Annotated in this window: 90 protein-coding genes and 8 pseudogenes (2 of these 98 cut by a window edge); 49 read left to right on the top strand and 49 right to left on the bottom strand. The window is 72.4% G+C overall.

The genetic code is table 11. The features are described from left to right. The 17 genes from ACWGJ5_RS25750 to ACWGJ5_RS25670 form a co-directional block, all read left to right on the top strand. Positions 1-560: the 3' portion of a lytic transglycosylase domain-containing protein gene (locus ACWGJ5_RS25750; protein WP_453312028.1), read on the top strand. 526 nt of this gene lie to the left of the window's left edge; 560 of the gene's 1,086 nt are visible here — the last part of the coding sequence; its start codon lies beyond the left edge, outside the window; it ends in the stop codon at positions 558-560. 53 nt (positions 561-613) lie between these two features. Then, positions 614-1,630: a sigma-70 family RNA polymerase sigma factor gene (locus tag ACWGJ5_RS25745; protein WP_453312027.1), complete on the top strand. Its 1,017-nt coding sequence runs from the start codon at positions 614-616 to the stop codon at positions 1,628-1,630. Between the two features lie 110 nt (positions 1,631-1,740). Then, entirely contained in the window at positions 1,741-2,670 is a 930-nt protein-coding gene (locus ACWGJ5_RS25740) for an ABC transporter ATP-binding protein (protein WP_453312026.1), read from the top strand. Next, positions 2,667-3,437 carry an MlaE family ABC transporter permease gene (locus tag ACWGJ5_RS25735; protein WP_365719800.1) on the top strand — a complete coding sequence of 257 codons (771 nt, stop codon included), beginning with the start codon at positions 2,667-2,669 and terminating at the stop codon, positions 3,435-3,437. The genes ACWGJ5_RS25740 and ACWGJ5_RS25735 overlap by 4 nt, the downstream gene beginning before the upstream one ends. A 3-nt stretch (positions 3,438-3,440) precedes the next feature. After that, positions 3,441-4,265, top strand: coding sequence for an MlaE family ABC transporter permease (locus ACWGJ5_RS25730; protein ID WP_453312025.1), 825 nt, complete (start codon positions 3,441-3,443; stop codon positions 4,263-4,265). Positions 4,266-4,270: 5 nt separating this feature from the next. Beyond that, positions 4,271-5,518: an MCE family protein gene (locus ACWGJ5_RS25725; RefSeq protein WP_453312024.1), complete on the top strand. Its 1,248-nt coding sequence runs from the start codon at positions 4,271-4,273 to the stop codon at positions 5,516-5,518. Continuing rightward, entirely contained in the window at positions 5,515-6,555 is a 1,041-nt protein-coding gene (locus tag ACWGJ5_RS25720; RefSeq protein ID WP_453312023.1) for an MCE family protein, read from the top strand. Before ACWGJ5_RS25725 ends, ACWGJ5_RS25720 begins: the two co-directional genes overlap by 4 nt. A gap of 257 nt (positions 6,556-6,812) precedes the next feature. Further along, positions 6,813-7,793, top strand: coding sequence for an MCE family protein (locus ACWGJ5_RS25715; protein ID WP_453312067.1), 981 nt, complete (start codon positions 6,813-6,815; stop codon positions 7,791-7,793). Next, entirely contained in the window at positions 7,790-8,908 is a 1,119-nt protein-coding gene (locus tag ACWGJ5_RS25710) for an MCE family protein (protein ID WP_453312022.1), read from the top strand. The genes ACWGJ5_RS25715 and ACWGJ5_RS25710 overlap by 4 nt, the downstream gene beginning before the upstream one ends. Then, on the top strand, positions 8,905-10,188 hold the full coding sequence (locus tag ACWGJ5_RS25705) for an MCE family protein (protein ID WP_453312021.1): 1,284 nt from the start codon (positions 8,905-8,907) through the stop codon (positions 10,186-10,188). Before ACWGJ5_RS25710 ends, ACWGJ5_RS25705 begins: the two co-directional genes overlap by 4 nt. Beyond that, a complete protein-coding gene (locus ACWGJ5_RS25700) occupies positions 10,185-11,459 on the top strand; it encodes an MCE family protein (protein WP_453312020.1) in 1,275 nt (424 codons plus the stop codon). Before ACWGJ5_RS25705 ends, ACWGJ5_RS25700 begins: the two co-directional genes overlap by 4 nt. Beyond that, positions 11,456-11,944 (top strand): hypothetical protein, encoded by a 489-nt coding sequence (locus ACWGJ5_RS25695; RefSeq protein WP_453312019.1) that lies wholly within the window; start codon positions 11,456-11,458, stop codon positions 11,942-11,944. The genes ACWGJ5_RS25700 and ACWGJ5_RS25695 overlap by 4 nt, the downstream gene beginning before the upstream one ends. A 34-nt stretch (positions 11,945-11,978) precedes the next feature. Then, positions 11,979-12,782 carry a hypothetical protein gene (locus tag ACWGJ5_RS25690; RefSeq protein WP_453312018.1) on the top strand — a complete coding sequence of 268 codons (804 nt, stop codon included), beginning with the start codon at positions 11,979-11,981 and terminating at the stop codon, positions 12,780-12,782. A gap of 149 nt (positions 12,783-12,931) precedes the next feature. Further along, the gene (locus tag ACWGJ5_RS25685; protein ID WP_453312017.1) at positions 12,932-13,771 is read left to right on the top strand and encodes a TIM barrel protein; all 840 of its coding nucleotides are present in this window, start codon (positions 12,932-12,934) and stop codon (positions 13,769-13,771) included. Positions 13,772-13,814: 43 nt separating this feature from the next. Beyond that, entirely contained in the window at positions 13,815-14,708 is an 894-nt protein-coding gene (locus tag ACWGJ5_RS25680) for a 2-hydroxy-3-oxopropionate reductase (protein WP_453312016.1), read from the top strand. A 202-nt stretch (positions 14,709-14,910) separates the two neighbouring features. Next, a complete protein-coding gene (locus ACWGJ5_RS25675) occupies positions 14,911-16,389 on the top strand; it encodes a catalase (protein WP_453312015.1) in 1,479 nt (492 codons plus the stop codon). A 419-nt stretch (positions 16,390-16,808) separates the two neighbouring features. Next, positions 16,809-17,042 (top strand): hypothetical protein, encoded by a 234-nt coding sequence (locus ACWGJ5_RS25670; RefSeq protein WP_351612350.1) that lies wholly within the window; start codon positions 16,809-16,811, stop codon positions 17,040-17,042. 247 nt (positions 17,043-17,289) lie between these two features. On the opposite strand, the gene gcl is transcribed toward ACWGJ5_RS25670, so the two are convergent. Together gcl and ACWGJ5_RS25660 are read right to left on the bottom strand one after the other, a co-directional pair. Further along, positions 17,290-19,077 carry a glyoxylate carboligase gene (gene gcl / locus ACWGJ5_RS25665; protein ID WP_453312014.1) on the bottom strand — a complete coding sequence of 596 codons (1,788 nt, stop codon included), beginning with the start codon at positions 19,075-19,077 and terminating at the stop codon, positions 17,290-17,292. 302 nt (positions 19,078-19,379) lie between these two features. Then, positions 19,380-19,610 (bottom strand): hypothetical protein, encoded by a 231-nt coding sequence (locus tag ACWGJ5_RS25660; protein ID WP_453312013.1) that lies wholly within the window; start codon positions 19,608-19,610, stop codon positions 19,380-19,382. 379 nt (positions 19,611-19,989) lie between these two features. On the opposite strand from ACWGJ5_RS25660, the pseudogene ACWGJ5_RS25655 reads away from it, so the two are divergent. Further along, a pseudogene (locus ACWGJ5_RS25655) lies at positions 19,990-20,421 on the top strand (hypothetical protein); the annotation flags it as partial. 422 nt (positions 20,422-20,843) lie between these two features. Here ACWGJ5_RS25655 and ACWGJ5_RS25650 read toward each other — a convergent pair. Both ACWGJ5_RS25650 and ACWGJ5_RS25645 read right to left on the bottom strand, forming a co-directional pair. Further along, complete coding sequence (locus ACWGJ5_RS25650) at positions 20,844-22,424, bottom strand: AMP-binding protein (RefSeq protein WP_453312066.1); 1,581 nt, start codon at positions 22,422-22,424, stop codon at positions 20,844-20,846. 56 nt (positions 22,425-22,480) lie between these two features. Then, a complete protein-coding gene (locus tag ACWGJ5_RS25645) occupies positions 22,481-24,154 on the bottom strand; it encodes an AMP-binding protein (protein ID WP_453312012.1) in 1,674 nt (557 codons plus the stop codon). Positions 24,155-24,306: 152 nt separating this feature from the next. On the opposite strand from ACWGJ5_RS25645, the gene ACWGJ5_RS25640 reads away from it, so the two are divergent. The 3 genes from ACWGJ5_RS25640 (at position 24,307) to ACWGJ5_RS25630 (ending at position 29,144) form a co-directional block, all read left to right on the top strand. After that, positions 24,307-25,137, top strand: a complete 831-nt coding sequence (locus tag ACWGJ5_RS25640; RefSeq protein ID WP_453312011.1) for a response regulator transcription factor — start codon at positions 24,307-24,309, stop codon at positions 25,135-25,137. A 152-nt stretch (positions 25,138-25,289) separates the two neighbouring features. After that, positions 25,290-28,148: an ATP-binding protein gene (locus ACWGJ5_RS25635; RefSeq protein ID WP_453312010.1), complete on the top strand. Its 2,859-nt coding sequence runs from the start codon at positions 25,290-25,292 to the stop codon at positions 28,146-28,148. Between the two features lie 204 nt (positions 28,149-28,352). Further along, positions 28,353-29,144, top strand: coding sequence for a S1 family peptidase (locus tag ACWGJ5_RS25630; RefSeq protein ID WP_453312009.1), 792 nt, complete (start codon positions 28,353-28,355; stop codon positions 29,142-29,144). Positions 29,145-29,279: 135 nt separating this feature from the next. Here the strand turns inward: ACWGJ5_RS25630 and dmpI are convergent, their stop codons facing one another. The 3 genes from dmpI to ACWGJ5_RS25615 form a co-directional block, all read right to left on the bottom strand. Beyond that, complete coding sequence (gene dmpI, locus ACWGJ5_RS25625; protein WP_076090755.1) at positions 29,280-29,462, bottom strand: 4-oxalocrotonate tautomerase DmpI; 183 nt, start codon at positions 29,460-29,462, stop codon at positions 29,280-29,282. Between the two features lie 92 nt (positions 29,463-29,554). Beyond that, entirely contained in the window at positions 29,555-30,421 is an 867-nt protein-coding gene (locus ACWGJ5_RS25620; RefSeq protein WP_453312008.1) for a LysR family transcriptional regulator, read from the bottom strand. A gap of 23 nt (positions 30,422-30,444) precedes the next feature. Further along, positions 30,445-31,554 carry a winged helix DNA-binding domain-containing protein gene (locus ACWGJ5_RS25615; RefSeq protein ID WP_453312007.1) on the bottom strand — a complete coding sequence of 370 codons (1,110 nt, stop codon included), beginning with the start codon at positions 31,552-31,554 and terminating at the stop codon, positions 30,445-30,447. Between the two features lie 136 nt (positions 31,555-31,690). On the opposite strand from ACWGJ5_RS25615, the gene ACWGJ5_RS25610 reads away from it, so the two are divergent. Further along, on the top strand, positions 31,691-32,848 hold the full coding sequence (locus tag ACWGJ5_RS25610) for a magnesium and cobalt transport protein CorA (RefSeq protein WP_453312006.1): 1,158 nt from the start codon (positions 31,691-31,693) through the stop codon (positions 32,846-32,848). A gap of 34 nt (positions 32,849-32,882) precedes the next feature. Here ACWGJ5_RS25610 and ACWGJ5_RS25605 read toward each other — a convergent pair whose 3' ends face one another. From ACWGJ5_RS25605 to ACWGJ5_RS25580, 6 genes are all read right to left on the bottom strand, one after another. Beyond that, entirely contained in the window at positions 32,883-34,187 is a 1,305-nt protein-coding gene (locus ACWGJ5_RS25605; protein WP_453312005.1) for an extracellular solute-binding protein, read from the bottom strand. After that, positions 34,184-35,335 (bottom strand): hypothetical protein, encoded by a 1,152-nt coding sequence (locus ACWGJ5_RS25600; RefSeq protein WP_453312004.1) that lies wholly within the window; start codon positions 35,333-35,335, stop codon positions 34,184-34,186. The genes ACWGJ5_RS25605 and ACWGJ5_RS25600 overlap by 4 nt, the downstream gene beginning before the upstream one ends. Then, positions 35,332-36,840: a VWA domain-containing protein gene (locus ACWGJ5_RS25595; protein WP_453312003.1), complete on the bottom strand. Its 1,509-nt coding sequence runs from the start codon at positions 36,838-36,840 to the stop codon at positions 35,332-35,334. The genes ACWGJ5_RS25600 and ACWGJ5_RS25595 overlap by 4 nt, the downstream gene beginning before the upstream one ends. A gap of 66 nt (positions 36,841-36,906) precedes the next feature. After that, complete coding sequence (locus ACWGJ5_RS25590) at positions 36,907-39,210, bottom strand: tetratricopeptide repeat protein (protein WP_453312002.1); 2,304 nt, start codon at positions 39,208-39,210, stop codon at positions 36,907-36,909. After that, positions 39,207-40,985 (bottom strand): trypsin-like peptidase domain-containing protein, encoded by a 1,779-nt coding sequence (locus tag ACWGJ5_RS25585; protein WP_453312001.1) that lies wholly within the window; start codon positions 40,983-40,985, stop codon positions 39,207-39,209. Before ACWGJ5_RS25585 ends, ACWGJ5_RS25590 begins: the two co-directional genes overlap by 4 nt. Before the next feature lie 187 nt (positions 40,986-41,172). Then, on the bottom strand, positions 41,173-41,811 hold the full coding sequence (locus ACWGJ5_RS25580; RefSeq protein ID WP_453312000.1) for a phosphoribosyltransferase: 639 nt from the start codon (positions 41,809-41,811) through the stop codon (positions 41,173-41,175). 102 nt (positions 41,812-41,913) lie between these two features. Between ACWGJ5_RS25580 and ACWGJ5_RS25575 the strand changes: the two genes are divergently transcribed. Next, positions 41,914-42,732, top strand: a complete 819-nt coding sequence (locus tag ACWGJ5_RS25575) for a polysaccharide deacetylase family protein (RefSeq protein WP_453311999.1) — start codon at positions 41,914-41,916, stop codon at positions 42,730-42,732. Between the two features lie 83 nt (positions 42,733-42,815). Further along, the gene (locus tag ACWGJ5_RS25570; protein WP_453311998.1) at positions 42,816-43,256 is read left to right on the top strand and encodes an SRPBCC family protein; all 441 of its coding nucleotides are present in this window, start codon (positions 42,816-42,818) and stop codon (positions 43,254-43,256) included. A 100-nt stretch (positions 43,257-43,356) separates the two neighbouring features. Here ACWGJ5_RS25570 and ACWGJ5_RS25565 read toward each other — a convergent pair whose 3' ends face one another. The 5 genes from ACWGJ5_RS25565 to ACWGJ5_RS25545 form a co-directional block, all read right to left on the bottom strand. Beyond that, positions 43,357-44,508, bottom strand: a complete 1,152-nt coding sequence (locus ACWGJ5_RS25565; RefSeq protein WP_453311997.1) for an XdhC family protein — start codon at positions 44,506-44,508, stop codon at positions 43,357-43,359. Between the two features lie 45 nt (positions 44,509-44,553). After that, on the bottom strand, positions 44,554-46,020 hold the full coding sequence (locus ACWGJ5_RS25560; protein ID WP_453311996.1) for an NCS2 family permease: 1,467 nt from the start codon (positions 46,018-46,020) through the stop codon (positions 44,554-44,556). A gap of 211 nt (positions 46,021-46,231) precedes the next feature. Beyond that, positions 46,232-48,616 carry a xanthine dehydrogenase family protein molybdopterin-binding subunit gene (locus ACWGJ5_RS25555; protein ID WP_453311995.1) on the bottom strand — a complete coding sequence of 795 codons (2,385 nt, stop codon included), beginning with the start codon at positions 48,614-48,616 and terminating at the stop codon, positions 46,232-46,234. Position 48,617: 1 nt separating this feature from the next. Further along, positions 48,618-49,202 carry a (2Fe-2S)-binding protein gene (locus ACWGJ5_RS25550; RefSeq protein WP_453311994.1) on the bottom strand — a complete coding sequence of 195 codons (585 nt, stop codon included), beginning with the start codon at positions 49,200-49,202 and terminating at the stop codon, positions 48,618-48,620. Further along, complete coding sequence (locus tag ACWGJ5_RS25545; protein ID WP_453311993.1) at positions 49,202-50,095, bottom strand: FAD binding domain-containing protein; 894 nt, start codon at positions 50,093-50,095, stop codon at positions 49,202-49,204. The genes ACWGJ5_RS25550 and ACWGJ5_RS25545 overlap by 1 nt, the downstream gene beginning before the upstream one ends. Positions 50,096-50,439: 344 nt before the next feature. On the opposite strand from ACWGJ5_RS25545, the gene ACWGJ5_RS25540 reads away from it, so the two are divergent. After that, positions 50,440-52,113 carry a PucR family transcriptional regulator gene (locus tag ACWGJ5_RS25540; protein ID WP_453311992.1) on the top strand — a complete coding sequence of 558 codons (1,674 nt, stop codon included), beginning with the start codon at positions 50,440-50,442 and terminating at the stop codon, positions 52,111-52,113. A gap of 167 nt (positions 52,114-52,280) precedes the next feature. After that, positions 52,281-53,048 (top strand): hypothetical protein, encoded by a 768-nt coding sequence (locus tag ACWGJ5_RS25535; RefSeq protein WP_453311991.1) that lies wholly within the window; start codon positions 52,281-52,283, stop codon positions 53,046-53,048. Between the two features lie 215 nt (positions 53,049-53,263). Here ACWGJ5_RS25535 and ACWGJ5_RS25530 read toward each other — a convergent pair whose 3' ends face one another. After that, positions 53,264-54,070: a GntR family transcriptional regulator gene (locus ACWGJ5_RS25530; protein ID WP_453311990.1), complete on the bottom strand. Its 807-nt coding sequence runs from the start codon at positions 54,068-54,070 to the stop codon at positions 53,264-53,266. Positions 54,071-54,497: 427 nt separating this feature from the next. On the opposite strand from ACWGJ5_RS25530, the gene ACWGJ5_RS25525 reads away from it, so the two are divergent. Further along, on the top strand, positions 54,498-55,547 hold the full coding sequence (locus ACWGJ5_RS25525) for a DUF2637 domain-containing protein (RefSeq protein WP_228616177.1): 1,050 nt from the start codon (positions 54,498-54,500) through the stop codon (positions 55,545-55,547). A 206-nt stretch (positions 55,548-55,753) separates the two neighbouring features. Here ACWGJ5_RS25525 and ACWGJ5_RS25520 read toward each other — a convergent pair whose 3' ends face one another. From ACWGJ5_RS25520 to ACWGJ5_RS25510, 3 genes are all read right to left on the bottom strand, one after another. Beyond that, positions 55,754-56,227 (bottom strand): ATP-binding protein, encoded by a 474-nt coding sequence (locus tag ACWGJ5_RS25520; protein WP_453311989.1) that lies wholly within the window; start codon positions 56,225-56,227, stop codon positions 55,754-55,756. Positions 56,228-56,525: 298 nt separating this feature from the next. Continuing rightward, entirely contained in the window at positions 56,526-58,268 is a 1,743-nt protein-coding gene (locus tag ACWGJ5_RS25515) for a pyruvate dehydrogenase (RefSeq protein ID WP_453311988.1), read from the bottom strand. Positions 58,269-58,295: 27 nt separating this feature from the next. Continuing rightward, positions 58,296-59,762 carry a protein phosphatase 2C domain-containing protein gene (locus ACWGJ5_RS25510; RefSeq protein WP_453312065.1) on the bottom strand — a complete coding sequence of 489 codons (1,467 nt, stop codon included), beginning with the start codon at positions 59,760-59,762 and terminating at the stop codon, positions 58,296-58,298. Between the two features lie 954 nt (positions 59,763-60,716). Here ACWGJ5_RS25510 and ACWGJ5_RS25505 point away from each other — a divergent pair. Further along, complete coding sequence (locus ACWGJ5_RS25505) at positions 60,717-61,697, top strand: helix-turn-helix domain-containing protein (RefSeq protein WP_453311987.1); 981 nt, start codon at positions 60,717-60,719, stop codon at positions 61,695-61,697. 156 nt (positions 61,698-61,853) lie between these two features. Beyond that, on the top strand, positions 61,854-62,336 hold the full coding sequence (locus ACWGJ5_RS25500; RefSeq protein WP_453311986.1) for a DUF456 domain-containing protein: 483 nt from the start codon (positions 61,854-61,856) through the stop codon (positions 62,334-62,336). A gap of 125 nt (positions 62,337-62,461) precedes the next feature. Here ACWGJ5_RS25500 and ACWGJ5_RS25495 read toward each other — a convergent pair whose 3' ends face one another. After that, on the bottom strand, positions 62,462-63,649 hold the full coding sequence (locus ACWGJ5_RS25495) for an SGNH/GDSL hydrolase family protein (protein WP_453311985.1): 1,188 nt from the start codon (positions 63,647-63,649) through the stop codon (positions 62,462-62,464). Positions 63,650-63,820: 171 nt separating this feature from the next. On the opposite strand from ACWGJ5_RS25495, the gene ACWGJ5_RS25490 reads away from it, so the two are divergent. Further along, on the top strand, positions 63,821-64,204 hold the full coding sequence (locus tag ACWGJ5_RS25490; RefSeq protein ID WP_453311984.1) for a PPOX class F420-dependent oxidoreductase: 384 nt from the start codon (positions 63,821-63,823) through the stop codon (positions 64,202-64,204). Here ACWGJ5_RS25490 and ACWGJ5_RS25485 read toward each other — a convergent pair. The 16 genes and pseudogenes from ACWGJ5_RS25485 to ACWGJ5_RS25410 all read right to left on the bottom strand — a co-directional run bounded on the left by ACWGJ5_RS25485 (position 64,128) and on the right by ACWGJ5_RS25410 (position 84,018). Continuing rightward, positions 64,128-64,748, bottom strand: coding sequence for a methylated-DNA--[protein]-cysteine S-methyltransferase (locus ACWGJ5_RS25485; protein WP_453311983.1), 621 nt, complete (start codon positions 64,746-64,748; stop codon positions 64,128-64,130). The genes ACWGJ5_RS25490 and ACWGJ5_RS25485 overlap by 77 nt on opposite strands. Then, positions 64,745-66,160: a DNA-3-methyladenine glycosylase 2 family protein gene (locus ACWGJ5_RS25480; protein WP_453312064.1), complete on the bottom strand. Its 1,416-nt coding sequence runs from the start codon at positions 66,158-66,160 to the stop codon at positions 64,745-64,747. Before ACWGJ5_RS25480 ends, ACWGJ5_RS25485 begins: the two co-directional genes overlap by 4 nt. A gap of 73 nt (positions 66,161-66,233) precedes the next feature. Then, the gene (gene rsgA / locus ACWGJ5_RS25475; protein WP_453311982.1) at positions 66,234-67,343 is read right to left on the bottom strand and encodes a ribosome small subunit-dependent GTPase A; all 1,110 of its coding nucleotides are present in this window, start codon (positions 67,341-67,343) and stop codon (positions 66,234-66,236) included. 251 nt (positions 67,344-67,594) lie between these two features. Further along, on the bottom strand, positions 67,595-69,277 hold the full coding sequence (locus tag ACWGJ5_RS25470; protein ID WP_453311981.1) for an SWIM zinc finger family protein: 1,683 nt from the start codon (positions 69,275-69,277) through the stop codon (positions 67,595-67,597). Between the two features lie 102 nt (positions 69,278-69,379). Continuing rightward, positions 69,380-69,865: a hypothetical protein gene (locus tag ACWGJ5_RS25465; protein WP_453311980.1), complete on the bottom strand. Its 486-nt coding sequence runs from the start codon at positions 69,863-69,865 to the stop codon at positions 69,380-69,382. A gap of 261 nt (positions 69,866-70,126) precedes the next feature. Then, positions 70,127-71,443: an alpha/beta hydrolase family protein gene (locus ACWGJ5_RS25460; protein ID WP_453311979.1), complete on the bottom strand. Its 1,317-nt coding sequence runs from the start codon at positions 71,441-71,443 to the stop codon at positions 70,127-70,129. A gap of 155 nt (positions 71,444-71,598) precedes the next feature. Beyond that, positions 71,599-71,982: pseudogene (locus tag ACWGJ5_RS25455) on the bottom strand (hypothetical protein); the annotation flags it as partial. A gap of 135 nt (positions 71,983-72,117) precedes the next feature. Next, the gene (locus ACWGJ5_RS25450; RefSeq protein ID WP_453311978.1) at positions 72,118-73,479 is read right to left on the bottom strand and encodes an alpha/beta hydrolase family protein; all 1,362 of its coding nucleotides are present in this window, start codon (positions 73,477-73,479) and stop codon (positions 72,118-72,120) included. A 101-nt stretch (positions 73,480-73,580) separates the two neighbouring features. Further along, the gene (locus ACWGJ5_RS25445) at positions 73,581-74,144 is read right to left on the bottom strand and encodes an ArsR/SmtB family transcription factor (protein WP_453311977.1); all 564 of its coding nucleotides are present in this window, start codon (positions 74,142-74,144) and stop codon (positions 73,581-73,583) included. Positions 74,145-74,287: 143 nt separating this feature from the next. Next, positions 74,288-74,491, bottom strand: a pseudogene (locus ACWGJ5_RS25440) (transposase); the annotation flags it as partial. Between the two features lie 90 nt (positions 74,492-74,581). After that, positions 74,582-76,672 carry a serine/threonine-protein kinase gene (locus tag ACWGJ5_RS25435; RefSeq protein ID WP_453311976.1) on the bottom strand — a complete coding sequence of 697 codons (2,091 nt, stop codon included), beginning with the start codon at positions 76,670-76,672 and terminating at the stop codon, positions 74,582-74,584. 36 nt (positions 76,673-76,708) lie between these two features. After that, entirely contained in the window at positions 76,709-78,901 is a 2,193-nt protein-coding gene (locus tag ACWGJ5_RS25430; RefSeq protein ID WP_453311975.1) for a protein kinase domain-containing protein, read from the bottom strand. Positions 78,902-78,905: 4 nt separating this feature from the next. Then, on the bottom strand, positions 78,906-79,733 hold the full coding sequence (locus tag ACWGJ5_RS25425) for a serine/threonine protein kinase (protein WP_453311974.1): 828 nt from the start codon (positions 79,731-79,733) through the stop codon (positions 78,906-78,908). A gap of 377 nt (positions 79,734-80,110) precedes the next feature. Next, the gene (locus tag ACWGJ5_RS25420) at positions 80,111-81,634 is read right to left on the bottom strand and encodes a cellulose binding domain-containing protein (protein ID WP_453311973.1); all 1,524 of its coding nucleotides are present in this window, start codon (positions 81,632-81,634) and stop codon (positions 80,111-80,113) included. Between the two features lie 307 nt (positions 81,635-81,941). Then, on the bottom strand, positions 81,942-83,285 hold the full coding sequence (locus ACWGJ5_RS25415; RefSeq protein ID WP_453311972.1) for a radical SAM protein: 1,344 nt from the start codon (positions 83,283-83,285) through the stop codon (positions 81,942-81,944). Between the two features lie 58 nt (positions 83,286-83,343). After that, complete coding sequence (locus ACWGJ5_RS25410; RefSeq protein WP_453311971.1) at positions 83,344-84,018, bottom strand: pyridoxamine 5'-phosphate oxidase family protein; 675 nt, start codon at positions 84,016-84,018, stop codon at positions 83,344-83,346. A gap of 158 nt (positions 84,019-84,176) precedes the next feature. Between ACWGJ5_RS25410 and ACWGJ5_RS25405 the strand changes: the two genes are divergently transcribed. From ACWGJ5_RS25405 to ACWGJ5_RS25360, 10 genes are all read left to right on the top strand, one after another. Continuing rightward, a complete protein-coding gene (locus ACWGJ5_RS25405; protein WP_453311970.1) occupies positions 84,177-85,439 on the top strand; it encodes an FAD-binding protein in 1,263 nt (420 codons plus the stop codon). A 198-nt stretch (positions 85,440-85,637) separates the two neighbouring features. Further along, positions 85,638-86,888 carry an ROK family transcriptional regulator gene (locus ACWGJ5_RS25400; protein WP_453311969.1) on the top strand — a complete coding sequence of 417 codons (1,251 nt, stop codon included), beginning with the start codon at positions 85,638-85,640 and terminating at the stop codon, positions 86,886-86,888. Positions 86,889-86,899: 11 nt separating this feature from the next. Beyond that, positions 86,900-88,777, top strand: a complete 1,878-nt coding sequence (locus ACWGJ5_RS25395; protein ID WP_453311968.1) for a glycoside hydrolase — start codon at positions 86,900-86,902, stop codon at positions 88,775-88,777. A gap of 220 nt (positions 88,778-88,997) precedes the next feature. Then, entirely contained in the window at positions 88,998-90,263 is a 1,266-nt protein-coding gene (locus ACWGJ5_RS25390) for an ABC transporter substrate-binding protein (RefSeq protein WP_453311967.1), read from the top strand. Between the two features lie 20 nt (positions 90,264-90,283). Next, a complete protein-coding gene (locus ACWGJ5_RS25385) occupies positions 90,284-91,249 on the top strand; it encodes a carbohydrate ABC transporter permease (RefSeq protein WP_453311966.1) in 966 nt (321 codons plus the stop codon). Positions 91,250-91,272: 23 nt separating this feature from the next. Then, positions 91,273-92,088, top strand: coding sequence for a carbohydrate ABC transporter permease (locus ACWGJ5_RS25380; protein ID WP_453311965.1), 816 nt, complete (start codon positions 91,273-91,275; stop codon positions 92,086-92,088). A gap of 12 nt (positions 92,089-92,100) precedes the next feature. Next, positions 92,101-94,998, top strand: a complete 2,898-nt coding sequence (locus tag ACWGJ5_RS25375; protein ID WP_453311964.1) for a glycoside hydrolase family 2 TIM barrel-domain containing protein — start codon at positions 92,101-92,103, stop codon at positions 94,996-94,998. Positions 94,999-95,067: 69 nt separating this feature from the next. After that, entirely contained in the window at positions 95,068-96,384 is a 1,317-nt protein-coding gene (locus tag ACWGJ5_RS25370) for a jacalin-like lectin (protein ID WP_453312063.1), read from the top strand. Positions 96,385-96,509: 125 nt separating this feature from the next. Next, positions 96,510-97,094, top strand: coding sequence for a TetR/AcrR family transcriptional regulator (locus ACWGJ5_RS25365; protein ID WP_453311963.1), 585 nt, complete (start codon positions 96,510-96,512; stop codon positions 97,092-97,094). Beyond that, positions 97,087-97,803 (top strand): alpha/beta fold hydrolase, encoded by a 717-nt coding sequence (locus ACWGJ5_RS25360; protein ID WP_453311962.1) that lies wholly within the window; start codon positions 97,087-97,089, stop codon positions 97,801-97,803. Before ACWGJ5_RS25365 ends, ACWGJ5_RS25360 begins: the two co-directional genes overlap by 8 nt. Here the strand turns inward: ACWGJ5_RS25360 and ACWGJ5_RS25355 are convergent. From ACWGJ5_RS25355 to ACWGJ5_RS25345, 3 genes are all read right to left on the bottom strand, one after another. After that, positions 97,737-98,543: an isocitrate lyase/PEP mutase family protein gene (locus ACWGJ5_RS25355; protein WP_453311961.1), complete on the bottom strand. Its 807-nt coding sequence runs from the start codon at positions 98,541-98,543 to the stop codon at positions 97,737-97,739. The genes ACWGJ5_RS25360 and ACWGJ5_RS25355 overlap by 67 nt on opposite strands. Before the next feature lie 93 nt (positions 98,544-98,636). Further along, positions 98,637-100,388, bottom strand: a complete 1,752-nt coding sequence (locus ACWGJ5_RS25350) for a DUF2264 domain-containing protein (protein WP_453312062.1) — start codon at positions 100,386-100,388, stop codon at positions 98,637-98,639. A gap of 67 nt (positions 100,389-100,455) precedes the next feature. Continuing rightward, positions 100,456-101,505 (bottom strand): rhamnogalacturonan acetylesterase, encoded by a 1,050-nt coding sequence (locus ACWGJ5_RS25345; protein ID WP_453311960.1) that lies wholly within the window; start codon positions 101,503-101,505, stop codon positions 100,456-100,458. Positions 101,506-101,685: 180 nt separating this feature from the next. On the opposite strand from ACWGJ5_RS25345, the gene ACWGJ5_RS25340 reads away from it, so the two are divergent. The 3 genes and pseudogenes from ACWGJ5_RS25340 to ACWGJ5_RS25330 all read left to right on the top strand — a co-directional run bounded on the left by ACWGJ5_RS25340 (position 101,686) and on the right by ACWGJ5_RS25330 (position 105,850). Further along, positions 101,686-103,371: a rhamnogalacturonan lyase B N-terminal domain-containing protein gene (locus tag ACWGJ5_RS25340; protein WP_453311959.1), complete on the top strand. Its 1,686-nt coding sequence runs from the start codon at positions 101,686-101,688 to the stop codon at positions 103,369-103,371. 70 nt (positions 103,372-103,441) lie between these two features. Beyond that, positions 103,442-104,368, top strand: a complete 927-nt coding sequence (gene mmuM / locus ACWGJ5_RS25335) for a homocysteine S-methyltransferase (RefSeq protein WP_453311958.1) — start codon at positions 103,442-103,444, stop codon at positions 104,366-104,368. Positions 104,369-104,785: 417 nt separating this feature from the next. Continuing rightward, positions 104,786-105,850, top strand: a pseudogene (locus tag ACWGJ5_RS25330) (LacI family DNA-binding transcriptional regulator). 27 nt (positions 105,851-105,877) lie between these two features. On the opposite strand, the gene ACWGJ5_RS25325 reads toward ACWGJ5_RS25330, so the two are convergent. Further along, the gene (locus ACWGJ5_RS25325) at positions 105,878-107,446 is read right to left on the bottom strand and encodes a carboxylesterase/lipase family protein (RefSeq protein WP_453312061.1); all 1,569 of its coding nucleotides are present in this window, start codon (positions 107,444-107,446) and stop codon (positions 105,878-105,880) included. A 153-nt stretch (positions 107,447-107,599) separates the two neighbouring features. After that, positions 107,600-108,229 (bottom strand): annotated as a pseudogene (locus tag ACWGJ5_RS25320) (alginate lyase family protein); the annotation flags it as partial. Positions 108,230-108,491: 262 nt separating this feature from the next. Here ACWGJ5_RS25320 and ACWGJ5_RS25315 point away from each other — a divergent pair. The 4 genes and pseudogenes from ACWGJ5_RS25315 to ACWGJ5_RS25300 all read left to right on the top strand — a co-directional run. Further along, on the top strand, positions 108,492-109,505 hold the full coding sequence (locus tag ACWGJ5_RS25315; protein WP_453311957.1) for a hydroxyacid dehydrogenase: 1,014 nt from the start codon (positions 108,492-108,494) through the stop codon (positions 109,503-109,505). A 226-nt stretch (positions 109,506-109,731) separates the two neighbouring features. Next, positions 109,732-109,965, top strand: a pseudogene (locus tag ACWGJ5_RS25310) (LacI family DNA-binding transcriptional regulator); the annotation flags it as partial. Next, positions 109,963-110,181, top strand: a pseudogene (locus ACWGJ5_RS25305) (carbohydrate ABC transporter permease); the annotation flags it as partial. The pseudogenes ACWGJ5_RS25310 and ACWGJ5_RS25305, both read left to right, overlap by 3 nt. 20 nt (positions 110,182-110,201) lie before the next feature. Next, a pseudogene (locus ACWGJ5_RS25300) lies at positions 110,202-110,333 on the top strand (family 43 glycosylhydrolase); the annotation flags it as partial. Between the two features lie 165 nt (positions 110,334-110,498). On the opposite strand, the gene ACWGJ5_RS25295 reads toward ACWGJ5_RS25300, so the two are convergent. From ACWGJ5_RS25295 to ACWGJ5_RS25285, 3 genes are all read right to left on the bottom strand, one after another. Then, positions 110,499-110,762, bottom strand: coding sequence for a hypothetical protein (locus ACWGJ5_RS25295; RefSeq protein WP_385313264.1), 264 nt, complete (start codon positions 110,760-110,762; stop codon positions 110,499-110,501). Further along, the gene (locus tag ACWGJ5_RS25290) at positions 110,759-111,622 is read right to left on the bottom strand and encodes an isocitrate lyase/PEP mutase family protein (protein ID WP_453311956.1); all 864 of its coding nucleotides are present in this window, start codon (positions 111,620-111,622) and stop codon (positions 110,759-110,761) included. Before ACWGJ5_RS25290 ends, ACWGJ5_RS25295 begins: the two co-directional genes overlap by 4 nt. Positions 111,623-111,779: 157 nt before the next feature. Continuing rightward, positions 111,780-112,436 (bottom strand): ThuA domain-containing protein, encoded by a 657-nt coding sequence (locus tag ACWGJ5_RS25285; RefSeq protein ID WP_453311955.1) that lies wholly within the window; start codon positions 112,434-112,436, stop codon positions 111,780-111,782. A gap of 81 nt (positions 112,437-112,517) precedes the next feature. Between ACWGJ5_RS25285 and ACWGJ5_RS25280 the strand changes: the two genes are divergently transcribed. Beyond that, positions 112,518-113,150, top strand: coding sequence for a VOC family protein (locus ACWGJ5_RS25280; protein ID WP_453311954.1), 633 nt, complete (start codon positions 112,518-112,520; stop codon positions 113,148-113,150). Positions 113,151-113,471: 321 nt separating this feature from the next. Next, positions 113,472-113,873: a VOC family protein gene (locus ACWGJ5_RS25275; protein ID WP_453311953.1), complete on the top strand. Its 402-nt coding sequence runs from the start codon at positions 113,472-113,474 to the stop codon at positions 113,871-113,873. Here ACWGJ5_RS25275 and ACWGJ5_RS25270 read toward each other — a convergent pair. Next, the gene (locus ACWGJ5_RS25270) at positions 113,856-114,542 is read right to left on the bottom strand and encodes a helix-turn-helix domain-containing protein (RefSeq protein WP_453312060.1); all 687 of its coding nucleotides are present in this window, start codon (positions 114,540-114,542) and stop codon (positions 113,856-113,858) included. The two genes, ACWGJ5_RS25275 and ACWGJ5_RS25270, sit on opposite strands and share 18 nt — an antisense overlap. Before the next feature lie 363 nt (positions 114,543-114,905). Continuing rightward, positions 114,906-115,343, bottom strand: partial view of a YhjD/YihY/BrkB family envelope integrity protein gene (locus ACWGJ5_RS25265; protein WP_453311952.1) — the end only. It continues 816 nt past the right edge of the window; only the last 438 of its 1,254 coding nucleotides appear in the window; the start codon falls outside the window, past its right edge — the gene reads right to left on this strand; it ends in the stop codon at positions 114,906-114,908.

Genomic DNA, 115,343 nt, shown 5'->3' with positions numbered 1-115,343 from the left:
TCATCCCGTCGACCTGGGCCCGCTGGGGCGCGGACGGCAACGGCGACGGGCGCGCGGACCCGGACAACGTCTACGACGCCGCTCTCGCCGCCGGCCGCTACCTGTGCGCGGCCGGCCGGGACCTGTCGAACCCCGCCGACCTGGACCGGGCGATCCTCGGCTACAACCACTCGGACGCCTATCTGCGCACGGTCAGGGCCTGGTACGCGTACTACCTGACGGGACACCGGGTGGTGCCGGACGCGCCCGCCGAGTCCGGGGACCGGCCGAAGCCGTCCCGCCCGAAGGCCCCGAAACCCTCGCCGAAGCCGTCGGACGACCGGAGGCCGGGCCGCCCGGGCCCTTCGCGCACGCCGTCGGCACCACCCGCCTCGCCCTCCCCCGCCCCGTCTCCCACTACCGCCGCCCCCGAGGAACCCGGGACGCCGCAGGTCCCCGTCCCCGAGCCGACCCTCACCCTGCCCGGCGGCGTGCTGCCCGATGCCGGGCCGCTGACCTCTGGCAACAGCTGGAACACGATGGGCGTCGACCCCTCCACAACCGCGGATACCCGGCGGTAATGTCGCCACCCGCCGGGAGCACCGGACCGGCGGGTGAGCGCGAAGGGGCCCTCATGGCGACGGAAATGCCTGCGGACACAGCGGCCGCCGACGAGCGCTGGCAGCACATGTGGAGCCATCGTGAGCAGTTGCTCAAGGTGGCCCGGCGCCGCTCGATGAGCCTTGAGGACGCCGAGGACGCCGTGCACGAGGCGATGCTGCGCGCTGCGGAGCGCCCGGACCTCGACGACGAGCGGCTCGGCGCCTGGCTGACGACGGTGACCATGCGGTTGTGCGTCGACCGGTACCGGCAGGTCAACCGCGAGGCCGAGGTGGGCAGCCGACCCACGCTCGTCGCGCCGGGGCCGGTGCCGGTCGAGGAGGTGGTGTGCGACCGGGCCGAGGCGAAGTGGCTCGCCGTGCGCAGCGGGGAGCTGCCCGCCCGGCAGGCGGAGGCGCTGCGACTGAAGTCCGAGGACCTCGACGTGAGCCAGGTCGCGGTGCGGATGGGCCTCAGCTACCGGACCGTCGAGTCGCTGCTCGCCCGCGCCCGGCGGACGCTGCGCGCCTCGCTGGCCGGCACGCTCGGGCTCGCCCTGTTCCTGGTCGGGCGCGGGCGGCTGCGCGGGGGCGGCAAGGCCCAGGCGGTCGCGGTCACCTCGACGGCGGCGACCCTGGCGGTCGCGGGATTCGTGCTGCCGTACGCGCTCCACGCGGGCGGAGACGGCGGCGGTCCCGTGCCGCGGCCGGCCGTGTCCAGCGGGGCGCGGGTGGCCGACAGCAGCGACAGCACCGACAGCACCGGGCAGGCGCGCGCTCCCAGGACGCACAGGCCGTCGGCGGCCCCGACTCGGGCAACGACCCGACCGCCCTCCGGCGGACCCGCCGTACCGCTCGCCGTGCCGCCCCTGCCGGAGGTCTCCTCACCTTCGCTTCCGGAGCTGCCGACGGAGTCCGCGGTGCCGTCGGTGCCGCCGCTCCCCACGGCGCCGTCCCTCCCCTCCGTTTCCCTCCCCGTTCCCACGCCGAGCGTGCCTTCCGTGAAGCTGCCGGCGCGCGCCACGCTGCCGCAGCAGGTCAAGCTGCCGTAGCACGCCGTAAACGCGTCCGAAAAAAAACTTCCCGGTCGCCGCGACGGACGCCCCGCCCCGCCCCGTAGAGCAGATGTCGCAGCTGCTCCACGGGCGAAGGGTGGAACCGGATGGGTGTCGAGATCTGTGTGGAAGGGCTGACCAAGTCCTTCGGTCACCAGGTCATCTGGGAGGACGTCTCGCTGACGCTGCCCGCCGGGGAGGTCTCGGTACTGCTCGGCCCCTCGGGGACGGGCAAGTCGGTGTTCCTCAAGACGCTCGTCGGGCTGCTGAAGCCGGAGCGGGGCTCGGTGAAGGTCGCGGGCCGGGACGTCACCCGCCTGCGCGAACGCGACCTGTACGAGGTGCGGAAGCTGTTCGGTGTGCTGTTCCAGGACGGCGCACTGTTCGGCTCGATGGACCTGTACGACAACATCGCCTTCCCGCTGCGCGAGCACACCCGCAAGTCCGAGAGCGAGATCAAGCGCATCGTCCTCGAGAAGATGGAGATGGTCGGGCTGCTCGGCGCCGAGGGAAAGCTGCCCGGCGAGATCTCCGGCGGTATGCGCAAGCGGGCCGGGCTCGCCCGCGCCCTGGTCCTCGACCCGGAGATCATCCTGTTCGACGAGCCGGACTCGGGCCTGGACCCGGTGCGCGTGGCGTATCTCAACCAGCTCATCGTCGACCTCAACGCACAGATCGACGCGACCTTCCTGATCGTCACCCACGACATCGCCTCCGCCCGGCAGGTGCCCGACAACATCGGGCTGCTGTTCCGGCGCGAGCTGGTGATGTTCGGACCCCGCGAGCGGCTGCTGGCCAGTGACGAGCCGGTCGTACGGCAGTTCCTGAACGGCCGGATGCAGGGGCCGATCGGCATGGCGGAGGAGAAGGACGCGGCCCTGGTCGAGCAGGAGCTGGCCCAGATCGACGAGGGCGGCTCGGCCGAGGACCCGACCCCCCGCCTGCTGCCGAGCCCGGGCATCACCCGCCCGCCCCGCTGGGAGGCGATCGCGAGACGGGAGGCCGAGCTGCACGGGACGGGGGTGACGGGCGGATGAGCCTCTCCCCGACGGGTGCGCTCAGGCACTCCGGCAACCTGTTCGCGATGGCGCTGGACGTCGTCCGCGCTCTGCCCCGACGACCTTTCCAGGCACGGGAGTTCATCCAGCAGGCGTGGTTCGTGGCGAGCGTGACGATCCTGCCGACGGCTCTGGTCTCGATCCCCTTCGGGGCGGTCATCGCGCTGCAGATCGGCAGCCTGACCAGGCAGCTGGGCGCGCAGTCGTTCTCCGGTGCCGCGTCCGTGCTCGCGGTGCTGCGCGAGGCCTCGCCGATCGTCACCGCGCTGCTGATCGCGGGCGCGGGCGGTACGGCGATCTGCGCGGACCTGGGGGCGCGCAAGATCCGGGACGAGATCGACGCCATGCAGGTGCTCGGCATCGACCCGATCCACCGGCTCGTCGTGCCGCGTGTGCTCGCGTCGATGGTCGTGGCCGTGCTCCTCAACGGCCTCGTCTCGGTCGTCGGCGTCGCGGGCGGCTATTTCTTCAACGTCATCCTCCAGCACGGCACACCCGGCGCCTACCTGGCGTCCTTCACCACCCTCGCCCAGCTGTCCGACCTGTGGGCGGCCGAGATCAAGGCTCTGGTGTTCGGGGCCATCGCGGCGATCGTCGCCTCGTACAAGGGACTGACGGCGAAGGGCGGGCCGAAGGGCGTCGGCGATGCCGTCAACCAGTCCGTGGTGATCACCTTCATGTTGCTGTTCGTGACCAACTTCGTGATGACCGCCGTGTACTTCCAGGTCGTCCCGCAGAGGGGTTAGCCGATGAGACCGCGAAAAGTCCTCGAGCGCCCCTTGCGCTCCCTCGAAGAGCTCGGCACCCAACTGTCCTTCTACGGCCGCTCGCTCGCGTGGACCGGCCGCACCCTGCGCCGCTACAAGAAGGAGATCCTGCGGCTGCTCGCCGAGGTCAGCTTCGGGCGCGGTGCGCTCGCCGTCGTCGGCGGCACGGTCGGCGTGATCGCCTTCCTGTCCTTCTTCACCGGTACCGAGGTCGGCCTCCAGGGCTACGCGGCCCTGAACCAGCTCGGGACCTCCAACTTCGTGGCGTTCCTGTCGGCGTACTTCAACACCCGGGAGATCGCCCCGCTGGTGGCCGGACTCGCCCTGTCCGCGACGGTCGGCGCCGGGTTCACCGCGCAGCTCGGTGCGATGCGGATCAGCGAGGAGACCGACGCGCTGGAGGTGATGGGCGTCCCGTCGGTGCCGTTCCTGGTGACGACCCGCATGATCGCCGGCTTCGTCGCGGTGATCCCGCTGTACGTGATCGGGCTGCTGTCCTCGTATCTCGCCGCCCGCACCATCACCACCGGCTACTACGGGCAGTCGACCGGCACCTACGACCACTACTTCCAGCAGTACCTGCCGCCGGTGGACGTCCTGTGGTCCTTCGGCAAGGTGATCGTCTTCGCGGTGCTGATCATCCTCGTGCACTGCTACTACGGCTACCACGCGAGCGGCGGCCCGGCGGGCGTCGGCGTCGCGGTGGGCCGGGCGGTGCGTACGTCCATCGTCGCCATCAACGTCCTGGACTTCTTCCTGAGCCTCGCGATCTGGGGCGCCAACACGACCGTACGGATCTCGGGGTGAGGCCGGTGAGAGCGCTGAGACTCAGGCTGTACGGCATCGCGTTCATCGCCGTACTCGCGTCGCTGCTGTCGCTCGCGGTGGCCGTCTACCGGCAGGCGTTCACGTCCGTCGTACCGATCACCCTGGAGGCCGACAGCCTCGGCAACCAGCTCGATCCGCGCGCCGACGTCAAGCTGCGCGGGGTGCTGGTCGGGGAGGTGCGCGAGGTGCACGCCGACGGCACGAAGGCGACGCTCGACATCGCGCTCAAGCCGCAGTACGCCACGTACATCCCCGTCGACGTGCACGCGCGGCTGCTGCCCAAGACGCTGTTCGGCGAGAAGTACGTCGACCTCGTGGCTCCCCCTCGCTCCTCGGCTCGGCCCATCCGCGCCGGGGACGTCATCACCCAGGACCGTACGAGGGTGGGCATCGAGGTGCAGCAGCTGATGAACGACCTGCTGCCGCTGCTGCGGACCGTCCGGCCGGGTGAACTCAACGCCACCCTCTCGGCGTTCGCCACCGCGCTGGAGGGCCGCGGCGACCGGATCGGTGACAACCTCACCCGGGTCGAGGGCTATCTGCGCCGCCTCAACCCGCACCTGCCCTCCCTCAAGGAGGACATCTCGCGGTTCGCGGACGTCGCCGAGGTGTACGGCGACGCCGCGCCCGACCTGATGCGGATCCTGCGCAACACGGTCACCACCAGCCGGACGATCGTGGCGAAGCAGGACCAGCTGGCAGCAGGACTCCGCTCGACCGCCGCCGTGGCGGGCACGGCCGACGACTTCCTCGCCGAGAACGGCGACCGGCTGATCACCCTGGGCCGGGTCTCCCGCCCCACGCTGGAACTCTTCGCCCGCTACTCCCCCGAGTACCCGTGCCTGTTCCAGGGTTTGGTCCGGCAGGAGAAGGCATCGGAGGACGCGTTCCGGGGCGGGGAGATGCGGATCACCCTCGAGGTCGTACGGCCGCAGGGGGCGTACCGGCCCGGTGAGGAGCCGGTGTACGGCGAGCACTCCGGCCCGGACTGCCGTGGCCTGCCGCACCCGCAGGTGCCCGGGCCGAAGCCCCGTCTCGACGACGGTACGTCCGCCCGGAGTTCGGGCGGCCCACTCCCCGGAGGTGTCAACGTGTCCGCCACCGCGGCCGAGCAGCGGGCCGTCGGCTCGCTCGTGGCCCCCGTCATGGGCGTCCCCGCGGACCAGGTGCCGCCCGTGGCGACCCTGCTGTTCGGGCCGCTCGCGCGCGGAACGGCGGTGAGTGTCGCATGAGCAGGGCAGGAGCCCGGCAGACCGCCGGCCCACTGATCAAATTCAGCCTGTTCGCGCTGGTCACCAGCGCGGCGACGGCGTTGCTCGCCGCCACCATCGTCAACATCTCCTTCACCCCGAAGGACACCTACCACGCGGTGTTCTCCGACGTCACCGGGCTGGAGACCGGCGACGACATCCGGGTGGCCGGAGTGCGGGTCGGGGAGGTCGAGGGCATCCGGATCGAGGACCGGACCCTGGCCGAGGTCACGTTCACCGTCACCGCCGACCGGCCGTTGCTCGCCGGCACCCACGCGGTCGTCCGCTACCGCAACCTCGTCGGGCAGCGGTACATCGCACTGACCGAGGGCACCGGCGACGTCAGCAGCCGGCTGCGGCCCGGAGGCACCATCCCGCTGTCCCGGACCCAGCCGGCGCTGGACCTCAACGCCCTGCTGAACGGCTTCAAGCCGCTGTTCGCGGCGCTCAGCCCGAACGACGTCAACCAGCTCGCCACCGAGATCGTCCAGACCCTCCAGGGCGAGGGCGGCACGGTGAACAGCCTGCTCGCGCACACGGCCTCGCTCACCACGACCCTCGCCGACCGCGACCGGCTGATCGGCTCGGTGATCGACAACCTCAACACCGTCCTGGGGACGCTCGACAAGCGCGGCTCCCGCTTCTCCGGGCTGCTCACGCAGCTGCGCCGGGTGGTCTCGGGCCTGTCCGCCGACCGCAAGCCCATCGGGGAGTCCCTGGTGAGCATCGGCGATCTCACGGACGTCACGGCGGGGCTGCTGAAGGACGCGCGTCCGCCGCTGAAGGACGACATCGCCGGCCTCGGCGATCTCACCGGAACGCTGAACGACAACCAGACCACCGTGGAGGGCGTCCTGAAACGGCTGCCGAACAAGCTCAACAAGCTGACCGGGACGGCGTCCTACGGCTCGTGGTTCAACTTCTACCTCTGCGACTTCGACGGCCGGATCGTGCTGCCGAAGACGAAGCAGGTGATCAGCCCGGAGCTGCACGTGGCACAGGCGAGGTGCGGCGGATGAGCAAGCGCGTCCCACGGCAGCGTCGCCCGGAGCCCCTGGTGAAGGTACGGGTCCTGCCACCGAAGCTGCCGAGGCTCCTCCCCCGGCTGCCCAAGCGCAGGACCCGCCCCCAGCCCCTGGTGAAGGTGCGCGTCCTGCCACCGAAGCTGCCGAGGCTCCTCCCCCGGCTGCCCAAGCGCAGGACCCGCCCCCAGCCCCTGGTGAAGGTGCGCGTCCTGCCGCCGAGGCTGCCCAGGATCCGGTTGAGGCGCCCTCGGCTGAAGCCCTTCCGCGAGCGCAATCCAGTCGTCGTGGGCGCCGTCGGCCTCACCGTCCTCGCGCTGCTCACCGTCGCCGCCTTCAACGCCGACAGCCTGCCGCTGATCGGCGGCGGCGACACGTACAGCGCGGCCTTCTCGGAGGCGGGCGGGCTCAAGCCGGGCGACGAGGTACGGATCGCCGGGGTCAAGGTCGGCAAGGTGGAGGACGTCGGCCTGGACGGCGACCACGTCAAGGTCACCTTCAAGGTGAAGGGACACCCGGCGTTCGGCACCGACACGGGCGCGTCGATCCGGGTCAGGACGATCCTCGGCGCGAAGTACCTGGCCCTCTCCCCCAAGGGGCCCGGGCAGTTGACGCCGGGCAGCGAGATCCCGATCGGGCGGACGGTGTCGGCGTACGACGTCGTCCAGGCCTTCAGCGACCTCACGACCACCACCGAGGAGGTCGACACGGACCGGCTCGCGAAGGCGCTGGACACCATCTCCGTCACGTTCCAGGACTCTCCCGCGGAGGTGCGGGCGTCGATCAAGGGACTGTCGCGGATCTCCCGGACCGTCGCCTCCCGTGACAAGGCGCTGCGCGGGCTCCTCGACCACGCGAACGGGGTCACCAAGGTGCTGGCCGGCCACACGAAGGACTTCTCCGCACTGGTGAAGGACGGCGACGCACTGTTCAAGGAGATCGGCAGGCGGCGCGCGGCCATTCACCGGCTGCTCAAGAGTTCCGCGCTGCTGGGCATCCAGCTCTCCGGCCTGGTCGACGACAACGGCAGGCAGATCGGGCCGGCCCTGAAGAACCTCGACACCTTCGTGACCATGCTCGACCGCAACCAGGCGAGCCTCGACCGCAGCGTCAAGCTCCTCGCGCCGTACGTGCGGCTCTTCACCAACACCCTCGGCAACGGCCGCTGGTTCGACTCCTACGTCCAGAACCTGGTCGCCGCCCCGGTCACGCCACGGACGGGAGGCACCCGATGACCCGCAGACTCCTCGCCCTGTTCACCGCGCTCGCGGTCGTCGCGGGCCTCGCCGTCGTCCTGTGGCCCGGCCCCGACCCCGTCCGGGTCACGGCGTACTTCCCGCGCACCGTCGGCATCTACCCCGGCTCGGACGTCCGCGTCCTCGGTGTCCGCATCGGCGAGGTCAGGAAGATCACGCCGGAGGGCGGCCGGGTGCGGGTGGAGCTGGAGTACGACCGGGGCCGCAGGGTGCCCGCGAACGCGCAGGCCGCGATCATCAACTCCTCGGTGGTCAGCGACCGTTATGTGCAGCTGCTGCCCGTGTACCGGAAGGGACCCGAGCTGCGGGACGGCGACGTCATCCCCGAGTCCCGTACGGCCGTCCCCGTCGAGCTGGACCGGATCTTCGACAGCCTGCACACCACCGCGGTGGCGCTCGGCCCGGACGGCGCCAACAAGAAGGGTTCGCTGTCCCGGCTGCTCGGGGTGAGCGCCGACAACCTCCGGGGGCAGGGCGAGAACCTCAACCGGACGGTCGGGGACCTCTCCCAGGCCGTCACCACGCTGTCCGACGGGCGTGGCGACCTGTTCGGGACCGTGCGGAACCTGCAGGTGTTCACGGCCGCGCTGGCGGCGGACGACACCGGGGTGCGGTCCTTCGACGCCGACCTCGCCGACGTGGCCGGGCAGCTGGCCGGGGAGCGCAAGGATCTCGCGGCCGCGCTGAAGTACCTGGCCGCCGCCCTCGGTGACGTGTCCGGCTTCGTCAAGGGCAACAAGAAGGCGCTGACCTCGGACGTACGGGGCCTGGCCAAGGTCACCAAGGTGCTCGTCACCCAACGGGCCGCACTGGAGGAGCTGTTGACCGTCGCGCCCACCGGCCTGTCGAACCTGCAGAACGCCTACAACCCCGCGGCCGGCACCCTCGACACCCGCAACAACGCACAGACCTCCCAGGACCCGGCCTCGCTGCTCTGCTCGATCCTGAGGACGACCGGGGACGAGGGCGGCAAGAACCCCGACTGCACGGACCTGAAGAAGCTCTTCGGCTCCCTGCCCGAGGTGCCGTCGGCCCCGGCGGTGACGGGCTCGGTCGACAAGACCCTCGGCGGAATCCTGGGGGCCCGGGCATGAGTGTGCTGCGCTTGGGGCGGGTTGCCGCCTGGACGGCGGTCGGCTCACTGCTGCTGACCGGCTGCGAGTTCAACGGCTGGTACGACGTCCCCCTCCCCGGCGGCGCCGCCTCGGACGGCCACGCCTACCACGTCACCGTCGAGTTCCGGGACGTACTGGACCTGGTGCCGCAGTCGGCGGTGAAGGTGAACGACGTCACCGTGGGCACGGTCGAGAAGGTGGAGCTGGACGGCTGGCACGCGCGCGTGCGGCTCAGGATCGCCGACTCGGTGAAGCTGCCCGGCAACGCGGTCGCCGACCTGAGACAGACCAGCATGCTCGGCGAGAAGTACGTGGCCCTGTCCGCGCCGGCCGGCACGCCGCCCGTCGGACGGCTCCGCGACGGCGACCGCATCCCGCTCTCCCGCAGCGGCCGCAACGCGGAGGTCGAGGAGGTGCTGTCGGCCCTGTCCGCGCTGCTCAACGGCGGTGGGGTGGCCCAGCTGAAGACGATCACCGTAGAGCTGAACAAGGCCCTGAACGGCCGTGAGGACCGGGTCAGGTCGCTGCTGAAGCAGCTCGACACGTTCCTCGGCGGCCTCGACGACCAGCGGGACGAGATCGTGCGCGCCCTCAAGGGCGTCGACCGGCTCGCCAAGCGGCTGAAGAAGGAGAAGAAGACGATCGCGCTCGCCGTCGACACCATGCCGCCGGCCCTGAAGGCCCTCGCCGACCAGCGCCGCGACCTGACGAAGATGCTCACCGCCCTGTCCAAGCTCGGCACGACCGGCACCAAGGTGGTGAACGCCTCCCACGACGACACCGTCGCCAACCTGAGGAGTCTGCGGCCCATCCTGCAGGAGCTGAACAAGGCGGGCGACGACCTGCCCGACTCGCTCGAGCTGCTGACCACGTATCCGTTCCCGCGCAACGCCACGGACGCGGTCCAGGGCGACTACGTCAATCTGAAGATCACCGCCGACCTCGACCTGGCAGGCATCTACGGCAACCTCGACGGCAAGCCCGGCAAGGGCAGGAGCACCCCGACGCCAGGTACCCCGCGTCTTCCGGGCGTCCCCACGCCCGCCCCCCTGCCGTCCCTGCCGGCCACTCCGTCCCTCCCGTCCACCCCGTCCGCGCCCTCCGTACCCGCCGTGCCCTCGAAGCCCTCCGACGACAGCACCGTGCTGTGTCCGCCGGTGTGCACCGCGGCCTACGACACCGGGGACGGCTCGCGTCGCCTGCCTCCCGGGGTGGACCTCGGCCTGGCCGAGCTGATGCTGAAGGGGATACTGCCGTGATCACACGTACGGTCAGGGCCCAGTTGCTCGCCTTCGCGACCGTCACCGCCCTCGGAGTGTCGTACGTCGGCGCCCGGTACACGGGGCTGGTGGACGACGTGCTGCGCCGCGGCTACACCGTGCGCGCCGACTTCGCCGAGTCCGGGGGCGTGTTCCCCGGCGCGGAGGTCACCTACCGCGGGGTGCCGGTGGGCCGCGTGGGCGACCTGCGGCTGACCGGGTCCGGGGTGTCGGTGGCGTTGAAGATCGAGGACGGTGCCCCGAGGATCCCGGCCGACACGCTCGCGGTGATCGGCGACCGTTCGGCGGTGGGCGAGCAGTACGTCGACCTCCAGCCGCGCGGGGCGGGCGGGCCGTACCTCATGGACGGCAGCCCGATCCCGCGCAGCCGTACCCGGACCCCGCTGCCGGTCACCGACCTGGTCCTGAGCCTCGACCGGCTGGTCAACTCGGTCGGCAAGGACGATCTCCGGGTCACCGTCGACGAGCTGGGCAAGGCGTTCGCCGGTACCGGGCCGAACCTGAGCCGTCTGGTCGACTCCGGCAACTCCCTGGTGGAGTCGGCGTCCGCATCGCTCCCGCAGACGGTCTCGCTGATCGAGGACTCACGGAAGGTGCTGAAGACACAGGCGGACCAGGGCTCGGCCATCAAGTCGTTCTCGCGTGATCTGGCCACGCTCACCGGGCAGTTGAAGTCGAGCGACGGTGATCTGCGCCGGCTGATCGGCAATACGGTGCCCGCCACGCAGGAGCTCGACTCCCTGCTGAAGTCCACCCGGCCGCAGGTGCCGGTCCTGCTGGCCAACCTCATCAGCGGCGGCCAGATCACCGTGGCCCGGCTGCCCGGCGTGGAGCAGGCCCTGGTCACGCTCCCGCTCACCGTGGCGGGCAGCTACACGGTCGTCCCCGGCGACGGCACCACCCACTTCGGGCTGACCGTGAACGCCGACGACCCGCCCGCATGCACCCGGGGCTACGGCACCCCGCGGCGCGAGCCCGCCGACACGAGTCCGCGCCCGGCGAACACCGAGGCCCGCTGCACCGCGCCGCGCGGCAGCGCGACCTCGGTGCGCGGCGCGCAGAACGCCCCCGGCGAGAGGACCGGTGCGGACAGCGCGAACCAGGCCGCGTTCGTGGCCCCGTACGACCCGGAGACCGGTGACCTGACCGGCCCGGACGGAACGCCCGTCGAGATCGGCTCGACGGGCGGCGAACAGACCGTCTTCGGAAAGGAGTCGTGGCAATGGCTGCTCGTGGGACCGATGGCATGACGGGGGGACGCTTGAGGCTGCTGTCGGCGGGCCTTGTCGCGGCGACCGTGCTGACGACGGTGCTGTCCGTCTGGCTGGGCCTGAAGCTGGCCGACCAGCGCGGGGCGGAACAGCGCCGTCAGGAGATCCTGGCGGCGGCCCGCCAGTCGGCGCTGAACTTCACGTCGCTCGACTACCGGCACTACGACCGGGACAGCCGCAACGTGCTGAAGGGCGCCACCGGCGACTTCAAGAAGCAGTTCGCCGCGCAGACCGCCCAGTTGACGAAGCTCGTCGCGCAGAACAGGTCGGTGTCCGAGGGGCAGGTCCTGGAAGCGGGCATCGTGCGGTCCGACAAGCGCTCGGCCCGGGTGCTGGTCGTGGCCGACAGCAAGGTGACCAACGCCGCCGCGCCCGAGGGCCAGGCGCGCACCTACCGGCTCCAGCTCGACCTCGCGCGGGTCGGCGGCCGGTGGCTGACCTCCGACGTCACGTTCGTGGGCTGACCCGCCGGTGAGGCCATCAGTGAGGAGAGACACCATGGCGAACCCGACCTCCCGAACCCGCGGCAGCGGCTCCCCGGCCCGCCGGACCCTGACCGCGGCCGCCCGCGCGGCGGCCAAGCGCGCCGGGCGGCCGGAGCGCCCGGAGCGGGCTGCCCGCCAGGCGGAGGCTTCCCCCGGGCGCACGCTGCTCGTCGAGCCCCCGGCGGACGGCTGGGAGGACCCGCCGGAGCCTGAGGCGTTCGAGTCGTCCGAGCAGTCCGACCTGTCCGAGAACGAGCCGGTGGAGAGCAGGCCGGAGGAGAGCGGGCCGGAGGAGAGCGGGCCCCCGCGCAGGACCGGGCGGCGCGGGCTCATCGCGGTACTGGGTGCCGTGCTCGTGGCCGCTCTGGTCGCGACCGCCTTCCTCGGCTGGCGGTACCAGGAGGGGCGGCAGGCGGAGCAGGCCCGTGGGGAGGCCCTCGCGGCCGCACGGAAGGCGGCGCCGGTCGTGCTGTCGTACGACTACCGGCACCTGGACCGCGACTTCACCCGGGCCCGTGCCCTGCTGGCCGGGCACTTCCGCGACGAGTACGGCAGGACCACGAAGACGGTGGTCGCGCCGACCGCGACGAAGTACCACGGGGTGGTGAAGGCGAGCGTGGCCACGCCCTCCGACGGAGGCGCCCCCGCGGTCTCCGTCGTGTCGGCGGCACCGGACAGGGCCGTCGTGCTGCTCTTCGTCAACCAGGTGACCGAGAGCACCCAGGTCCCCGAGCCCCGGCTGGATCTTAACCGGGTGCGGATGACGCTCACCCGCACCTCCGACGGCTGGAAGGTGAGCGGCGTCGACGCCCTCTGACCAGGCCTTCACAGGTGCCCCCGCGCGATCGCGCGGGGGCACTTTTTCGTGGGCTCTCTTGACAGTCCTCCACCCCCACAGGCAATCTTTCCATACAGCAGAAACGAACTTCCGCTATACGGAATTACAGGGAAGGGAGCGCCGTCCCCGTGGGATTCGCAGACCAGCGCTTCAACGTCAACCTGTCGATCCTCTTCACGGAACTCCCGCTCCTGGAGCGTCCCGCGGCCGCCGCCGCGGCGGGCTTCACGGCGGTCGAGCTGTGGTGGCCCTGGGTCGACTCCCCCACCCCCGAGCAGTCCGAGCTCGACGCCCTGAAGACGGCGATCGAGGACGCGGGCGTCCAGCTCACAGGCCTGAACTTCTACGCCGGGCAGCTGCCGGGCCCGGACCGCGGCGCCCTGTCGATCCCGGGCGAGGAGTCGGAGAGGTTCCGCGCCAACATCGACGTGGCCATCGCCTTCGCCCAGTCCCTGGGCTGCACGACGTTCAACGCCCTGTACGGCAACCGCGTCGACGGCGTGGACCCGGCCGAGCAGGACGCGCTCGCCCTGGAGAACCTGATCCTCGCGGCCCGTGCCGTCGGCCGGGTCGGCGGGACCGTCCTGATCGAGGCCCTCAACCAGCCCGAGTCGCCGAAGTGCCCGATCGTGAGCGCGCCCAAGGCGATCGAGATCGTGGACAAGGTCAACGAGGCGACGGGGCTCGGGAACGCGAGGTTCCTGATGGACCTGTACCACCTGTCCATGAACGGCGAGGACCTGCCTTCGGTCATCGAGCAGTACGCGGCGAAGACCGGCCATGTGCAGATCGCGGACAACCCCGGCCGCGGCGCCCCCGGGACGGGTTCGCTCCCACTGGAGGAGCTGCTCGACCAGCTGAAGAAGGCCGGTTACGACGGCTGGGTCGGCCTGGAGTACAAGGCCGGCGACCGCCCGGGCGCCGAGGCTTTCGGCTGGCTCCCGCGCGAAGCGCGCGCCGCGCGCTGAACCCCCTGACTTTGCAAGGCAGTTGAGAGAGGCACCCCCAATCATGAGCAGCAGTCTTCCCAAGATCGCCTGGATCGGCCTCGGCATCATGGGCTCCCCCATGTCCGAGAACCTGATCAAGGCGGGTTACGACATCACGGGCTTCACGCTCGAGCAGGACAAGCTGGACCGCCTGGCCGCCGCCGGCGGCACCGCCGCCTCCTCGATCGCCGAGGCCGTGCGCAGCGCCGACGTGGTCATCACGATGGTGCCCGCGTCCCCGCAGGTCGAGGCGATCGCCTACGGCCCCGACGGCATCCTGGAGAACGCCCGGCAGGGCGCCCTGCTGATCGACATGTCCTCGATCACCCCGCAGACCTCGGTCGACCTGGCCGCCGCCGCCAAGGACAAGGGCATCCGGGTGCTGGACGCCCCGGTGTCCGGCGGCGAGGCCGGCGCCATCGAGGCCGTGCTGTCGATCATGGTCGGCGGCGAGAAGGCCGACTTCGACCAGGCCGAGCCGATCTTCGAGGCGCTGGGCAAGACCATCGTGCTGTGCGGCCCGCACGGCTCCGGCCAGACCGTGAAGGCGGCCAACCAGCTGATCGTCGCCGTGAACATCCAGGCGTGCGCCGAGGCCGTGGTCTTCCTGGAGAAGTCGGGCGTGGACCTCGCGGCCGCGCTGGACGTCCTCAACGGCGGCCTCGCCGGCTCCACCGTGCTGACGCGGAAGAAGGACAACTTCCTGAACCGTGACTTCAAGCCGGGCTTCCGGATCGACCTGCACCACAAGGACATGGGCATCGTCACCGACGCCGCCCGCAACGTCGGCGCCGCCCTGCCGGTCGGTGCCGTGGTCGCCCAGCTGGTCGCCTCGCTGCGCACCCAGGGCGACGGCGGCCTGGACCACTCGGCCCTGCTGCGGGCCGTGGAGCGCCTCTCCGGCGCCCAGGTCTGAGCCGAGCCCCACAGACTTCCGGGTGGCGCCGTCGCTGACACCTGTCCTGTCGCGCCCAGGCGCCGGCGCCGCCCGGAATCACCCCCAGATCGACTTCAACAAACTGTTGACGTTCAGATCACCCCATTTTAGGCTCCCCAGAGACTTCTAGGCTCCACAAAGCGGAATCAGATTTCCGCTGCCACCGCACGGAAGGTCCACGATGTCGAAGCGCGTGCTCACGGCGCGAACTCTCACCACGGAGTCCGGCGCCCCGGTCGCAGACAACCAGAATTCCGCCTCGGCCGGCGTAGGCGGCCCGCTCCTGCTCCAGGACCAGCAGCTCCTGGAGAAGCTCGCGCGCTTCAACCGCGAGCGCATCCCGGAGCGCGTGGTGCACGCCCGTGGCTCCGGCGCTTACGGCCACTTCGAGGTGACCGACGACGTCACCGGCTTCACCCACGCCGACTTCCTGAGCACGATCGGCAAGCGCACCGAGGTGTTCGTGCGCTTCTCGACGGTCGCCGACTCCCTCGGCGGCGCCGACGCCGTCCGTGACCCGCGCGGCTTCGCGGTGAAGTTCTACACCGAGGAGGGCAACTACGACCTCGTCGGCAACAACACCCCGGTGTTCTTCATCAAGGACCCGATCAAGTTCCCCGACTTCATCCACTCGCAGAAGCGCGACCCCTTCACGGGCCGCCAGGAGCCGGACAGCGTCTGGGACTTCTGGGCGCACGCCCCCGAGGCCACGCACCAGGTGACCTGGCTCATGGGCGACCGCGGCATCCCGGCGTCGTACCGGCACATGAACGGCTACGGCTCGCACACCTACCAGTGGACGAACGCCGAGGGCGAGGCCTTCTTCGTCAAGTACCACTTCAAGACCAACCAGGGCATCCGCTCCCTGAGCGGCGAGCAGGCCGCGGAGCTCGCGGGCAAGGACCCGAACTCCCACCAGACGGACCTGCTGCAGGCCATCGAGCGCGGGGTGCACCCGTCCTGGACCCTGTACGTCCAGCTCATGCCGGCGGCCGAGGCGGCGGACTACCGCTTCAACCCGTTCGACCTGACCAAGGTGTGGCCGCACAAGGACTACCCGCTGCAGCGGGTGGGCCGCCTGGTGCTGGACCGCAACCCGGACAACGTCTTCGCCGAGGTCGAGCAGGCCGCGTTCTCCCCGAACAACTTCGTTCCGGGCATCGGCCCCTCCCCCGACAAGATGCTCCAGGGGCGCCTGTTCGCCTACGCGGACGCGCACCGCTACCGCCTCGGCGTCAACCACACCCTGCTCGCCGTGAACGCCCCCAAGGCGGTTCCGGGCGGCGCCCGGAACTACGGCCGCGACGGCTTCATGGCGGTCAACGGCCAGGGCCGCGGCGCCAAGAACTACGAGCCGAACTCCTACGACGGCCCGGTGGAGACCGGCCGCCCGCTTTCGGCGCCCCTGGCGGTGTCGGGCCACACGGGCAACCACACCGCACCGCTCCACACCAAGGACGACGACTTCTACCAGGCGGGCGAGCTGTACCGCCTGATGTCCGCGGAGGAGAAGTCCCGCCTGATCGCGAACATCGCCGGCGGCCTGTCGCAGGTGTCCCGCGACGACGTGATCGAGAAGAACCTGGCCCACTTCCACGCCGCCGACCCCGGGTACGGCAAGCGCGTGGAGGAGGCGGTCCGCGCCCTGCGCGAGGACTGAGGCCGACAACCCGCAAGCAGCGTACGGGATCTGACGGGAGGTCAGGATCTCGCACGCGGCCCGCGCGGCACGCCGGACGGCCCGGATGAGGGGTGGCCGTACGGCGGTGGGCGCGGGCAGGGCGAGGACCGTGGCGGCGTGCGAGCCAGTGCGGTGGTGAAGGACCGGGTCCCCTTCTCGACCAGAGGGAAGGGACCCCGGCTCCGTCGCACGCCGCCACGGTCCCACCCAGCCCCTTCCAGGGGCCACCCGCTCCGTCCGGCGGCGCGAACGACCTGTCGCGCCCAGCCTCGCGCCGTCGGACGGTCACCATACGGACACGAAGCGCTCCCCCCGCCGGCCGGGGGGAGCGCTTCGTGCTGTCGGGCGCGGCCCGGGCCCGGCGTGCGGGGCCGCGGTATCCGCAGGACGCTGAGGGCATGGGCAATCCGACGCAGTATCCGCACATCGTGGTCCACTCCCCGGCCCTGGACGGGTCCCGGCGGGTGACCGAGGGGGACGTGACCCTGGGCATCGCCTCGCACCTGGACGACGTCGTGGAGATTCTCCGGCTGGCCGACCTGGACCGGATCGAGGTGGAGGAGAGCGACCTCATCGAGTGGCAGGGCGGCGGGCCCGACGACTGGCCGGGGCTGTCGGAGCACGAGCTGTAGCGGCTGGTGTACGACAGCGGTCGTAGGCGGGCTACGCCACCCTCAAATCAACCTCTGAACCCTGCGGCTCAGGCTTCAACCGCCCCCGCCGTGGGGCAGATTAGGAGCACAGGGGGCCCGCCGGCACGGGGGCGGCGGGCCCCGACCACGGGGGAGCACGACGGGGGACGGAACAGAGGATCACACGGGGGACGCGAAAGGGCGGCCCGTCCTGATGGACGGGCCGCCCTTGGTGTGCGGGACGGGATCAGACCTTCAGCGGCTTGATCGACGTCGGCGCGTGACCCGGCTCGGTGGCCAGGTCCTCGAACTCGGAGATGTCGCTGATGTCCATGGTGCGGCTCATCGAGATGTTGGTGATCCGCTCCAGGATCGCCTCGACGACGACCGGCACCCGGTACTCCGCGGCCAGCTTCTTCGCCTGCTCGAACGCTGCGCCCAGCTGGTCCGGCTCGGTGACCCGGATCGCCTTGCAGCCCAGGCCCTCGGCGACCTTCACGTGGTCGACGCCGTAGACGCCGATCTCAGGCGTGTTGATGTTCTCAAACTCCAGGTTGACCTGGAAGTTGATGTCCAGGCCGATCTGCGCCTGACGGATCAGGCCGAGGTAGGCGTTGTTCACCAGGACGTGGACGTACGGGATCCTGTGCTGGGCGGCGACCGCCAGCTCCTCGATCAGGAACTGGAAGTCGTAGTCGCCGGACAGGGCGACCACCGGGCTGTCCGGGTCTGCCTTGGCGACGCCGATCGCGGCCGGGATGGTCCAGCCGAGCGGGCCGGCCTGGCCGCAGTTGATCCAGTGCCGCGGCTTGTAGACGTGCAGCATCTGCGCGCCGGCGATCTGGGACAGGCCGATGGTGGTGACGTACCGGGTGTCCGGGCCGAAGGCCTTGTTCATCTCCTCGTACACCCGCTGCGGCTTCATGGGCACGTTGTCGAAGTGGGTACGGCGCAGGAGGGTGGCCTTGCGCTCCTGGGTGGAGGCCACCCAGTCGGCACGGTCGGGCAGCTTGCCGGCGGCCTTCAGCTCCTTGGCGACCTCGATGAAGAGCTCCAGCGCGACCTTTGCGTCGGAGACCACGCCGTAGTCCGGCGGGAAGATCTTGCCGATCTGGGTGGGCTCGATGTCGACGTGGACGAACTTGCGGTCGCCGCGGTAGACGTCGAGCTTGTAGCCGGTGTGGCGGTTGGCCCAGCGGTTGCCGATGCCGAGGACGAAGTCCGACTCCAGGAAGTTGGCGTTGCCGTACCGGTGCGAGGTCTGGACGCCGACCATGCCGGCGTTCAGCTCGTGGTCGTCGGACAGGGCGCCCCAGCCCATCAGCGTGGGGATGACCGGGGTCTGCGTCAACTCGGCGAATTCCACCAGCAGGTCGGCGGCGTCGGCGCCGATGATGCCGCCGCCGGCGACGATGACCGGGCGCTCGGCGGCCAGCAGGAAGGAGATCGCCTTCTCGATCTGGGCGCGGGTCGCGGCCGGCTTGTAGACGGGCAGCGGCTCGTACGTCTCCGGGTCGAACTCGATCTCGGTCAGCTGGACGTCGATCGGCAGGTCGATCAGGACCGGGCCGGGACGGCCGGAGCGCATCAGGTGGAAGGCCTGCTGGAAGACGCCCGGGACCTGCGCGGCCTCCAGGACGGTGACCGCCATTTTGGTGACCGGCTTGGCGATCGAGGCGATGTCGACGGCCTGGAAGTCCTCCTTGTGGATCACGTGGGTGGGCGCCTGGCCCGTGATGCACAGGATCGGGACGGAGTCGCCGATGGCCGAGTACAGGCCGGTGATCATGTCGGTGCCGGCCGGGCCGGAGGTGCCGATGCAGACGCCGATGTTGCCCGGCCTGGTGCGGGTGTACCCCTCGGCCATGTGCGAGGCGCCCTCGACGTGGCGGGCGAGGGTGTGGTTGATGCCGCCACCCTCCTTGAGCGCCTTGTAGAAGGGGTTGATCGCCGCGCCCGGCACACCGAAGGCGTCGGTGACGCCCTCGCGCTTGAGGATCTCAACTGCCGCGCGGGCAGCGGTCATACGAGCCATCGAGTACTCCTGCTTCGGCTTCTCGGATGCGTACTCCCGTCGCGCCCCGCGGTGAGCACAGTCTCCAGATTGTTCAAACTTCCGCATTGCGGAATCCAACTTCTACTATCTGGAATCAATGTAGAAGCGCGCACCAACTGTCGTCAAGAGAGGCGGAGACAGGGCAAGCGCCGGACAAGCGGCGTGGGAAGGAGGACGATGGGGGCCGCTGTCCCGACGCGACTGTTCCGACGTGACGCCTGGGGGTGGGCCATGCCCGAGAGCGTGCCGGTGCGCTGCCCGGCCTGTCGGCGCGAGCACGTCTACACCGCGCCGTCGTACCCGTGCGCGTGCGGCGCGCCGACCGCCCCGCGGCTGGATCCGGCCGCCGAGCCTGCCGTGGCGGCCCACCGGGCCTGGGACGACGAGTGGATCTGCGTGCCGTGCACCGCCTGCGGCCGCCGGAGCCAGTGGCCCCACCCGGAGCTGGGCTGCCCCTGCGGCACGATCCTGCGCATCCCGGTGGCGACGACGCCTCCGGCAGCCCCGTGCACACCCCTGACAGACTCGCGCAGGCCCCTGACAGACCCGCGCGCACCCGGGGCAGATCCCCGCACCTCCCCGGAAGGCCCGCGCACACCCCCGGCAGACGCCCGGACGTCACCGGGAGGCCGGCGCACACCCCCGACTGCTCCCCGGACACCCCAGGCCGCCCCCCGGACACCCCCGTCCGACCCCCGCACATCCCAGGCAGACCCGCGCGCACCCCAGGCAGACCCCCGCACGCCGCCAGCCGTTTCCGAGACGCCGCCGACCGCTGCCGGGACACCGCTGCCACAGACCGGGATGTCGCCGGCGCAGGCCGGTGTGCCGCCGGCACAGACCGGGATGCCCCCGTCGTACCCCGGCACCCCGCCCGCTGCGGCCGGGCCGGGGTCCCCCGCCCGCCGCCCCGCCTTCCCGCCGCGCGCCATCCGTACCGCCCACGACGCCGTCACCGTCGCCGCGCTCTATCTGCGCTGGCTCGGGTACCGGGACATCCGCCGTGCCGACCAGCGGCCGCCGAACGGCATCGGGCTCGCCGCGCACGGGCTCCTCGCCCAGATGGACCCGACCGTGCGCCCGGCGGCGCCGCGGGACGTGGAGTGCCTGTGGCTGACGGCGATGACGGAGTCCGCGGACTGTGTGTACTTCTCCCTCGCGGGTTACACGAACGAGGCCCGGGTCCGCGCGGACGCGCTGGGCATCCCGCTCTTCGTCCTGGACCTCGCGGGCGTCCCGCAGCCGGTGAACGACCACGCCGACACGCTGAACGCCGAGGGAGCGCCGGAACCGGGACCCCGGCCGCGGGACCGACGGAGCTGACCCTCCCCGGGGACCACCCCGCCACCGCCGCCGGATGGTTCTCTCCACCGGCGGGCCGATGTGCCGGCCCCGACGGCCCCGGTGCGCCGCACTGCCGGCCGAGGTGCCCGGGATGCGCACCAACGGCCCCACCCTGCCCGGCCGTTCGGAGTTCCGGGACATCACCAGCGGCTGCGCGGACCGGCCGGCAGGCTCCTGCGCCGGGACGGTGACGGCCACAGCTCCTGGCTTCAACAGCCCCGCCCCGGTGGGCACGGCGGTCGCCTGCCTGACCACCCTGCGCATGCCCGCCGGGGCCCGCAGTGCCACGGCCGTGCGGCGGGGCAGGGCCCGCCGACGGGTCCCGGTCGAGCGCACCGCCGACAGCGCGCTCCTCCGGGGCCCGTCCTCGAGCAGATACCGCATGCCCGGTTCCCGCCGTCTCACGCCCCGTACGCCGCCCGCAGTTCGACCTTGCGCACCTTCCCGGACACCGTCATCGGGAAGGAGTCGAGGATCTGCAGCCGGCTGGGGATCTTGTAGTGCGCGAGCCGGCCCCGGCAGAAGGCGTGCAACTCCTCCAGGGTGAGCGGGTCGGCCGCGTCGTACGGGATCACACAGGCCAGGACCTCCTCGCCGTACTTCTCGTGCGGCACCCCGACGACCTGGACGTCCCTGATCTTCGGGTGGGCGTAGAGGAACTCCTCGATCTCGCGCGGGTAGATGTTCTCGCCGCCCCGGATGATCATGTCCTTGATCCGGCCGACGATCTCGACGTACCCGTCCTCGCGCAGCACCGCCAGGTCCCCGGTGTGCATCCAGCGGCCCGCGTCGACGGCCTCGGCGGTCTTCTCGGGCTCGTTCCAGTAGCCGAGCATCACGCTGTAGCCGCGGGTGCACAACTCCCCCGCCGTGCCGCGCGGTTGGGTGACGCCGGTGGCCGGGTCGACGACCTTGACCTCCAGGTGCGGCAGGACCCGGCCGACGGTGCCCGTGCGGTGCTCCAGGTCGTCGTCGCGGCGGGTCTGCAGCGACACCGGGGAGGTCTCGGTCATGCCGTAGCAGATGGAGACCTCCGCCATGTGCATCTCGGCGACGACCCGCTTCATCACCTCCACCGGGCACGGCGATCCCGCCATGATGCCGGTGCGCAGGGTCGAGAGGTCGTATGCGGCGAAGTCGGGAAGGTTGAGCTCGGCGATGAACATCGTCGGCACGCCGTACAGGGACGTACAGCGCTCCTGCTGCACCGCCTCCAGGGTGGCCTTCGGTTCGAAGGACGGGGCCGGGATGACCATGCAGGCGCCGTGCGAGGTGGCCGCCAGGTTGCCCATGACCATGCCGAAGCAGTGGTAGAAGGGCACCGGGATGCAGATGCGGTCCTGCTCGCTGTAGGCGATCGACTCGCCCACGAAGTAACCGTTGTTGAGGATGTTGTGGTGGGACAGGGTGGCGCCCTTCGGGAAGCCGGTGGTCCCCGAGGTGTACTGGATGTTGATCGGGTCGTCGCAGGACAGTTCCGCGTACGGGGCATCACCGGTGCCCCGGCCGAGCAGTTCCTCCCAGCTCGGGTCGCCGATGTACGCGACCTGGCGCAGTGCCGGGCACCTGCCGCGCACCTCCTCCACCATCTCGCGGTAGTCGCTGGTCCTGTGGCTCAGGGAGGCGAACAGCAGGGAGATCCCGGCCTGGTTGAGAACGTACTCGACCTCGTGGGTGCGGTAGGCCGGGTTGATGTTCACCATGATCGCGCCGATGCGGGCGGTGGCGTACTGGACCAGGACCCACTCCGGGCAGTTGACCGCCCAGATGCCCACCCGGTCGCACTTGACGACTCCGCTCGCCACCAGCGCCTGCGCCAGCTCCTCGACGGCAGCGCCGAATTCGGCGTACGTCCAGCGCCGCCCCGACGGCACGTCGACCAGGGCCTCGCGGTCGGGCCAGGCGGCCACGGCCCGGTCCAGGTTGGCGCCGATGGTGTCGCCGAGCAGGGCGGTGGAACCGGTTCCGTGCGTGTACGACAGCGGTGTTCCGTGCGGGTACGACGGCGACGTTCCGTGCGGGTACGACGGCGATGCGGTCACCGGAAGTCCTCCTCGCGGTACTCGTGCTCCGAGCCCTGGGCCGTCGCCTCGCGCAGTTCGATCCGGCGGATCTTGCCGGAGACGGTCTTGGGCAGCGCGCCGAACTCCAGCCGGCGGATCCGCTTGTAGGGGGCGAGCACCTGGCGGGAGTGCTCGAAGATGACCTTGGCCGTGTCCGGTCCGGGCTCGAAGCCCTCGGCGAGCACGACGTACGCCTTCGGCACGGCGAGCCGCAACTCGTCCGGCGCGGGCACCACGGCCGCCTCGGCCACCGCCTCGTGCTCCAGCAGGGCGCTCTCCAGCTCGAACGGGCTGATCTTGTAGTCGGAGGCCTTGAAGACGTCGTCCGCGCGGCCGACGTAGGTCAGGTAGCCGTCCTCGTCGCGGGAGGCGATGTCCCCGGTGCGGTAGTAGCCGCCCGCCATGGCCTCGGCCGTGCGGTCCGGGTCGCCGTGGTAGCCGGTCATCAGGCCGACCGGACGCTCGGACAGGTCGAGGGCGATCTCGCCCTCGGCGGCGCCGGGCGCGCCGGAGACGGGGTCGAGGAGCTCGACGCGGTAGCCGGGGCTCGGGCGGCCCATCGAGCCGGTCTTCAGCAGCTGGCCGGGGCTGTTGGAGACCTGTACGGCGGTCTCGGTCTGCCCGAAGCCGTCCCGGATGGTCACGCCCCAGGCCCGCCGGACCTGTTCGATGACCTCGGGGTTGAGCGGCTCGCCGGCGGCCACCACCTCGCGGGGCGGGGTGGCGAGGAGGCCCAGGTCGGCCTGGATGAGCATGCGCCACACCGTCGGCGGGGCGCAGAAGGTGGTCACTCCCGACCGGTCCATCTCGGCCATCAGCCGGGCCGCGTCGAACCGTGTGTAGTTGAAGAGGAAGACGGTCGCCTCGGCGTTCCACGGCGCGAACAGATTGGACCAGGCGTGCTTGGCCCAGCCCGGCGAGGAGATGTTCAGGTGCACGTCACCGGGTTTCAGGCCGATCCAGTACATGGTGGCCAGATGTCCGATCGGGTACGAGGTGTGGGTGTGCTCGACGAGCTTGGGGCGGGCGGTCGTGCCGGAGGTGAAGTAGAGCATCAGCGGGTCGTCGGCCAGGGTGGGCCCGTCGGGGACGAACTCGGCGGGGGCCGTGTACGCGTCCTCGTACGGCTCCCAGCCCTCCTGCGGCGGGCCGCCGACCGAGATCCGGGTGTAGCCGCCGGGCACCTCGGCGAACTTCGCGGCGTCCTCCGCCCGTACGACCACGTGCTTCACCCGGCCCCGGTCCACCCGGTCGCGCAGGTCGGCCGGACCGAGCAGCGGGGTGGCGGGGATGACCACCGCGCGCAGCTTCATCGCGGCCAGCGCGGTCTCCCACAGTTCGGCCTGGTTGCCGAGCATGACGAGGATCCGGTCCTCGGCTGCGACACCCCGCGCACGCAGATGGTTCGCGACCCGGTTCGACCGTTCGGACATCTCGGCGAAGGACAGCCGCGTCTCGCCGCCGTCCTCCTCGACGATGTGCAGCGCGGTCCGGTCGTTGCCGGCGGCGATCACGTCGAACCAGTCCAGCGCCCAGTTGAAGTGCGCGGGCCGCGGCCAGGCGAAGCCCTCACAGGCGGCGGCATGGTCCTCTCGGTGCGCCAGCAGAAAGTCCCGGGCCTCCCGGAACGACTCGGTCACCGTCGTCATCACACACTCCTCGCGTCACCGGCGCGCCCTGGGCCTGCGGCTCGCTCCCGCTGTTCCGGACCATTGCCGGGCGGCTCTCTGGCATCGTCTAATCCGTGATGCAGGTCTCACCACCCCCGAACGGGGGTGGGTGCGGCAGAAGGGGCGAAGACGTGACGGCAGACGCGGCGGGGACGGTGGAGATCGGCGGTGCGCTCGCCCGGCTGCGGCACGCCACGGGGCTGCCGGTCGCCTTCGGCGGCCTGGTCGAGTCCGGCCGGCCGCAGATCCGGATCAGCCAGCTGAGCGGCACGACCACGACCGCCCTGCGCTCCCTCGCGGTGACCTCCGGCAACGGACTCGGCGGCAAGGCGGTGGCCCTGGCCCGGCCGTGCGCGGTGACGGACTACTCGAGTTCACGGCAGATCAGCCACGAGTACGACGTCCCGGTGGCCGCGGAGGGCATTCGCTCGGTCGTCGCGGTGCCCGTGGTGGTACGGCGCCGGGTACGCGGCGTGCTCTACGGCGCGCTGCGCTCGGCCCAGCCGCTCGGCGACCGCACGCTGGGCGCGGCCATGGCCGTCGCCCGGGACGTGGAGCAGGCGCTGGTGGTGCGGGACGAGGCGCGGGGGCTGCTGGCGGCGGCCCGGCCGGAGCCCGTCGGCGGCGACCGGTGTGCCGCCTGGGAGCAGGTGCGCGAGGCGCATGCGGCGCTGAGGGCCCTGGCCCCCCGGATCACCGATCCGGACCTGCGGGCCGAACTGCTCGCGGCCTGCGGGCTGTTGACCGCGCCGTCACGGAAGGGCGGCGTGACCCTGGCGCCGCGCGAGCTGGACGTGCTGTCCTGGGTGGCGGCGGGGGCGACCAACGCGGCCGTGGCCGAGCGGCTGGGACTGCGTGCGGAGACGGTGAAGGGCTATCTGCGCTCGGCGATGCGGAAGCTGGGCGCGCACACCCGAGGGGAGGCGGTGACCGCGGCCCGCAGGGCGGGACTGCTGCCGTGACGGCGGGCCACAGGGAAACCTTTCCATTCAAGCGTAGACGCCTTGAATTTCCTTATGCTTGACCGTTTGTTATTTCCCTCACCACGGCTTCCGTCCGAATTTCAAGGATCGTTGCCTAGAATTTGGCCCGGACACGACACACGAGGGGAGCGGTGACCGTGCGACGGGACTTCCAGGAGCCTGCCAGGTGCCGCCCCGACCTGGTCATCGGCCGCGAGGAGTTGTTGGCCGGCGCCCGTGACCAACTCGCCTCGGGCGGCAGTGTGCTGCTCCACGGTCCCGCCGGAATAGGGAAATCCACCGTCCTGCGGGCATTGGCCGAGGAATACGGCACCACCGCCCGCACCGTCCTGCGCTGCTCCGCCACCGAGTCCGAATCCCACCTGCCCTTCCTGGCCCTCGCCGACCTCTTCGGCCTGGTCCTCGACGACATCTCCCCCCGGCTGCCCGTCGCCCAGCGCACGGCCCTGGAGTCGGCGCTCACCGGCCGCGGCGAGTCCAGCCTCCAGCGCGACGGACTGGCCCTGCGCCTCGCGGTGCTCTCCGCGCTGCGCGCCCTCGCCGCGCACGGCGGTGTCCTCGTCGTCGCCGACGACCTGCAGTGGCTGGACCCGGCCAGCGCCGAACTGCTCGGCTTCGCCGCCCGCCGCCTGGAGGGCACCCCGGTGCAACTGCTGTGCGCGGTACGCACCGAGGGCCAGGAGAGCCAGGAGTACGACCGGCATCTGCGCGCCTGCCCGCCGGGCACCCTCGCGGTCCGGCTCGGCCCGCTCTCCCGCGTCCGGGTCGCCCAGTTGCTCGACCACCGCGGCCACGGCAACCTGCCCCGCTCCACCCTCCGCGAGATCCACCGCACCAGCGGCGGCAATCCGCTGTTCGCCCTGGAACTCGGCCGCGCGCTCGCCGACAGCCCCACCCCGCCCCGGCCGGGCGAGCCGCTGCCGGTGCCGACCAGCCTGCGCGCCCTGGTGCTCAGCCGCCTGGACATGCTGTCCGTCGAGGCCCGCCGCACCCTGCTGGTGGCCAGCGCCGGCGCCCGCCCCACCCCGGCGCTGCTGCACGCGGCCGGCCGGACCAACGCCGAGGCCGAGTGCGCCCAGGCCGCCGAACTCGGGCTGCTGGCCACCGAGCCCGACGCCCCCGCCGTACGGTTCGCGCACCCGCTGATATCGGCCGCGCTGTACGCGGAGGCGCCCGCGCACGAGCGGCGCGCCGCGCACGCGGCCCTGTCCACGGCCGCCTCCGATCCGATCGAACGGGCCCGGCACCTGGCCCTCGCCACGACCGGTACCGACCCGGACGTCGCCGCCCGGCTCGCCGAGGCCGCCGCCCTCGCCCGGGACCGCGGCGCCCCCTCGGTCGCCGCCCACCTGGGTCTGCTCGCCGCCCGGCACACCCCCGCCGACGGTGTGCCGAGCCAGGAGGAGCGCCGGCTGCAGGCCGCCGAGGACGCGATCACCGCGGGCGAGATCGACCTGGCCCGGGACATCGCCCGCGAGGTGCTGTCCAAGGCCACCGTGCCCGCCGACCGGGTACGGGCCTGGATCATCGTCATCGACACCGCCGGCCACACCATGGCCGAGGTCGACGCCGTCTTCCCGCAGGCCCTCGCCGACGCCGGCGACGACCCCCGGCTGCTGGCCCTGGTGCACTACCAGCTGGCCTGGCGGGCACTGATCGTCGAGGGCGACTTCACCGAGGCCCGCGAGGCCGCCGCGCACGCCGCCGAACTGGCCGCGCACGGCAAGGACCGGCGCACCGAACTGCTCTCCCTCGCCTTCCAGGCCCAGACCGAGACCCTGATGGGCCACCCGGAGGCGCCCCGGACCATCAAACGCGCCCTGAAGGAGCCTCAGGACCCCAGGGTGGCCTGCCACCACAACGGGGCGGGCAGCGCCCGGTTCCGCTGGCTGGTCATGAGCGACCAGCTGACCGAGGCCCGGGCGACGGTCACCGCGCTGCTGCGCGAGGTGCGCCGGCGCGGCTCGGTGGAGAGCGAGGTGCACTTCCTGCGCGGCCTCGCCGAGACCGAGCTCCGCGTCGGGCACTGCGGGCGCGCCCTGGAGCTGGCCCGCGAGAGTCTGCGCCTCGCCCGGGACTCCGGGATCGGCGAGACCGCCTCGGCGATGCTCACCTCGCTCGCCGAGGCCTCCGGCGGGGACGTGGACCGGGCCCTCGCGCTCGCCCGGGAGGCGGTGGAGCACGCCGAGGAGGACGGCGACCAGATGTACCTCTCCCGGGCCCTGGGCGCGCTCGGATACGCCCAGCTGGTGGCCGGGGACCCGGCGGGCACCGTGCGCTCCCTGCGCCGGGTGCGGACGCTGGAGCTGGGACTCGGGATCACCGACCCGGCGCGCGGGCGCTGGCAGGGCGATCTCGCCGAGGCGCTGGTCCGGATCGGTGAACCGGCCGAGGCGCAGGACGTCATCGACGCGAGCCGCGAGCACGCCCTGCGCCTCGGCCGGGGAAGCGTCCTCGCCGTCCTGGACCGCTCCGAGGCACTGGTGCGGGCCGCCCAGGGGGACCTGGAGGCCGCGGTCGCCCAGCTGACGTCCGCTCAGGACCGGCTCGGCAAACTGGGCTACGGGCTGGAGGAGGCGCGGGCCGCGTTCGCGCTGGCCCGGTTGCTCGGCACGCGCCCGGCCACGGGCCTCGGCGCCCCGGAGGCCCGAACAGGCACGGCTTCCTCGGCGTACGACGAGGCCACCCGGATGTTCCGCCGCTGCCGGGCGCTGCCCTGGCTGCGCCAGGTGGACGAGTCCCTCACCGTCCCCGAGCCGGAACCGGCGCTCGCCGTGCCGGACGCCCTGAACGCGCTGGACGTGCTGGCCGCGATGGAGCGTCAGGTCGCCGCGCTGGTCATGGAGGGCGCCACCAACCGGGAGATCGCCGCCCGGCTGTTCATCAGCGTCAAGACGGTGGAGGCGACCCTGACCCGGGTCTACCGCAAGCTGGGGATCCGCTCGCGGGTCGACATCGTCCGATTGGCGGCGGCTCGCCGCGCGAAGTGAGAACGCGGCCGGTTAACTGAACCGGACCGAGGGTTTTCCCTCACCCAACCCGCTAGGGGGTTCCCTCATTGGGAGCCGAGGGTTCCGGGTCCTAGCGTAAAGGGCGTGCCGCTCGCCCGGGCATACGGGGGTCGGTCCCGAGACCCCCGTGCAACCCCCCACACCCGTGCGATCCCCCACCGGTGCAACCCACTGAGGAGACTCATGTTCGGGCCCAGACGTGCAAGACAGCCCGCCGCGACACTGGTGGCGGGTGCCGCCGCCGCGGCGACCGTGCTGCTCGCCTCCCCCATGGCGAGCGCCGCCCCTCAGCCCATCGTCGGCGGCACGACCACCACGACGGCGTCGTACCCGTTCGTCATGCAGATCACCGACGCGTCCGGCAACCAGTTCTGCGGCGGCACGCTGGTGGCCGCCACCAAGGTCGTGACGGCCGCGCACTGCATGGCGGGCGAGTCCGCCGGCAACGTCCGTGTGGTCGGCGGCCGGACCAATCTCAACGGCACCGACGGCACGGTCGGCAAGGTCGGCAAGATCTGGGTCAACCCGGGCTACACGGACGCCACCAACGGCGACGACGTGGCCGTGCTGACCCTGGAGACGTCGATGCCGTACAAGCCGGTGTCGTACGTCTCCTCCTCCCAGACGGGCGTGTACGCGGCCGGCGCCACGGCCCGGATCCTCGGCTGGGGGACCACCTCGGAGAACGGCAGCTCCTCCAACCAGCTGCGGACCGCGACCGTCCCGATCGTGTCCGACTCCAGCTGCAAGAGCTCCTACGGTTCGGACTTCGTCCAGTCCGACATGGTGTGCGCCGGACACTCCTCCGGCGGCGTAGACACCTGCCAGGGCGACAGCGGCGGTCCCCTGCTCATCGGGGGCGTCCTGGCAGGGATCACTTCCTGGGGCGAGGGGTGCGCGGAGGCCGGTTACCCGGGTGTGTACACCCGGCTGACCACCTTCTCGGACCTGGTGACCGCGCAGGTCGGCTCATGACCGCGCAGGTCCGCTCGTAACCCGGAAGAGGGACACCTGAGCACCCCTCAGGTAGAAGCCAGGGGGGCGTTGCGAGCCACCACGAGCGGCCCGCAGCGCCCCCCTCTCCACGTTCACCCCCGTGGAACGCGGGGGCTACTTGTCGGCCGTGAGCTTCCCGGCCGCGCCCCAGCTGTCCGCCGGGACCTCGTGGATCCACACCTGCACGGTCTCCGCCGGGATCCGGTACGCGTCGACGAACGCATCGGTGACCCGCTTGACCAGCTCCCGCTTGAGCTCGACATCGCGCGGGCCCTGCTGGATGGTGACGATCGGCATGGCTGAACTCCCTCGATCGGTGTGCCTGTTCGGTGGGTCCAGTCCATCGCGGCACGCGTCCCCGACCAAGAAGCAGTCCGCGACCGCAGCGATCAGCTTTCGTGATCGGCGCAGGCCAGGAGCAGTTCCGCCAGGTGCGGGGAGGGGTCGTCGGCGGGCACGGCGAGACCGGTTTCCAGGGCCAGTCCGGGCGATCGGAAGGGGACGTACGCCACCCGGGGCGTGGCCAGCACGCGCGCGTGGGAGGCGAAGACGACCGTCCACAGGGGACGGGCCCCGATGGTGGCGAGGGTGTCCTGCAGGGTGCCGCCGGCCCTTCCGGGCACCGGCTCGAACCCGGCCGCCCGGCAGGCGCCGAGGACCAGGTCCACCAGGGCGGGGTTGGCCCTGCGCGGGGCGAGGGCGAGGGGCAGCCCGGCGAGGTCGGCGAGGCCGATCTCGGCCTGCCGCGCGAGCGGATGCGTGGCCGGCACGGCGGCGACCAGCGGATCCGGCCACAGGGGCACCACGCGGACGCCGGCCGGGGGCTGGGCCGAGCGCACGAACGCGGCGTCCAGCCGGCCCCCCGCGACCCCGGCGAGCCGCTCCCCGGCCGGCACGGAGACCAGTTCCACCGGCACCTCGGGCGCCCGCTCGGCGAACGCGGCCAGCACCCGGTCCAGATGCGCGCCGAGCCCGGTGCTGGTGCCGAGGCGCAGCCCGGCGGGCGCGGCCACCGAGGCCCGGGCCTTCTCCGCGGCCGCGAGCACCGCGCGTGCCTCGGGCAGCAGCCGCTCCCCCGCGCCGGTCAGCCGAACCCGGCGCGGCGAACGGTCGAACAGCTCGGCCCCCAGCTCCCGCTCCAGCCGCTGCATCTGCTGACTGACCGCCGACTGCACGATGTGCAACCGCTCGGCCGCCCGCCCGAAGTGCAACTCCTCGGCGACGGCGACGAAATAGCTGAGCTGGCGGAGTTCCATGGGCCGACTGTAGAGGCTGGGCCTCAGGGCCGTACGACCGTCCCGAAGCGGATGTCGTACGACGTCTCCGGGTGCAGGACGCGGAGCATCCGCTCCCCCTCCGCGGTGACCTCGTCCCGCTGGGCTCCGGTCAGCCCGGCGAAGGGCTCGACGACCAGGGCCTCGGGGTCGAGCTTCCACAGGCCGGCCAGGAAGCCGTCCACCAGCAGGGTGCGGTAGGCCTGGTTCCCCTGCCAGTGGCGGCCCCGGTGCTCGGCGGGTATGACGCGGCCGCGGTCGCCGTGGGAGAGCAGGAGGTTGTCGAACTCGGGCAGGAAGCGGGGCGGGGCCGGGGTGTCCGGGTCGGGGCGCGGGGCGTCGGGGAGGTCGAAGAGCTCGACTCCGTGCGGGTCCCGGAAGGTGAGCAGCCGGGGGCGGAGCCGTTCGAAGGCGCTCCTCAGGCGGGTGAGCCCGGCCCAGGTCTGCATGTCCTTGACGGACGCCGGGCCGAAGGCGGCGAGATAGCGCAGGACGACGGCCTCCGGCTCGGGGGCCGGACCGGCCGGGCGGCCGAGCCAGTGTTCGACGGTGGTGAGGGCGACCTGGCCGCTGCGGCCCCACAGCCCGCGCGGGGTGACCTGGACCAGGGGCAGCGTGCAGCGGGCGGCGACGGCGAGGGCCCGCGGGTCGGCGTCCGGCCACCGGGCGCTCAGCGCCTGCCGCAGCTGGGCCATGGTCCGCGGCTCGGCCTCGACCAGCTCGCGGGCGAGGCCGGCCAGGACGTCCAGGTCGACACCGGCCAGGCCGGTGCGGAACTGGCCCAGCTCGCGGTCCCGGGCCGGCTGAACGAGCGGCCGCAGACTCAGGCAGTCCTCGGCGGTGTGGGTGTGCAGGGTGGAGCGCAGGGTGACGATCCGGGCGACGTGGCGGCCGGCCATGAGCGCGGACAGGTCCTGCGGTGCGAAGCCGTCGAGGCGGGCGGCGAGGGCGTGGTACGGCGGTTTGACGTTCTGCGCCTGGAGACCGAGCAGATGCCCCACGGCGGCAGCCGGGGACAGCGCCGAGCGGCGCAGCAGCAGCTGGCGTTCCAGCGTGGCGCGGTTGAGGGCGCGGACGTCCAGGAGGGGGGCCTTGGTCGCACTGCTCTTCGTCATGGCGGCACGCTAACCGCCATCGCGGACACCTGCTGTCCGCGACTCTCACCCGACCCTTTCACCGCCGCGCGCGCCGCTCGCGGCACCCCGCCGATATCCTTCTCCTCCTGTCCCCCGGGTTCCCACGAGGCGGCCGATGTCCGAGCGAGAGAACGGCAGGAACGGCGGGAACGGCGGGCGCAGGTCCGTCTTTCGCCGCGCCCTCACCCAGCCCCAGTCCCCCGTCGCCGAGGCGTCCCCGGCCACCCCCGCTCCGGCGGACGGCGCCGAGCCGGTGAGCATCGTCCAGGCGGCGCTGTACCGCGACGGCGTCCGCGTCTCCTCCCCCGCCACGCTCGCCGAGACCTTCCGCGAGCTGCGCGAGCAGTCCTCGGGGATGGCCTGGATCGGGCTGGCCCGGCCCACCGGGGCCGATCTGCACTCGCTGGCCGCCGAGTTCGGCCTGCACCCGCTCGCAGTCGAGGACGCGATGGAGGCGCACCAGCGGCCCAAGCTGGAGCGGTACGGCCAGACGCTGTTCGTCGTGCTGCGGGCCGCCCGCTATCTGGACGCGCCGGAGGAGGTCGACTTCGGCGAGCTGCACGTGTTCGTCGGCCCGGACTTCGTCATCACGCTCCGGCACGGCGCGGCCCCGGACCTGTCGGCCGTCCGCCGCCGTATGGAAGACAGTCCGGACCTGCTGAAACTCGGCCCGGAAGCCGTCCTGTACGCGATCCTCGACGCCGTCGTCGACGGCTACGCGCCGGTGGTCTCCGGCGTCCAGAACGACATCGACGAGATCGAGACCGAGGTGTTCCGCGGCGATCCCGAGGTCTCCCGCCGCATCTACGAACTCTCCCGGGAAATGGTGGAGTTCCAGCGGGCCACCCGCCCGCTGGTCGGCATGCTGCACGGGCTGATGGCCGGTTTCGCCAAGTACGAGACCGACGAGGAACTGCAGCGCTACCTGCGCGACGTCGCCGACCACGTCACCCACATCAGCGAACGCGTCGACGGCTTCCGCCAGGCCCTCGCGGAGATCCTCACGGTCAACGCCACCCTGGTCACCCAGCAGCAGAACGCGGAGATGCGGGCGCTGGCCGAGGCGGGGTTCGAGCAGAACGAGGAGGTGAAGAAGATCTCGTCGTGGGCGGCCATCCTGTTCGCCCCCACCCTCGTCGGCACGATCTACGGCATGAACTTCGACCACATGCCGGAGCTGCACTGGCTGTTCGGCTACCCGTTCGCGATCGGGCTGATGGGCGTGGTGTGTCTGACCCTGTACGTGGTCTTCAAGAAGCGGGACTGGCTGTAGCCCCGCAACGGTGTTCGGCGCGTCCGCGTGTCGCTCATGGTGCGCGGTCGCACACCGAGGGGACCCAGGTCAGGCCCTGGGTGCGGCTGAGGGTGTCCAGGGAGGTCAGCAGGGCGTTCAGATGGTCGGGGTGGGCGAGGAACTCGATGGTCGCCTCGGCGAACGCGTCGCGCACCGAGGGCGGCATGGCGTCGGAGGCGTCGAAGCAGTGCACCGCCCGGTCGTCGAGGAGGGTCGCGGCGAGGGACCGGTGCCAGGCCGCGCCGGCGTCGGAGGGCGCCGGCTGCGCCCCGGGACTGACCGAGAAACCGGATTCCTCGGCGTTCCAGGCGCGTTGGGCGCCCGCCGAGGCGAGGTGCCGGATCAGCGTCCTTGCCTCCGGGGTGTCGTGCAGCAGGGCGACCAGGTCACCGGAGACCTCCCAGGCGTCGCTCGCCCTGGCCCCGGGGATCCGCCGGGCCGAGGGCTCGTAACGGCCGTCCGCGCGTTTCCACGACTCCTGGTTGCGGATGAACGACGCCTGGTGCTCCAGGATGCAGCCGCGCGGGTTGCCGGTAACCGGTTTCGACGCGTCCTGGTACGGCGTCTTGAGCGCGCGCCGGACCAGCTCACGGTCCCCGCCGGCCCCCACCAGCCGTCCCCAGGTGGTCCAGGCCGACCGGACCTCCTTGGACGTCCAGGGCAGTTCGCCGCGCGCCCAGCGCTGATAGGTACCGGGGCCGTACTGCTGGAGCAGGATGTCCTCGATCCAGTCCGTGCCGGGCCAGCCGCTGGTCGCGCCGGAGCCCATGCCGACGCACCACCGGCCGGGCTTGCCCGCCGCCTCGGCGCGCTGCCGCTCGCTCGTGCCGGCCGGGTACCAGACGATGGACTTCAGGTCGGCCTTGAGCGGGAACCAGTACACGTGCCCGTCCAGCGGCGTGGTCCAGGACGCGCCGAAACCGGCTCGGGGCACGAGGTCGTCCAGCGGTTTCAGCCGTCCCTGCCGGGCGTAGTCCGCCAGTTCGCCGGGACCGGTCAGCACCACCACGTCCGGGGGCGTCCCGGCCTCCACGTCGGCGCCGAGCACCTGGCTCTCGGCGGAGCTGCCCTGGTAGTCGACGTGGATGTGGTACTTCCGCTCGAAGGGCTCGATGACCGACTCCCGGAAGTTCCGCTCGTCGGTGCCGGTCCAGTTGGCGAGCAGCGTGACGGTCGGCTCCCGGCCGAGGGCGCGTACGGCGAACACCACGGCCGCCGCCAGCAGAACCAGGCAACTCGCCACCACGGTCAGGGTGCGGACGCGGCGGGCACGAGGGGCGGCGGCCGGCGTCGCGGGGCCGCCCTGCGGGGCGCTCACCGGGTCCTGAACCGGTAGTCGTCGATGTGCTGCCGCAGTCCCGTCTCGGCGAGGGCCATGAGCAGGATGCCTCCTATCAGGATCCACACCGCGGCCGAAGCGCGGAAACCGGTGTGTGCCAGGTACGACGCGGTGTGCCGCCCGGCGTCGGTGATGAGCCGCCCGGTCAGCGGGCGGTCGAGCAACGCGCGGGTGTCCGCCATCCCCTGGTGCGTCCACAGCGTGAACAGCAGCGTGGCGGCGAGCCCGGCCGCCAGCAGGGCGCCCGCCGCGAGGAGGCCGCGGTTGTACCGGCGACGGAAACGCCGGCGCAGGAACATCTGGGTCTCCAGCAGGGCGCCGCCGAGGGCGAGGGCCAGCAGCAGGGTCGCGGTCCAGCCGAGCCACAGCAGCGGGCCGAACGAGGTCTGCCGGTGCACCGCGGCGCGCTGCTGCCCCTGCAGTACCTTCAGCCGGGCCTGGATCCCGGAGCCCTCGTCGGTCAGGACGCTGGTGGCGTAGCTGAGGTAGGCCTCGCGCAACACGCTGTCGGCCGGCTGGAGTTGGGACTGCTGGACCTTGACGGCGTACACCGTGATCAGTCCGGCGACCGTCTGCAGCGCCTGCCGGCCCGCCAGCCCGCCGACGTCGTCCCCGGCGGCGGCCGCGAGGCTCTGCGCGGCGACCGAGATCTGCTTCTGGAAGTCGCTGGTCGGTGCCGTCGCGCCGGCGTCCCGCTGGGCCTGGCCGAGGGCGTACAGCGCGGTGTCCAGGGACAGCACGGCCGGAGCGCTGGAGGTGCGCAACGGGTTCGCGTCACCGTGTACGCCCTCGTAGGACAGGAACAGCGACAGCGTCAGCAGCGCGGACAGGGCCAGCAGGAGGCGGTGGCGTACGGCGAGGTCGTGGGCGGTGGTACTGCCGCCGTCCGGTGCGCGCAGGCCGGGAGGGAGCAGCCGGTGCAGGAGGTGGGCCGGTCTTCCGGCGGGGGTGCGGCGGTCGGCGGGAGCGTCGGGGGACGTGCGGCGGGAGGGTACGCCGGGTCGGTTTCCGCCGGCCTGGCCACGGAACGCGTCGGAAGCCTGACGCAGGTCGCCGCGCCGGCCGCCCGCACGAGCCTCCTGGTCCGGGTCGCCGCCGGCAGGCGTCGCACGCGTGCCGGGGGTCATGAGGCCGGCTCCCTCAGCCGGCGTCCGCAGTCGCCACCGCAGTAGACGGAGTCGGCCGGGCCGAGCCACTTGCAGTGCGGGCACTCGGTCAGGGCGCCGGCGTCGGGGGGCGTGGCGGTGCCGGGCGGGGGCGCGGACCGTGGGCCGGGGACGGGCGGCTGCGGCGGGGTCGTCATGGCGCTGGACAGGATCAGGTGCTGCCAGTCGACGTCCTTCAGGCCGGCGCGGACCCGGCCGGTGCCCGGTTCCTCGATCCGCCGCAGCGCGCCGAGGAGTTGGGCGTCGCCCAGCTCGGCGGCGAGGGCCAGGGCGCGCGCCAGGTGACGGTCGGCGGCGGCCCGGCCGCCGCTGCCGCGCAGCCAGGCCTGGTAGGCCCCCGCGACGGCGGCGCTCACCTGCTGGTACAGCTCGTACCGGCGGACCCCGGGATGCTGCCGGGAGGCGTCGAGCGGGTTGTCGGTCCAGCGGACCAGGACGGGCTGTGGCACGGGCAGCCGTACCGGGCGTCCGAAGTCGGGTACGGCGACCTCCACGGCGGCGAGCTGGAGGTCCTCGCCGGTCTCGTGGCCGGCCGGGTCGGCGGTGAGGACGACCTGGTAGTGCCGTGTCTCGTCGCCCCAGGCGCGGGTGACGTACTCGGCGCCGCGGCCGCCGGAGCCGGCCGGGACGGCGGCCAGTTCCTGCTCGCCGGGCACCACCTGCTTGACCCGGCGGATCACCGTGCCGGGGGTGGGGGTGATCCCGATGCGCAGCTCGGGGATCGCGGTGCCGAGCAGCCCGCTCACCAACTCCTCGTATGCGGCGGTCAGTTCGGCCTCCTCACGGACCGCTCCGGCGCGGCCGTGCAGCCGCCGGGTGATGCGCAGCAGCTGTTCGGCGTCCCAGTCGTCGCCGATGCCCCAGGCGTCGCAGACGAACCGGCCCTCGCAGGCGTCCAGCGCGTTGTCCAGCGACATGGCGGCCCGGTGGTCGTGCTCGTTGCGCCCGTCGGTGAGGAGGAGGACGTGCTTGACGGGGGCGGGCTGCTCCTTCAGCAGCCGCCGGGCGAGATCGAGCCAGGTGCCGAGGGCGGTGCCGCCGTCCGCGTCCAGGATTCGTACGGACCGCTCGGCGGCCTTCCGTTCGGCGGGGTCGGCGACGGCCATCGGGGCGCGGCCGGGGCCGGGATGGACCACGGTGGCGTCGAACCGCCCGGAGAGCACGGCGAACGCGGTGCCGTCGGGCAGCAGCCGGACCGCCGCGGCGGTGGCGTCCTTCGCCGCGTGCAGCTTGGCGGCGGGGTGGAGCATGGAGCGGGAGGTGTCGACGATCAGCACCTCGGCGAGCGCGGGGCCCGCCCCCTGGGCGGGTGCGGGGCCGGGGTCGGGGCCGCCGTGGCCGCGGACGCCGATCTCCAGGATGGCGTGCATCTCCCGGTCGGCGGGCTGCCCGGGCGCGGGTACGGCGGGCAGTTCCTTCTGCTGGCCGACCGCGAGGGTCACCTCGATCTCCTCGGCCACGGTCATCGTGTGTCCCCCAGGTGGTCACGGGCGTGCTCGGGTGTGTTCGGGTGGTTCGGGCGTGCTCGGGCGTCAGAAGGTGGTGAGCGGCCGGACCATGTGGGCCAGGTCGAGCAGCCTGCCGTGCTCGTCGGCGGTGCGGGCCTGCGCGGCCAGCAGGCGGAAGGAGTGCTCCAGCAGCCGGCGCAGGCCGTCCTCGTCGCCCGGGCCGAGAAGGTCGCCGACGGGGAACTCCGGCCCCCAGCCCTGTTCCGGCCGGCAGCGCAGGACGTTCTCCCGGACCTCGGCGACCAGCCGGGCCCGGGACTCGCCGTCGGCGGCGCCGCCGTCCAGGCGCAGCTCGGGCAGCCGCCGGGCGGCGTCGCGCAGGTCGGCCGGTGCGGGCGGGCCGTCGCGCAGGATGCCGGCGCGGACACGGACGGCCGCGATGCGGGCGGCGTCGTGGTGCCGGGAGGTGGCGGGCACGTCGTCGAGGACGCGGACGGCGGCGTCCCGGTCACCGCCGGCCAGATGGCCGCGGGCCAGCCCGAAGGCGGCGGCGGTGTGCGCGAAGTCCCGTTTCCAGACGGCCTCGTAGAAGCGCATGGCCCGCTGGACGCGCTGCGGGCCGGCCGCCCGTGACTCGTGTTCCGCGCAGTAGGCGAGGGCGAGCTTGGGCACGTACTCGCCGGGCAGGGCCCGGTAGACGGCGTCGAAGCGGGTGCCTGCCCTGCGTACCTCCCCGCCGCTGAGGTGGAGGACGCCGCGGTGCCAGGCGATGCGCCAGTCGTGCGCGGCGGCGCGTTCGCCGAGCTGGGTCTCGGCCTCGGCGAGCCAGCTCTCGGCCTGGTCCCGCTCGCCTCGTCTGAGGTAGGCGCGGCACAGCCACAGCGCGGTCTCGGGGGTGCCGAGGCGGGATTCGCGGGGCCACTGCCGGGCAACCCGGTCGGGGGCGTCGGACGGGAAGGTGTCCAGCAGCAGGGCGGCGCCGTCGTCGGGGTCGGGGACCGGTTCCGGGAGGGCGCCGGCGACCTCGGCGGCGGAGGGAGGGGAGACGCCGAGGCCGGGCGGCTGCCCGCCGGGCCGGGCGGTCCAGTGGTCCAGGGCCGGGATCGCGCCGAGCCCGGCGTCGAGGCTGGCGCCGGTGGCGCGGAACCGGGTGGAGCTCTCGGGCAGCTGCTCACCGTACTGCAGCGAGCGGAACTCCCTCAGCACTTCCCACAGTTGGCGGGACATCTCGGCGGCGGACCGGAACCGGGCGCGGGGTTCGGGATGGGTGGCTCGGTCGATCAGCCGGCGGAAGGAGTCCGGGGTGAGGCCGCGGGCCGGTTCCGTGCCGTGGAAGAGTGCCTGGAGGGTCATGCCCACGGTGTAGAGGTCGCTGTCGACGTGCCAGCCGCGCCGGCCGATCTCCTCCTGGGGCGGGGCGAACGGGGCCGTGTAGACGTAGGCGGAGGTGAGGTCGCCGATCGCGCGGACCGCGCCGAGGTCGATGACCTTGATCGCCCGGCCGAAGTGGATGACGTTGGCGGGCTTCATGTCGCAGTGGAGCAGGCCGCGTTCGTGCATGTACTGCAGGGCGCCGAGGATCTTGCAGCCGTAGGTGAGGACGTGGTCCAGGCGGGGGCGGCCGTGGAAGATCCGTTCGACGTCGTCGGCGTCGAACAGCTGCTGCAGGGAGCGGCCGTCGATGTAGTCCATGACCAGGTATCCGGCGGGCGGACGGCCCGGGACCTGGTGGTCGGCGTAGGTGATGAGCCGGACGATGTCGGGGTGGTGCAGGTCGGTCAGCGAGCGGCGCTCCTCGACGGCGTTGCGGCGGGCGAGCGCGTCGTGGACGTCGATCTGGCCCTTGAGGACGACCCGGTGGCCGTCGGCACGGGTGTCCTCGGCGAGGTGGATCCAGCCGAGCCCGCCCCCGCCGAGACACCCGAGGACGCGGTAGTGGCCGGCGACCACGTCGCCCGTGGTCAGCTGGGGCAGCAGGGAGTAGGGCGTGCCGCAGCGGGGGCAGTGGCCGGTGGCGGGGGCGGGCCGGCCGCCGTAGCCGACGCCGATGGTCATGGTGCAGCCGTTCGCACCGCAGCGGCGGCCGCCGGCGGGCGGGCGGGGGTCGGCCACGAGCACGTCGTCGGGGACGGGTACCTCGGGCAGGACGACCAGTCCGTGCTGGTCGAGGTCCCCGACCCCGGCGACGGCGTGCACGGCCGGCGGCCCGGGGCTCTCCTGGGGCGGGGCGCCCGGGGGCGGGGTCCGCGGCTCGGTGCGCGGTGGGGCCGGTGCCGGTCGCTGCACAGGCGACGCGGTGCGCGGTTCGGCGTGGCGGCGGCCGCAGGTGTCGCAGTAGCCGGTGCCCATGATGTGGCCCGCGCAGCCGGGCCGGAGGCACGAGGTCACGGTGCGCTCTCCTTCCGGGGTGCGCCGGGCGCGGTGGGCTGCGTCGGCGCGGGCGGGGCGGATGGCGCCGAGGGCGGGGCGGATGGCGCCGAGGGCGAGGCGGATGGCGCCGAGGCCGAGCAGAAGCCGATGAAGCGCTCGACGGCGGCCTCGGCCCGCTCGATGTCGCAGGGGGTGTGCCGCAGCAGGGACAGGGCGTGCTCGTAGAGCCGGTAGGCCTCCATCACCTGGTCGCCGTGCGCGGCGGCCCGCCTGCGGCACAGCGGCCACTCGGCGCTGACCCGGCCGAGGAGTTCCTCCCGGCGGCGCAGCCGGGCGTCGAGGACGCCGATCGCCTGTTCCAGGCGCTGTCTGCGCCGGTCGGCGGCGTCCTCGAAGGTGAACAGCAGGTCGGCGCGGCCGGGCTCGCGCTCCCGCTCGGGGGTGTGGGCGACCCAGGCGCGCAGCATCCGGGTGCGCCGTACGCCCGCTTCGGCCTGCTCCACCAGCTGCCGGGTGCCGGGGCCGGGCAGCACCCGGTCCCGGAGCCGGTCCAGGCCCGGCCCCAACTCGTCCACGATCCGGTCGAGTTCGGCGTGCAGCCGGCTCCAGCGGTCGTGCAGCGGGTGGTGTACGAGGGACTCGGCGGCCTGGTCCGCACGCTCGCCCCGGCGGCGGAAGACCAGCAGCAGCCGGGCCCCCTGCCGGGCGAGCCGGTCCAGCAGGCCGAGCAGGGCGTCGGGTTCGGCGGCCTGGTCGACGCCGACCAGGACGGCGGCGAGCGGGACGCGCAGGGCACCGAGCCGTTCGGGCCGGATGTCGTCGCGGATGCCCAGCCGCGCGGCGATGCGGTCCATGACCTGACCGGCCGTCAGCCCCTTGACGTCCAGGGCGAGGTCGTGCGCGCCGGCCGGGGGCACGGTCTCGGGTGGGTCGTGGCTGAAGCCGCTGGTGTTCCGGTCGGTGCGCAGTTCCCGGTCGGCGAGGGTGACGGCGCGGTTCAGGGTCCAGGCGCGGTCGCTGCGGGCGGGGGCGACGGTGACGAGGACCGGCCAGCCCTCGCCGCGGAACCAGGAGGCCAGCTCGGTGGCGAACGGCACGTCCAGCGCGCCGGCCGCCGCCGATGCTCCGGTGCGCAGCCGGGGGTCGACCGCCTCGGCGCCGTCGGTCCAGGCGGCGACCTGCGGCAGATGCCGGAGGATGGTCTCGGTGGGGCTCATGTAGCTGAAGGCCGACCCCGGCCCCTCGTCCACGCTGAGGACGATGCCGATGACCTGGTCGGTGGCGTGGTCGACCACTCCCCCGCCGCTGAAGCCCGGTGCGGCCAGCTCTCCCGGGGTCAGCGGGCGCAGCTGCACCTGGCTGTCCCGGCCGCGGGCGGCGACCAGGGTGGCGCCGTGCCAGCGGCCGCCGTCGTCACCGGCCGGGAAGCCGTACATGCTCACCGGTCCGTGCGGTGCGGCGAGCCGGTAGAGCCGCGTGGTGTGCGCGGCCGGCAGGGGTGCGGCCAGCCGCAGCAGGGCGAGGTCGCCGCTGCGGTCGCCGAAGGCGTCCGCGCGCTGCGGCACGTGCTCGTCCTCGCGGACCGTGGCGGGTACGGCGTCCAGGCCGGGTACGCCGAGCAGGCGGACGGTGTAGCGCCGGCCGGGCCCGGCGACATGCCCGGCGGTGAGCACCCGGTCGGGGGCGAGCAGCACCCCGGCACCGACGACCTGCCCGTCCGGCGCCTCGATCCGCGCGATCCAGGACGGTGTCCGTAACCACGACTTGACGGCTCGCTCCCCCGTGCGCGTCATGGCCCCGAGGTTACTCCGAGTACCGGCCCGGTACTACTGGTGTGCACGGGAGTGTTACGGAGGGACGGGTAACGAGCGCACCGAAGGGGCGCGGGGCTGTGTCGATGTGCGGCTCCGCCGCGTGGGCGCGAGAAACCACGACGCCGCCGCACCCGGCAACGGCGGGACCCCCGGCGGCGCCACCCCGTCACCGCCCCAGCGCGGCCAGCACCTCCGCATCCGACAACTGCTCGAAGTCCTCGTACCACTGCCCCACCGCCGTGAACCCGGCGGGCCGATGCGGGCACACGATCGTGTCGGCCTCGGCGGCGAGACGGTCCACGGAGTCCGGGGCGCCGACGGGCACGGCCAGCACCAGGTGCGCGGGCCCGCGCCGCCGTACGTGGCGCAGGGCCGCCCGGGCGGTGGCGCCCGTGGCCAGCCCGTCGTCGACGACGATCACCGTACGGCCCGCGGGGTCCGGTGCCGGACGGTCGCCGCGATACCGCTCCTCCCGGCGGCGCAGTTCCCGCCGCTCGCGTTCCACCACCGGGGCCATGGACTCCTCGGTCAGGCCGAGCCGGTCCAGGGATCCGGTGTTGAAGAGCGGCGGGTCGTCGCCGACCAGCGCGCCGACGGCGAACTCCTGGTGGTGCGGGGCGCCGATCTTGCGGACGATGAGCACGTCGAGCTGGGCGTCCAGGGCGCGGGCGACGGGCTCGGCGACGGCGATGCCGCCGCGGGGCAGGGCGAGGACGAGCGGATCGACGAGGGCGCCCTGTGCACGCAGGTCGCTCAGCAGTCCGGCGAGTTCCCGTCCGGCTTCGGCGCGGTCCCGGAAGCGCATGGCCGTCCTCCTCCGCGGTGCCTCTCCTTCCATGGTGCTCCCGGTCGGACCTTCTCGCGCCATTCGAACACGTGATCTATACACTGAATGTATAGTCACCGCATGCCTTTTTCGACCGACAAGATCCCGACACCGAAGCACGCGTCCAGGAAGACACGGGAAGCGGCCCGGAGGTTGCGTCCGGCCGCGCTCGCCTCGGCCGCACTCGGCCTGGCGCTCACACTGTCCGGCTGCGCCCAGGTCGACACCACCGCCCCGAGCACCGTGCGGGCCGCGGCGGCGCACGGTGCTCCTGCGGCGTTCGGGACCGTGGACTGCCGCCAGGCCAAGTGCATCGCGCTCACCTTCGACGCGGGGCCCAGCGAGAACTCGGCACGGCTGCTCGACATCCTCAAGCAGAAGAAGGTCCCGGCCACCTTCTTCCTGCTCGGCAAGAACCACATCGAGAAGTACCCGCAGCTGGTCAAGCGGATGGCGGCCGAGGGGCACGAGGTCGCGAGCCACACCTGGGACCACCAGATCCTCACGCGGATATCGGACGCCCGGATACGCGAGGAGCTGAAGCGGCCGGACGACGCGATCGAGCGGCTCACCGGACGCAGGCCCACGCTGATGCGCCCGCCGCAGGGCCGTACGGACAGCGACGTGCACAAGATCGCCAAGGAGATGGGGCTGGCGGAGGTGCTGTGGAGCGTGACCGCCAAGGACTACACGACCAACGACTCGAAGCTCATCACCAAGCGGGTCCTCGACCAGGCGTCCCGGGACGGGATCATCCTGCTGCACGACATCTACCCGGGCACCGTGCCCGCTGTACCGGGCATCATCGACGCCCTGAAAGCGCGCGGATACGTTTTCGTGACGGTTCCTCAACTGCTGGCGCCGGGCAAGGCCGAACCGGGGAAGGTGTACCGGCCCTGAATCCCGCACGGGGTTGGTCCTCCGTGCGACGGAGCCGGGGCCGAACGCCCCGGCGACCGGCGCCCATTGCCTACGATCGTGACGTGCCGATCTTCTCCTTCGCCCGTACCGCCCCGCTTCCCCTCGACGAGGCGTGGCGCCGGCTCACCGAGTGGCCCCGCCACGCCGACGCGGTCCCGCTGACCCGGATCAGGGTGCTCACCGACGGTCCCACGGACGTGGGCACGCGGTTCGTGGCCCGTTCCGGCATCGGCCCGCTGGCCTTCGACGACGTCATGGAGGTCACGGTCTGGCGCCCGCCCGCCGACGGCGAGCGCGGGATGTGCCGCCTGGAGAAGCGCGGCCGGGCGGTGCTGGGCTGGACGGAGATCGAGGTCCTGCCGGGGCCCGGGGGCCGCAGCCGGGTGGTGTGGCAGGAGGAACTTCGGGTGCGGTTCCTGCCGCGTGCCTTCGACGGCGCACTGGAGAGCACGGCGCGCGCGATGTTCGGGCGAGCCGTGAACCGGCTGCTCAGGCGGGCGTGAGGCGGGGCCGGCCTCAGGGCCTGTCGTCACGTTCCCGTCTGCCCTGCGACGCCCGGCACGCACCCCAGAGGGGGCACCCCACTGACCGCACCGACGGACCCTAGGCCACCGAGCCGATCGACGCGGCCGGCCGCGAGGCCAGGTCGCGGTGGATGGGAGTGTGTGCGCCGGTGAGCGGGATGCCGCTGCCACCGCGCCGGTTCGCGACGATCTCCGCGCCGATGGACAGGGCCGTCTCCTCCGGCGTACGGGCGCCGAGGTCGAGGCCGATCGGCGAGCGCAGGCGGGCGAGTTCGAGCTCGCTGACGCCGACCTCGCGCAGGCGCTCGTTGCGGTCGAGGTGGGTGCGGCGGGAGCCCATCGCGCCGACGTAGGCGACCGGCAGCCGCAGGGCCAGCTTCAGCAGCGGTACGTCGAACTTGGCGTCGTGGGTGAGGACGCACAGGACGGTGCGGCCGTCGGTCTCGGTGCGCTCCAGGTAGGTGTGCGGCCACTCGACGACGATCTCGTCGGCCTCGGGGAAGCGGGTTGTGGTGGCGAACACCGGGCGGGCGTCGCACACCGTGACGTGGTAGCCGAGGAACTTGCCGACGCGGACCAGCGCGGAGGCGAAGTCGATCGCGCCGAAGACGATCATCCGGGGTGGGGGGACGGAGGACTCGACCAGGACGGTGAGCGGGGCGCCGCAGCGCGAGCCCTGTTCGCCGATCTCCAGGGTGCCGGTGCGGCCGGCGTCCAGGAAGGCGCCGGCCTCGGCGGCGACCGTGCGGTCCAGCTCGGGGTGGCCGCCGAAGCCGCCCTCGCAGGAGCCGTCGGGGCGGACGAGGAGGGCCCGGCCCCGCAGCCGTGCCGGCCCCTCCACGATCCGTGCGACCGCCGCCGCCTCCCCACGGGCGGCGGCGGCCAGCGCGGCGGCGACCACCGGCCGGGCGGGACCGTCCGCCCGGACCGGCGTGACGAGGATGTCGATGATGCCGCCACAGGTCAGGCCGACGGCGAAGGCATCCTCGTCGCTGTAGCCGAAGCGTTCGAGCAGGGTTTCCCCGTCCTCGAGCGCCTGTCGGCACAGCTCGTACACGGCGCCCTCCACGCACCCGCCGGAGACCGAGCCGATGGCCGTGCCCTCGGCGTCCACCGCGAGGGCGGCGCCGGGCCGGCGCGGAGCGCTGCCGCCGACGGCCACCACGGTGGCGACGGCGAAGTCACGGCCCTGCTCGACCCACCGGTTCAGCTCTTCGGCGATGTCCAGCATCTGTCGGTCTCCTAACGGGATTGCGGGGAAGGGGCGTTCAGTCGGCTAGTGCACGCCCAGCAGCGCTCGGACGGGATGCAGTGAGAAGTAGACGAGGAAGAGCACCGTCAGACCCCACATGAACCCGCCGATCTCCCGCCACTTGCCCTGGGCCAGCTTGATGACCACGTAGGAGATCACACCGGCGGCGACACCGGGAGTGATCGAGTACGTGAACGGCATGATCACGACCGTCAGGAAGACCGGGATCGCGACGGAGCGGTCGCCCCAGTCCACATGACGGGCGTTCATCATCATCATCGCGCCGATGGTGACGAGGGCGGCCGAGGCCACCTCGCGCGGCACGATCGCCGTGATCGGCGTGAAGAAGAGGCAGAGGGCGAAGAACCCACCGGTGACCACGGAGGACAGTCCGGTACGGGCGCCCTCGCCGACGCCGGTCGCGGACTCGACGAACACGGTCTGGCCGGAGCCGCCGACGACACCGCCGACGACACCGCCCGCACCGTCGATGAACAGCGCCTTGGACAGGCCCGGCATACGTCCCCGGGCGTCGGCGAGGTTGGCCTCGGTACCGATGCCGATGATGGTGGCCATCGCGTCGAAGAAGCCTGCGAGGACCAGCGTGAAGACGATGAAGGTGACCGTCATGTAGCCGACGTCGCCCAGGCCGTTGAAGGACACCTTGCCGATGAGCGAGAAGTCCGGCATCGACAGGGCGCTGCCGTGCAGCGCGGGGCCGTCGCCGTTGGCCCAGCCCTTGTCGTCGACCAGGCCGGCCGCGTTGACGATCATCGCGAGAACGGTGCCGGTGACGATGCCGATGAGGATGGCACCCGGAACCTTCCGGGTCTGCAGCGCGAAGATGAGCAGCAGGGTGACGGCGAAGAGCAGGACGGGCCAGCCGACGAGCTCACCGCCCACACCCAGCGTGACCGGGGTGGCCGTACCGGCGTGCACGAATCCGGCCTTGACCAGACCGATGAACGCGATGAACAGACCGATGCCCATCGTGATGCCGTGCTTGAGCGGCAGCGGGATCGCGTTCATGATCATCTCGCGGAGGCCCGTGACCACCAGCAACATGATCACGGCGCCGTAGGCGATGCACATGCCCAGGCCCTGGGCCCAGGTCAGGGTCTTGGTTCCCATGACCAGACCGGCCAGCACACCGGAGACGGAGAGTCCGGCGGCCATGGCGAGGGGCGCCTTGCCGATCCAGCCCATGAGGAGGGTGGTGGCCGCCGCGCCGAGCGCGGTGGCCGTGATGAGGGCCTTCTGCCCCAGAGAGTCGCCGGACTTGTCCGCGCCACTGAGGATCACCGGGTTGAGCAGAAGGATGTACGCCATCGCCATGAAGGTGGTGACGCCACCGCGGACCTCGGTCGCGATGGTTGATCCTCTTTCGGATATGTGGAAGTACCGGTCGAGCCACGACCTACCGGCCGGCGGACGCGAACCCGCGCCCGCTTCTTCGGCGGTGTTCGTGGGCTCCACTGACTGCTGGGTCATGGTGCCATCTCCCAAGGTTCACAGGGGCACCCGTGCAACCGCCCTCGCGGTCACGGGATTTGGGAATGGACGACCCGGGGGACGGCCCGAGACGAACGAATTTCCTGGTACTTCAAGGACCGCGAGCGGTGCGGAACTCAAAGGGGGTTCCTCCGGGCGGCGCGGCGGAGTGTGTGACGTTCCCTGCGCCGCCCGGAGAGCTGTGGGATTGTTACGCGGTTCCCGTGAGGTGCTCGGGCCGCACCGGCGTGCGGTTGAGCTCCAGCCCGGTCGCGTTCCGGATCGCCGCGAGGACGGCCGGCGTGGACGACAGGGTCGGGGCCTCGCCGATGCCGCGCAGCCCGTACGGGGCGTGCTCGTCGGCGAGTTCGAGCACGTCGACCGGGATGGTCGGCGTGTCGAGGATCGTGGGGATCAGGTAGTCCGTGAAGGAGGGGTTCCTGACCTTCGCGGTCTTCGGGTCGACGATGATCTCCTCCATCACCGCAACGCCCAGGCCCTGGGTCGTACCGCCCTGGATCTGGCCGATGACGGAGAGCGGATTGAGCGCCTTGCCGACGTCCTGGGCGCAGGCCAGCTCGATGACCTTCACCAGACCGAGCTCGGTGTCGACCTCGACGACCGCGCGGTGCGCCGCGAAGGAGTACTGGACGTGCCCGTTGCCCTGGCCGGTGCGCAGGTCGAAGGCCTCGGTCGGCCGGTGCCGCCACTCTTCCTCGACCTCCACGGCCTCGTCCTCCAGGACGTCGACCAGGTCGCCGAGGACCTCGCCGCCGTCGGTGACGACCTTGCCGCCCTCCAGCAGGAGTTCGGCGGTCGCCCAGGCCGGGTGGTAGGTGCCGAACTTGCGCCGGCCGATCTCCAGGACCTTCTCGCGGACCAGCTCGCAGGCGTTCTTCACGGCGCCGCCGGTGACGTACGTCTGCCGGGAGGCCGAGGTCGAGCCCGCGGAGCCGACCTGGGTGTCGGCGGGGTGGATGGTCACCTGGGTGACGCCGAGTTCGGTGCGGGCGATCTGCGCGTGGACGGTGACACCGCCCTGGCCGACCTCCGCCATCGCGGTGTGCACGGTCGCGACCGGCTCGCCGCCTATGACCTCCATGCGCACCTTGGCGGTGGAGTAGTCGTCGAAGCCCTCGGAGAAGCCGACGTTCTTGATGCCGACCGCGTAGCCGACACCCCGTACGACGCCTTCGCCGTGTGTGGTGTTGGACAGGCCGCCGGGCAGCTGCCGTACGTCGGCGCCCTCGCTGGACTCCCACTGGCGCTCCGGTGGCAGCGGCATCGCCTTGATGCGGCGCAGGAGTTCGGCGACCGGCGCCGGGGAGTCGACCGGCTGCCCGGTCGGCATGACGGTCCCCTGTTCCATGGCGTTCAGCTGCCGGAACTCCACCGGGTCCATGCCCAGCTTCTTCGCCAGCTTGTCCATCTGCGCCTCGTAGGCGAAGCACGCCTGGACGGCACCGAAGCCGCGCATGGCGCCGCAGGGCGGGTTGTTGGTGTAGAGCGCGATGGCCTCGATGTCGACGTCGTCCACCACGTACGGGCCGACCGACAGGGAGGAGGCGTTGCCGACGACCGCCGGGGAGGCGGAGGCGTAGGCGCCGCCGTCCAGGACGATCCGGCACTTCAGGTGCGTGAGCTTGCCGTCCTTGGTGGCGCCGTGCTCGTAGTGGAGCTTCGCCGGGTGGCGGTGGACGTGCCCGAAGAAGGACTCGAAGCGGTTGTAGACGATCTTCACCGGCTTGCCGGTGCGCAGCGCCAGCAGGCAGGCGTGGATCTGCATCGACAGGTCCTCGCGGCCGCCGAACGCGCCGCCGACGCCGGCCAGCGTCATGCGCACCTTCTCCTCGGGCAGGCCGAGGACGGGCGCGATCTGGCGCAGGTCGGAGTGGAGCCACTGGGTGGCGACGTAGAGGTGGACGCCGCCGTCCTCCTCGGGCACGGCGAGGCCGGACTCGGGGCCGAGGAAGGCCTGGTCCTGCATGCCGAAGGTGTACTCGCCCTCGACGATCACGTCGGCCCGCCTGCGGGCTTCCTCCACGTTGCCGCGGATGATCGGCTGGCGGTGGACGATGTTCGGGTGCGGGACGTGCCCGGAGTGGTGGTCGTCGCGGCCCTCGTGGACGAGGATCGCGTCCGGCGCGAGAGCCGACTTCTCGTCCGTGATCACGGGGAGTTCACGGTACTCCACCTTGATCTTCGCGGCGGCGCGGCGGGCCGTCTCCGGGTGGTCGGCGGCGACGAGCGCGACCGGCTCGCCGTGGTGGCGCACCTTGCCGTGCGCGAGGACCGGGGTGTCCTGGATCTCCAGGCCGTAGTTCTTCACCTCGGTGGGCAGGTCGTCGTACGTCAGGACCGCGTACACGCCCGCCGTGGCCAGGGCCTCGGAGGTGTCGATCGAGACGATCTCGGCGTGCGCGACGGTGGAGCGCAGGATCTGGCCCCACAGCATGTCCTCGTGCCACATGTCGGACGAGTACGCGAACTCGCCGGTGACCTTGAGGGTGCCGTCCGGGCGGAGGGTGGACTCGCCGATGCCGCCCTTGGTCTGGGAGCCCTGCGTGATCTTCGTAGGGGCGCCGTTGGCCGGCATGTCAGACCTCCTCGGACTGGCGGGCGGCCGCCAGGCGGACCGCGTCCATGATCTTCTCGTAGCCCGTGCAGCGGCACAGGTTGCCCGACAGCGCCTCGCGGATGTCGGCGTCGGACGGGTTCGGGTTGCGCTCCAGGAGTTCGTCGGAAGCGACGAGCAGACCCGGGGTGCAGAAGCCGCACTGGACGGCACCGGCGTCGATGAACGCCTGCTGGATCGTGGAGAGTTCTCCGCCCTCGCCGGTCTGGGAGTCGGTGCCCTTGGCCTGCCACTGCTGGGCGTCCTGGAGGGAGGTGCCACAGGTGCCGGTGGCGCAGCCGCCGTGCTCCTCGCGCTGCTTGGCGTAGTCCGCGAGGCCCTCGACGGTCACCACGTCGCGGCCCTCGACCTGACCGGCCGCGACCAGGCAGGAGCAGACCGGCACGCCGTCCAGGCGCACGGTGCAGGAGCCGCACTCGCCCTGTTCACAGGCGTTCTTCGAACCCGGCAGGCCGAGACGCTCGCGCAGGACGTACAGCAGGGACTCGCCCTCCCAGACGTCGTCGGCCTCCTGCGGACGTCCGTTGACGGTGAAGTTGACGCGCATTACGCAGCTCCCTCAGATGCGCGGCGGGCGCCGCGGTACGACTCCCAGGTCCAGGTGAGCGTCCGGCGGGCCATCACGCCGACCGCGTGGCGGCGGTAGCTCGCGGTGCCCCGGACGTCGTCGATCGGGTTGCAGGCGGCCGAGCAGAGTCCGGCGAACTGCTTGGCGACCGACGGGGTGATGATCTTTCCGTTGTCCCAGAAGCCGCCCTCGTCGAGCGCCGCGTTCAGGAACTCCTCCGCGGCCCTGGCCCGCACGGGCGTGGGCGCGGCCGAGCCGATGCCGGTCCGGACCGTACGGGTCCCGGGGTGCAGGGCGAGGCCGAAGGCGCACACGGCGATGACCATGGCGTTGCGGGTGCCGACCTTCGAGTACTGCTGCGGTCCGTCGGCCTTCTTGACGTGGACGGCGCGGATCAGCTCGTCGGGCCGGAGCGCGTTGCGCTTGACGCCGGTGTAGAACTCGTCGATCGGGATCAGCCGGGTTCCGCGGGCCGCCGACTCCACCTCGACCTCGGCGCCGGCCGCGAGCAGGGCGGGGTGGGCGTCACCGGCGGGCGAGGCCGTGCCGAGGTTGCCGCCGACGCCGCCACGGTTGCGGATCTGCGGGGAGGCGACCGTGTGCGAGGCGAGCGCGAGGCCCGGCAGCTCGGCACGGAGGCTCTCCATGATCTTGGTGTACGGCACGGATGCACCCAGCCGTACACTCTCTTCGCCGACCTCCCACTCGTAGAGGTCACCGATGCGGTTCAGGTCGAGCAGATACTCGGGCCGGCGGTGGTCGAAGTTGATCTCGACCATCACATCGGTGCCACCCGCAATCGGCACAGCGGTGGGGTGCTCGGCCTTCGCGGCGAGCGCCTCCTCCCAGCTGGCAGGGCGAAGGAAGTCCATGACCGGCTCTCTTCTTCGTCTCAATGGTTCGTTCAGATTGAGCCAATCCGTGTGCGGCGGGCGCGGCTCGTTCATGTGCTGTTCACGCGGAGTGGACTCAGTACACCGCCCCTCGCTCCGGCGGGGTCAGTCACCGAAACCATGAAGGAGTTCGCTGGCCACGGTGAGCATCTTGTAGATTCGTATGAACGGAGGACATCGGCAACCTCTCGGTTTTCCTGGAGAAACGCAGGAAACAGCAGGAGGACCGCCGAATGCGTCCCCGGGCGTCGGGTTCCGGGTGACCACCCCGTCACCCTCCAAGATCCATCGTAGGTTTCGAGACACAGAACGGCGGCGACGAGATGCGGCTGCGCGCACTTTTGGACACTGATGCGCTGGGCCTGCGGCTGCTCGGCGGCGAGGAGGAGCTGGACCGGTCGGTGCGCGGGGTCATGACCACGGACCTGCGCGACCCGAGCCGCTATCTCTCCGGGGGCGAGCTGGTGCTGACCGGCCTCGCCTGGCGCAAGGACGCCGCCGACTCCGAGCCGTTCGTACGGATCCTGGTGCAGGCCGGGGTGGCGGCGCTCGCCGCCGGTGAGGCGGAGCTGGGCGACATCCCGGACGACCTGGTGCTCGCCTGCGCCAGACACCGGCTGCCGCTGTTCGCGGTGCACGAGTCGGTGGCGTTCGCCACGATCACCGAGTACGTCGTGCGGCAGGTCTCCGGTGAGCGCGCCGGGGACCTGGCGGCCGTGGTGGACCGGCACCGCAGGATGATGACCTCGGGCCCGGCGGGCGGCGGCCCGGACGTGGTCCTGGACCTGCTCGGCACCGACCTGGACCTGCGCGCCTGGGTGCTCGCCCCGACCGGCCGGCTGATCGCCGGCTCCAAGGTCGGGGGCCCGGCGCTGCCCGCCGAGACCTGCGCCGGGCTCGCCGCCGAGCACCTGGCCGCCACCCGCACCGGCCGCCGCGGCCCGCACCGCGTCCTGCTCGGCGGAGCCACCTACTCCCTCTTCCCGATCCGCTCCTCCGGCCGCTCCCCGCTGGCCGCCCGCGACGTCCGCGAGACGGTGCTGTCGGACTGGCTGCTGGCCGTCGAGGCGGACGCCGGTGACTGGCCCGAGGAGCGGCTGGACCTGCTGCAGGGCGTCACCCAGCTGATCTCGGTCGAGCGGGACCGCCGGGACGCGGCGCGCACGGTGCGGCGCCGGCTCGCCCAGGAGGTGCTGGAGCTCGTCCAGACGGGTGCCGCACCGGCCGAGATCGCGGCCCGCCTGAGGGTGGCCGCCCCGGTGCTGCTGCCCGGGCTCGGCACGGCCCCGCACTGGCAGGTCGTGGTGGCCCGCGTGGAGTGGGAGGGCGGCTCGGTCGAGGGTGGCCCGGTCGCCCAGTCGCTCCTGGAGGAAGTGCTGGTCGACCCGCAGTCGACCGGCCCCGAGCCGTCCGACCGGATCGCCGTCGCGCACACCGGCGACGAGGCGATCGCCCTGGTGCCGCTCCCGGCGGTCTCCGCCGAGCACGACGGCTCGGAGACCGGGCTGCTGGCCGACTCCCTGCTGCAGTCGGTGCGGGAGACGCTCTCGGCGGGCCTGAACGACGACGGGCGGCTCACCCTCGGCGTCAGCGCGGCCGTGCACTCCGCGGAGGGCCTGCGCGGCGCCCTGGAGGAGGCCCGGCACGCGCGCCGGGTGGCGGCCGCCCGCCCGGGCCGGGTCTGCGCGGCGGGGCACCAGGAGCTGGCGTCGCACGTCCTGCTGCTCCCCTTCGTGCCCGACGACGTCCGCCGCGCCTTCACCGCCCGCCTGCTGGACCCCCTGACGGACTACGACCGCCGCCACCGGGCCGAGCTGATCCCGACCCTGGAGGCGTTCCTGGACTGCGACGGCTCCTGGACCCGCTGCGCCACCCGGCTCCACCTGCACGTCAACACGCTGCGCTACCGGGTCGGCCGGATCGAGCAGTTGACGGGACGGGACCTCTCGCGCCTGGAGGACAAGCTCGACTTCTTCCTCGCTCTGCGCATGAGCTGAGGTCGTCGGGGGCGTGCGGCGGCCAAGCCCGGTCACGCCCGCGCCCCACGACTTTGTGAAATCTTTCACCCACCCTCTTGGCCCGGCCCTGCGATTGGTGCTGGAATGCCGCCACCACTCAACAGCTCGATGGCGTGCTCGGGGAGGGCAACGTGGCGCATACCGCCATGTCTGGTGACGGAACGACCGCCGGTGACGATCCGCTCCAGACCGCGGTGTGGCGGCTGCGCTCGCGGGCCTGCTGGGCGGACGCGGCGGCCCTGCTGCCGCGGGACACCGCCGCCGCGGCCCTCCAGCGGGCCACGCTGCTGGTCGAACGGTGTCTGTACACCGAACGGGGCTGGGAGGACGCGGAGGACGCCCTGCGGACGGCGGAGGCGCTCGCGCACACCGACGACGAGCGCGGGGCCGCCGCCTGCGAGCGCGGCCAACTCGCCTACACGGCAACGCTGCACGGCGTCCGGGACCGCGCGGACGAGGCACGGGCCGCGCTGGGACGCGCGGCGGCGCTGATCCCTCCCGGGGCGCCGGGGCGGGCCCTGCTCGACTTCCGCCGGGGCCTGATCGCGGAGAACCTGACCCGCTCCCCGCAGGCGGCGCGCGCCGCGTACCGCCGGGCGCACGCGGGCGCCACCGCGGACGCGGACCCGTTGCTGCTGTCCTTCACCTGGCGGCATATCGCCGGACTCGCCCTGCGCGACGGGGAGTTGACCGAGGCGCGACATGGCTTCGCCGAATCGCTGCGGATCCGCGAGGAGTTGGGCTATCTCGTGGGTACGGCCCCCGCGCTGGCCTCACTCGCCGACGCGGAGTCCGAGCCCGAGGCCTCGCGATTGCGCGAGGAGGCGCGGCGATTGTTCCGGCTGCTCGGGGGCGTACCGACGTGGCTGGCGCGGCAGTTGTCCCCGCCGGCGCCGGGGGCGGCTACGGCGTAGGAGCGGGTGGGTGCGGGCGGCGTCCCCGGCAGCGGGTGCGGGGGACGCCGCCGTAGCTGCGGGTGGTAGTGCCTCCCCCAGCGCCTCAGGGCCTGGGAGGCCCCCCAGTACCCAAGGGCCTGGGAGGACCCCCAGGCGGCACGGGTGGGCGCAGCGGCACCCCGTCGGCGCGGGCTCGCGACCCCACCCCGGCCGGCTACGGCGCAGGGTACTGCTCAGCTCACCGCACCGGCGAAGTGAGCGGTCACCAACCCCCGCACCACATCCACGTCCCCGGCGATCAGCGCGTCCAGCAGGGCCATGTGCTCGGCCGCGTCCGCCACCAGACAGGCCCTGCCGCGCCGGACCGGTGGCCACTGCGAGCGCCGGTGCAGATCGAACGCGATGCCGACCAGCTGCTCGTTGCCCGACAGGGCGAGCAGGGCGCGGTGGAAGGCGCGGTCGGACTCACCGTACGTCGCCGGGCAGCCGGAGGCCGCCGCGCGTACCGTCTCCTCCGCGAGCGGACGCAGCTCGGCCCACCGCTCGCCCGGCACGGTCCGGGCCAGCCGCAGCAGCACCGGCACCTCGATGAGCGCCCGCACCTCCGCCAGCTCGGCCAGTTCCCGCGCCCCCCGCTCGACCACCCGGAATCCTCGGTTGGGCACGACCTCGACCGTGCCCTCCAGGGCGAGCTGCTGCATGGCCTCCCGCACGGGCGTGGCCGAGACACCGAACCGCTCGCCGAGCACCGGCGCCGAGTAGACCTCGCCCGGCTTCAGCTCCCCGGTCACCAGCGCCGTGCGCAGCGCGTCCAGGATCTGCCCGCGCACCGAGGAGCGCTGCACCGCCGGACGCGGCTGCGGAATCGGGTGCTCACTGTGCGTGTGCTCCCCTCGCGCGGCGGGCACGGCGGTGCCCCGCTCGCGGAAGCCGTCGGGGGCGTCCGCCGCGTGCGGCTGCGGGGGCACCCGGGGGCCACCGGGCGGCGTCCCGCGCTCCGGCGCCCTCGCCCCGGCGGAGCCCTGCGCGGTCTGCTTCACGGGTCCCTCCTGGCGGCTTGTCGGCACTTGGGTCATTAACGGCAGGTTGTCACTTGTCCGTCAAGCACCATAGGCGCCCGAGGCGCCAGTTCAAATTCGCACAGAATTGGTAAGGTTAGCCTTACCTATCCAGGCCGGCCGGGTCTGTGATCGGCGGTGGAAGGACACCGGCCCGGGCCCGCTGGGATCATCGGACAGATGATTCACAACTCCCCCACGCACCACGGAAGTTTCCCGGGAACCGCCCGTGCGGGTAGTCTTATTCGAACTCAGCTCCCGCCCCTCAAGCGGCAGTTCGAGCAGAACGCCGTCCTGGGCATCCCCTTGCACTTCCTTGGCGGCCTCTTGCCCCGAAACCCCCTGAGGGCCCTCGGGAGTGGGCCACTATGGCGGGCGTTACGCCCTATCCCAATGCAAGGGACCCCTGATGAGACTGACCGACATATCGCTGAACTGGCTCCTTCCGGGCGCCGTACTGCTCCTGGGAATGCTGGCGGCGGTGGCGGTGCTCGCGCGCGGCAAGCGCTCCTCCGGGGAGAACGCGAGCGCGGACGACTCCTGGGAGCGCAGCGAGGAGCGCCGCAGACGCAAGGAGGCCATCTACGGCACGGCCTCCTACGTGCTCCTGTTCTGCTGCGCGGCGGTCGCGGCCGCCCTGTCCTTCCACGGCCTCGTCGGCTTCGGCGAGCAGAACCTGGGGCTGACCGACGGCTGGCAGTACCTGGTGCCGTTCGGCCTGGACGGCGCCGCGATGTTCTGCTCCGTCCTCGCGGTGCGCGAGGCCAGCCACGGTGACGCGGCCCTCGGCTCCCGGATCCTCGTGTGGATGTTCGCCGCGGCGGCGGCCTGGTTCAACTGGGTGCACGCGCCCCGGGGCGCCGGCCACGCGGGCGCGCCGCAGTTCTTCTCCGGTATGTCACTCTCGGCGGCCGTCCTGTTCGACCGGGCACTGAAGCAGACCCGCCGGGCCGCGCTGCGCGAGCAGGGCCTGGTGCCGCGTCCGCTGCCGCAGATCCGCATCGTGCGCTGGCTGCGCGCCCCCCGCGAGACCTACAGGGCCTGGTCGCTGATGCTCCTGGAGGGCGTGCGCAGCCTGGACGAGGCGGTCGAGGAGGTCCGCGACGACAGGCGCCAGAAGGAGGAGACGCGGCAGCGCCGGCGCGAGCAGCAGCGGATGGAGCGCGCCCAGCTGAAGGCCATCAGCCGGGGCCACCGCGGCTTCGTCAGCCGCGGCGGACGGCAGGTCGAGGTGGAGGTGCAGGCCGTGGAGCGCGGCCCCGCCCAGGCGACCGCGGAGCCTGCCATATCGACCGCGGAACAGCTGCCCGTACGCGCCCGTCCCTCCCTGCAGCCGGTCCGCAGCGGGTCCGCTGAGCAGGTGACCGTCGACCTCACCGCCGAGGACGACACCATGGCCCTGCCGCGGCTCGACTCCCTGGAGCGCAAGCTGAAGGACCTGGAGCAGCAGTTCGGCTAGGACCGCCGCTCATCCCGGGCCGGGGGCGTGACCGCACGGGTCACGCCCCCGGCCCGTTTCCCGCCCGTCCCTTTCCCCCTGTCCGTTTCCCCCTGTCCGTTTCCCCCTGTCCGTTTCCCACCCTGTTCCCCCCTGCCCGTGCCGCGCCCCGTCCCGGGCCGGCAGCTGCCCGCACCCGCTCTGTGAGCCCGCCTTCCCGCGGAGCGTCACACGGCCTCGGCGCCCAGTTCGAACCACACCGACTTGCCCACCCCGTGCGGGCGCACACCCCAGGCGTCCGCCAGGGACTGCACCAGCATCAGCCCCCGCCCATGGGTGTCGTCGTCCGAGTCCGGGCCTCTCAGCTCCGGTCTGCGGCCCACGAAGTCCCGTACCTCCACGCGCAGCCCGCCCGGCTCCACGACCGCGGTGAGGATCGCGTCGTCGTCGGTGTGGACGAGCGCGTTGGTGACCAGTTCGCTGGTGAGTAGTTCGGCGATCTCCGAACGGCCCGGTTTCCCCCAGTGCCGCAGCAGTTCGCGCAACTCCCGGCGGGCCTCGGGCACCGCCTTGAGATCCGCCCGCCCCAGCCTGCGCCGGAGCCGGTGCACGCGTCCCGTGATGGTGCCGGCCTCTTCCCCCGTCGCCGCCGAGGAGCCCCCGACGACCGCGGGACCGCCCCCTCGTGCCTGACTCTTCATGACCCCCGCCCGCACGCCGCTGGTCCCTGCCCCTCCTGGTCGAACACGTTCACGGGGGGATGCTTGCCCAGCACGCACACAGGCAGTCATCACGCATGCCCGATGACCGGCGGTTCGGCCACGCCCGCACGACGCCCGGGCCAGCCACCGGGCCGCGCCACACCCGGGGGACCGGCTCCCCGTAGGGCCCTGGGCGCCACGAACGCCCCGGGACGGCAAGGCAGATGCGCCCGGCACCGGCCGTCGGCACGCCGTCACACGCCGTGAAAGTGGCCGAAATTCACTCCTTGCTGTCCCACTAGGGGCGCGGCACGTTGCGCAGGTTCGAGCGGGCCATCTGGAGCATGCGGCCTACGCCGCCGTCCAGCACCATCCTGGAGGCGGACAGTGCGAACCCGGTGACCATCTCGGCGCTGATCTTCGGCGGGATGGACAGGGCGTTGGGGTCGGTGACGATGTCCACCAGGGCCGGACCCCTGTGCCGGAAGGCGTCCTTGAGTGCGCCGGCGAGCTGCTTGGGCTTCTCCACCCGGATCCCGTAGGCACCGCAGGCGCGCGCGACGGCGGCGAAGTCGGGGTTGGTGTTGGTGGTGCCGTAGGAGGGCAGCCCGGAGACCAGCATCTCCAGCTCGACCATGCCGAGGGAGGAGTTGTCGAACAGCACGACCTTGACGGGCAGGTCGTACTGCACGAGCGTCAGGAAGTCGCCCATCAGCATGGAGAACCCGCCGTCGCCGGACACCGAGACCACCTGGCGGCGCCGGTCGGTGAACTGGGCGCCGATCGCCATGGGCAGCGCGTTGGCCATCGACCCGTGCGAGAACGAACCGATGATCCTGCGCCGTCCGTTGGGCGAGAGGTACCGCGCGGCCCACACATTGCACATCCCGGTGTCGACCGTGAACACCGCTTCGTCGTCGGCGACTTCGTCGAGGACGGCGGCCACGTACTCGGGGTGGATCGGGACGTGCTTGTCCACCTTGCGGGTGTAGGCCCTGACCACGCCCTCCAGCGCGTCGGCGTGTTTCTTCAGCATCCGGTCGAGGAAGCGCCGGTTGGTCTTCTCCTTCACCCTCGGGATGAGACAGCGCAGGGTCTCGCGCACATCGCCCCACACGGCGAGGTCGAGGCGGGAGCGGCGGCCGAGCACCTCGGGCCGCACGTCGATCTGGGCGATCCGCACGTCGTCGGGGAGGAAGGCGTTGTACGGGAAATCGGTGCCGAGCAGGATCAGCAGGTCGCACTCGTGGGTGGCCTCGTAGGCGGCGCCGTAGCCGAGCAGCCCGCTCATGCCGACGTCGTAGGGGTTGTCGTACTGGATGAACTCCTTGCCCCGCAGCGCATGCCCCACCGGGGACTTGATCTTCCCGGCGAACTCCATGACCTCCGCATGCGCGCCCGCCGTACCGCAGCCGCAGAAAAGGGTTACTCGGTCCGCCGCGTCGATCATCTCCACCAGCGCGTCGATCTCGGCGTCGCCGGGCCGTACCGTCGGCCGGGAGGCGACGAGGGCACTCTGCGCGGCCTTCTCCGGGGCCGGCTGGGCGGCGATGTCACCGGGCAGCGCGACCACGCTGACCCCGCTGCGCCCGACCGCGTGCTGGATGGCGGTCTGCAGCAGCCGGGGCATCTGCCTCGGGCTGGAGATCAGCTCGCTGTAGTGGCTGCACTCCTCGAAGAGCCGGTCGGGGTGGGTCTCCTGGAAGTAGCCGAGGCCGATCTCGCTCGACGGGATGTGGGAGGCGAGCGCGAGCACCGGGGCCATGGAGCGGTGTGCGTCGTACAGTCCGTTGACCAGGTGCAGGTTGCCCGGGCCGCAGGAGCCGGCGCAGGCCGCCAGCTTCCCGGTGATCTGCGCCTCGGCGCCGGCCGCGAAGGCGGCGGTCTCCTCGTGGCGTACGTGGATCCAGTCGATGGCGGCGTTGCGGCGGACGGCGTCCACCACCGGGTTGAGGCTGTCCCCGACCACGCCGTAGAGGCGGCGCACCCCGGCGCGGACGAGGATGTCGACGAACTGCTCGGCTACGTTCTGTTTGGCCATACACCCATGGATGCACAGGGGAAACGGTTACGCCTCCCACACGGCCGCCGCCGTACGGTCGTCGGCGTAACCCTTCACCCGCACCTGGGCGTCGGCGAGGAACGCGGCGAGCCCGGGCGGGGTGCGGCCGGACCAGCGACGGGCCAGGTAGGCGCAGAGCGCGGCCTCGCCGCGCAGCGGATCGGCCAGGCCCGCGGTGCACATCACCAGGGCATCACCGGGGCGGGCGACCGAGGCCCGGAACCGGAACGGCTCGCGGGGCGGCTCGGGCGCCGGTTCGTACGGGCTCGGCGGGGTCGGGATGCCGAAGTCCATGGTGAGCCGGTCGCCCTCAGGGGTTTCGGCAAACGTCTTCGCCGCGGAGCCGAAACCGACGACCGAACCGCCCGCGGTGTCGGCGGGCGGCACCTGCGGCTCGATGTCCTGCCACGCGCCGTCCCGCAGCCGGAACAGGCCACCGTCACCGACGCCGAAGAACACGCGCGTACGGCAGTCGGGATCGGCGGGCACCAGCAGACAGCGCAAGCTCGCCGTGTACTCCTCCGGGTCGACGCCCTGTTCGGCGGCGCTCGCGCGGAGCATGCCGAGGCTGCGGTCGGTCAGCCGGTGCAGCCCCGACTTCAGGTCGCCGCGCCGGGCCGCCCGGATGTCCTCCACCAGCCGGTGATGACTGCGGCCCACGGCCCGCCCGATCCACCGGCACGCCTCGGCCGCCGCCAGATGCGCGCCCGGTGTACCCCGCACTCCGGTCGCCATCGCGACGAGCACCAGCGCCTGCTCCCCCGTCCCGAACCGGGCGGTGAGCAGCGAGTCCCGGCGCGGCTCACCCCGGTACCGCGCCGAGTCCCCGCGCATCGACACCGCCCGCAGCGTGCACGCCCCGTACCGGGCACCGTCCAGCACCGTGTCCGCGACCGACTCCCCCAGCCCGTCCGGATCGGCGGCCGGCAGCGCGGTGGGCTCGGGGTCGTAGGTGGGCGGACCGGAGCCGACGTAGTCGACGGCGGAGGGGGGTGGGGGCACGGGCGAGACGGCGGCGGCCTCGCCGGACCGACCGCCGGTGACCGCCGTGACCGACGTGGCGGCATGCCCTTCCGGGAACTGCGGGGCGGGTGGTGCCGGTGGGAGCTGCGGCTCGAGGAGCGGCGCGGGGGGCGACGGGAGCTGTGGGTCTGCGGCCGCAGCGGGTGATCGCGAGTCCTGCGCCGAGCGATCTCCGAGCGGCGCGGAAGGCGAGGCGGGTGCTGACGGGGCCTGCGGATCAGCGGCCGCGCCGGGCACTGGCCGGGGCTGCGGACCAGGGGGCGACGCACAGGCCGTCGGGAGCTGCGGATCGGCGGGCGCGACCGGTGACCGTGGGTCCTGCACCGCGCGATCTTCGAGCGGCGCGGAAGGCGAGGCGGAGGGTGGTGGGGACTGGTCCGGGTGGACGGGTGCCGGTGCCGTCGACAGGGAGGGGGCGGGGGGGTGTTGCGGGTCGGTCGGTGCCGACAGTGGCGGGGTCGGTTGCGCGAGGCCGGCGGGCGGGGGCGACGTCGACGGGGTCGGGGGTACGGCCGGAGGAGGCTCCCAGGGGGAGCGAGGGGCCGGCGGGGGGACGGGCGGCGGGGCCGCGGAGTCCTGAGCCGCGCGTTGCGTCGGCAGCGACGGTGCCCCGGGGTCCTGGGCCGCGCGTTGCGGCGGCACCGCGGGGTCCCGGGGCTCCGTTGTACCTGCGGCCCCGGTACCTCGTACCGCGCCGCTGTCGTCTGCGCGCGCCTCGCCGTCGGCATTCCCCCGGCCCGGTGCCCTGACCGGCAGGTCCGTCACCGTGTGCTTCGCGGAGGCGAAGCGGTCGTCCAGGGTATCGGGCGCGGGCGTAGGTCCCGTGTCCTCGGCGGAGTCGTCGTACAGCTGTCCCCACCAGTCGTCCTCGGAACGGGCGGGCCTTCCCCCCTGCTGGCTCATGCCCCTGATTGTCCACCGCACGGGCCGTATGAAAACGGAGCATCGGGAAAATCCGGCGCACCCGGCCCCGTCGAACGGCGTGTCGGGTGAGGGAGTGAACAGCCGTACGAGAGGGGGCAGATGGCCGCCGGGCGGCCCCACCCCCCACGGGAGGACCGCCCGGCGACGTCCCAAGTGGCCCGGCCCCGGATCCTCTTCGCGTGGCTCGCACACGTCCGGGCCCGGGCCACGGTCGGGGCGACCGGGCCGCGACAGGGCACCGGTCGGATGACCGGATTGTGGCTTGGTTTCCTGGGACGCGGCTGTGCATCGAACGCACGGCCCGCGCCCCGCGGTGCTGCCACCTTGGCAGACCCACCTCCGGTACGGCGATGATGTTCCGCGGCGGGTTTGCGCCGTGGCCGGTTTCCGCCAGGCTGGACCCGCCCGTCGTGACGGCTTGTTGGTGGCGGGTTCCCGGGCCTGGATTCCAGGCCCGTTCCAGGGGAGGGACGTGGGCCGATGCTGGCGGCGATCGGGCTGGACGACACGCACGAGGCGGCGTACCGGGCGCTGGTGTCCGTGGGCGCGGCCGACGTGACCGATCTGGCACGGCGCCTGACGCTGTCCGAGCCGGACGCCGAACGGGCACTGCGCCGTCTGGAGCGGCAGGGGCTCGCCGCGCAGTCCCCGGCCCGGCCGGGCCGCTGGGTGGCGGCCCCGCCCGGGGTGGCGCTGGGCGCGCTGCTCACCCAGCAGCGGCACGAGCTGGAGAAGGCGGAACTCGCGGCGGCGCTGCTCGCGGAGGAGTACCGGGCGGCGGCGGCCGAACCGGCGGTGCACGACCTGGTGGAGGTGGTGACCGGTGCCTCGGCGGTCGCCCAGCGCTTTCTGCAACTGCAGCTGGGGGCGGCCGAGGAGGTGTGCGCGCTGGTGACCGGCAATCCGGTGGTCGTGTCCGGCCTGGAGAACGGGGCGGAGGCGCAGGCGGCCGGGCGCGGGGTGCGCTACCGGGTGGTGGTGGAGCGCGCGGTGCTGGAGCTGCCGCACGGGCTGACCGAGCTGACGGCGGCGCTGGGCCGGGACGAGCAGGTGCGGGCGGTGGACCGGGTGCCGACGAAGCTGGTGATCGCGGACCGTTCGCTCGCGATGGTGCCGCTGACCTCGCGCACGGCGGAGCCGGCCGCGCTGGTGGTGCACGCCAGCGGGCTGCTGGAGCTGCTGGCCGGGCTGTTCGAGTCGGTGTGGCGGGAGGCGCTGCCGCTGAGCCTGGGCGCCTCGGGGGTGGTCGAGGAGTTGCCGGACGGCCCCGACGCCACCGATCTGGAGGTGCTGTCGCTGCTGCTGGCCGGGCTGACCGACGCGAGCGTGGCCAAGCAGCTCGACCTGGGCCTGAGGACCGTGCAGCGCCGGGTGCGGCGGCTGATGGAGCTGGCCGGGGTGACGACCCGGCTGCAGCTGGGCTGGCACGCGTACGAGCGGGACTGGGTCACGCGCCCGTAGGCTCCGGCCGGCCCGTCACCACCAGCCGTCACCTGCCGTCACCACCGTCGTCTGCCGTCACCCGGCGTCGCCCGCCCTCGCCCGCCCTCGCCCGCCCTCATCTGCCCTCGCCCGCCCTCATCTGCCCTCGCCCGCCTTCTCCGGCACTCTGGGCAGATGGGAGTGTGGGAACTCCTGCTGGTCGGCGTGGTCGTCGCACTCGGCCTGTGCGGAGTGCTGGTGCCCGGGGTGCCGGGGTCGTGGCTGGTGTGGGCCGCGGTGCTGTGGTGGGCGCTCACGGATCCGCAGCCCCTGAGCTGGGCTGTGCTCGTGGGGGCCGGCGCGGTGCTGCTGCTGTCGCTGGCGGTCCGCACGGCGCTGCCCCCGCGCCGGCTCCGCCAGAGCGGCGCCACACCGCGGATGGGGGTGTACGCGGGCGCCGGGGCGTTCCTCGGCTTCGTGCTGCTGCCGGTGCTGGGCGCTGTGCCGGGCTTCGTTGCCGGCATCTATCTGTACGAGCGGCTGCGCCTGGGCCGGCACGGCGAGGCGATGGCCGCCCTCCGCACGACGATGCGCTCGGGCGGCTCCAGCGTCCTGGCGGAACTGTTCGCCTGCCTGCTGATCGCGGGGGCGTGGCTGGGGGCGGTGCTGTGGGGCTGAGCGATCGCCGGAGGATCTGCCCGTCGCTGACCACCGACCACGCCGGCACGTCGTAGCTGCGGGCAGTCGTGCCGCTGGAGCGGCACGATGGGCGCAGCGGCACCCCGCCGGCCCGGCCGGCCCCGTCACCGCACCGCCCCCATGGCTCCACGCACCGTCTCGGCCACCACTGCCATCCCGGTGTCGTTGAAGTGCAGGTGGTCGCCGGGGTCGTAGGCGGGCAGGAGGCGGGTCGGGTCGGTCGGGTCGCGGAGAGCGGCGTCGGCGTCGGCGACCGCGTCGAAGATGCCGCCGGTGCGGATGAACGCGTTCACCTGCTGCCGTACCGCCTCGCGGGCGTCCGAGTAGGCGGAAAAGCCCCGGTACGGGGTGAGGGTGACGCCGACGACGCGGATGCCCCGGGCGTGGGCGCGGGCGACGAGGGTGCGGTAGGCGTCGGCGTAGGCGGTGACGTCGTCGGCCTTCGGTGTGCCCTTGATGTCGTTGATCCCCTCCAGGACGACCAGGATCCGTACCCCGGCCCGGTCCAGGGCGTCGGCGTCCAGGCGGGTGAGGGCGCTCGGTCCGGTGCCGTCACGTAGCAAACGGTTTCCGGAGATTCCGGCGTTGAGGACTCCGAGCCGGTCCGCACGCACCCGTTCGGCGAGCCGGTCGGGCCAGCGGTGGTTGGTGTCGGGAGTGGAACCGTTTCCGTCGGTGAGGGAGTCGCCGAACGCGACGATGCTGCCCGAGGTGATGCCGAGGACGTCGACGCCGGTGACGTAGTACCAGCGGCTGACGGTGGTGGTGTAGGCGGCGCCGCCCTCGTCGGCGACCCGGCCCGCGCCGTCCGGGGCGACGTAGCTGGTCTGCAGGGCGGTCTGGTGGTAGGTGGCGGGTCCGCTGTCCCCGGGGGTGTACACGGTGACGAGGAGGTCGGCGGCGGCCGGGACGGGCAGCGGCACCGGGTCGGTGACCGTGTCCTGGCCGGGCGGGACGGTTGCCGTCGGGGCACCGTGGAAGGTGGCGGTGCGCAGGGTGCCGGGCACCGCGTCCGGGCCGGTCCCCCGGCGCAGCGCGACGGTGACCGCGCCGAGCCGCAACGGCGCGGTGCCGAAACGGTTTCCGAGCCGGATGCGCACGGCCGTACCGCCGACGCTGAGGTGGACGACATTGCGGATCGCGGCACCGGGCAGTGCGGAAGCGGTTCCCGACGGCGCGGTCTCCCAGCTGCCCGTCCAGGGCGGCGGCGCCGGCTCCGCCACGGCCGGCGCCCTCGTACCCGGCAGCATCGCCAGCAGCAGCACCCCAAGGATCCGTCCGGCACCGGCCATCTCCGCACCCGCCCTTCCCCGTTGCCCGTCGGAGCAGACCGTGCCACACGGCCGGGCCCGGCCACCGCACCCTCGACGGCGGTCCACCCGCTCGGCGCAACCGGGCGTAGGACGGCGGCCCTAGGGCGCGGAGCCGATGTGCGGAGCGGGCCGGCGTGCTTGGCTGCTGTCATGACCGAATTCAGCGAGGCGGAGCGCGCGTATCTGGCTTCGCAGCGGCTGGGCCGGATGGCCACCGTCGACCCGCACGGCCAGCCGCAGGCGAACCCGGTGGGCTTCGTCGTCCGGGACGACGGCACGATCCTGATCGGCGGCTACGCGATGGGGACGACGAAGAAGTGGCGCAATCTCCGGCAGAACCCGAAGGTCGCCCTGGTCGTGGACGACATCGCGAGCCTACGGCCCTGGCGGGTGCGCGGCGTCGACATCCGCGGCGAGGCCGAACTCCTCGTCGGGCCGCACGACTTGGGCCCGCACTTCAGCGAGGAGGTGATCCGCATCCATCCCCGCCGGGTGCACAGCTGGGGTCTGGAGGAGGAGCAGGAGGAGGAGTAGGCAAGCAGATTCCGGACGCCGAGCAGGCGGAGGGCGTCCGCGGGGCCGGGCCCTGACCGGTGAGCGCGCCCTCCAGGGTGAGCAGCCACACCTTCCGTTCGACTCCGCCCGCGTACCCGGTCATCGATCCGTCCGCGCCGATGACCCGGTGGCACGAGCGCACGATCAGCAGGGGGTTGGCGCCGATCGCCCCGCCGACGGCGCGAACCGCCGCGCGGGAGGCGCCGATCCGCGCGGCGATCTGCCCGTAGGTGACGGTGGTGCCGTACGGCACCTCGTCCAGCGCGGCCCACACCCGCTGCCGGAACTCCGTGCCGTGTGGGCTCAACGGCAGCCGGAATTCCTTGAGTTCACCGGCAAAGTAGGCGGCGAGCTGGTCGGCGGCGGCCCGGAACGGCCCGGCGTCCCGCCGCCGGCCGTCCTGCACGCTCCGCCCGCCCTTCTGCCCGGGCACGGACAGCGAGGTGAGCGCCCCGTCGGCGTCGGCGGTGAGCAGCAACCGGCCCACGGGAGCGTCGAGTCGCGTCCAGTAGACGTTTGTCATCGGTCGTCCCACTCCCCTGCCACACGCAGATGCTGGACGGCGTACGAGCGCCAGGGCCGCCAGTCGTCGGGCACCTCCGCGCCGGGCGGGGCGACGTCGGGATCGCCGAGGGCCCGCACGCGTACGGCGGCGACGGTGGCCGGATCCATCCCGGGCAGGGCGAGCAGGGCGTCCCGCGCATCGTCCCGGTCGGCGCCCGGGTCCAGCCGTACGGTGCCGTCGGCGAGGGCGGCGGCCAGCGCCCCCAGCGGCCCGTCCGGCTCGGCCTCGGCGAGGACGGCCGGCTCGGGGAAGAGATGGGTGAGGCTGCCGCAGGGCGCGTCGAGCACCTTGCCGTAGCGCCGCACCAGCTCCTGCGCGCCGTCCTTCCCGACCAGGGCGCGGACGGCGGCCTCCGGCGGGTCGACGGCGCCGGGCGAGCGCAGCCCGGGCCGGGCGGCGACCAGCGGGCCGAGCCGGGGGTCGGCGCCGAGCCGCTCGTCGACGGCGTACGGGTCGGCGTCGAGGTCGAACAGGCGCCGCAGCCGCTGCACCGCGGTGGTCAGGTCCCGGGGGTCGGTGAGGTGCAGCCGCGCGTCGAGCCAGCCGCCCGGACGGGTGCCGGTGCCGGTCCTCGGCTCCCGGGTGCGCTCCTCGACGGCGACGATTCCGGTGCCGTACGGCAGCCGCAGCGTGCGCCGGTGGGTACGGTCGCCCGGCGCGCCGGAAACCTCCTCGACACCGGTTACCGCCTCCCTCACGAGCTGGTCGAAGACGGCGGCGGCCTGGTAGGGCCCGCGGTAGGCGAGCCGCAGCGGGATCCCGGCGCCGGGGGCGGCCCGGCGGTCGCCACGGCCCCGGGAGGCACTCCGGCCCCGGGGGGCGGCGGCCCGCAGCTCGGTGGGCGTCGAGGCGTACACCTCCCGGACGGTGTCGTTGAACTGCCGCACGCTGGCGAACCCGGACGCGAACGCGATCTCGGTGACCGGCAGCTCGGTGGTCTGCAGCAGCACTCGCGCGGTGTGTGCCCGCTGGGCCCGGGCGAGCGCCACGGGCCCGGCGCCGAGTTCCGCGGTGAGCTGCCGCTGGACCTGCCGCGCGCTGTAGCCGAGCCGCGCGGCGAGCCCGGCGACGCCCTCGCGGTCCACGACACCGTCCGCGATCAGGCGCATGGCCCGCCCGACGACATCCGCCCGCACGTTCCACTCCGCGGACCCCGGCACGGCGTCCGGCCGGCACCGCCGGCAGGCCCGGAACCCGGAGCCCTGCGCGGCGGCGGCCGTCGCGAAGAACCGCACGTTGTGCCGCTTCGGCGTCACCGCGGGACAGCTGGGCCGGCAGTAGATCCCGGTGGTCTCGACGGCGAAGAAGAAGACTCCGTCGAACCTGCCGTCCCGGCTGCGTACGGCTTCGTACCTGGTGTCCTCGTCCATCACGTGTTCCAGTGTGCGGCAGCGGACGAGGCCGGGACTGGCGGAAATCGGACATGACGCCGACCTGGGGGGACTACTTCCAGTGCCCCCGCTTGATCTCCATCGCCGCCCTCCCCTCGGCGCCCTTCCTCCTCCAGTCCCGCCGAAGTTCCGCACGGACCCGCGCATCGGTCTTGGCCGCGATCCACTGGTTCTCCCGCACCAGCTTGCGGTAGCTCTCCAGCCTGCGCGGGGGGAGCTCCCCGTTCTCCACGGCTGAGCGCACCGCGCAGTCCGGTTCGGTCTCGTGGGCGCAGTCGTGGAAGCGGCACCGCTCGGCCAGTTCCTCGATCTCGGCGAACACCTGGCCGACCCCGCTCTCGGCGTCGTACAGGCCGACGCCCCGCAGCCCGGGTGTGTCGATGAGGACCCCGCCCGAGGGCAGGGTGAGCAGGTTGCGGGTGGTCGTGGTGTGCCGCCCCTTGCCGTCGACGTCCCGGGCGGCGCGCACGTCCATGACGTCCGCGCCGACGAGGGCGTTGGCCAGCGTGGACTTGCCCGCGCCGGACTGGCCGAGCAGCACGGACGTACCGGAGCCGACGAGTGCGACGAGGACGTCGAGCCCGTCGCCGTGCAGGGCGCTGACGGTGACCACCGGCACGCCGGGCGCGCTCGTCTCCACGTCCTGCACGAGGTGGGCGAGGGTGACCGGGTCCGGCACCAGGTCGGCCTTGGTGAGGACGACGACGGGCTGGGCGCCGGACTCCCAGGCCAGGGCGAGGAAGCGTTCGACCCGGCCGAGGTCGAGTTCGACGGCGAGCGACACGGCGACGACGGCGTGGTCGACGTTGGCGGCGAGGATCTGTCCCTCGGAGCGCTTGGAGGAGGTGGAGCGCACGAAGGCGGTGCGGCGCGGCAGCAGCGTCCGCACGTACCGCGGATCGCTGCCGTCGGGGTCGACGGCGACCCAGTCCCCGGTACACACGACCTTCATCGGGTCACGGGGAACGACGAACTCGGTATCGGCCCGCACGGTACCGCCAGGGGTGACGACGTCGCACTGGCCGCGGTCGACACGTACGACACGGCCCGGCAGGAAACCCTGCCCGGCGTACGGAGCGAACTCCGACTCCCAGTCCACATCCCAGCCATACGGGGCGAGCGGATGTGACGAAGCCGAACTCGAAAGAGAAGAGGAAGACAAGGGGTGACCCTTCACATGGGTGGCCCCGGCACCGCGTACTCGGACACGGAAGGAAACAGGTGAGGTCAGCCGGAGACCACGGAGGTGGAGTGGACGAACTTCTGGTTGCGGGCAACGCCCATCACAGAGACAGCCATCGGTCACACCTCCCGTTTCTCACTCAGCCGACAGCGGCAGCCAACAGCCACTGCGTGAAGCGGATCTCACCGTAGAGGCGGCCGCATTCCGGCGCCACCGATTTTCTGGCCGTGTCACAGGCCGTGCTGGTCGAGGAGCCGCATCAAGTTCCGCTTGCGCTTCTGACCGGCACGCAGAACGGCGAGGTATGCGGTGAACTCGTCTTCCGTGCCCAGGCGGCGATGGCAGTCGCGCATGCTCAGCAGCAGACCGGTCAACTGCTCGTAGACGGCGTTGCCCGTCTGCTTCATGAGCGGTCCGGCCAGCCGCAGGTAGACCCCGAGCGCGTCGGCAGGACGGGCGGCGCGGGCCCGGCCGGCGAGGGCGAGCCACTGTCGGTCGTGTGCATGCGTTTCGGCCGCGGCCCGCCAGGCGGCGTCGACGTCCCCGTCGTCGAGCAGGGCATCGACCAGGACCGGGCCGCCGTACCAGGGCTGCTGCCGCTGCCCGGCGTCAGCGCGCAGCAGCACGAGCGCCTGCTCCCGCTCGGCCTGCCAGCAGCCGGCTGCCTGTGCCGCCGTACGCAACTGCTGGTACGTGGCCAGGGAGCGGCGGGCGGCGAACTGCACACGACGCAGGGCGACGGCGTCACGGAGCCGGTTGGCGCGGGTGTAGCGGTCGCAGAGGTAATCGATCAGAGTGTTGTCGGGGGTGACGTCGCCGGGTGTTTCCCCGATGCCGCGTTCCGCCCACCGCAGGGCCTCGTCCGAGCGACCGGCCGCGTCCAGTTCGCGTGCGACGCTCAGGTGAGTGCTGCCGTCCGGGGCGAGGTCGGCCGCGTGCACGGCGACCCAGCCGTCCACGTCTCCTTCCGCCCTGGCCAGCCGTTCCATCAGGTACTTCTCCGCCCAGCCGGTGCGGTTGCGACGCCAGGCCGCAGCCGCCAACTCCCCAACCCGGCACATTCCTTGGGTGCCGAGGACATCCTCGTAGTCGAGGGGATCGATGCCGGTGAGATCACCCAGGTCACTCAGCAGATGACCGACCAGCCAACGCGCGGTCTCGTCCGAGTCGGGGCGTGCTGCGCGGCACGCGTCGAGGTGGGCTTCGGCGAGCGCAGCCCCGATTCGGCCCAGGTGACCGTCGGAGTCGTCGATCGCATCCTGCGCCTCGCTCAGCAGCCGCATCGCCTCCCGGCACAGGGAGGTCGCGTCCGCGGGACGCCCGGCAGCGGTCAGCGCGGCGATCGCGGACACCGCCTGAGAGGCCTGTTCACCGTAGGCGTGGGCATCGGCGTACTCCACGTAGCCGTACCGTGCGAAGGGAGCGGTGTCGAGGAGTTCCCGGATCCGGGCGCGGACCTCGGCCAGGTCCCCACGGGCACTCGCCGCCCGCAGCTCCAGCCGACGCGCCAACTGCCGGTCCCCGGCAACCTGTTCCCGTACCAGGGCAAGCAACTCGTCCTTGGAGCGCACAGCCAGCCACGCATCCAGCTCCTGGGCACGAGTCCTGGCCCGGCCGCGCTGCCTCGGCACCGCCTCCGGCTCGGCGAGCACGGTCAGGCCCAGGGCGACCAGATGCTTGCAGAAGTTGCCCTCCGTGCCGTACGGGCAGTCACACTCTCCGGCAAGGCCGTCGGGCCCCTCCAGGTCCAACTCCACCTGATAGGCGTCCGTCCCGTGGACGGTGGCCGCGATCCAGCCGTCGCCGACCTCCATGGCGGTCACCGCGGCCAGATACCCTCGGCCCCGCTCGAAGGAGCGTGGCCCGGCCAGCGCCCGCAGGTCGTCCTCGTCGAAGTCCAAGTCCTGTGCCACAGAGGCATTCAACCGGAGGAACGGAGCGACGGCCTCTGCAGTACCCGTATCGCAGTACGGCTTGGCGCGCACGCCCATATCCGCACGCGAGGCAGTCGCGGCTCACGACCGCCACGAAGCTCCAGTCGCCGGCAGGCCAGCCCCCGGACTTTCGCAACCTCGGCCTCCCGGCACCACGAACTTGACGTATCTCCCGATGCCGGGCATGCGCCGCGTCTCCGCCCGGGTGGCAGCGAGCTCACCGGTCACCCGGACCCGCTCCGCCTCGGCACCGGTCAGCTGCTTCTGGCCTTGCGGCAGCTCGGCCCGCTCACGCTGGGACTCCACGCCGCGCTGCTGACGCTCTGTGGTCGGTCGCTGCCGTTCGTCGGACGTTTGCTTCTGCAGGACGTCCCGGTCCTGCTGCGCCTTGCCCTCCGCTTGCTTGGCCTCCGCCTTCCACCGCGCCCGCTGCGTTGCGATCTCGGTGCGGATCCGGGTCAGCTGCTGTGGGGGGAGCACGGTGGGTGCCGAGGCCCGGGCTCGCTGTTCCAACGAAGTGCGCCAGGCGTTCAGGGCGGTCGCCGTGGCCTCCCCAATGCCGGACACACGGACCCGCCGGCCGCTCGGGCGGACGAGGCACGCGACGCGGTTCCCGTACGACTGGTTCGGGCTGAAGGCCACCCCCGGTGAAGTCAGCTGCAGTGCGGATGCGACGAGCCGCTTGTCTCCAGTGCCGTCGATCAGAGGTGACCTTGCGGGGACCGACGCGGCAGCGGACCACAACGCCGTGGCCCGCAAGGAAGCGGTCGGGGTTCAGCACATCCGAAGGGCGGGCCCGCATGCGGGGCCGCCCTTCGGATGCCCCGTTCAGCGGACGAAGGAGATCTCCGGGTACTTCTTGTCGGGGCCGTCGAGCAGGGTGCTGTGCTGGTGGCGCAGTTCCTTGTCGAAGAAGGCCGCGAGGTAGACCCTCTGGATCTCAATCGCGCGGTTCGGGTCGAGCGTGCCGAGTATCTGCTGGAGCTGGGCCGGGGAGAGCCCGCGCAGGCCTGCCTCCTGTGGCAGCATCGCCTCCGTGTCGCCGAACGACAGGTGCGCCGAGCCCTGGAGCTGGAGGTCGACCCGGTCTCCCTTCAGATGCGACCACAGCGTGCGCCACGACCCGTCGTTGTTGCGGTTGTGGGTGCCGGAGCTGAAGAGCATGAAGGGGCGGTCCAGGTTCTTGCTCGGCGCCGAGCCGAAGAACTGGCCGTCCAGGTCGGCGCCGGCGGCGATCCGGTGGTCGAGCTGCATGGAGGTGTCGACCGCGCCGCCGCCCAGCGACCAGCCGAACATCCCGATGCGGGACATGTCCACGGCGTGCGACAGCCCGGTGGGGAGCCTGGCGTGGTCGGCGTCCGGGTTGTGGCCCTTGCTGATCGCGCCGAGCTGGTTGATGACGAAGCGGATGTCGGCCGCACGCACGTTGAGCGTGTCGGAGGAGTGCGCGCCGGCCGGCATGGTGTCGCCTTCAAGCCGTCCGCCGGGGAACTGCACCTCGTTGGCGTCGTGGGTGTGGTCGACGGTGACGACGAGGTAGCCGCGGCTGGCCAGGTCCTCGACGAGTGCAGTGCTCCCAGCGCGGTCCCCGTGCAGCCCGGCCGAGTACAGCAGGACGGGCAGCTTGCCGAGCTTGGTGTCGACCGGGGCAAGGACATGGCCCGCGGTCTTCGGCAACGTCACCTGTTGTGGCGTCAGGCCCTGGGAGGCGAGGAAGTGGGCGCCGGAGACTGCCGGCATCCACGGCGCCGCGTAGTGACCGCGGGTGGAGGCGGCCGGGTACCAGAACGACACCATCAACTCGCGCGGCCTGTTGCCGGGCACGTACGGGTCCGTGCGGGACGTGTCGACGAGGTGCAGGCTGAACGTGCCCACGCCGTGGCGCCCGGTCGGCGCGGGCAGACCGAGCTGGAGAGCGGACGCGCCCGCGCGGGGCGTGACGGCCTCCGGACGGACGGCCTTGTGCTGCTTCGGCACCTCGTCGTGCCGGGGCGCCCAGGGCGCGTCGTCCTGGTCGGGCTGGTCGGGTGAGAACCCGGTGGCGGTGGGCTTGTTGGCCGTCTTCCCGGCGGCCATCGCCGGCGTCATCCCCGCACCCAGGGCGATGGCCAGCGTACCGGCCGTACCGACCGCTCTGGCGATCACTCTGCGACGGTGGCGCGGTCGGCGGTGTTTCATGGGACCCCTTTGTTGGGCAGCGATCGAGGAACTGGCGATCGGATTTCGCACCCGTACCGCCGCAGTGGCCTACGGATTTCGGACCCCCGGCGTTCACCGCGGCGGCGGGCGGGACAGAGCAGCCCGAGGTCGAGTCCGACGGCGAGCGACACGGCGACGACGGCGTGGTCGACGTCGGCGGCGAGGATCTGTCCCTCGGAGCGCTTGGCGGAGGTGGAGCGCACGAAGGCGGTGCGGCGCGGCAGCAGTGTCCGCACGTATCGCGGATCGCTGCCGTCGGGGTCGACGGCGACCCGGTCCCCGGCAGACACGACCTTCATCGGGTCACGGGGAACGACGAACTCGGTATCGGCCCGCACGGTACCGCCAGGGGTGACGACGTCGCACTGGCCGCGGTCGACACGTACGACACGGCCCGGCAGGAGACCCTGCCCGGCATACGGAGCGAACTCCGACTCCACGGAGGTGGACTGGACGAACTTCTGGTTGCGGGCAGCGCCCGTCACAGAGACAGTCGGCGGGGTCACAACCGCTCGTAGACGGCGTTGCCCGTGACCCTGGCTCACAGGACCAGGGGCTGTCTTCAGTCGTGATCAATGGGCGTTCAGGAGGCTGCTGGAGCCGTAGAGGGGCGATGGTCGTCACGCGGCAATACCCCACCACACCGCCCACGGTACGAACCCGACCGCGGCCAGTCCGACCGGGGCCAGGCGCAGCCAGACCGCCCGGCTCGGCGTCAGCCGTCGGCGCCAGAGTGTGGCTGCCGAGGCGCAGGCGGACACCACTACGGCCACGGCGAGCGCCTGCACCACCAGCCACAAAGCCGGACGGCCCCATATAACGGGCGCCGCCGCACCGTTGCCCACCACGAACACGGCGAGCGGGCAGACCACCGTCGCCACGACCGCCAGCAGGCCGAGCCCGGCCAACCACCGCACCGGGCGCACGACCGGGCCCCGGCGCAGGAGAGCATTCACCGGATAGACGGCGAAGCCGAGGAGTAGCAGGGCCGGGGCGAGCCAGGCATACCAGGCGTGTCCCGGCACGTGGGTGGTGGCGAGTGCCTGCCCGGGTGCGGGGGCGGCGCTCGACGCCGGTGGGTGTCCGGCGGCGACTGCCCGCACCCATGAGGTCATGGTCTGCGCGTAGCGCGGGGACAGCTCCCCCAGCTTCTTTCCGTGGAAGAGGGGCCCGCCGATCCGGTCGAACCCGTCCGACGTGCGGTGCCCGTTGTGCGCACCGCCGGTGACGAAGCCGATGACGGCGTTCTGGTTGCCCGCACGGGCCAGGGCCTCGTGGAAGATCCGTGCGCTCTCCTGGGGCGGCACCTGCATGTCGTGATCACCCCACAGCGCCAGCACCGGCGTCCGGTGAAGCCGCTCCAGCACCGGCAGGGGGTCGTAACCAGCCGCGGGGAACAGACCGGTTGAGGCCAGGAATTGAGCGGCGGGGCCGGCCACGGTACGACGGAACGGTCCGCCCACCCCTTGGTGGTGCAGATGCGTGGTGAGGTTCCAGGCCTGGGTACGCAGTGGGTCGTAGCCGGACCCGCCGATGGTGACGACGAACGCGACGTCGCTCGAGCGCGACGCGGCCAGCGGCGCCACCCAGCCCCCCTCGCTGAACCCCCACAGCCCGACCCGGCGTGCGTTCACCCCGCTCCTGGACTGCAACAACCGCACTCCGGCAAGCGCGTCGTCAGCCAGCAGGCCGAAGTCCACATGGAGCCTGGAGTAGCCGACGGTCCGCTTGTCGTAGACGAGCGTGGTGATCCCGGCCCGGGCGAACGCCTCGGCCTCCTGCCGGTACTCCTCCCGGGGACCCGCGCCCGAGCCACCGACGAGGACGATGCCGGGTTCCGGGCCGGGTGCTCCGTTCTTGCTGAGGACGGTGCCGTGCAGGACGAGCCCACTGCCGCCCCGGAAGGTGACCTCCTGGCGGACCAGCCCGTCCCCGCCGGCGTACGCCATGGGAGCGGTCAGCAGGAGGAGGGTGCTGGCCAATACCCCGGATAAAACGGCCAGTACGGCGCGCATCGGTGATGCGGACGTAGCCGAGAGCAGCATGACGTGTGTTCCCCTTCTCTGTCGGCTGAGCCACACGGTCACCCGGTCTCGGGAATGCCGAGCAGCCGGACGAGCACGGTCCGCGCCTCGGGCGCGTTCCCCAGTTCCGGCGCTGAGTACCGGTAGAGGAGCGCGATGTACTCCTCGAAGAACGCACGGAGCCGGTCGGGGTCGACCCGGAGCGTGGCGCGTGAAAAGAGCGCCGCGTCAGCCCAGGGCCCCAGCGCGTCGCGCGCCTCCTCGAACCGCCGGGCCGAGTCGATCAGTTCGGCGAGGTTGAGCCGATGCATCTCGGTCAGTGCCTCGCGCATCTCCGGCGTCTGCCGGCTGTACGGCGGGAACCGCCGGTCCCCCGGCACCGCCCGCCACCACCGTTCCCGCCCCTTCGCCAGTTCGGGGACCTCCTCGACGAAGCCGTGCTTGGCAAGCTGCCGCAGGTGGTAGCTGACCAGCCCCGTGCTCTCGCCCAACTCGCGTGCCAGCGCGGTGGAGTTGGCCGGTCCCCGGCGCAGACATTGCTCGATCTTCTGCCGCATCGGGTGCGCGAAGGCGCGCAGCGCCTCGACGTCGGCGATCTCTTGGGCAGGCGGTTGTTCGGCCACGCCAGAAGGCTACGAGTTGCAAAGAGTATTTGCAAGGACCCCTTGCAACTCTTGACCACGAACCGAGCCGCCACCTCGCCGCACATGGCCGACCAGCGCGCTAGTGAGTTGCGGTCAAAGAACGGTTCTCGCGAGGTCCCCTCGAAGACGCCCGCGTCACGCCATTGCCGGAAGCGGTTGTGCACAGTGGAGCAGGCGCCGAACTCCTTCGGCATCTCCCGACACTGCCCGCCGGTCTTGAACCGCCAGATCACGCCCTCGAACGGCGGCCGCAGCCGCTCGGAGTAGGGGCCGTACTCGCCGACTGGCAGGTACCGCTCGACGAACTCCCGTTCCACATCAGTCAGTTGCGCTCACGTCACGCAAGAAGATCTACCGGTCCAGGCCCCGCCGCGACGGCGATGTTCCGGCAGATTGATCACGACTCGATACGCGCCCTAGTACACCGGCAGTGCCAGCAGCGTCGTGTGGTTGAGGACGAAGAGGCGATTGCCGTCGGCGGCGAGGGAGCGGGGCCGGCCACCGGTGAGGGCGTACGTCTGGGGGGCGCCCCCGTCGGACCGCGGCAGGCCGCTGACCCCGGTGTCCTCGCTCTCCACGATCCAGACGCTGTTGCCCTGGACGGCCGGCGGCTGCCACGGCGGGGCGACGCCGGCGACCATCATCGGGTCGGCGGCCTGGCTGCCGTCGGCGTGCAGCGAGCGCAGTACTTCGCAGTCCAGCGCGTAGACCACACCGCCGGCCACCACGGGCGGGCCCCACCCGGCGTCGCTCTGCCTGGGCGGTCGCAGCGGGTCCTGGGCCCACAGCCTGCGGCCGCTGGTGACCTCCACCGCCGCCAGGGTGCGGCCGCCGAGATAGACGGTTCCGCCGTCGATGGCGGGCCGCAGTGCTCCTGCGGCCTGCCCCTTGCGGACCCAGGCGCGGGCGCCGTCCGCGGCGCGGACCGCGGCCACGTCGCCCGCCTCTGTGCAGAGCACCAGGTGGCCGGCGCCGAGGGCCGCGGCGGGGTGGCCGCCCGAGAGCGACAGCGGTGGCCGCTTCGTCCACCGCACCTTCCCGTCGGTCCCCACGCAGCGCAGTCGGCCGTCGGTGGTCTGCAGGTAGACGGCGTGGGCGTCCGCGGCCAGCAGGGCACCCACCTGCGCGTCCACCGTCCAGCGGGGCGATCCGGTGGCGGCGACCCAGGTGTGCAGGGTTCCCTCGCCGTCGGCGGTGGCCACCAGGCGGTCCCCGATCGAGAGGTAGCCGGCGTCCGTCTTCGCGTCACCGATCCGCCACCGTTCCCGGCCGTCGGTGACCTGGCGCGCCGCGATGCCACCACCGGAGGCACCGAACACCACCACGTCACGCACCGGCAGCGGGGGCGGCGACCCGGCGTCGGCCACGTCCTGCAGAGGGCCCCACAGCGGCTTCGGGGAGCCGTCGGCGGAGCCGAGCGGCGCGGCCCGCACCTTTGCCGCCGGCGGGATGTCGAAGGGGTCGGACGGGGCGTCACCACGGCTGAGCCACCAGGCGGTGCCGCCGCCCGCCGCGGCCAGCAGCACGCCGCCGCCGGCGGCCGCGCTCAGCAGCCGACGCCGGGTGAGGCGGGGGCCACCGCCGGCCGTGCCGTCCGCGGCGGTGGGCGAGGGGCCGACCGTACGGGCTGTCAGGCGGCGTGCCGTCGCTTCCCGTTGCCGGATCTCCGCCCCCAACGGGCCGGACTTCCACAGCCGTCCGGGCTGAGGCGGTGCCGCCGCGGCCTCGGCGACCTGGATGGGCAGCGGGCGTGCCGCCGGGTCCTTGGCGAAGCAGGGCGTGACCAGGTACCGCAGACCCTCGGGAACGGCCCCCAGGTCGGGGTTGCCGTGCACGACCTCGTACAGGACGGCCGTGATCTCGGCGCCGGTGTACGCCGGCCGGCCGCCCGCGGCGAAGGCGAGGACGGCCCCGAGGGAGAAGACGTCGGCCGGCGGTCCGACGCGCTGTCCCAGCACCTGTTCCGGCGCGCCGTAACCGGGGGTGACCGGGATCTGTCCGGTGCGGGTGAGGGTCAGGCCGTGTTCGGGGCGGGCGATGCCGAAGTCGATCAGGCGGGGGCCGCGCGAGGTGAGGACGACGTTGGGGGGCTTCACGTCCCGGTGGACGAGTCCTGTGGCGTGCACGTCCTGGAGTGTGCGGGCCAGTGACCGGGCCAGCTCCCGCACGGCGGCGTCGTCGAGCGGCCCGAAGCGCGCGACGGCGTCGTCCAGCGTCGGTCCTGCCAGGAACTCCGTGGCGATCCACGGCCGGCCGCCCTCCAGTTCGGCGGCCAGTACGCGGGCCACGCCCTCGCTGGTGACGGCCTGCGCGGTGCGCGCCTCCCTCAGGAACCGCTCGGTCAGGTGCCCGTCGTGGGCGAGTTCCGGCAGCAGGACCTTGACCGCGGCGGGGCGTCCGGAGACGTCCGCTCCGAAGTACACCTTGCCCATGCCGCCCTCGCCGAGGACGCCGTGGAGGCGGTAGGGGCCCAGGCGCAGCGGGTCTCCCTGGCCGAGGGGTTTCACGGGTGGTTCTCTCCTGGATCGTGACGGGCGGGGCGGTCAGGCGAGAGGCAGGGCGATGGTCCGCTTCTCCTGGCGGACGTAGAGACGGCCGCCCTTGGGGTCGGCGGTCAGGACGACGGGCTTGGCCTCGTACGTCCAGACGGCCTTGTGGGCCTGGAGGTCGACGGCGCGTACGCCCTTGTCGTCGGCGCAGTAGGCATAGCGCTTGCCGATCGCCGGGGCCACGTCCCGCATGGTCTTCCTGCCGGACAGTCCCTTCTCCTGCCAGTTGATGGTGCCGGAGAGCGCGTCGACGGCGATCAGTCCCTGGTCGCCGTCGGTGCAGTAGACGACGCCGTCCTGGACGACGGGCGCGCCGTACCGCCGCTCCTCGCTGCCGCTGCCGCTGCCGCTGCTGTCCTGCCCCATGCCGACGACCCACTCCAGCTTGCCGTCGGACACTCTGCGGGCGGTGAGGGAGTCCGCGCCCATGTAGATGTTCCGGTCGTCGGTGACCAGACGGGACGGCGGGGTGCCCGCGAACGTCACGGAGAGCGGCCACAGTTGATGGCCGTCGCCCTTGTCGTGCACGGAGAGCTTGAGGAACTTCGAGTCCGTGGCCGGGCTCCCGCACAGCACCACCCGGGACCCCATTACGGCGCCGCCCAGCGCGGGTGGGGCACCCGGGGCCATCGGATCCTGGGTCTGCGGCCCGTCCACCGGGCTGCGCCAGCGTTCCTTGCCGGTGCCCAGGTCGGCCGCGACCAGGTACCAGCGCCCGCCGGAGGCGGCCTTGGCCACCAGGTAGGCGACGCCGTCGACCACGCACAGCAGCTGGTTGTACTGCTCCTTGCCGGCGAACGCGGAGAGCTCCACCAGGGGCTTGCCCAGTTGGCCGTCGGTCTGCGCCACCTCGCACACCGCCAGCGGCGCCGCGTCCTGGTATCCCCGCAGGGCGTAGACGCGGGTTCCGTCGGTGGCCGACCGCCAGGTCTCCTCGATGCTCGCCTGCCAGGTGCCCTTGCCCGACTCGGCGTTGACGCCGCACAGCACGATCCCCGCGCGCATCGCCAGGTTCCGGCCGACCACCATCACCTCGCCGCCGGCGTCCGGGCACCACAGGGCAGTACTCCAGAGCGCCGCCGGAGGCTTGGGCCGGTCGACGGCGTCCTGCTTCGTGCCGCCGCCCCCGGAGCCCCCGAACAGGGCCCAGCCCCCGCCGCCGAGAAGGCCGCCGCCCAGGAGAGCGCCCCCGGCCACGGCCAGCAGCCGGCGCCGCGAGACGCTCGACGCGGGGGCCGGCTCGGTCCCCGGCGCCCCGGCGGGCACGGGTGGCGGCAGGCGGTGCGGCGGCTCGCGCCACACCTCGTCGCTGCGCCGGGCGATCTCCCGCAGTAGCGCGTCGGGCAGCAGGTCCGCGAAGCCGCGGTGGTCGCCCGGGACACCGCCGGCCGCACCCAGCGCGGTACGCAGTTCGGTGGTGGACGGGCGCCGCGAGGGGTCCTTGGCCAGACAGCGGGCGAGCAGCGGGCGCAGCGAGTCGGGGACCCTGCCGAGGTCCGGCTCGCCGAACCGGACGCGGTACAGCAGGTCGGTGGGGGCCCCGCCGCCGAACGGGCCGGTGCCGGTGGCGGCGAAGACCAGCACTCCGGCCAGGGCGAACACATCCCCCGCCGCCGTGTGTTCCAGGCCCGCCGCCTGCTCCGGCGACATGAACGCCGGCGTCCCCATGGCACTGCCGACGGTCGTCAGGTGCTCGTCGCCGAAGGCCCGGGCGATGCCGAAGTCGATGATCCGCGGGCCTCGCGCCGTCACCAGGACGTTGGAGGGCTTCAGGTCACGGTGCACCACCTCCGACCGGTGCAGCTGCTCCAGCCCGGCGGCGAGGGCCGCGCCGAGGGCGCGCACGGCCGGTTCCGGCAGTGGTCCGCCCCCCTCCACGGCCGCGTCCAGCGGCGGGCCGAGGACGTACTCGGTCGCCAGCCACGGGGTCGGTGCCTGGGGGTCGGCGTCGACGACCGCCGCGCCGTGCTCGGAGCCGATGACGCGTGCCGCGTCCGTCTCCAGCCGGAACCGGGTCCGCAGCGTGGGGTCCGCGGCGAGGCGGGTGTGCAGGGTCTTCACCGCGACTGTGCGGCCGCCCGCCGAACGGGCCAGGTAGACAGTGCCCATGCCGCCTCCGCCGAGGCGGGCCAGGATCCGGAACGGGCCGACGGTGTGCGGGTCGTCGTGCAGAAGAGGGGAGATCATGCCTTCAGTGCCCTTGGGTGGGAAGTGCTGCGGCGAGGACCTCCGCCGACTGACGGGACAACGCCTCGACGACGCGGCCGGGCAGGGACACCGGCTCGGTGCCGCCGGCCAGCCCGCCGTATGCCGCGCCCGGCAGCAACTCGGCGAGCACCCTCGCGGGTTCGGGCCGGCTCTGCGGGTCGCGTGAGCGGCAGGCCATGACGATGTCCCGCAGGCCGACGGGGATCTCCTGCCTCTCGGGCACGGTGTACCCGGTCGCCGCGTAGGCCAGCACGGCACCCAGGGCGTAGACGTCCCCGGCCCGGTCCACGGGGCCGCCCGCCGCCGCTTCGGGGGCGAGGCAGCCGGTCTCCAGACCGGTTGCCTGTGCGGCGAAGCTGTGTGCCGGCGGGTTCGCGCGGGTCGCGCCGAAGCAGCTCAGGAGCGGTCCGCAGGCGGTCAGCAGCACGCCGGCCGGGCACACGCCGCCGTGCACGATGCCCAGGACGTGGGCCGAGGCCAGGGCCTCGGCCAGTGTGCCGCCGAGCGTGCGGACCAACGGTTCCGGCAGCGGGCCGCCGTACGCAGCCAGGACGGCCGGCATCGGTAGGGCCGGCCGGTAGGGGGAGGAGTACCAGGGGAAGGCCTGCGTCCCCCCGAGCCGGCCGACCGGCCAGAACCCGGGCTGGGTCAGCCGGGCCGCCTGCTGTGCCTCGGCCGCCCACCGCGCCGGGTCACCGCCGGGCGGGGGCAGACACACCAGGACGGTGTGCCCGCCGTCTGCGCTGCGGGCCAGATAGCGGCGTTCGGGCACGCCCCGGCTGCCGTCGGCGTCGAGACGCGCCAACGTCACGAAATCCCCGACCCGTTGCGGATCGTCCCGTCGCAGCTTCTCCACTCGGTCTCTTCTCCCCCGTCCCTGCCCGTCAGGCCCCGTTCTCCGCCCCATCAGGCGCGTTCGCGGCCGTGAGCCTATATTCAGCGCGCGCAGCGAGGGAAAGCGGGTCCCTGTCCAGGCGGAGGACGGATGCTGCCCGGCATCCGCTCCGCGGACGCCCAGCGGTGAGGGTCGGGGGGGTTGCCACCTGCTTCTCGCTCTTCGCGGCAACGAAGTCCGCCTGAGCCCTGGGGTCCGGCGGGCGTTGCCGGATGTGAGGCTCTCGGCTGGTGTGCGGCCCCTGGACGAAGCCGGAGGCGAGGTACGGCAGCGCGCAACGGGTGGGTGCGAGCTCAGCCGGCCGTGCAGGACGCCCCGTTGAGCGTGAAACCGTACGGCGCCCGGTTCCGGTCCTGCCAGGTGCCGATGAACCCGAAGGACAGCGTGCCGTGCGCGGCGACGGTCCTGTTGTAGTCGGCGGCGGTGGCGGTGACCCGGGAGCCGCTCTGTCGGGCGGTGGCGTCCCACATCTGGCCGACCTGCTGGCCGTCGCGGAAGGTCCAGGACACGTTCCAGCCGTCGAGGGGCCGGTCGGTGGCGACGGTGACGGTGGCCTGGAAGCCGTCGGGCCACTGGTTGACGAGGTCGTAGGCGACCCGGCAGTCGGCCGCGGGGGCGCTGGAGCGGCCGGGGCCGGAAGGGTGCGCGGTCGCGGAGGTGCTGCCCTGGGGTTCGGGGCCGGGCTGCTCGCGACCGGAGCCGGCCGGCGTGGGTGTCGGTGTCGGTGTGGGCGTCGCGGAGGGCGTGGCGGCCGGTGCCGTCGGCGAGCCGGGCGGGGTGTCGGTCCGGGAGAAGCTGGGGTCGGCGGCGACCGGCTGCCGGTCGTCTCGGGCGGCGGCGCTGTCGTCGCCGGAGCTGCCGTACGGCATCATCGACGCACCGAGTGCCAGTGCCGACAGCAGCACGGCGGCGGCGAGCAGGGTGCCGCGCAGGGCGCGGCTGCGGCCGGTGCCCTCCGCCGGATCGCCGGACGCCGGATCGCCGGACGCCGGATCACCGGACGCGGCGCCGGCGGGGCGGCCGGCGCCGAGGCGGACCTCGGCGGCGCGCCGGCGGCGTTCCAGGTAGGCGAGGCCGCCCCAGCCGATGACCCCGCCGGCGAGCGCGGCGGGCAGCCCGCCGCCGTGCAGGCGCAGGCAGGCGGCGGCCTCGGCACAGCGCACGCAGGTCGCGAGGTGCCGGGAGAGGTCGTCGGGGGTGTCGGCGGCCGGTGAGCGGGTGACCGCGTCCAGCAGACGGGCGTAGGAGCGGCACTGCGCGTCCATCGGGGTGTCCAGGTGGGCGCGGTGGCAGCGGTCCCTGAAGAGGGTGCGGACCTGGTCGAGTTCGTCGGCGACGGTGGCCGGGTCCAGGCCGAGCCGGCGGGCGACGGTGGGCAGGGGCAGCGCCTCCACCTCGGCCAGCCACAGCAGCGAGGCGTCGCCCTCCTGCATGTCCCTCAGGCCGCGCAGCGCGACCGGGCGCTCGAGCGGCGGGCCCGTGTAGCGGGCGGCTTTGGCGGAGTTGAGCCACAGCCGCACGTCGGGGTCGAGCTTGTGGCCCTGGCCCTCGGCCTCCCAGGTGGCGGCGGTGTCGCGTACGGCGGTGAGCAGCGCCGGGATGGTGGGCAGCCGGGCGGTGCGGCGGCCCGCGCCGCGCACATGGGTGCGCGCCGCCGCGCGGACCTCGCGCATGCCGAGCGTGAAGGCCTCGGTCGCCAGTTGATGGGCGGTCATGGATCCGGAGGTACACAGGTCCGCGTAACTGAGCACCGCGTCCCAGCCCTCCGAGAACAGCGCAGCCTCGGTGGCGTCCTGGGGGGTCGGCAGGTCGGGCATGGGACTCCTGCATCCACGAGCGAGGTCAACTCACCATAGGGCGAAGGGAGTTGCAGGGAACCTCGCGGCAGGACACAGAGCCTTTCACGTCCTCGACACAACTGACAAGCGGCCTGTTCACATCCGGTTACCGATGGTGGCGGGGCGGATGCGCGACGCTACGAGCCCGCAACTCCGGCCTGAAGTACGGATGCGGGCGCCGTTCCGCTCACCGTCGCGCCGTTCCGTCCGCCTTCCCACCGTCCCGCCGTTCCGTCCGCCGTCCCGCCGTCCCGCTCACCGCGTCCCGCCGGTCCGGTGCGCGGCATCACACCTCGGCCGACGCCTCCGCGGCGTCCGCCGCCCGGTCGTCCGCGGGCAGGCTGTCCATGAAGGAGCTGACGGAGAAGACGGCGCGGCCGGGTCCGGGCGGACCGTATCCGGGCGGGGAGGACAGCCCGAAGTCCTCCATCGTCTGACGGTAGGCCTGGAGGAGGCGGATGTGGTACTCCAGCGGCGCGCCCTGCGGGTTGGCCTTGCCGAGCGGGGTGGTGGGCTCCGGGCACCAGGTGGTGAAGCGGGGTGTGATGCCGTGCGACATGAAGAAGCGCAGGCCCTCGGTGGTCGACGCGATCGCCTCGTCCACCGTCGTGAAACCGAACGGCTCGGCCATCTCCACGCCCGCCACGAAGTTCGGGATCACGTTGCGCGCACCGAAGACGTCCGCGGAGTCGAGAATCCGCTTGTGCCACTCGTCGCGGCCGACGTAACGCTCCTTGCCGGGGCAGTACAGCTCGAACAGCCGGCGGTCCCACACCTCGAAGTTGGGGTGGTAGATCTGCACGCCGTAGTCCTTGAACCGCTGCACGTCCGCCTTGGGCAGCGCCTGGGCGACGACCTTGCCGATCCAACGGCCCGGGAAGCGCTCCTCGATGGCCTTGGCGTAGTGGCCGTAGAAGTCGGCCTCGTCCCGCCCGGCAACCGATTTCGTAATGGCGCCGCCGGTCAGGGTGTAGGCGGTGGAGGACTTCTGGGTGTCGTACCGGTCGATGATCTCGAGGGCCTCCAGCACCTCCTCGACGTCCTTCACACCGGTGTACGGCCGCCCGGCCGCCTTGTGCTGGCGCCAGTTGTGGTTGATGTCGCAGTACTGGCACTCCTCCTTGGCGCCGAAGTACTGGCAGACGCGGAAAACGGTGAGATAGATCAGGTAACCCCACTGAATGGTCGGGGCCACCTCCATCACGGACTTTCCGTTGGAGAGGGTGTGCCGGTAGTACTCCGGCATCGGCGGCACGCCGACGTCCGCGATCCGCTTCCCGTCGAGGTAGAGCCCGAGCAGCCCCTCGTCGTCGGCTGCCACCCGGTACGGCGAGGCCGGGTTCACCCGTACGGAGACGACCGTGCGCCGCAGGTCGTACGGGCCGCCGGTGAGGATGATCTCCTCCGGCGGGCGCCGCAGCGCCGCCTCGCCGAGCTCGGGCAGGGTGCCGTGGTCGAAGGAGAAGATGAAGTACGACTTCGGCTTGACCTCGCCGCTCTCGTTGTCGCTGAGGGCGGAGGGGTCGAAGGCGACGCCGCCGCGGAGCAGGTCCTCCTTGAAGACGGCTTCCCGTGGCACGTGCGGGAACCGCTCCATCAGATCCTCGACCAGCGCGGTACGACTGCCCATCCGTCTGTCTCCTCCCGGCTCAGGCGTACGTCTCACACCGTATGCCCCCGCCTGCGCCTCAGCCGTGCCGGGTCCCCGCACGGCGCGCGATGTGGTCCGGTACGGCGGTCCCGGCCGGCAGCGCCGGGTCGGGCTCCGGGGTACCCCAGACCGTGGTCAGCGGCAGCACCCCGGCCCACAGGCCGGGGGCCGCGTCGGGGCTGTCCCCGTCGTCCGGTGCGCCGGTGCGGATCTTGACGGAGGCCTCCTCCAGAGACAGGGCGAGGAGGGTGGTGGCCGCCAGCTCCTTCCGGCTGGGACGGCGGGCGTACGACCACTGGCCGGGCGCGGAGTGCTCGGTGAGCCGGCGCAGCCCCTCCAGCTTCTCCTCGGGGTCGGTGACCGTGCGGGCCGTGCCGTGGATCATGGCGCTGCGGTAGTTGACGCCGTGCTCGAAGACGGACCGGGCGAGTACGAGCCCGTCCACGTGGGTGACGGTCACGCACACCGGCGTGTCGCCGGCGAGGCTGCGGCTGGCCACGGACCCGTGCAGATACAGCGACCGCTCGTCCCGCCCGTACACGGTGGGCACGACGACCGGCCGCCCCTCCACCAGCACCCCGAGGTGACAGACGAACGCGGCGTCGAGGATCGCCTCCAGCTCCGCCCGCTCCTGGCTGCCCTGCTCGCGCAGCCGGCGGTGGCGGGTGCGGTCGGTGACGGGCAGGCGGGCGGGAAGCGACTCCTGGGTCATGGATCGAGAAGGTACCGATATCGCATTCATCACGCTAGCCAAATTTAGGATACGTCGATGAATGCGGTTGCTACAACGAAATCCGTAGATGGACTCTGCTCTGGCTCGCGGCGGATGAGAGGGTCGGCGCAGACGCACTCTCCGGGAGGGACGCAACTGTGACAGGGACGGCCGAGACTGCCGGGGCGGTCACCAACTGGTCGCGCACCATCACCTACACCGCGCGGGAGTTCCACCGTCCGCGCACGCTCGACGCGCTGGCGGCGCTGGTGGCGCGCAGTGCACGGGTGCGGGTGCTGGGCAGCGGGCACTCCTTCAACCGGATCGCCGACCCGGGTCCGGACGGTGTCCTGCTGTCCACGGCCGGTCTGCCGCCGGTGATCGAGGTCGACACGGCTGCGCGCACGGTCCGGGTCGCGGGCGGGGTCCGTTACGCCGAACTGGCCCGGGCCGTCCACGCGCACGGCCTCGCCCTGGCCAACATGGCGTCACTGCCGCACATCTCGGTGGCCGGTTCGGTGGCCACCGGCACCCATGGGTCGGGCGTCGGCAACGGGCCGCTCGCCTCTGCCGTACGGGAGGTGGAGCTCGTCGTCGCGGACGGCTCGACGGTGACGATCGGCCGGAGCGACCCGCGGTTCGACGGCGTGGTGACCTCCCTCGGCGCGCTCGGCGTCGTCACCGCGCTCACCCTCGACCTGGAGCCGGCGTACGAGGTCGAGCAGCACGTGTTCACCGAACTCCCGCTGGAGGGGCTGGACTTCGCCGCCGTGGCGGCCGCCGGATACAGCGTGAGCCTGTTCACCGACTGGCGGGAGCCGGGGTTCCGGCAGGTGTGGGTCAAGCGGCGTACCGACCAGCCGGCGGTGGACTTCCCGTGGGCCGCACCCGCGCAGGTGCCGCTGCACCCGGTGCCGGGCATGCCCGCGGGCAACTGCACCGTACAACTGGGCGTGCCGGGGCCGTGGCACGAGCGGCTGCCGCACTTCCGGGCGGAGTTCACGCCGAGCAGCGGGGAGGAGATCCAGTCGGAGTACCTGCTGCCGCGGCCGGCGGCGGTGGAGGCGCTGGAGCGAATCGACGCCATCCGGTCCGCGGTCGCCGGTGTCCTGCAGACCTGCGAGGTACGGACGGTCGCCGCCGACACGCAGTGGCTCAGCCCCGCTCACGCGCGGAACTCGGTGGCACTGCACTTCACCTGGGTGCGGGACGAGGCGGCCGTACTGCCGGTGGTACGCCGGCTGGAGGAGGCGCTGGTCCGGTACGATCCGCGGCCGCACTGGGGGAAGGTGTACGCGATCCGGCCGACGGTGGTCCGGCGACGGTACACACGCGTCCGCGACTTCCGCGACCTGGCCCGCTCCCTGGATCCGGCCGGCAAGTTCACCAATGCCCTCGTGGCGGATCTCCTGGCCGACTGACCGCTGCGTCCGCTGCGTCCGCCGCAATGCGCTGTCGGTGGTGAGGGACTTCCTCTACTTCCTCCACTTCCTCCACTTCCTCCAGCCCCTTTCCTAACCCCTTGTCGAAACTCCCTCCCAGCCCATAGCCTGGCGCCCGCGCCGGTGCCGATGTCGCCCCGGCCCGATCTGCTGGACGGGATGGGAGGGGCAGCCGCGTTGAAGCGCACATCACGTGACATCCGCACCGCGAACCGCTACGAGGTGCTGCGCCAGATCATCGCCGAGTCTCCCACCTCCCGGCAGGAGCTGGCCGCCGCCACCGGTCTGAGCCTGGCCACGGTCGCCACGCTGGTCGGCGAGCTGCTCGACCTCCGCATGATCACCGAAGTGGGGTTCGAGGACTCCGCCGGCGGCCGGCCCCGGGGCCTGGTCGCCGTCAACGCGTCGGGGGGCGCGTTGATCGGCGTCGACATCGCGGAGACGTACGTCCATGTCGAGCTGTTCGACCTGGCGTTGAACGTGCTGGCCCGCGCCGACGAGGACATGCGGCCCGGCGAGAGCCGCCCGGAGCAGGTGGTCGGGCACGTGGCCGCGGCCGTCGGCTCGGTGGTGGCACAGGCCGGGGTCGAGGCGGCCCGGGTGCTCGGCGTCGGGGTGAGTGTGCCGGGCCAGGTGGACCGGGACACCGGCGTCGCCGAGTACGCGCCCAACTGGGACTGGCACGACGTTCCGTTGCTCGACCTGCTCGCCGAGCACATCGCCTATCCCCTGCACTTGGACAATCCACTGCGCGCCTGCGCGGTGGCCGAGCTGTGGTTCGGGGCCGCGCGGGGCCGCGGGGACGCGGTCGTGGTCAACCTGGGCACGGGAGTCGGCGCCGGCCTCGCCCTCGGCGGCGGCCTGCACCGGGGGGTGAGCAACAGCGCCGGCGAGTGGGGCCACACCACGCTCGTGCTGGACGGACGCCTGTGCCACTGCGGCAACCACGGCTGTGTCGAGACGTACGTCGGCGCGCCCGGCATCATGCAGAACCTGCGCGAACTCAGCCCGCAGTCCCCGCTGTTGCACCCTGAGGACCAGACCGCCACCATCGACGCCCTGGCCCGCGCGATCGACGCGAACGACCCCGTGGCCCTCAAGGTGGTCCGGGACACCGCCCGCTACCTGGCCGCCGGCATCTCCGACCTGATCAACCTGCTCAACCCCGAAGTGGTCGTGCTCAGCAGCTGGGTCGCCGCCCGGCTGGGCGAGCCGCTGCTCGGCGAGGTCCGCCAGGCCGTCGCCCGGCACGCCCTGCGCCGGCCGCTGGCCGCCACCGAGATCGTCCTCTCCCCGATCCCCACCGACCCGGTGTCCCTCGGCGCGGCCACGTTCGCACTGGAGGGGGCACTGCAGTCCGTCGGGCAGAGGCAGGGCACCACCAAGCGCACCACTCTCGCAAGGAGCCGTACCGCACCGCCTTCATGACGACGGAAGGGATGCACGTGCCTCACCCCCGCAAGAGATCCCTGCTGCTGACAGCCTCCGCCGCACTGGCCGTCACCGGAGCCCTTCTCACCTCCCCGCCCGCGAACGCCGAGGCCGCCCCGGCCGCCGCCGAGGTCTCCCCGCACGCCGCCCAGACGATCGACAACATCGGTGCGTCCGGGGCCTGGTGGGTCAACGACCTCCAGCACTTCGACCCGAAGGTCCAGGCCCGGGTTGCCCAACTCCTGTTCTCCAAGCAGGGGTTGGGCCTGAGCTCGTACCGCTACAACATCGGTGGCGGCGGTGTCGCGGTCACCACCCCGGCCCGCGCCGCCGAGGACTTCCTCGCCTCCGACGGCTCCTACGACTGGAGCAAGGACAACGGCGGCCGGACGTTCCTGAAGTACGCCGCGCAGTACGGCGTCAAGGATCTGATCGGCTTCGTCAACAGCGCGCCCGCCCAGTGGACGACCAACGCCAAGAGCTGCGGCGGCCGGCTGAAGCCGGAGCACGAGACCGACTTCGCGAAGTACATCGCCGACGTGACCGACCACTTCGCGCGGCAGGGCGTGAGACTGGACTACATCAGCCCCTTCAACGAGCCGGACAACAGCTTCGCCGACTGCGGTCAGGAGGGCATGCCGGTGCCCGTCGACCAGCGCGACGACATCGTGCGGGCGCTGGGCGCCGAGCAGCGGGCCCGGCACCGGAAGACGGGCATCATCGCGGACGAGTCCAGCAGGACCACGCAGTTCACCAGCGAGGTCCCGCAGTGGATCACTCAGCCCGGCACCGCGCAGTACGTCTCCAGGCTGGCTCATCACACGTACGACAATCCGGACGACGGCCGGCTCGGAAACGTTTACGAAACGGCGAAGTCGGTCGGCAAGTCGCAGTGGGCCACCGAGATCTGCTGCTTCGGCAAGGGCGGCACGGGCTGGAACCAGGAGTACGACCCGACCATCGACAACGCGCTGCTGATGTCGCGGATCATCTACAAGGACTTCGCGACCTCCCACGACTCGGCGTTCCAGTGGTGGGTGGCGCTCGCCGGCGGTTACGGCAGCGATCCGACCACCAGGAACGACCAGGGCTGGAACGACGGCCTGGTCTACTACGACCCCGACTACGCGACGAACGGCGACCAGAGGCTGTACTTCACCAAGCGGTACTACGCGCTGGGCCAGTACAGCAGGTTCGTCCGGCCGGGCGCGGTCGCGCACAACGTGACCGGGGCTCCGGACGGCGTGGAGGTGTCGTCGTACGACCTCCAGGCTCGAACAGGCTCGCCCGGAGGCACCCCCACCGGGCAGTGGGTGGTCGTGGTGAACAACCACAACACCACCGACACCGCGCTGAACCTCCACTTCAACAGCAAGACGCCGGTGCGCGCCACACAGGCGGTGCGGACCTCGGCGGACGAGAACTGGGCGAAGGTCGCGAAGCCGGCCGTCAGCGGTGGAACCGTCTCCACGACCCTGGCCGCCCGCTCCATCACGACCTACGTCTTCGACCAGAAGGACCAGGGCGGAACGGCGCTCACCGGCGCCCTGACGGGCAGCCAGTCCGGCAAGTGCCTGACCGCCGACGCCTCGGGGGCCACGATCACCTCCTGCACGGGCGCGGCCGGCCAGTCGTGGTCGTACGACGCGCAGGGCACCCTGAAGGGTGTCAACGGCTATCTGACGGCGGGGAGTCCGGGTCTGATGGCCACCGCCACGGCCACGCACGACGGAACCCAGCAGTGGCTGCTGAACGGCAACGGGCAGATCGTGAACGAGGCGTCGGGCAAGTGCCTCGACGTCAGCGGACAGGCGACCGCCGACGGCAGCAAGGTGATCACGTACAGCTGCAACGGCGGCGCGAACGAGACCTGGACCCGGCAGTAGCCGCCACTCTCCCCTGACCGAGGGCCGCCGACCACTCCCCTGAGCCGGCGGCTCTCATCTCCCTTTCCCCACCAGCCCGTTCGGGATTCCGAACCGGCAACAACTCTTCGAACAGGCTTCGTCCAACCCCTTGCCGAAGCATTAGCCGAAGGTTAACGTCCCGCACCAGCCTCAGCCGCAGGTCGCACCCGCACCCGTATCCACAGACAAGGACGTCACCATGTCGGCACAGAGCAACAGCACCTGGGACCGCCGCTCGATACTCCGGGCCGCCGCCGGGCTGGCAGTCGCCGCACCGCTCGCCGCGTGCGGCAGCAACAACGGCCGCGGCGGGGGCAGCGGTTCGGGCAGGCAGCTCACCCAGATGTTCCACGCCTACGGCGAGCCGGGCGTGGAGCAAGCGCTCAAGCGGTACGCCGCCGCGTACAAGAAGGCGAACGTGACCACGCAGTGGATCACCAGCGCCGACTACGAGAGCAAGCTCTTCGCCACGCTGCTCACCGACAACGCGCCCGATGTCTTCGAGTTCCACCCGCAGATCCAGATGGTCAAGAGCGGCCAGGTGGCGGACCTGAGCGACGTCGTCAATCCGGTCAAGGACGACTTCAACGCGGCCGACATCAAGTCCCACACGGTCGACGGGAAGATCTACGGCGTCCGGATGATCGACGACCCCCAGTTCTTCTTCTACCGGCCCTCGCTCTTCGAGAAGGCCGGTGTCAAGGTCCCCGAGACCCTCGACGAGCTGATCGAGGCCGCCGCCAAGCTCACCACCGGCAAGATGAAGGGCGTCTATCTCGGCAACGACCTGCACTCGATCGTCAACCCGCTGATCTGGTCCGCGGGCGCCGACACCCTCGACGACAAGAACCGGATCGCCTACCACACCCCCGGCGTCGTCGAGGGCCTGAGGAAGCTGCGGGGGCTCTTCGCCGGCGGCCATCTCCTCCTCGGCGCCCCGACGGACTTCTGGGACCCCTCCTCGCTCAGCCAGGGCCTGTGCGCCATCCAGTTCTGCGGCATGTGGGCCATGCCGCAGTTCCAGCAGGCACTCGGCGACGACCTCGGGATCTTCCCCTTCCCGAAGACCGTCGACTCCGGCAAGCCCTCGGTCTACAACGGCGGCTGGTCGATGTTCGTCAACGCCAAGGGTGACAACGTCGACGCGGCCAAGGAGTACGTCAAGTGGCTGTGGATCGACCAGAAGCAGTACCAGGAGGACTTCGCGACCTCGTACGGCTTCCACATCCCGCCACGCTCCTCGATCGCCGCGACGGCCACCAAGCTCAAGTCGGGCCTGCCCGCCCAGGGTGTCAAGCTGTTCAACGACTACGGGCACTTCGACAACATCGGCTGGACCCAGGCCATGATCCAGGCGACCTGGGACGTCATCGCCGACTGCGTCCGCAAGGACGGTGACCCGGAGGCGGCTCTCGACACCTGCGACAAGGCCGTCACCCGCGAGCTCAAGAAGCTCTTCGGATAGGCCCGCGGACGGACCACGACATGTCGACGACCACCAAGCCCGCCCTCACGGGACCCGTCCCGGCCAAGGTCACGCCGGCCCGGACCTGGCGGGGCCTGCGGGGCAGCCGGACCTTCAACTTCTGGCTCTTCATCAGCCCCTTCCTGGCCGGGCTGATCATCTTCATCTACGTGCCCATCGGCTGGAGCGTCTACCTCAGCTTCTTCGACGCCCGATTCACGGTCACGCCGAGCAAGTTCATCGGTTTCGACAACTACACGTACATGCTGACGGACCCCAAGTTCGTCCACTCGCTCGGCACCTTCACCGTCTTCGCCGCGTTCATCGTGCCGACCACCTGGGCGGTGTCGCTGGGCCTCGCCCTGCTGGTGAACCGGCTCAGGTTCATGCGGGCGTTCTTCCGGTCGGTGTTCTTCCTGCCGACCGCGTGCAGCTATGTGGCCGCGTCGCTGATCTGGAAGATGTCCCTCTTCAGCGGCGTGCGCTTCGGCCTGATGAACACGGTCCTCGGCTGGTTCGGGATCGACAACATCGCCTGGCTGGCCAGCCCGGATCCGCCCTGGTACTGGCTGGTCATCGTCTCGGCACGGCTGTGGCTGCAGTCCGGTTTCTACATGATCCTGTTCCTGGCCGCGCTGCAGAACATCCCGGCCGAGCTGTACGAGGCAGCCGCCATCGACGGCGCCAGGCCGGGCTGGCAGACCTTCCGGCACATCACGCTGCCCCAGCTGCGCGCCACGTCCACCGCGGTGGTCCTGCTGCTGCTCATCGCCGCGTACCAGGCCTTCGACGAGTTCTTCAACCTGCTCGACAAGACGACCTGGGGCCGCCCCCCGCTGGTCGAGCTGTACTACACGGCCCTGGGCACGGAACAGGACTACGGCGCCGGCAGCGCGGGCGCCGTCATCCTGACCGCGCTGATCGTCGTCGTGACCCTGTTCCAGGGCAGGATCATGGGCTTCGGAAGGGGGGAGGGGTCCAAGTGACCACGAATCGCAGGGGCGGGGTGATGGGAAACACCGGCCTCTGCATCGCCACCGGTGTCGCCGCCTTCCTCTTCCTGATCCCGTTCTACGTGCTGCTGCGCAACTCCCTGTCCACCGACGCCCGGATCACCGGAGAGCACTGGGAGTTCTTCCCGACGCACCTGCAGTGGGGCAACATCGGCGAGCTGTTCGACGACCCGTCGGTGCCGTTCGCCCGGTCGCTGCTGAACTCCCTGGTCGTCGCCGTCTCCATGACCGCCGGCATCCTGCTGGTGTGCTCGCTCGCGGGCTACGCCCTGGCCCGCATCCCGTACCGGCACGCCAACAAGATCTTCTACGTCGTCCTCGGCACCCTGATGGTCCCCACCTCGGTGACCTTCGTGCCCAGTTTCGTGCTGGTGTCGTCGCTCGGCTGGGTGGACAGCTACCGGGGTCTGATCATCCCGGGCCTGTTCAGTGGTTTCACCTGTTTCCTGTTCCGGCAGTACTTCCTCGGGTTCCCCAAGGAGCTGGAGGAGGCGGCGCGCGTGGACGGGCTCGGCCACTGGGGCGCGTACTGGCGGGTCGTCGTCCCCAACTCGCTGAACTTCTTCGCGGCGATCGCGACGATCACGTTCATCAACGGCTGGAACGCGTTTCTGTGGCCGCTGGTCATCGGGCAGGACCCGGACTCGTGGACCGTCCAGGTCGCGCTCTCGTCGTACATCACCAACCAGACCGTCGTCTTCCACCAGATCTTCATGGCGGCCGCCATTTCCATCCTGCCGCTGCTGTTCGTGTTCCTCTTCCTCCAGCGCTGGCTGGTGCAGGGGATCGCGCAGACCGGCATCAAGGGCTGAGCTAGGAGACCGATGTCGTTGAGCACCCGCACCGTCACCGATTACGTCGAGGACGTCTCACCGGGCTCCGGGGCACTGCCGCCCCGGGCCTGGTACGCGTCCTCGGACGCCAAGTCCCTCTCGCTGAACGGCAGCTGGCGTTTCCGGCTGTCACCGACGGCCGACGCCGAGGACGACTCCTTCGCCGAGGAGGGGTACGACGCCGCTGACTGGTCGGAGATCCAGGTTCCCGGCCACTGGGTCCTGCAGGGGCACGGCTCCCCGATCTACACCAACCACCTCTACCCGTTCCCGGTCGACCCGCCGCGAGTGCCGACCGAGAACCCGACCGGCGACCATCTGCGGGTCTTCGACCTGCCTCAGGACTGGCCGGACCACACGGACGGGGGCGCGGTGCTGCGCTTCGACGGGGTGGAGTCCTGCGCCCGGGTGTGGCTGAACGGTACGGACCTCGGCGAGTTCAAGGGCTCCCGGCTCCCGCACGAGTTCGCGGTCGGCCATCTGCTCAGGCCCGAGGGCAACGTCCTGGCGGTCCGGGTCCACCAGTGGTCGGCGGGCTCCTATCTGGAGGACCAGGACCAGTGGTGGCTGCCGGGCATCTTCCGTGACGTCACCCTGCTGCACCGCCCGGCGGGCGCCGCCCTCGACCTCTTCGTGCACGCCTCCTACGACCACCGCGCCGGCACCGGCACCCTGCGCGTCGACTCCGACGTGGACGGCCGGGTAACCGTTTCCGAGCTCGGTATCGACGTCGCGACCGGCGAGGACGTGACCGTGCCGGTCGAGCCGTGGTCGGCGGAAACCCCGAGGCTGTACGAGGGCACGCTGACCACCGAGGGCGAGCGGGTGCCGCTGCGTATCGGTTTCCGCACCGTGGAACTGGCGGACGGCCTGATCAAGGTCAACGGCAGGCCGGTCCTCTTCAAGGGCGTCAACCGGCACGAGTGGCATCCGGAGCAGGGCCGCGCGCTGGACCTCGCCACCATGCGCGAGGACGTGCTGCTGATGAAACGGCACAACATCAACGCCGTCCGTACCTCCCACTACCCGCCGCACCCGGCCTTCCTCGACCTGTGCGACGAGTACGGCCTGTGGGTGATCGACGAGTGCGACCTGGAGACCCACGGCTTCACCGAGCAGCGCTGGCGGGACAACCCCGTCGACGACGACCGCTGGACCCCGGCCCTGCTGGACCGGGCGTCCCGCATGGTCGAACGGGACAAGAACCACCCGTCGGTCGTCGTCTGGTCGCTCGGCAACGAGGCCGGCACCGGCCGGGGCCTGACCGCGATGGCCGAGTGGATCCACGGCCGGGACTCCTCCCGGCTGGTCCACTACGAGGGCGACCACAACTGCCGTGACACGGACATGTATTCACGGATGTACGCCGACCACGCGGAGGTCGAGCGGATCGGCCGGGGCCGGGACGGCGGCACCCTCAGGCGACGCCGGCTCCCCTTCATCCTGTGCGAGTACGCGCACGCCATGGGCAACGGCCCCGGCGGACTCGCCGACTACCAGCGGCTGTTCGAGTCGTACGACCGGCTGCAGGGCGCCTTCGTGTGGGAGTGGATCGACCACGGCATCGCCCATCCGGAGCTGGGCCACGCCTACGGCGGCGACTTCGGCGAGGAACTGCACGACGGCAACTTCGTCTGCGACGGCCTGCTCTTCCCGGACCGGCAGCCCTCCCCCGGCCTGACCGAGTTCAAGAAGGTGATCGAACCGGTCGGCATCGCGGGCGACTTCGGCGACGGCACGGTCCGGATCACCAACAAGCAGGACTTCGCCGGCCTGTCGGCGCTGGCGTTCTCGTGGTCGTACGAGGTCGACGGGGAGACGGTGGAGTCCGGCCCGCTGTCGGTGCCGGCGCTGGCGCCCGGCGAGTCCGCCGACGTCAAGCTGCCCGCGCCGCCGGCCGGGGCGCCGTCCGGCGAGGCCCTCTGGACGGTCCGGGCGGCGCTCGCGGCGGACACCGCCTGGGCGCCGGGGGGACATGTCGTGGCCTGGGGCCAGGTCGCGGTGTCGGAGCGCCCGGTGCCCACGGTCCCGGCGACCGCCCGGCCGGTGTCCGGCGACGGGGTGATCACCCTCGGCCCCGGCACCTTCGACGCCCGCACCGGCACCCTGACGGCCGTGGGCGACGTGTCCGTCTCCGGGCTGCGCCTGGACGTGTGGCGGGCCACCACCGACAACGACGACGGCGCCCCCTGGCAGCCCGACCTGCGCTACGGGCCGCTGTGGCGGGGGCTCGGCCTGCACCGGATGCGGCACCGGCTGGACGCGGTGGAGACCGGCGAGCACACCCTGACGGTCCGCACCCGGGTGGCCCCGGCGGCGCGGGAGCTGGGGCTGTCGACCGTGTACCGCTGGACCTCGGACGGAGACCGACTGCGGTTGACCGTATGCACCACCCCCGAGGGCGACTGGGCCGTCCCCCTCCCCCGGCTCGGCATCCGCTTCGGACTGTCCGCGGCCGATCGTGTGCGGTGGTACGGCGGCGGCCCCGGCGAGGCGTATCCGGACACCAGTACGGCCGCGGCGGTCGGCCGCTGGCAGTCGACGGTGGACGGTATGCAGACGCCGTACGTCCGCCCCCAGGAGAACGGCGCCCGCATCGACGTCCGCTGGGCGGAGCTCGGCGGCCTGCGCATCGAGGGCGACCCGGCGTTCTGGCTCACCGCCCGCCGCTGGACCACCGAGCAACTGGACGCCGCCGCGCACCGCACGGACCTCACGCCCGGTGCCGCATCCGACAGCGGCTCCGCCGCGGGGGTGTGGGTCAACCTGGACCACGGCCAGCACGGCATCGGCTCCCAGTCCTGCGGTCCGGGCCCGCTGCCCCAGTACCACCTGCGGGCCGAACCAGCGGAGTTCTCCTTCGTGTTCTCCACCGACGTCATGCATTAATGTTGAACAGTTTTCTCAACTTCCCTTCAATTACGGGGTTGTTGGCATGAGCATGGCCACATGCGACCCATGAGACGACTCCTCGGCGCCCTCGCGTCCGGCGCGCTCGCCCTCACCGGGCTCACCCTGTCCGCCACCCCCGCCCAGTCCGCCGACTCAGGCACGTTCAGCGTGCTGACGTACAACGTGGCGGGCCTGCCGGAAGGGCTCAGCTCCAGCCATCCGGCCACCAACACCCCGCTGATCTCACCGAGGTTGGCCGACTACAACATCGTCAACGTCCAGGAGGACTTCAACTACCACGCGGCGCTGTACGCGGGCGACGGCCATCCCTACCGCACCGCGACCAGCGGCGGTGCGGGCATCGGCGACGGCCTCAACACGCTGTCCCGCTACCCCTTCGAGGACTTCGAGCGGGTCGAGTGGAACGACTGCACCGGCACCAACTGCCTGACCCCGAAGGGCTTCTCACTGGCCCGGGTACGCCTCGCGGAGGGCGTTTACGTCGACTTGTACAACCTCCACCCCAACGCCGACGACACCGACGACGCCCTCGCCGCCCGCCGCGCCAACATCACCCAGCTGTCGCGGTTCATCCAGGCCAACTCGGCCGGCAACGCGGTCATCGTGATGGGTGACACCAACACCCGCTACACCCGGAGCGGCGACAACATCCGCACGCTCGTCGACGACAACCACCTGACCGACGCCTGGGTGAAACTGGTCAAGGGCGGTACGGCCCCCGCACAGGGCGCCGACCCGCTGCTGTGCCCGACGTCGGCGCCGCCGGACGACTGCGAGGTGGTGGACAAGGTGCTCTACCGCGGCAGCAACCTGCTCTCGCTCTCCACGACCCGGTACAACGACGAGTGGGCGAAGTTCCTCGACTCCAGCGGCGGAAACCTTTCCGACCACTTTCCGCACACCGTCGGCTTCTCCTACACCCTCAACCCGAAGCTCCGGGCGAGCGACTTCTTCGGCGGCCCGCACGGTACGGCGTTCAACGACGCCGACGACCTCCCTGCCGCGCCCTCCCCGCGCATCCTCACCCTGCGCGGCGGCTCCCGGCTGGACGCGGTGTCCCTGGCCCACGACGACGGCACGGTCCTCACCCATGGCGGCACGGGCGGTACGGCCGCCTCCCTCACCCTCGCCGCCGGCGAACACCTCATCTCGGTGAGGCTGTCGGAGGGTCAGAAAGACGGCCGGACCCGGATCTTCTCGGCCGACTTCACCACCGACGAAGGACACACCCTGTCCGCCGGCACGGCGACGACGGACACGGCCACCTTCACCGCCCCGGCCGGCCGGCAGATCGTCGGCTTCACCGGCCGCGGGGGCGACGAGATCGACAAACTGGGCGTGCTGTACGCGCCGATCAGCTGAGTCCCGTACGCACGACGCCATCCGCGTATCCGGGCTCCCTCCTCCGGACACCGCACCCGCCTGAGCCCTCCTCCGAAACCTAGATACCCTAGGATTGTGCCTAGGCACCCAAAGAGGAGGTTCAGGTGGCCCGTGCCGGACTCACCGTCGAGCGGCTGGTCACCGCGGCGGCCGAACTCGCCGACGAGGCGGGCTTCGAGCAGGTCACGCTGTCCGCGCTGGCCCGCCGCTTCGGCGTGAAGGACGCGAGCCTGTACTCGCACCTCCGGGGCCTCGCGGACCTGCGCACCCGGCTCGCGCTGCACGCGGGGGGCGAGCTGATCGACCGGATCGCGGTGGCCGTGGCGGGCCGCGCGGGCAAGGACGCGCTGGCCGCCTTCGCCGGCGCCTACCGCGCCTACGCCCTGGAGCACCCCGGCCGGTACGCGGCCACGCAGATCCGCATCGACCAGTCCCTGATCGCCGGCTCCCCGGCGATGCGCCGCACCGCCGAGATCACCTACGGCATGCTGCGCGCCTACGGCCTCGACGAGCCCGACCTGACCGACGCCGTACGCCTGCTGCGCAGCACCTTCCACGGCTACTGCGCCCTGGAGTCCGCCGGCGGCTTCGGCGCGGACCGGGACGTACAGGCCTCCTGGGACAAGACGATCGACGCCCTGCACCAGGCCCTCACCCACTGGCCCCGGGAGACGAGGAAAGATGACTGAACCGCTTACCCACGACGTCACGGGCAGCGGTCCCGTGCTGCTGGTCCTGCCGGGCGGCGCCGGGCATCCGATGGGGCTCGGGCCGCTGACCGAGCGGCTGGCCGCGCAGTTCACCGTGGTGACGTACGACCCGCTGGGCCTCGCCCACGGCCGGCTCGGCCTGCCGGTTCCCGAGCAGCGGGTGGCGGACTGGAGCGAGGGCGCGCACCGGGTGCTTCAGGAGGTACTGCCGGAGGGCGGGTCCGCGTACGTGTTCGGGACCAGCTCCGGCGGCATCACCGCCCTGGACCTGCTCGCCCGGCACCCCGGGCGGCTGGCGCACGTGGTCGCGCACGAGCCGCCGTGCGTGACGGTGCTGCCGGACGGGGCGGAACGGCGGGCCGAGCTGATCGGGCAGCTGGACGGCCCCGGACGCCCGCCCGCGGAGGGCGCTGAGGCGACCCCGTTCGGGGTCTTCCTGGCCCGCGTGCTCCGCCCGTTCAGCGCGCACGTGCCCTCCTTCACCGCTCCCCCGGGCGCACTCACCCTCGCCGCCGGCACCGACTCGCGCGGCGGACCGCTGCACCGGACGAGCGTGTCGCTCGCCGCGCGGCTGGGCGGCGCGTTCTCGGAGTTCCCGGGGGGACACCTGGGCACGCTGGATCACCCGGTGGCGTTCGCGGATCTGCTCGCCGACGTGCTGCGCTCCAGTGCGCGGACCTCGGCGTAGGTGGGCGTGGCGCCGTCCGGGGTGCGTCCGGCGGCGATGTCGGTGACCGCGTCCAGGGCCGCGCCGAGCGCCCGCCGGTAGAGCAGCGAGCCGAGGCTGATCCGGCGGACGCCGAGGTCGGCCAGCTGGGCGACGGTGGGTCCGGTGGGCGAGTAGAGGATGTTGAGCGGGGCGTCGAGGTGCCGGACGAGGGCGGCGATCCGCTCGGGGTCGGCCGGCCCGGGCACGAACACCCCGTCGGCACCCGCCTGCAGGTAGGCGTCCAGGCGGCGCAGGGTGTCCGTCTCGTCGCCGTCGCCCAGCCAGTGGGTGTCCGTACGGGCGTTGACGAACAGACCGGGCACGGCGGCCTTCACGGCGGCGATCTTCGCCGCGTGCCGGCCGGCGGGCCCCAGCCCGTCCTCCAGGTTGACGCCGACCGCCCCCATGGCCCACAACTCGCGTGCGAGTTCCGCCACTTCGGAGGGATCCCGGCTGAAGCCGTCCTCGGCGTCGACCGAGAGGAGAAAGGGCTCCGAGCCGAGGGTCAGGGCGAGCGTCAGCATCTGTTCGCGGGTCGCGCCCTCGCCGTCGGGCAGTCCGGCGGCCGCCGCCACGGCCAGGCTCGTCGTGCCGATCGCAGGAAAGCCCCGGGCGGCGAGGGCGGCCGCCGAGGCATGGTCCCAGGCGTTGGGCAGCAGCAGCGGCTCGCCGGGACGGTGGTGGAGTCCGGCGAAGGTCACCTCGTGTTCTGCGGTCATACGACCAGGCTGCGCGCGGATCGCTTCGGCGCCGGCCGAACCATGGCGACCCGGTCCGCCCCGGTGCCGACCCCGGTGCATGACACCGGCGCGTCACCGACCGCGACGAGCCCGCGAAACGCCCCTTTGGTCTCTCGAGACCCGACCGTCCGCAGCCGTGAAGCCGAAGACGCTCTCCGCACCGGACGCCCAGCGGACGCTCACCTCGTGCTCCTCCCCCACCCGCACGGACACCAGCTCCGCGAGGGGTCGGGGGCCGGGCTCGCCGGTGAGCCGGGCGAGCGCGACGAACAGCGTGGCCTCGCCGGGCCCGGTCTCCCCCGTCAGCTCCCCCGTCGTCTCTCCCCCCGGCTCCTCCGACAGGCCCGACACCGGAAGGAGTTCGGCGCGCAGCCCCTCGGGAGCCGGCCAACCCGTGATCCGTACCGGCGTCCCGGGTTCGGCCCCGGCCACGAGATGGGCGCGCACCTCCACCGCGCCCTCGGCCAGCACGAGGCTGGTGACGGTGATCCCGTCGCGCACGGTGTGCCGGGAGGCGATCCACCCCTCGCCGGTGCCGAGCGGCTCGATCCCGGTGCGGCTCGCATCGCCGCCGACGATCACGCTGTTGTCGTACGACGCCCGGTCGGGCGTGGTCGCGGTCGAGTAGGCGTGCCGGGTGTAGTAGGGGTCGTAGCGGACGTCCTCGCTGCCGTGGTTGTGCAGCCGGACCACACCGTCCGAACGGGTGGACTGCAGCAGCCAGTTGGGGGCACGGACGGGCCGTACCTCGTCGGCGCGGTCAACCGGGCCCGGTTCCTCGGTCGCCGTCCACACCTCGTGCTCCGCAGGCAGCAACAGGCCGAGAAACCCCTTACTGGCCCAGTACGGGGAGGCCGGGCCCGAGTAGTTCTGCACGAGCGAGTCGTCGGGGCCGAGCCAGCCCAGCGGGAGCAGGCCGCGCTCGTCGACCGCGCCGCCGTCGAGGAAGTACCGCAGCGCGCCGGAGGCGAGGCGCCGTGTCTCCCCCGGGGTCAGGGGGGTCTGTCCGGTCAGTGCGCCGAGCCAGAGCGGGGCGGCCGTCGCGAAACGGTAGGTGAGGGAGCGGCCCTGGTGCATCGGGGCGCCGTCGCCGCCGAACAGGCGGGCGTAGTCGGCGAGGTGGCGGGACAACCGACCGCCGTATACGGAAAGCAGTTCACCGTCGTCCGCCAGCCATGCGTGGAGGACCGTGTACAGGTGCATGGCCCAGCCGTTGTAGTAGTCGAACTTCCGGCCGTCGCCGTCGGTGTACCAGCCGTCGCCGAGGTACCAGCCCTCGACCCGTTCCAGACCGCGGTCGATCGCCTTGCGTGCCGCCTCCGGCCGGTGGCCGACCTCCTGCAGGAAGCCGCCGACGGTGACGGGGAACAACTCCCAGTTGCACGGCCAGGGTTCGGCGGTGAGCGCGTCCGCCAGCCAGTCGGCCGTGCGCTGCCGTACGGAGTCGTCGAGCCGGTCCCACAGCAACGGCCGGGTCAGCCGCAGGGCGAGCGCGACGGACGCCGCCTCGACGAGCGGCTGGCTGCGGTCCTCGATGCGCGGCCAGAGCCCGCCGGGACCGGTGGCGAGGCCGTCGGCGTAGCGGCCGAGCGCGGTCTCGTCGCGGCGGAAGGCGGCCAGCAGCAGCGTACGGGCGTATCCCTCCAGGCCGTCGGAGAGGTGCCCGGACTGGCTCACGTGGTCGCCGGGGAGGTGGTAGAGGGCGCGGTCGGGGGTGGCGTAGCGGGCGACGGCAGCCAGCAGGACGTCGGCGGCGGCCTCCCAGTGGGCGCGGGCGTAGCCGGTGTACGGGCTCGACACGCGTTCGTCGGCGGGCAGTTCGATCACGGCGGTGACGTTCCTTCCTGGCGGGCCTGGAGCGCCCCGGTTCCGGTCGGGGCGCCCCAGGGCTTCATCCCACCCGTACGGCGCCCTCGGGCACCAGATGCAGGGCGAGGAGTCCGTCGCGGACCAGGCCGGCGTAGACGGTGGCGCCGTGCACGGAGGTGTGCGTGTTGTCGCGTTTCTCGTTGTAGAGGTAGATCGCCTTGGAGCCCTCCGGACCGAGGGACTCCACCAGTGCCCTGGTCCGCGCGGTGAGGTCGATCAGGGGGACTTGTTCGGCGGCTGCGACGGACCGGATGGCGGCCGGCAGGTCGACACCGAGGCCGTTGACCAGCAGGGCGGTGTCGTTGTCCAGCGTGCCGTCGGCGTTGAACCAGCGGCGGACGATCGGCGTGACGAGCACCGGTTCGCCGCCCTGGTCCCGGATTCCCGCCACCAGCGTCTCCAGGTCGGCCCGGTAGGTGGCCTCGTCGGTGGTCTTGTCGTTGTGGGCGAGCTGGACCAGCACGAGGTCGCCGGGGCGGATCAGCGGCCGTACGGTGGCCCACAGCCGGGGATCGGCCAGGTAGGTGACCGTGCTCTCGCCGGAGTCGGCGTAGTCGGCGACGGACAGGCCCCTGCGCAGGTACTGCGGCAGTTGCTGGCCCCAGCCGGAGTAGGGGTCGGCGGGCTGGTCGCAGACGGTGGAGTCGCCGATCAGGATGATCTGGCGGACGTGCCGGGCGGGCGTGACCCGGATGCCGGCGAGGGCGGGGGCGGAGCCGCCGAGCGTCAGGTCCAGGCCGGGGGTTCCGTCGGGGCCGGTCGGTTCGCCCTCGGGGGTGCGGACGTCGACGGTGAGGCTGCGGGTGAGGCGTGCGCCGGCCGGGACGGCGGTCTCCGGGAGCAGGGCGCGCCGGGTCTCGCCCGTGATGCCGGTGCTGGACGCGGTGTCGCCGCCGAGACGGACCGTCACGTCGTACGTGCCCGGAGGGACGTCGAAGTGGCAGGCGGTGGCGGTGCAGTTGCCGCTGCCGAGGGGCCGGGCGCCGTGGGCCTGGGCGGGGGCCGCCGTCAGGGGCGCGCCCAGGACGACCGCCAGCAGCACGGCGGTTCCGACACGTCCGACACCTCTCATGCGCGGCCCTCCGTCGATCGTCATCGGCCGATCCGAGACCGTACCGGTTTGGGCAAGCGCTTTCTAGACCTAGGTCGGAATTGGCTGGACTAACGAGTTCTCCCGCACGCAAGGCCTTTCGCGAAGCGGGTTCGACTGCCACCCTGCCAACACCCGCCCCCCCACTTCGAAGGAGCCCCCATGTCCGGGTCCGGAAGCAGAACGGTCCGACGCCGCACCTTCGTCCTCGGCTCCGCCGCGACGGCCACGACGGCCGCGGCGGCCCTCGCCGGCCCGCTCACCGGCTCCGCGGCAGCGGCCGGGTTCGGCTGGAGCGACGACGGCTCGAACTACGTCGTCGACACCGGCGCGAACCTCGTCTTCAAGGTCAGCAAGACCAACGGCGACCTGACCTCGCTGGTGTACAAGGGCACGGAGTACCAGGGCTACGGCGGCAAGAACTCGCACGTCGAGTCCGGACTCGGCACCTCCACGGTGACGCTGACCCAGTCCGGCTCGACCGTCCTCGTCTCCGTCGCCCACGGCACGCTGCGCCACTACTACGCGGCCCGCAGCGGCGAGAACAACATCTACCTGTGGACGGACAAGGCCGACTCGTCGGTGACGGCGACCCGGTACATCGTGCGCGTGCGTGCGGGCCTGTTCCTCAACGACGAACCGGACTCCTACACGTACACCACCAGTACCGTCGAGGCCTCGGACGTGTTCGCGAAGTCCGACGGCCGGACCCGCTCCAAGCACTACTCGAAACACCGGGTCATCGACTACGACTACATCGGCTGGACCACCGGCGGCGTCGGGCTGTGGATCGTCCGAAGCAACCACGAGAAGGCCTCCGGCGGCCCCTTCTACCGCTCGCTGCTGCGCCACCAGAGCGCCGACGGCGGCGGCCTGTACGAGATCCTCTACTACGGCGAGAACCAGACCGAGTCCGAGCGGTACGGCCTGCAGGGGCCGTACGTCATCGCCTTCACCGACGGCGGCGGGCCCTCGTCCGCGCTGTACCACGGCACCCTGACGACGCCCTGGGCGGACTCGCTCGGCATCTCGGGGTACGTCCCCGACAGCGGCCGGGGCCGGGTCGCCGGCGTCGGCATCGCGGGGCGCAACACGTCGTACGCGTACACGGTCGGGCTCGCCAACTCGGCGGCGCAGTACTGGGGTTCCGCGCGGGCGTCGGACGGGTACTTCTCGGTGTCCAGGGTCCTGCCGGGTGTGTACACGCTGACGGTCCACAAAGGCGAGCTGGCCGTGTACAGCACGCAGGTGACCGTGTCCGCGGGCACGACGACCACGCTCAACACGATCACCGTCCCGTCCTCCAACGACCCGTCCAACGCCGGCGCGATCTGGCGGATCGGGAACTGGGACGGCACGCCGAGCGGCTTCAAGAACGCCGAGCTGATGACGTACGCGCATCCCTCGGACGTACGGGCCGCGTCCTGGACCGGCAACGTGGTGATCGGAAGCGGTTCCGAGACCTCCGCCTTCCCCTGCTGTCTGTGGAAGGACGTCAACAGCGGCCTGCTCGTCCACTTCAAGCTCACCGCCGCGCAGGCCGCCGCCGCGCACACGCTCAGAATCGGCGTGACGACGGCCTACGCGGGCGGCCGGCCGCAGATCACGGTCAACGACACGTGGACCTCGGCGATCCCCTCCCCGCCCAGCCAGCCGAGCACCCGCTCCCTCACGGTGGGCTCCTACCGGGGCAACAACCACACCTTCGGCTACAACGTCCCGGCCAGTGCGTGGCGCACGGACACCAGCCAGTACAACGTGCTCAGGATCGACGTGGTGAGCGGTTCGGGGACGACGGGCTATCTCAGCGCGGGCACGGCGATCGACGCGATCGATCTGCTCGGCTGAGCCTTTCCGAGACCGGGCTGCCGGGCCGGCTGCCCGGCCGTACGCCCTCCGGTTCGACTAGCGTCATGACATGACCAGCGACACCTCCCCCAGCCTCGCCTCCGCCCTCGCCGCCGGGACGGTCGTGCTCGACGGCGGCATGTCCAACCAGCTGGAGTCGGCCGGACACGACCTCGGCGACGAGCTGTGGTCGGCGCGGCTGCTCGCCGAGCGGCCGGAAGCGGTTACGAAGGCGCATCTCGCCTACTTCCGGGCCGGCGCGGACGTGGCCATCACCGCGAGCTACCAGGCCACCTTCGAGGGGTTCGCGCGGCGCGGGATGGGCCACGACGAGGCCGCGCGGCTGCTCGCGCTGAGCGTGGGCCTCGCGCGGGAGGCCGCCCGGCGGGCCCAGGACGCGGGCATCGACCGTCCGCTGTGGGTGGCGGCGTCGGTCGGGCCGTACGGCGCGATGCTCGCGGACGGCTCCGAGTACCGGGGCCGCTACGGGCTGAGCGTGGACGAGCTGGAACGCTTTCACCGGCCTCGGACGGAGGTGCTGGCCGCCGCCGCGCCGGACGTCCTCGCGCTGGAGACGGTGCCGGACGCCGACGAGGGCGCCGCGCTGCTCAGGGCGGTGCGCGGGCTGGGAGTGCCGGCGTGGCTGTCGTACACGGTCGACGGTCGGCACACGCGGGCCGGGCAGCCGCTGGAGGAAGCCTTCGCCCTGGCTGCCGACGTGGACGAGGTGATCGCGGTCGGCGTGAACTGCTGTGCGCCGGAGGACGTGGAGCCGGCGGTGGAGATCGCGGCGCGGGTCACCGGCAAGCCGGTCGTGGTCTATCCGAACAGCGGCGAGGTCTGGGACGCCGAGGCGCGCGCCTGGACGGGGCGGACGAGGTTCGGCGCCGACCAGGTGAAGACGTGGCGGGACGCCGGGGCGAGGCTCATCGGCGGGTGCTGCCGGGTGGGGCCGGAAGCGATCACGTCGATCAGGCAGGCGCTGGGCACGGCCTGAACGCGTCGCCCGGCAGCGAGGCCGATACCCGGGTGCGCGCCCTCGGACCGCGTCCGCGCACCGGGGCGGACGCCCGTGTGCGCGGCCGGAAGCAACCGCACCGAGGCGAACGCCCGAGTGCGGTGCCTGAAGTCCGGCGCCCAGGCGGACACCCGGGTGCGTGACCTGACGTCACCACCCCGGACCGAGGCCGACGCCCGGGTGTGCCGCCAGACGTCACCGCCCCGCACCGCGACAGGCGCCCGCTGCGCAACCCGAAGTCACCACCCCGCGCCAAGGCGAACGCACCGGCTCAGAAGGCCCTCGCACGAGCCGCGCATCCGCACTGGCCCGTGTCCCTCGCGGGCGCCAGCCTCCCGCGGGGGAACCGGTTGCTGTCGTGTTGCCGCAGTTCCCGAGGGTGCGGAGGGGGTGGAGATGACGAGGAGGAGCGAGGTCGCCGGGCGGAGCACGATCCGGGACGTCGCGGCGCGGGCCGGGGTGTCCGCGTCGACGGTCTCCCGGGTGCTGGGCGGGGTGTATCCGGTGGGCGCGGCGACCCGGACCCGGGTGATGCGCGCCGTGCGGGAGATGGACTACGTCGCCGACGCGCGCGCCAAGGCCGTCGCCGGGGTCGGTACGCCGACCCTGGCGTTCGTGCTGGAGGACATCACGGGGCCGTCGTTCGCGCACATGGCGCGGGGCGTGGAGCGCGAGGCCGCGCGGCTCGGGCATCTGTGCCTGGTCTGCAGCACGGATGGTGACCTGCGGCAGGAACTGGACTTCATCGAGACGATGCGCGCCCAGCGGGCGGCGGCGGTGATCCTGGTCGGCGGTGCGGCGGACACGCCCGAGTACCGGGAGCGCACGCGCCGTATCGCCGACTCCCTGGCCTCGGCCGGTTCCCGGCTGGTGCTGTGCGGGCGGCCGCCGCTCGGTCCGGGCGCGCCGGTGACGGTGATCGAGTACGACAACGAGGGCGGGGCCTAGGCCCTGGTGGCGCACGTCCTCGCCCAGGGCCACCGGCGGGTGCTGTTCCTCGGCGGCAAGCCGGACCACACCACCGCGCAGGGCCGCGAGTGAGGTTACCTGGACGCGCACCGCGCCCGCGGCCTGGAGCCCGACCCGGACCTGCTGCTGCACGGCGACTTCACCCGAGACTCCGGGCACCGGCTGATGCGCCGGGCGCTGGAGCGGGGGCTGGACTTCACCGCCGTGGTGGCCGCGACCGACATGGTGGCCGCGGGCGCGCTGACCGCGCTGCACGAGGCCGGCCTTGACGTGCCGGAGGACGTGTCGCTGGCCGGGTACGACGACATACCGTTCGCCCGCGACCTGCGCCCGGCGCTGACGACGGTGCACGTCCCGTACGAGGAGCTCGGCCGGCTCGCCGTGCGCACCGTCCTGGGCCATTCCCCGGACTCCCCCGGCGAGCATCTGCTGCTGGGCACGCATGTGGTGGTGCGGGATTCGGTGGGCCACCCCGGCCGCCGCCGGCAGTAGACGATTCACCGGCGCCGTGCCCCCACCTCACCGCCGCCGTGCCCCCGCCGACCGTCGCAAGCGCCGTACCGCCGCCGCCAGCTCGGCTCCCGGCGCGCGGATGTCCGAGGCGGGGTCGGGTTCGGGGAGGGTGGGGGCGGTGGCCCAGAGGGCGATTTCCGCGTCCCGTGGACCGTATGCGGTACGCGGTGCGCCGTCGCCGAAGATCCGTACCGGATGGGAGGCGTCCCAGGCCTGCCAGCCGGGATCCCCTGTCGTGGCGAAGCGTACCCAGGCCGTGTGCATCGCCTGGGCCAGCTCCCGCGGGGCGCCCTCACCCGCCAGTTTCTTCGACTCGGCCAGGTCACCGGAGTCGAAGACGAACCCCAGCTCCAGGGCGTGGCAGGCGCCGAGGCCGGGGCGGTTGGACGGCCAGGCGAACTCGTACACGTGGGAGGCGCCGGGGCGGGCGTCGGCGAGGCGGTGCAGCGGGAGCCGCAGCAGGTGGTCGGTGACCATCTGGCCGACGATCTCGCCGGCGCCGGCGTCGGGGCGCAGGACGCGGTAGCCGCGGGGCACCTCGTGGCCGGCGCGGCAGCGGGCCATGGCTCCGGCGAGGGCGACGGGGCCGAGCCGGTCGACGTGTTCCAGCAGCCCGCCGGGCACGAGCCAGAGCCGGTACTCGTCCCGGGTCCAGCCCATGAGCAGTTCGACGCCCGGGGCTGCGTCGCCGTCGATCAGGGCCTGGAGGGGGTCACGGGGCACCAGGTCGCCGTCCACGACGATGCCGAACGCGGGTCCGCCCAGGACCGGGCTGCCGAGCCGGCCGACCTCGGCCTGGGTGCGCAGCAGCAGGTCGCGGTCGACGGCGGCGAAGGCCTCGGCGGTGGCGGGGATCTTCAGCCGGGTGGCCATGCGGCGCACCATCCGCCGCACCTTGTCCCGTTCGGAGGCCTCCGGTGGTCCGCTCTGCAGCACCGCGCGCCGGATGAGGCCCCGGGTCGCGGGTGCGGCGAGCAGGGCGCCGGCGCTGATGGCGCCTGCCGACTGGCCGCACAGGGTGACCTGGTCGGGGTCGCCGCCGAAGGCGCCGATCGCGTCGTGCACCCAGCGCAGGGCGGCGAGCTGGTCGCGCAGGCCGGGGTTGGGCGGTGCGTCGGGGAAGAGCCCGTAGCCCTCGACGCCCAGCCGGTAGTTGACGGAGACGCAGACGACGCCGTCCCGGGCGAAGGTGACGCCGTCGTAGACCGGCACGGCGGAGGATCCTCTGGTCAGGGCGCCGCCGTGGAGCCAGACGAGGACCGGGAGGCGGGCGCCGGGGTCCGGCTGCGGGGTCCACACGTTGAGGTTGAGGCAGTCGTCGCCGGGGATCTCCGGGTCGGACAGGTACTGGGCGAACGCCTCGGAGTACGGCGGTTTCGGCGCGGTGGGCCCGAAGGCGCCGGCGTCGCGCACCCCGTCCCAGGGCTCGGGCGGTTCGGGCGGGCGGAACCGCAGGGGGCCGAAGGGCGGTGCGGCGTACGGGATGCCCCTGAACACCGCAACGCCCTGCTCGTACCGGCCGCGGACGACCCCGTACGGCGTTCGGACCACGGGGTTCGCCCGGTCTGCCGTCATCGCCCACCAGCCCTTCGCCGCGCGCTCGTGCACCGTGCAACACCAGAGCACCACAGGAGCGTCCGGTATTCCGGTGCACGGGCGCGCGGGAGGGCCGTTCGGGCTACCCCGGGACGGTGAGTGCCGCGTCCGTTGCCTTCCTCGCGGTGGCTGCTTGGCGTACATCAGGGTGCCGAAGCCGAGCTGGTCGTAGCCGCCGCTGGTGGAGCCGTAGTCACCGCCGCCGCCCTCGGGGGCGACGAGGTCGTAGTACATGGCCGAGATGTCCTTGTCGTCCAGGTACAGACGGCGGTTGTAGTGGAAGTGCAGCATCGCCCACACCGGGCGGACCTGCCCACGGGAGCCGGAGCCGATGACCGGCTGCGACTGCTGGGCGCAGTTCTGGCCAGTACCCCAGGTGTAGGTGGTGTAGGGGACGTCCTGGCCGGTGTTGTACTTCGCGACGTACTGGGCGGCCTTCATGAAGCGGCGGTCGTCGTAGGAGTACAGGTCGTCGCCCTGGTTCCAGGCCATCTCGCTCAGGGCGCCCATCTGGCCCATGCCCATGACGGTGTGCCCCTGGTCGCGGCCGGACTCCTGCCACTGGCCGAGGGCGTAGCCGTCCGCGTCGGTGTACAGGTACGGCACCGCGTGCGTGATGGAACCGTTTCCTGCGCCGGACTTGAAGTAGGTGACGGCCTGGTCGTACTTGGCGGCCTCGTCGGTGAGGATCCCGATGGCCATGATCGAGGCCATGGTGCACAGGTCCCAGTTCGCCCAGTAGTTGGTGATGCAGGCGTCGTGTAGCCGGCTTCGGAAACCGGTTGTCCAGTATGCCCAGCTGCCGAGCCGGCGCACGCGAGCGGGTAATCGGTTTCCATTGACGGCTCGCGAGCCGCGGGCACGACGCCACGCCGAATCCCCAACCCCGGCACGCCCACCGCCACTCACCGACCCACCCGCCCGATTGACCGCCCCTTCTCGACAGACATACGGTAGAAGGCGCTTTCTGAGACTGTTTCCATCCCCGCACCACACTCCCTTCCCCGCCCCTCCCAGGAGAGCCATGCCCAGCCGTCAACCGCCGCGGGCCGTGTTCGCGATGGATCCGGTACACCTGCCGTTGCTGTTCCCCCCGCCGCTCATGGCCCGGCTCAGGCGGACGGCCGACGTCGACACGGAGCTCGTCGTACGGGACTTCGCCGATCCGGCGGTGGCCGAAGCCCTGACGCGGACCGAGGTGCTGATCACCGGCTGGGGCTGTCCGCACCTGGACGCCGGCGCCCTGGCCACGGTCCCGAAGCTGCGCGCCGTCCTGCACGCCGCGGGCTCGGTGCGTTCCCTGATCGGCGAAGCGCTGTGGAAACACGGCGTCACCGTGTCCAGCGCGGTCACCGGCAACGCCCTGCCGGTCGCGGAGTACACGCTCGCGATGATCCTGCTCGCCGGGAAGGACGCCTTCGGCCACCGCGAGCGCTACCGCCGCACTCACGCCGGCCCGCCCCCCGCCGAGACCGCGGCCACCGGCAACCTCGGCCGCCGCGTCGGGGTCGTCGGCGCCTCCCGTGTGGGCCGCCGGCTCATGGAGCTGCTGCGGCCGTTCGACCTCACGGTCCTGCTGCACGACCCCTACGTGAGCCCCGCCGAGGCCGCCGCCCTGGGGGCCGAACTCCTGGCACTGGACGACCTGTTGAGGCGCAGTGACATCGTCAGCCTGCACACCCCCGACATCCCAGAGACCCACCACATGCTCGACCGGGCCCGGCTCGCCCTCATCCGGGACGGCGGCGTACTGATCAACACCGCGCGCGGTGCGCTGGTCGACCACGAGGCGCTGACCGAGGAGCTCATCTCGGGACGGCTGCACGCGGTCCTCGACGTCACCGAGCCCGAGCCGCTGCCCGCCGGTTCCCCGCTGTACCGGCTGCCCAACGTCTTCCTCACCCCGCACATCGCGGGCTCGCTCGGCAACGAGCTCGAGCGGCTGGGCGCGATCGTCGTGACGGAACTGGAGCGGCTCGCGGCGGGCCTGCCGCCGCTGCACGAGGTGCGGCACTCGGACCTCGTCCGGGTCGCCTGATGCCCACGGGAGGGCCTCCGCCCTCCAGGCGCACCGGGTCCTGGAGAACCGCCGCCCGCAGGCGTACCGGGCCCTGGCGGACCACTGCCCACAGGCCCACCGAGCCTTGGAAAGCCGCTGTCCACAGGCCCACCGGGCCGGAGTAACGATGGGATACGGTTTCCGCACCGGCGCGGGTGGGACCCGGGCAGGCCGGACGCGCCCCGACGTCGAAGGAGCCGCAACGGTGAGTCAGCGCAAGGCGCCCAGTGACGCCGGCCGGGCGACCATCCGCGACGTGGCGGAGCGCGCCGGTGTCTCCGTGGCGAGTGTCTCGCGGGTGCTGTCGGGCAACTACCCGGTCTCGGACGAGCTGCGCCGGCGCGTGATGAAGGTCGTCCGGGACCTGGACTACGTCACCAACGCCCACGCCCGCTCACTGGCCGGCGGCGGTACGCCGACGGTGGCGATCCTCGTCAACGCCTTCTTCCTCCCGCTGACCGTGCTGCGCGGCAAGGAGAACCGGACCCTCAACCTCGGCCTGTACAACTGGTCCGGCACCCGCCTGGAATCCGGCGTGGACCTGACCGGCCTGGTGCTGACCGGCGCGCTGCTGTCCATCGTGCCGATGGCGGTGATGATGGTCGCGATGCGGCGCTACTGGCGGACCGGGGTGACGCTGGGAGCCCTCAAGTAGCCAATGAAATACGTGAGTTGGTGAACCCGGTGATCCGGGGCCCCGCCCCGGACCCGTCGCTCGTCCTCGTCGGCGACTGGTACTACCTGGCAACCAGCTCCTTCGAATGGTTCCCGGCGATCCCCATCCACCGCTCCCGCGACCTGGCCCACCACGAGGACGCACCAGGCCGCACCGGGCCGCGGCGCGGCGACGGCCGGGCGCCTCCCGCACGGGGCGCCCGGCCGTCGTCGTCATCGGTCGTACGTCAGCGGTCTACGTCAGGGGTCTACGTCAGCGGTCGACTGTCTTCCGGCGAGCGGTTGCCCGCCGGTGACTCAGTCCCAGACCTCCCTGTGCTGGTGGCCGCGGCCGACGAGGGCCTCGACCGCGTCCACGGCGCTGCCGTCGTGGTCGCTTCCTGCTGTGCCCTTGCCGGTCTGGACGTTGGCCGTGCGGTCGACCTCCAGCCACGAGTCGGCGTGGGAGTTGTCGATGACGGTGATCAGGCTTCCGGACGCGGCCGCGGGCACGGCGCCCGCCCCGAGCAGCGCGGCGGTCGCTACCGCGGCGATCCCGAGCCGGGGTACGGCACCGGTCACACGCCCACCTCCTCGGCCACGAGCCGGTCGCGGGCGATGTTGCGCTCCAGCAGGCTGGTGGCGGCCTTCACGCCGACCCCGCTCGCGGGGTCCACCTCCGGCAGCCGGCCGTCGGCCGCCTTCAGCCCGGAGAGTGCGGTGTCCATCGCCTCGTGCGCGGCGAACAGGCACGGCGTGCTGTAGATCGCGACGTCGACGCCGAGGTCGGACAGTTCGCCGAGGGACAGCCGGGGCGACTTGCCGCCGGCGATCTGGTTGAACAGCAGCGGCTTGTCTCCGACGACTTTGCGGATGCGTTTGATCCACTCGACGCTGCGCACCCCGTCGACCAGGACCACATCGGCGTCGGTCGCGGCCAGCCGCTCGGCGCGGTGCAGGATGTCGTCCTCGTCGGTGGCGTCCGTGCGGGCGACGACGACCAGGTCCCTACGGGTCTCCAGGACCCTGTCCAGCTTCTCCAGGTACTCGTCCAGCGGGAGCACCTGCTTGCCGTCGGCGTGACCGCAGCGGCGGGGCCGTTTCTGGTCCTCCAGGATCACACCGGAGGCGCCGATGCGCTCCAGCCCCTCGACGACGTGACAGGCGACCTCGGGGTCGACGTACCCGTCGTCGATGTCGACGAGCAGGTGGTGGTGCGGGAAGGCGCCCCGCAGCCGCTGGACGAAGGCCACCATGTCGGGCCAGGCGATGAATCCGATGTCCGGCAGTCCGTAGTACGAGGCCGCGAAGCCGAAGCCCGAAACGAACATGCCGTCGTAGTGCTTGGCCGCGATCGACGCCGAGTACATGTCGTACACGCCGATCAGCGGTGTGGTCCCGGGCCCGGCGATGCGCTCGCGCAGCTTCTTACCGTGAGTCAAGGTCCGGCTCCTCCTGTGGGTGGGTGACGCGAGGCCGGATGGCCGACACGTCTCAACGCCCTTTGCCAAGACAAGAGCATCTCTAGATATTCACGTGAACTTCTATATGTGCGAGCTTTACTCACCCCAATGGCGGAACCGGTTCACCGCAGAAACGTCACGCGGGGACGCGCCCCGCCCAGCGGAGCCCGCCGCCCAGGTGGGCCAGGAAGTCCGGGTCGCGGTAGGCATCGGCGGCGTGACCGAGTGCGGTGCAGAAGACGCGACCGCCTGCCGGGCCCTGCTCACGGCACCAGGCCAGCGGATGGTCCGCGCCCATCCCGCCGCCGTCGTACGACGCCTCGTCGGCGCTCAGCAGCACCCGGACCCGTCCGCGGGGGCTCGCCTCGAAGTCGTACCACTCGTCGGTGAAGTCCCAGACGGCCGGCAGCCCGCGGGTCGCGGGGTGGCCGGGGTCCTCGACGACGACCCGGCCGGGCTGGAGGGCGGGGTGCCGGACGAAGCGGGCGCCGAGGAGTTCGCCGTAGTACGGCCAGCCGTACTCGGTGCAGGCCGCCGCGTGCACCCCGGCGAAGCCGCCGCCGGAGCCGACGTAGAGCGCGAGCCGCTCCCGGCCGGCCGGGGTCAGCACATCGCCGCTGGTGGAGAGGAAGACGACGGCCGCGTACGCCTCCAGCGGCCGTTCGAGGTCCGCGGGGTCCTCGGTGTGCTCGACGGCGAACCGGCCGAGCGCGCGTACGGCGGCGACGGCGTCCGGGATGGAGGCGTGGCGGTAGTCCGTGGTGCGGGTGTACAGCAGCAGTCGCGCGGCCATGCGACGACCCTAAGCCGCGGACGCCCGGGCCCGCTCCAACTCCCTTGAACCGCAGGGGTGCTGACCGTAGCCTCGCCGGGCATGAACGCCATTCCCCCGCTCCTGGACCACCTCGTCCTCGCCACGCCCGACCTGGCGGCGACCGTCGCCGACTTCGCGCGGCGGACCGGGGTGACGCCCGTGCCCGGCGGTGCGCATCCGGGCCTCGGCACGCGCAACCATCTGGTGGGTCTGGGCGGCCGCAGTTATCTGGAGATCCTCGGCCCCGACCCCGAGCAGGGCGAGCCCGCCGGTCCGCGTCCGTTCGGGGTCGACCGGCTGCCCGGCCCACGCACGCTGACCTGGGCGATCAGCCCGCCCGACCTGGACGCGGCGATCACGACGGCTCGCGCGCGGGGCTACGACCCCGGCCCCGTGCACCCGATGAACCGCCGCACCCCCGACGGCACCGTGCTGCGGTGGCGACTGACCGACAGCGGACACGCCCACCCCTGCGGTCTGGTCCCGTTCCTGATCGACTGGGGCGCCTCCCCCCACCCCACGGCCTCGGATCTGCCGGTCGCCCCCCTGCTGGAGGTCTCCGCCACGGCGCCGACCCCGGAGGAGGTACGCGGCCCGCTGACGGCCCTGAACACGGGGCTGCGCCTCACGGCGGGACCGGTCGCACTTTCTTTCACGGTGGACACACCCCACGGGCCGGTCGGCTTCGGCTGAGGCGGGGAGGGCAGGGCGCGGGGGCGCAGGCTGCGGGTCCACGGCGTGCGTCCCCGCCTCCATCAGGGCCGGGAGCATCCCATGCCCGTACCTGTGCCCCTCCGCCACCGGCAGCGCGACCCGCGTCAGTTGAACCGTCAGCTCCGCACCGCACCCGGCACACACGAACACATCGCCCAACAGCCACTCCCTCCCACGCCGATCAGCGGGACCGTCCCCGCTGGAGTGCCACCGGGCAACATCTCTTTCCCATCCCCACGTCCCCTCCGGGTGTCCGATTCCTTCAAGACCGGCCGTCGACCGCCCGCCTACGGTGCCGGCATGACTCCACGATTCGCCCTGATCGGCGTGGTGACGTCCGACATGGCCGCCGCGCTCGCCTTCTATCGTCGCCTCGGACTCGTCTTTCCCGAGGGGTCCGAAGAGCAGCCGCACGTCGATGCCGAGCTGCCCGGCGGCCTGATCTTCGCGCTGGACACCGAGGAGACCGTGCGCTCCTTCCACTCCGGCTGGCGGCCGCCCGAGCGCGGTGGCCGCGTCGGGCTCGCCTTCCGGTGCGACTCGCCCGCCGATGTCGACGCCCTGTACGAGAACCTGGTGAACGCCCGGTACCACGGAGAGCTGAAGCCGTGGGACGCGTTCTGGGGCCAGCGGTACGCCACCGTCCACGACCCCGACGGCAACGGCGTCGACCTGTTCGCCCCGCTACCCGCCGCCGAGTAGCCGACCGAGCGGCATACCCGTCAACTCCCGTACCTCACGCGCGAGGTGGGGCTGATCCGCATACCCGGCGCGGACGGCCGTCTCGGCGTACGGCGTCCCGGAGCGGGCCAGCGCCAGCGCCCGTTGCAGGCGCAGGATGCGGGCCAGGGTCTTGGGTCCGTAGCCGAACGCGTCCAGGCAGCGGCGGTGCATGGTCCTTGTGCCGATGCCCAGTTCGGCTGCCGTGGCCGACACCGGGTGACCCTCGCCCAGGCACTCCACCAGCCGGTGCAGCAGCGGGTCGGGGGCCGTGCTCCACGCTGCCCGGTTCAGGGCGATGTCCTCCAGTGCCGCCGTCGGGTCGGGCGCGTCCGCGACGCGCTCGCTCAGCAGCCGGACCCGGGCGGCGGGCCAGATGTCGGCCAGGTCGACCCGCAGGTCGCGCAGTTCGTGCGCGGGCACGCCGAGCAGGGCCGGCGCGGTGCCGGGGAAGAAGCGGACGCCGGCCCAGGAGCGGGGCGGGCCCCCGGGGACGTACGGGCGGGTGTCGGGGCCCGCTACCAGCAGCCGGCCCTCGCTCCACAGCAGGTCCATGCAGCCGTCGGGCAGCACCGGCCCGCCGCCGGTCCCGTCCGGGGTGTTCGTCCACACGACCGCACCGGTCAGCCGGGACGCCCGCTCGGTGTACACGGGTGCCAGCCTATGTCGCCGGGGTGCGTATGCCGCCGCCGGTGGCCGTCGGCTGTGGTGCCGGGGCGGGATCACCGGTACTGCCTCCGACGGCGGGGGGCCGAAGAGCCGGAGGCCGTGGCGGATGCGGGAGCGGCGGGTGCGGGCGGCGCCGGCCGCGGCGGTCGGTGCGAGCAGGAGAAGCGAGAGGACTCCGGCGAGCCGCGGCACCGCGTCCGTGGGCAGCGTGGCGGCGGCGAGTGTGCCGGGGCGGCCGTCGAGCAGTTGCCCGGCGCCCCGGAGCACGGTCAGGACGCGCATGCCCCGTCAGCACGCCGCAGGCCCCCCACGGCCCGCAGGCCGCACGCTCTTACGGCCCGCCGGTCACGTCCACTGCCGTCCCGTGCCCCCGTCCCCGTTGACCCCATGGGGATGCCGTTCGTCGGTGTCGTGCGGAGGCCGCCCGTCGTCCTCGTGCGGATGTCGGCCGTCGGCCTCGTGCGGGTCCCGGCCGTTGCTCTTGTGCCCGTGGTGGGTGTGCCTGGCGTGGGTGCGCAGGCGGGCCGTGACGTCCTCCGGGGGCAGGAAGCGGGACCAGCGCTCGGGGAACTCGGAGGGCATGTCGGGGTCGTCGGGGTCGGCTTCGCGGGCCGCCGCGGCCCGGGCGACGTACTCGGCGACCTGGGCCTCGCGCATCCGCTCGTTCGCGGCGCGGGCGGCTGCCGTGGCGGCGGCGGGCCAGACCCGGTCGATGGCGGCGTTCACGGCCGCGCCGACGAGGACGGCGAAGGCCGCCACGCCGATCCACAGGAGCACGGCGAC

The organism is Streptomyces sp. NPDC054783 (genome assembly GCF_053611725.1).
Note: the sequence above shows the minus strand (reverse complement) of the source record. Positions and strands in the feature narration are given on the sequence as shown.

Coding starts and splice junctions, on each gene's coding strand:
- ACWGJ5_RS25360 (WP_453311962.1), top strand. CDS start 97,087: ATGACTGAACCGCTTACCCACGACGTCACGGGCAGCGGTCCCGTGCTG.
- ACWGJ5_RS25580 (WP_453312000.1), bottom strand. CDS start 41,811: ATGCGCTTCCGGGACCGCGCCGAAGCCGGACGGGAACTCGCCGGACTG.
- ACWGJ5_RS25540 (WP_453311992.1), top strand. CDS start 50,440: ATGCGGCTGCGCGCACTTTTGGACACTGATGCGCTGGGCCTGCGGCTG.
- ACWGJ5_RS25595 (WP_453312003.1), bottom strand. CDS start 36,840: ATGACCGTGGCCGAGGAGATCGAGGTGACCCTCGCGGTCGGCCAGCAG.
- mmuM (WP_453311958.1), top strand. CDS start 103,442: ATGACCAGCGACACCTCCCCCAGCCTCGCCTCCGCCCTCGCCGCCGGG.
- ACWGJ5_RS25315 (WP_453311957.1), top strand. CDS start 108,492: ATGCCCAGCCGTCAACCGCCGCGGGCCGTGTTCGCGATGGATCCGGTA.
- ACWGJ5_RS25515 (WP_453311988.1), bottom strand. CDS start 58,268: ATGGCCAAACAGAACGTAGCCGAGCAGTTCGTCGACATCCTCGTCCGC.
- ACWGJ5_RS25745 (WP_453312027.1), top strand. CDS start 614: ATGGCGACGGAAATGCCTGCGGACACAGCGGCCGCCGACGAGCGCTGG.
- ACWGJ5_RS25705 (WP_453312021.1), top strand. CDS start 8,905: ATGAGTGTGCTGCGCTTGGGGCGGGTTGCCGCCTGGACGGCGGTCGGC.
- ACWGJ5_RS25520 (WP_453311989.1), bottom strand. CDS start 56,227: ATGAAGAGTCAGGCACGAGGGGGCGGTCCCGCGGTCGTCGGGGGCTCC.
- ACWGJ5_RS25710 (WP_453312022.1), top strand. CDS start 7,790: ATGACCCGCAGACTCCTCGCCCTGTTCACCGCGCTCGCGGTCGTCGCG.
- ACWGJ5_RS25695 (WP_453312019.1), top strand. CDS start 11,456: ATGACGGGGGGACGCTTGAGGCTGCTGTCGGCGGGCCTTGTCGCGGCG.
- ACWGJ5_RS25490 (WP_453311984.1), top strand. CDS start 63,821: ATGACCGAATTCAGCGAGGCGGAGCGCGCGTATCTGGCTTCGCAGCGG.
- gcl (WP_453312014.1), bottom strand. CDS start 19,077: ATGGCTCGTATGACCGCTGCCCGCGCGGCAGTTGAGATCCTCAAGCGC.
- ACWGJ5_RS25585 (WP_453312001.1), bottom strand. CDS start 40,985: ATGACGCGCACGGGGGAGCGAGCCGTCAAGTCGTGGTTACGGACACCG.
- ACWGJ5_RS25630 (WP_453312009.1), top strand. CDS start 28,353: ATGTTCGGGCCCAGACGTGCAAGACAGCCCGCCGCGACACTGGTGGCG.
- ACWGJ5_RS25735 (WP_365719800.1), top strand. CDS start 2,667: ATGAGCCTCTCCCCGACGGGTGCGCTCAGGCACTCCGGCAACCTGTTC.
- ACWGJ5_RS25355 (WP_453311961.1), bottom strand. CDS start 98,543: ATGACCGCAGAACACGAGGTGACCTTCGCCGGACTCCACCACCGTCCC.
- ACWGJ5_RS25285 (WP_453311955.1), bottom strand. CDS start 112,436: ATGGCCGCGCGACTGCTGCTGTACACCCGCACCACGGACTACCGCCAC.
- ACWGJ5_RS25740 (WP_453312026.1), top strand. CDS start 1,741: ATGGGTGTCGAGATCTGTGTGGAAGGGCTGACCAAGTCCTTCGGTCAC.
- ACWGJ5_RS25480 (WP_453312064.1), bottom strand. CDS start 66,160: ATGGACGAGGACACCAGGTACGAAGCCGTACGCAGCCGGGACGGCAGG.
- ACWGJ5_RS25680 (WP_453312016.1), top strand. CDS start 13,815: ATGAGCAGCAGTCTTCCCAAGATCGCCTGGATCGGCCTCGGCATCATG.
- ACWGJ5_RS25415 (WP_453311972.1), bottom strand. CDS start 83,285: ATGGGCAGTCGTACCGCGCTGGTCGAGGATCTGATGGAGCGGTTCCCG.
- ACWGJ5_RS25495 (WP_453311985.1), bottom strand. CDS start 63,649: ATGGCCGGTGCCGGACGGATCCTTGGGGTGCTGCTGCTGGCGATGCTG.
- ACWGJ5_RS25535 (WP_453311991.1), top strand. CDS start 52,281: ATGTCTGGTGACGGAACGACCGCCGGTGACGATCCGCTCCAGACCGCG.
- ACWGJ5_RS25555 (WP_453311995.1), bottom strand. CDS start 48,616: ATGCCGGCCAACGGCGCCCCTACGAAGATCACGCAGGGCTCCCAGACC.
- ACWGJ5_RS25280 (WP_453311954.1), top strand. CDS start 112,518: ATGAACGCCATTCCCCCGCTCCTGGACCACCTCGTCCTCGCCACGCCC.
- ACWGJ5_RS25670 (WP_351612350.1), top strand. CDS start 16,809: ATGGGCAATCCGACGCAGTATCCGCACATCGTGGTCCACTCCCCGGCC.
- ACWGJ5_RS25545 (WP_453311993.1), bottom strand. CDS start 50,095: ATGGACTTCCTTCGCCCTGCCAGCTGGGAGGAGGCGCTCGCCGCGAAG.
- ACWGJ5_RS25340 (WP_453311959.1), top strand. CDS start 101,686: ATGTCCGGGTCCGGAAGCAGAACGGTCCGACGCCGCACCTTCGTCCTC.
- ACWGJ5_RS25410 (WP_453311971.1), bottom strand. CDS start 84,018: ATGACCCAGGAGTCGCTTCCCGCCCGCCTGCCCGTCACCGACCGCACC.
- ACWGJ5_RS25565 (WP_453311997.1), bottom strand. CDS start 44,508: ATGCTGGACATCGCCGAAGAGCTGAACCGGTGGGTCGAGCAGGGCCGT.
- ACWGJ5_RS25675 (WP_453312015.1), top strand. CDS start 14,911: ATGTCGAAGCGCGTGCTCACGGCGCGAACTCTCACCACGGAGTCCGGC.
- ACWGJ5_RS25610 (WP_453312006.1), top strand. CDS start 31,691: ATGTCCGAGCGAGAGAACGGCAGGAACGGCGGGAACGGCGGGCGCAGG.
- ACWGJ5_RS25485 (WP_453311983.1), bottom strand. CDS start 64,748: ATGACAAACGTCTACTGGACGCGACTCGACGCTCCCGTGGGCCGGTTG.
- ACWGJ5_RS25380 (WP_453311965.1), top strand. CDS start 91,273: ATGGGAAACACCGGCCTCTGCATCGCCACCGGTGTCGCCGCCTTCCTC.
- ACWGJ5_RS25345 (WP_453311960.1), bottom strand. CDS start 101,505: ATGAGAGGTGTCGGACGTGTCGGAACCGCCGTGCTGCTGGCGGTCGTC.
- ACWGJ5_RS25615 (WP_453312007.1), bottom strand. CDS start 31,554: ATGACGAAGAGCAGTGCGACCAAGGCCCCCCTCCTGGACGTCCGCGCC.
- ACWGJ5_RS25690 (WP_453312018.1), top strand. CDS start 11,979: ATGGCGAACCCGACCTCCCGAACCCGCGGCAGCGGCTCCCCGGCCCGC.
- ACWGJ5_RS25600 (WP_453312004.1), bottom strand. CDS start 35,335: ATGACCCCCGGCACGCGTGCGACGCCTGCCGGCGGCGACCCGGACCAG.
- ACWGJ5_RS25730 (WP_453312025.1), top strand. CDS start 3,441: ATGAGACCGCGAAAAGTCCTCGAGCGCCCCTTGCGCTCCCTCGAAGAG.
- ACWGJ5_RS25375 (WP_453311964.1), top strand. CDS start 92,101: ATGTCGTTGAGCACCCGCACCGTCACCGATTACGTCGAGGACGTCTCA.
- ACWGJ5_RS25430 (WP_453311975.1), bottom strand. CDS start 78,901: ATGATCTCCCCTCTTCTGCACGACGACCCGCACACCGTCGGCCCGTTC.
- ACWGJ5_RS25390 (WP_453311967.1), top strand. CDS start 88,998: ATGTCGGCACAGAGCAACAGCACCTGGGACCGCCGCTCGATACTCCGG.
- ACWGJ5_RS25395 (WP_453311968.1), top strand. CDS start 86,900: ATGCACGTGCCTCACCCCCGCAAGAGATCCCTGCTGCTGACAGCCTCC.
- ACWGJ5_RS25525 (WP_228616177.1), top strand. CDS start 54,498: ATGAGACTGACCGACATATCGCTGAACTGGCTCCTTCCGGGCGCCGTA.
- ACWGJ5_RS25420 (WP_453311973.1), bottom strand. CDS start 81,634: ATGCCCGACCTGCCGACCCCCCAGGACGCCACCGAGGCTGCGCTGTTC.
- ACWGJ5_RS25620 (WP_453312008.1), bottom strand. CDS start 30,421: ATGGAACTCCGCCAGCTCAGCTATTTCGTCGCCGTCGCCGAGGAGTTG.
- ACWGJ5_RS25385 (WP_453311966.1), top strand. CDS start 90,284: ATGTCGACGACCACCAAGCCCGCCCTCACGGGACCCGTCCCGGCCAAG.
- ACWGJ5_RS25275 (WP_453311953.1), top strand. CDS start 113,472: ATGACTCCACGATTCGCCCTGATCGGCGTGGTGACGTCCGACATGGCC.
- ACWGJ5_RS25550 (WP_453311994.1), bottom strand. CDS start 49,202: ATGCGCGTCAACTTCACCGTCAACGGACGTCCGCAGGAGGCCGACGAC.
- ACWGJ5_RS25575 (WP_453311999.1), top strand. CDS start 41,914: ATGCCTTTTTCGACCGACAAGATCCCGACACCGAAGCACGCGTCCAGG.
- ACWGJ5_RS25645 (WP_453312012.1), bottom strand. CDS start 24,154: ATGACGACGGTGACCGAGTCGTTCCGGGAGGCCCGGGACTTTCTGCTG.
- ACWGJ5_RS25505 (WP_453311987.1), top strand. CDS start 60,717: ATGCTGGCGGCGATCGGGCTGGACGACACGCACGAGGCGGCGTACCGG.
- dmpI (WP_076090755.1), bottom strand. CDS start 29,462: ATGCCGATCGTCACCATCCAGCAGGGCCCGCGCGATGTCGAGCTCAAG.
- ACWGJ5_RS25370 (WP_453312063.1), top strand. CDS start 95,068: ATGAGACGACTCCTCGGCGCCCTCGCGTCCGGCGCGCTCGCCCTCACC.
- ACWGJ5_RS25720 (WP_453312023.1), top strand. CDS start 5,515: ATGAGCAGGGCAGGAGCCCGGCAGACCGCCGGCCCACTGATCAAATTC.
- ACWGJ5_RS25560 (WP_453311996.1), bottom strand. CDS start 46,020: ATGACCCAGCAGTCAGTGGAGCCCACGAACACCGCCGAAGAAGCGGGC.
- ACWGJ5_RS25325 (WP_453312061.1), bottom strand. CDS start 107,446: ATGACGGCAGACCGGGCGAACCCCGTGGTCCGAACGCCGTACGGGGTC.
- ACWGJ5_RS25500 (WP_453311986.1), top strand. CDS start 61,854: ATGGGAGTGTGGGAACTCCTGCTGGTCGGCGTGGTCGTCGCACTCGGC.